The organism is Streptococcus sp. ELY_125 (assembly GCF_058314535.1).
Genome location: NZ_JBZFUM010000001.1, coordinates 1 through 115,343 on the forward strand (window position 1 = coordinate 1; position 115,343 = coordinate 115,343).

The following is a 115,343-nucleotide window of genomic DNA, read 5'->3' on the forward strand; positions in this document are numbered from 1 at the left end:
TTGATAATTGTGTTTGTCGACGGCCACAGCGCTTTTTATTCGTTTTGTACTGGTCATAGTAATCATAGGCTGAGTGACCTTCTTTTAGAAAGTGGATGACCTTGTAAATGGTTTGCTTAGATCTCTCTAGAGATTTTGCAATATCGCCAACTTTCTTGTTTTCTTGGTAGTAAGCCTCTATCATTACAAGTTCGTTTGTGGTAAGATGGGTGTAGGTCATTTATGGTAGTTCCTCTCAGACAAATGTGGTGTTTATCTGAGCCTATCATAAATGGCTTTTTTCTGTCTAGCTTAATTTTACAAATTGGGTTTATTAAAAATTGCCATCTGCTGTACTGTACTTTCACAATCAACCATTTTTGAATAAACAGTTTAAAAATTTCTAGATTTCTCTTATTAGCAGGGCTTACAATGCAGTACTGTAATATTTAGAAGGAGACTAGTCTTCTTCTAAATATTTCCCCTTCCAAAAATATTCCCTAATTACTTATTAAATAATTTTGCCCAGTTTTGCTTTGAATTCATGATACGAGAAATATAAACATTGTGCTCCTCAATGTAGTAAAAAGCTAAATAATTCTCAATTGGCATGTAGCGGTAACTTTTGCCATCATCAGTTAATTCACCATAACCACGGCTCGCCACACGCGGACAGGCTTCAGGGAAGGTTTCTAAGATTTCTAAAGCTGATAAAATTAAATCAATTTTACCATCAGCAGATTGTTGGCTATAAAAGTTGAGAACAATGTACTCATGAATAGCTTTTAAATCCTGTTTAGCCGCATCAGATAAGGAAACACTGTAACGTTTATGACTAGTCAAGACCAAATTCCTTCCTTACGTCTGCAAGTGCTGTGACCTTACCTTGAGCAATATCTTGATGGCCTAACAGAATCTCTTTCTTTAAATCTTCAAAAGCAATTTGATACTGTGACTCTGGCAAGTCACTCGAAACAAATTCTTTGGCATCAACAGCACCAGTCGCAATCTTTCTTAATGCAGCATTAAAAACATCTGTAAGACTGATTTGCTCGTCTGCTAAAATGTCCTTAGTTTGTTGATAAAAAACAGAATCTGCACGAAAATTAACAGGTTGTGTAGTAGTCATATTAAAACCTCTTGTATATACATTTTGTATTTACATTATAGCATATCGTTAATGCCTATTTCAACTAAAAACTCAGTATACATCGTTCAGCATAGACACTTCCTTCGCTCCCTTGGTGACGAATACAAAAAATAAATGATGAATAAAATTATCTAATGACCCGTGGTGCTAGTTTATTTTTTAGTTCACAAAAAAGTTCATTTGGACTCTGTGTCAGTAACCAAACGAACAGAAGTCATCTCAATGAACCATTTAAATGATACCGCTAAATGCCATTACTTACCATACAATACATACAATATGGAACCATGTGTTCCTCCTATTATCGCCGCTATACGCCAAAGAACTGATACAGCGTCGAAATGTTAACTATTGTAAATTAAGGACAATTCCATTCTTGTCCTTCTAGTGCTTCAAGCTAAACTCGGCATCAATCTCAGCGTCGATTTTATCAACTCTATCAGATACTGCTTGTGAAATTCAAGCAAGAAATCATAATCGAAATCGAAACATATCATAAGGCTCCATCCTACTAATGAAGGCAATGTACGACAAACGCATGAAGAAAATTTTGTTTTCAGATAACAATTTTATAAAAATAAGTTAACCTTCGCTATAATAAAAGTGGAGGATTTTGTTATAGATGAGCTACTAAATTTCTTGGTTACAGTTAGAGATACTCGTGAACCATGGAAAATCAAACACCTATTGTCAAATATCGTTCTCCTCATTTTCTTTGCCCACTGGTAAGACCGAATCTCTCACGATCGGTTTTTGGGGATTGCAAATTGTCCACATTCATTTATTGTCACCAAGTCCCAGATATTGCTTCTTTGTGGCGCAGGTGGAATGTTCTCTTTTCTATCTATCGTTTCTGCTTTTATCAGCCTATCAATCATGACACCTTGGATATCCGCAAGATGCTTATATTTTTCGATGTCCGAGACAGTTCGCCACTCTCCCTTTTTGCATAAGTCCTACGGGGATATCTATTTTCTCCGCTATTTCTTCCTGCGAAAAGCCATGTATATTACGAAGCATAATAAGATTTGTTTTTAACATAATGTCCTCATTTTGATAGCAGCGAGTTTACCTTTTCAATATAGAAAGCACTATGAACAGTATGAATCACATGGTTACTGTCTTCAGTCTCGACCAACTGACAATTTTCACCAATATAAGCCACCGCTCTCTCGGCTTGTTCGCGGGATGCTGCACACAGATATGTTCCATTCTCGTGAACCATCTCCTTTGCATGAATATAGACACAGGGAACTTCTATTGCTGATAATATTTCTTTGTGTGTCAAACCGTGATTCCAGCTCAGGTCATAGAATCGTTCACCGTATGCAAAATCATATTTCTTGGCATATCCAAAAACATACCAAATCGAACTTGGTAGAAAGCCTATCTGAACAGCCTTATTAGGGTTCTTCTGATGTTGCTTTTGTGCATAGTTAGCAAGTTTCGGCATGGCATCCGGCATATATAGCTGTCCCCAGTAGCAGTGACGGAGGTAATAAGTTTCCCAACACTCTGCCTTATCCGACTCATTGTAATCATGCAAAGGCTTATACGCATCTTTGTAAGCAAAGCTGTCTTCCCAGCCTTCTCCATCAGTAGAAAATACTGGTGGATCTTCCAGCACTGCTCCAGCTATGTTTTGACCGCCGTATGCTGCTACATACGCTGCCGTGATTGCTCCGTTGGAGTGTCCAGCAACAACGGTAGGCTTGCCGATAACATTATTGATAAACCAGATCAGATCGTCACCATTCACATCAAGGTAATACAGACTTTCATCATGTGATGATTCCCCGTGTCCATAAATATCAACAGCGTAAATATGCCAATTTTTACTGAATTCAGGCATGACAAGTGCATAGTCCTGCCATATACTCATCTGTCCATGGATTAATAGAAGGGCAGGTTTATCATTGTTCACTTCACCATAATTGATGACATTACCACTCGGAAGAGTAACTTGTTTTTCCACTGCACCTGCTGTATTCAGCGCTTTCATATACCTGTCATACCAATGGATGTTGCGATACCAATAAAGTCCGAAGGCTATCGCAACTATGGCGGCAATAATCAGAATAATAATCAAAATGATTTCTATCGCTTTCATTTTACACCCTCTTTCGATAATTTCTATACTAATTTTACTCGAGGGCATGCGTAGTTTCTACCAACCAAACACGGCATATTTATATGACTTCTGTAAGCTTTAATTGCATTTCATGCTATAAACAAGCGACCTCCATCATTCTGATTGACTCACCAACACATTCTTATTTCAAGCCTTCCCAACCTTTACATCTAATCCGCTCACTCAGCGATAAAAAACATCCAATCCATAGCTTAAACTATGTGAAAATGGTCAAAATCGACTCCGAATCAGTACGGTTGATAAGTTCACATGAAGCGTCAATCACAGCCACTGACGAAAAGTTCAAATCCCAAAAAAGCCCTGAATTCAAGGCTTTTTATCTCTTTCGCCCAAAGGTTTCTGGGCTTTCACGAGCAAAACTACACACTCCGCGGTTCGCTGTTTCCAATCGTTTCGCCATCTTATTCTTTACTCTTGGATAGCTATCGCATGAGAAAATCATCTACTTTACTCAATTATCAGATTGTACAAGCAGTAATATTGGCTCAACTTTTTCAGCTCATTTATAGTATTTAAACATACCAATAAACCATTTAACAGAACCAACTGTTAATCTAAAAGTCAATCTTATCAATCTCATTAATCTTATCACTCCACTCTTTTCTGAATTATTATATCATGAAAATAGCAAGAAATCCCCACTCCTTTAACCTGCTGTTATCCTAGAGTTTTTCTAGCAAACTTACTGCCTCAACGTGATGCGTCATTGGAAATAAGTCTACTGGTTGCACTTTTTTGAGTTTGTACCCCAGTTCTTCATAAAGCTTGATGTCACGCGCCATAGTGGCTGGATTGCAGGAAATATAGGTAATCTTGCGGGGCTGCATGGCAGCGCTGGCTTTGATGAAGCTTTCTGTTAGGCCTTTGCGCGGTGGGTCTACCAGAATGACATCTGGCTGGATGCCTTCTTTGCTCCACTGGGCCATGGCATTTTCAGCTGAATCCGCCACATAATGGGCATTGGTAATGCCGTTTAGCGCAGCATTTTTCTCAGCATCCTTGACCGCTCTTTCAATCACTTCAACCCCATAAACGGCCTTGACTTGCTTAGCAAAGGAGAGCCCAATCGTCCCGATACCTGAGTAGGCATCAATCACCACATCATTGGGAGTCAATGCTGAGAAATCAATAGCTGTCTGATAGAGCTTTTCAGCCATGACAGTGTTGACCTGATAGAAGGATTGGGCGGAAATGGCATAACGGTTACCAAGCATGGTGTCCTCAATGATGTCTGATCCATATAGGGTGCGGAAGTCAGGTCCAAGGATGGCGTTGGTATTTTTGTCATTGATATTTTGGATGATGGACTTGACGGCTGGGAAGGCGGCAACGATCTTCTCAACCATCTGCTCAATGCGGAAAACTTTTGAACGTGTGGTCACGAGAACCAGCATCATCTGACCTGTGTAATGTCCACGACGAACAACGAGATTGCGGATAAGACCGGTCTGCTCCTTCTCATCATAGGCCTTGAGGTCATAACGACGCAGCAAATCACGTGTGAAATTAATAAGTCTATCAATTTCCTTATCCTGAATATAGAAATCCTCGATAGGCATGAGGTCATGTGAATTCTTGCGGAAAAAGCCTGTTTCCAATTGACCGTTGACGCGCCGGACAGGTACCTGAGCCTTGTTGCGGTAGGCCAATGGATTGTCCATACCAAGCGCATCAGCCACTTCCACATCTGAAATCCCTGCTGTTTTGTAGAGGTTATCAGCAACCTGCTTGGTTTTAAACTTAAGTTGCTCACTGTAGGCCAAATGACCAAAATCCGCAATACCTGTGCGCAAATAAGCTGCATCTAAGTCCTGATTGCGGTAAGGTGATGTGGTCAGGTATTCTTCTACCTTCCCATAGCCAATATTCTTCTTGACCTTGAGCACACGCATGCGGATTCTCTCATTAGGCAGGGCGTTTTCAACGAAAAAGACAAAGCCATCAACCTTAGCAACACCTTGTCCTCCGTGGGTTAAATCAACAATTTCAACCTCTACACTATCATTCTTTCTTAACATGGATTTCTCTTTTCTTGTTTTTGCTCTGCTATTATCAAAAGAAAAGGGGCAGAACTTATCCTCGAAGAGTCTTAAATTCTCACCTCTAATCCTTTATACATCTGCTTTTAAGACGCAGCTGTCTGATTAAGTTTTCTAGCATCTTCCAGCCCAAAAGCAAGGCCTTTAATGAACTATAGGGAAAAGACGGCAAAATAGATTTCTTCCTTGCCCCGTTATCTCATAAACACATCAGCGCATTCCCATGTCCTTCAGCTCGCCTCTATAGTAATCAAAATCAATAGACAAACCTGCACCGCCGTACATATCAATATCATCAATCCAGTCACCATTTTCTGGCATAGTACGCTGATCAATCCCCTTAGCCGCATCGGTCATAATAGGGACGCCGTTCTTAAGCAAGAAACTGTAGGGCATATTGGTTGAGGTTAGTGCAAAAATTTTACCAATGGCTTCTGAACCTGAGAAGAGCTTGGAGACATTCTTGGTCTGACTGATAACCTCTGACATCACCTGCTGCTGGCGCTTAGTACGACCAAAATCTCCCTCGTCATCCTTGCGGAAACGGGCGTAGTTAAGGAGTGTCCGTCCATCCATCCTTTGCTTACCGACAGCAATCGTCTGTTCGGGTGTAACACCATCCTTAGCATTGAGGTCATCGGGTACCTCTACCTCTGAAACTTCCTGACCATCAACCGTCGCAAACTTGGCATCAATATTTACCCCCTTAGGAAAGAGGGTATCAATAGCTTCTGCAAAGGTTTCAAAGTCCAGCATCACATAATACTTGATTTTTAAACCAAAGTTATCCTTAAGTGTCTGCCGCATGTATTCAGCCCCTTGGTTGCCATCTTGTTCTCCAAGATTGAAGGCAACATTGAGCTTTTGGTCATAAGAATAATCGTCTGCACTGACCCCATCAATATGAACTAGGGTATCACGCATGAAACTAACCATTTTGACCTTGTTATCGCTATTGCCAACATTAACAACCATAATTGTGTCTGTTCTGGCATCAGACTCTCCTTGGGTTATTCGCTTATCGCTACCTAAAATGAGGATATTAGTGCCATCTGGCGCATCCTCACCGTTGAATTTTTCCTTAACAGCGGCACTGTATTTACCATTGTTTCCATTGACAGCGGCTATCCCTCGGTAGAAACGGTAGCCCATGCCAGCAATCACGACTAGACAGACAAGCCCCAGCGTTACCAGAAGCCGCTTGACCCAGATGCGCTTATTCCTAGGTCTGCGACCATGGGGTACTCTGGTTTGCTTCCTATCTGATGGACCAGTCACAGCACTTTCTCTTTGCCTCGCCTGTCTGCTTTGATAAGCCGAGTGGCGGTCATCATAGACTGGCAGCCCTTGTTCGGTATAGGCTTGTTCTTCATAACCGTAAGCTCCAGAATCATAGTCATCATAACTATCACCGTAAGACTGCTGGTACCAGTCACTGGCGCTGGCAGGCTCCTCGTCGTAATCATAGGAACCAGAATCTGAATAGCCCTGTCGCAGACTGCGGTAGTATTGATTATAAGTTTCAACCTTGTTTCTTAGATAATCATACTCAGCCTGCTCCTTAGGTGACAGATAATTAATATTGCGCATCAGATAGTGATAACGCAGCTCCTCATGATGTGTCAGATTGTGGTTTGCCATATCTTCTTTCTTTGTTCCTTATTTATTCCTTCTTCAAATAACATAAACCGCATAGTCTCCCAAGACCTTATAGCTAATGCCCAAACTAGTCAATTCTTCCAAGGCAAAAGCGACTAGATCCTCAGCTCCCTTGTCCAAATCGACAATGAAGAAGTATTCCCCCAGAACCGTCTTCAAAGGGCGGCTTTCAATCTTAGTCAAATCGATTCCCCGCCAAGCAAAAACAGACAGAGCTTTGTACAAAGCCCCCGGTAGATTATCAGGCAGGGTCAACGCCAAAGATACCTTACTGGTCTGCGTCTCAAGCCTTAATTGAGGTTGCTGATGTCCCAATACCCAAAAACGAGTGAAGTTCTCATCAATTTCCTGAATATCCTGAGCAATGATAGTAAGGCCATACTCCTGTGCAGCCACACTTGGAGCGATAGCGGCATAAGGACGATCGGGATGTTCAGCAATAAAACGAGCGGCATAAGCGGTACTCGCTGTCATTTCAATAAAGGCCTGAGGATAATGCTGACGGATATATTGCTTGCCTTGGGCAATGGCTTGCGGGTGCGAAAAAATCTTCTCAATTTTTCTATCACTAGCAGCTGCCATTAACTGCTGCTTGATCGGTTGAACTAATTCCGCCACAGCCCTAATTTCTGCCTGATGGAAGAGATAGTCCAGCGTTTCATGTACAGATCCCTCTATCGAGTTTTCCACTGGAATAATAGCAAAATCAACTTGCTTGTTCTCATAAGCCTTGATTACATCCGTAATATTAGCAAAAGATACTAAATCAGCTTGAGGAAAAGCCTTGAGCGCCGCACTATGGGTAAAAGAACCGCTGGGGCCTAAAAATCCTACAGACATCTAATTATCTCCGCTACTTCTTCTGGTGTTTTATCACTAACGTTAATCGTCACAGTTGCCGCTTCTTCATACCAATTCTGGCGTCCATCAAAGATAGCCTTGAAATCTGCCTTACTATTATTAACGAAGAGCGGACGAATATTTTCGCTATCCTTGGCAATTCGATTGTAAAGGATCTCAAAATCGGCTTTAAGGTAGATAGTCTCTGGATTAGCCGCTAAAACCTGCCGGTTGGCTTGACTGACAACAACACCGCCACCCGTTGAAACGACCTGATCTGTTTTGGCCAATTCGGCCAAGGTTTGGGACTCAATTTGTCGAAAAGCTTCCTCTCCCTTTAGAGCAAAAAACTCAGCAATGGACATCCCAATTTTTTGAGTGATCAAACTATCCATATCCAAAAACTGCGCGTCCAATAAGCGTGCAACACTCGACTTACCAGATCCCATAAATCCAATCAAAATTTTAGCCATTGATAAGTCCTCTCAAATCAGCAAAAAAGCTAGGATAACTGGTATTGATTGCCTCTGGCCGCTCCAGCTCAACACTGCCATCCCTGACTAACAAAGCTGCAATAGCTGCCATCATACCGATGCGATGATCTCCATAAGTATTGACCTTAGCACCATGCAAGTCACTTCCCCCTTGGATAATCATACCATCATCAGTCGGTCTAACATCTGCCCCCATACTATTAAGAACATCCGCTACAACCTGAATACGGTCAGTCTCCTTTACCTTGAGCTCTTCTGCGTCACGAATAATGGTTTGTCCCTGTGCCTGTGTTGCTAAGAGGGCAATAATAGGTAATTCATCAATCAAACGAGGAATAATATCACCTGCGATTTCTGTACCGGATAAGTCTGAACTTTCAACTGTAATTGTCGCCGATTTAGCGATGTGATCAACACAACTGAGAGCAATTTTTCCTCCCATTGCCTTAATAACATCAAGAATCCCAGTTCGGGTTTCATTAATACCGATATTTTCCAATACAATTTTTGAATGGGGTGTAATCAGACCTGCCACCAGCCAAAAGGCAGCACTGGAGATATCGCCTGGCACAACAACCGTCTGAGCCGTTAACTCTTGACCGCCAGAAACATGAATTTCCTTGCCATTAATCTCAAGCTGACCGCCAAACTGAGCAATCATGTCCTCAGTATGGTTACGAGTCTTCTCCTTTTCGATAATAACAGACTCGCCATCTGCCTGCAAGGCCGCAAAGATCAAGGCCGATTTGACTTGAGCCGAAGCGACAGGTAATTGATAGCGGATCGGTTTTAATGAGTGACTCCCATGGATCCTTAGGGGCGGTAGGTCCCGCTCAGTTTGTCCAGAAATTGTGACCCCCATTTCTCGTAAGGGGATAGAAACACGATCCATAGGACGTTTGGACAGACTGTCGTCACCGTACAATTCTGCCGTAAAATCTTGACCGGCCAAAACACCGGAAATCAAACGAATGGAAGTGCCTGAATTCCCCATATCAAGCCGCTTTGTTGGCTCCTTGAGACCGTAGAAGCCAACACCATGGATTGTAACAAGGTTACCATCGTCCTCAATCTCAACTCCCATCTCTCGAAAGGCTTGCATGGTTGATTGAACATCTTCACCGCGCAAAATATCACGAACAGTCGTTATCCCTTTGGCTAAACTACCAAACATAATAGAACGATGACTGATTGATTTATCTCCGGGAACACGGATTGTTCCTCGTAAATGTCGCACATTGGTTTCAAGTTTCATAAGCGGCTCCAGTACAGCAAATTTATATCCTTATTTTACCATAAAAAAGAGGTAAATTTCAGATGATCACCATAATTTTCCTCAGCTCTGAATCTTCAACAATACAATCTGCTCCAATATGCAAAAAAGATGGCTATTATCCTTCTTTTACTGTCTTCCCTATCATAAAGCAGCACTGACAGACACAATGACTCCGGCTAGATTGTTCTAACTCTCAAGAGGACTTGACTAACCTGTCATCAAAAAGAAAGGGGGAATGGGGATCTTAGGATTAGAGTCAACCGCCCGATCTAGACCCTAAAAATAGCTGTGGAGTTTTATGAAGAGCAATTATCAGTGGTTGCTTTTATTGATATTGATGAAGAAAAAATTAATATCCAAAGAAAAGCACGATCAAACTAAACAAGACCAGGAAATAATCGTGATTTCACACATCCGCCTCAGAATCAGCTGCAGCCGGAAGTTGCGTAAAAGTTCACCAAATCCGATTGTTTTTACATCAACTCTTGATACAGCGATTGGATGATGGCTGAGGCCAGTGACAGCTGATATGATAACCTTACGGCTCTTAGATCTGAGAAACCTTTTAAGGTAGAAAGCAGGCAAGGGGGAGCTGGATATTATAAGTCAACGGCCTATCATAAGATTTTCAAAGGGCATAAAAAAACTGAGACTGTGGCATATTCTCCAAGAGTTAGACTAATAATCTAACGATTGGGAGCCCGTTAGCCAACATATCTCAGCCTTTATCAGGCATAACCATACAATTCACTGACAGTCACAAACTTATATCCTTGTGATCTTAGGTATTCCAAAACTGCCGGCAGAGCATTAACTGTCGTTGGGTGAATATCGTGCATCAGAATAACGCTGCCGTCCTTCACCTGTGACTTTACCTGACTTAAAATAGCCCGCGTGTTGCGATTCTTCCAATCCAACGTATCAACATCCCAAAGTACCTGATAGAGATTTGTTAAACTCCGCACCTTATCGTTGGTAGCACCGTAGGGCGGACGCAAAAGCTTAGGTGCCTGACCTGTTGCTTTTTCAATCGCCTGGCTTGTTTGGGTAATCTGCGCAGAAGCTTGATTAGTCGGCAGTTTGTTCAATTGAGGATGATTCCAAGAGTGGTTACCAATGTTATGACCAGCCTTTAATTCTTCTTTAAGGATACTTTCATTACCAGCAATACTTTGCCCAACGACAAAGAAGGTGGCCTTTGCCTTGTACTTCTTCAAAATTTTAAGAACCTTTGGCGTCGTAACAGGATTAGGACCATCATCGAAGGTCAAAGCAACCACATGTCCTGACATCTTCTCCTGTAAACCAGCCCCATGCTTATAGGATTGGTAGGCCTGCAAGTCACTATCCTTCAAATAGTTAGGATTGAGAATATCATAGAGACTAGTAACAGCAATCATAACTTTTTGGCTGCCGATAGATAAGACCAATTGCGACTGACTATAGCTAAAAGCGATCTGTGATAACTTCTCCTTTTTAAAGACCGTCAAGACCTTATCTTTCTGCTTCTTACTGATCCCTTGGACCTTAAGCGCTGCTTCAATTTTAGGCAATAAGGCTGCCCTTAAATCGGTCGTTCGTGACAGCAGATCTGTCAGTTTCAAAACGGTATGATCCGATTTGAGTAAAAAGGTCTTAAGCGTCTTGCTTTTTCCTTTGCGCAACGACGCTCCCCGCTTATAGTAAGGGTGTTCATAGAGTTTGGCCCGCTGAACACCTCTCAAAGCAGAATCCGAACAAGCCATACCGATAAATTGATAATCGCCATCCTTAGCCGTTTTAGCTGCCTTGTTCATAGTTTCTTTTAATCCAGCATAGGCTTTTCCTTTATCATTACAAGGATAGTAAAGCCAAGTATCCTGCTGCTTAGCGGCAACAACAGATCCTTGTTTTTTACTAAAAATTTTCTCAGACCTAGCTGCTCGGCCTAAATCCTTCTTAATAGCACCATGCTGGTACAGCATGATTCCTAACAGGCTCACTAGAAATAGCAGGGCTGCCCAGTAGCGATACGATTGCTTATTCACCTTGTCCTCCATTCCAATATTACCATTATAGGTTAATTAAGCAAGAGCTTCAAGAGACAATCAGAAATCCATGGTAAAAACAGCCTGATTCTTAAAGCTAAAACGCAAAAAAAAACAGGAAGGCATTTTCCACAATCGACACTAAATAAAAAAACTCTTAGATTAAAAACTAATCCAAGAGCCACTCAAATAAAATTATTTACCAAGTTTTGCTTTAGCTGCATCAGCCAGTGCTGTGAAAGCTGCAGCATCGTTAACAGCTAAATCTGCCAACATTTTGCGGTTAACTTCAATTTCTGCCAATTTCAAACCGTGCATTAATTGTGAATATGACAAACCATTCATACGAGCTGCCGCATTGATACGAGTAATCCATAATTTACGGAAATCACGCTTTCTTTGACGGCGGTCACGGTATGCATAGTAGTAAGAGTTCATTACTTGTTCTTTTGCAGTGCGGAACAAGATGTGCTTAGCACCATAGTAACCTTTAGCTAATTTAAGTATACGTTTACGGCGTTTACGTGAAACAACGCCACCTTTAACACGAGCCATTTATGTATTTCCTCCAGATAATTCTAATAAATTTTTAACAACCATGCAGCTTATTTCATACGAGTAAGCATTGATTTGATACGTTTGAAATCTCCTGAATGCACCATAGCTGCCTTGCGAAGATGACGACGTTGTTTCTTAGTCTTACCGTGGAAACGGTGAGAAGTGTAAGCACGGAAGCGTTTCAAGCCACCTGAACCTGTACGTTTAAAACGTTTAGCTGATGCACGGTGTGTTTTTTGTTTTGGCATTTTAATGTCTCCTCTTTAAGTTTAATTAATTGTAAACCCCTACTTCTTCTTATCAGGGATTGGCGCCAATTGCATGAACATTTGGCGACCGTCCATCTTAGCGCGTTGCTCAATAATAGCGATATCTTGCGTCGCTTCAGCAAAATCTGCCAAGACTTGGGCTCCAATATCCTTGTGAGTAATCATCCGCCCACGAAAACGGATAGAAACCTTAACCTTGTTGCCCTTTTCCAAGAACTTACGGCCATTGCGAAGCTTAGTGTCAAAGTCACCCTTATCAATAACAGGACTGAGACGAATCTCCTTAACCGTCACAGTACTTTGTTTCTTGCGCTGCTCCTTTTGTTTCTTTTGATACTCAAACTTGAACTTTCCATAGTCCATAATCTTAGCAACTGGTGGAGTTGCCTGCGGCTGAATCAAAACGAGATCAACATTAGCATCATCCGCCGCTGCCTGTGCTTCAGACAAGGGTTTAATGCCCAGCTGATCTCCGTCAAGCCCTACAAGGCGAACTTCACGAACGCGAATTTCATCATTTATGAATAGATCTTTCTTTGCGATGACTTTCACCTCTTCATTCTTTGAGAAAAACGAAAGCGGACTTGACAAACCAAGCCCGCACTACATAGTATTTCATCTTCTGAAACTTGACATGTAGAGCCAGACAACGTTAGTCGCAAGGCGAGAAGCTCTCACTTCTGCTTTTCTCATTACCAGTAGTATAACATTCCTACTAGGGCATGTCAATAATTTTCTTTGCTTTTTCTGAAATAAAATCAACCACACCATCAATCGATACCCCAGTCGTATCAAAAGTAATGGCATCATCTGCTGGTTTTAAAGGAGAGACTTCACGGTGACTATCCTTATAGTCACGCTCAGCAATCTCTTGCTTGAGCTGTTCAAAATTAGCCGCAATCCCCTTAGCCTGATTCTCTTTGAAGCGACGCTCAGCTCGTTCCTCAACAGATGCAACCAAGAAGATCTTTAATTCAGCATCTGGAAGGACAACTGTTCCGATATCTCGCCCATCCATAATAATGGCTCCGTCTGCGGCAATTCGACGCTGCTCATCAACTAATTTTTCACGAACCTGTGCCAGTGCCGAGACAGCTGAGACATGGTTGGTCACATCATTCTGACGGATAGCCAAGGTAACGTCCTCGCCACCTAGGCTGACAGTCTGACTGCCATCAGCCGCTTTGCCAAAAGCAATAGGATATTGGTCAATCAATTTTAATAAGTCATCGACCTGCGACAGACTAATATGATATTTAAGTGCCAAATAAGTGGCACAACGGTACATCGCTCCTGTATCTAAATAAGTATAGCCAAGATGATTAGCAACAATCTTGGCTACAGTACTTTTTCCGCTGGAAGCAGGGCCATCAATAGCAATTCTAATTTGTTTCATCTTAGTTTACATAAACCTCATCGCCGGGATTCGCATACCAGTAGCCTTGAGTCATATGCTCAGGATTCAATTCTCTAAGTTGTTCAACTGAGATACCAGCACGCGCTGCGATAGCTGCCTCTCCCTCTCCCTGTTCAACAGTAATTGTTTCACCATTACCAGATGAAGAAGACTCTTCTGTTGATGAGGACTCGCTACTACTTTCCTCCGATGGTGCTTGGCTGCTTGAGGATTGCTCCTTCTCAGATTTTTGCTTAGACTCTGATTTAGAAGCGCCATAGAAACTTGAAGTAGCCTTTGTTTCATTACTACCTCCATTTGACGTGTAAAAGACAAAGAAGAGAATCGTTACAACAATAACAAAGAAAGCACTAAGTAGAGCTGTCAGGACAGGAGTACTGACAAAGGAAGCGCTGCGGTTACTTCCGCGGCTGCCACCTGAGCGGTGTTTCCCAATAACGATATCATCATCTTCCTCTTCTTCAAGTTCAACATCCCTTACTTCTGCGTCTTCAATTTCCTCAGTCTCTGCAATTTCTTCAGTTTCTTCTACGTCTTCGACTTCCTCAGTTTCCTTAATTGGCGTTTCCCATGGTTTCCTTGACATCTCGTCCTCCCTTGTAAAAAAAATAAATCCGTACTAAAATAATACTATGAAAGTTTCAATTATTCCAGAAAAATGTATTGCCTGTGGTCTCTGCCAAACTTACTCCGAGGCCTTCGACTATCATGATGACGGTATCGTCAAATTCACTGACAGCGATCAGCTTGAACAAGTTCTGCCGGACAATCAGGCTAACCTTTTAGCAGTGAAATCCTGCCCTACTAAGGCCCTCAGGATTGATTCCTAAGCGAGGGCTTTTCTTTTTTGTCATTTTGGTAAAGTTTAAAATAATCCAGACTGTCTGAATGATCAAGCAGCTCTACTTCTCCCTTGAAAGCTGGATTAAGCGCCAGATCATCTAGGAAATATTTTTTAGGCCACTTGCGCATATAAAATAGTCGAGACTTGCCATTAGTAAAAATGAGACACAGGGTTGTTCGTGTCACCTCAACCCGCTTGATACTAGCAATATCAACCTTGAGTGGTTTCAAAAAGTTAAGAGAAATAATCCAAAGCTTATTATCTTCACTAATCACAAAATAGCGGTGAAACCCTAATCCGACAAAAATCATGAAGAGAGCAACAAAAGTCAGTCCTGTCCGTGGGACAGAAGCCCTTTCGTAAAATAAAGACATGGCAATAAAAATCGGAATAAAGGTAATAGACCAGTAAATAATAGACCAAGACAATTCCGGCTGCCAATGGTATCTAACTTTTCCAAATATCTTTATCATAGTGGCCCCTCCATACCAATTTATTTTACCATAAAAACAAAAGATTGCCTATCGCAATTTAGAAATTCGGCAAATCATTCTCCCACCGCCTTCAAAAACTGCTATGTTCCACCTTGAACAAGACTCCCCTACTCTGACAAGTTTTCTCAACCAATATAAAAAATGAGTTAACTTTTGCAGAGTAAAAGACCACAAGTCACAGAGCAAAAAAAGCTGTTACTACCCATTGGATTCATAAAACGCCTTAAACTAAATATATAAGCTGGCCTTAGACACAGATAAAAACCTATAATACTGCGCACAAGCACTATCTTTGTCCCCTAGCAAAAAAGAAGGCAGTTGCCTTCTTTAAACTTATAGTCAAAAATGTCTGTGACTTAACTCTTAGCTGAAACGGCGGATATAATCGATATTTTCATCAAGATTTCCTGCCAGCTTGCGCGAAACACTGGTATACTGCCATGCTGCTGCATCAGAGTAGAGACTGTATTCTTGGGCTGTGTTTTGAGGCAGGTAGGTATAGCCATTGACATAGTGGGCAATCCACATATTTTGCATCCCCAGCTGCGAGGTATTGAGACTGCCGCCGCGCGTATCCAGCCAGCTAGCCATGGTGTAGTAAACTAAGTTATTGTAGCCCATTCCCTGCATAGCTGCCGTCCAAGCAGCCGTATTAGCATTGATATTATTAAGCATTTCACTGCTTTCCATATCGTTAACCATGACCGTATTTGATGATAATCCATAAGATTTGGCCACATTAACAAAATAAGCTGCCTCTGCCCTGGCTTCATCAGCATTAGTGTAGCGGGCAAAGTGGTAAACAGATACTTTCATTCCAGCTGCGCGGGCATTAGCAATTTGGCGAGCAGCATAAGGGTTAATGTAGCTGGTACCTTCTGTCAATTTAACAACTACACCCGTAATGCCTTGGTTTTTCAGAGATTGATAATCAGCTACAGAAATATCACCGTTGTGGCTGCTGACATCAACAAAGTAACCAACTGACTGCTCCTTTTGGAGGCTGTATTTTCCTAAATCATGACCGCTTTGACTGCCATCACGATAAGTCACATAAGCATGGACCGTATAATTGCCCTTGATATACCCATGAAGCTTCTCATCAACATAAACAGTCGCTGAACCGTTAGCCACCCCTGCTTCATACCAATGAAGGTTGGCTTGGTTATCCTGAGACCAAACTGCAACGGCAAGCTTGCTAGCCTGCTTAGAAGTTGCTGTATCATTTAACACTACCTGTAAAGTACCACCTGCTTCATCATGGTTTTTAACAGCTAGGTCTGCGTTAGTCGGTACAATTGTTTTATCCACATTAAAGGTTGTTGAGCCAAGTCCTGTCATACTGCTATCTGCCAGAGCACTAACACCATAGATATGAGCAGTGTAGCTTCCTGTTTCATAATTGTGATTTTTCAACTGAACAGTAGCCGTATAGCTACCATCGGCATTTTTAGCGGCATCATACCAGATAAGATCATCTTGATCGTTTTTATTAGTCCAGACAGGGACTTTCACAGCAGTGATATACCGAGGAACATCCGTGATTTGAATAGCATAGCTTGTGTCGTTTACCTTATTAGCTTTAGCATTAGCACTAGGCTGAGCAATAGTGATAGTTTGAGCATTAAGGCCGACCATTTGGCCATTTTGAAGGGCATAAGTGTGGATATTATAAGTTCCGTAACCACTGTGATTACTGTAAGGGGCAGCTACCTTCCCATCACGATCGGCACTGTACCATTTTAAATCATCCTGACCGCCTTGTTCGGACCAAACAGCATAGCGAACACTGCCCAGATCAGTCAATGTATTAGAAGAAATTCCCAGTTCAATACCTGCTGAGCCCAGACTAGCTTTTATGTTATGGCGCGCTTCGGCCTTAGGTGCCTCAGCAGTCACCTTATAATCCACGCCTGAAGTCGCAGATAGACCAACCAAACTGCCTGTAATGGCACTTTGGCCATAAACATGAATGTTATAGTGACCCAAATCATTATGATGATCTGCTGTTCTAAAAGACACCGTGTAGGTAGTAGGATCTTTCTGGGTAGCTTGATACCAAATAATATCATCCTGATCATTTTTCTGAGACCAGACCGGTACTCGGATAGCTGTAATATCACTGCTGACATTACCAATCGTTACTGTGTAATTCCCCTTTGATGTCTCTTCAATCTTGGTCGTTACCTTAGAAGGAGAAACATCAGCAGTTCTTCCATCACGTCCGATGTCGCGTCCCTTAATATTAGAGTAGGTATGAATGTGGTAAGTACCATAAGACTTGTGCTTAGTTAAATCAATATAGGCCGCTCCCTGAGCATCCGCGCGGTACCAAACCAGATCATCCTGATCACGCTCATCTGACCAAACCGCAAAGTTAACAGATTCATCAGCCACCTTGGTTTTGTTATAACGAATGGTCATTGTCCGGCCTGAAACCGAAACGCTAGTCGTTTCGGTAGGGGCTTGAGGCTGAGCAGTATTAGAAGTTCTGGCTACTGTTGCCGCAACACTAGCCCGATGAAGAGCGGTATTCGAATCAGGGATCGGAGCGCTTCTTACAGCAGATAGTGCTTGTTCCTGATTACTTTGAAGCTCAGATTCAACCTCAGTCGACTGGTAATTCTCCGAATCAAGGGCTGTATCCGACGTAGACTCACTGCTTGTCACTGCTTTTGAAGAAATCTGTGAATAAACACCAGCACTTACTGGCTCTGTTTCCTGTACAGTTTCCTCATTTTGATGAGTGTCATTAGGTGCCTGCTCTGACTCCTGCCCTTGCGAGCTAGTGTCAGCTGGCAAGGCTGCCTGCTCAACAGCTACCTCTGCTGGCTCACCAGCAGTCGCTGCCTGACTTTCCTCTGCAGCGACTACTGTGCTTGTTCCTAATACTGTTAAGGCCGCAGCACTGGCAATCACCCAATGCTTTTTGGCTTTATACATTCGTTTTCGCATTCTTCCTAATTCCTTTTTAATTTGATTAATGAAGTTAGTTTACCATAATCGACCAATATCCACAATAGATAGAACTTTCAAGGCTTTTGGAAGTTAGTCCAAGACCTCCTAAAGATTACTGAAAAAGGAGACCCACTCTTCAAGGAAACAGCTGCTTTCCTCTCCTATAACACTCATAGTCCAGATTTCATTAGCTAAAGGAGTCCCTGCCTGGCTGAATTTCCTCTATTGATACTCTTTAAAAATCTCATGATCCCCAACCTAATCTGATGAGATGGTTTTCAAGTTATAGATAGAAACAATCAACTAACTTCACAATTATTTATTCGAAAAATAAAAAGCAAGAGGGGAAACTTTCTTGTAAAGTTAACACCATCTTACTTTCTTTTTATAGCAGATAAACACAATAAGAACTGATGCAAGATTTCTGCATCTATTTTTTCTCTTCTTCATCCATACTGAGGACGCTGAGGAAGGCTTCTTGCGGCACTTCTACTGACCCAATGGCTTTCATACGTTTCTTACCAGCCTTTTGTTTTTCTAAGAGTTTACGTTTCCGAGAAACATCACCACCGTAACACTTGGCCAGAACGTTTTTACGAAGCGCCTTGATATCCGAGCGGGCTACAATTTTTTGACCAATAGCAGCCTGAATAGGCACCTCAAACTGCTGACGCGGAATAATCTTTTTGAGCTTCTCAACAATCAGCTTACCACGCTCATAGGCAAAGTCACTGTGGACAATAAAACTGAGGGCATCAACCTTCTCACTATTAAGGAGAATGTCCATTTTAACCAACTTGGACTGGCGATACTCAGATATTTCATAGTCAAAGCTGGCATAACCGCGGGTTGATGATTTAAGTTTATCAAAGAAATCAAAAACAATCTCAGCTAACGGAATTTGATAGATAACATTGACACGGTTATCATCAATATATTCCATGGTCACAAAATCCCCACGCTTGCGCTGACACAGCTCCATTACTGCGCCAACATAATCTTGAGGAACCATGATTTGAGCCTTGACAAAGGGTTCTTCGATGGTGTCGACCCGGGTAGGTTCTGGAAACTCTGAGGGATTTGATACCTCAATCAGCTCACCATCCGTCGTATTCACATGATAGACAACAGACGGGGCCGTCATGATGAGATCGATATTAAACTCACGCTCCAAGCGTTCTTGAATCACATCCATATGCAAGAGGCCTAAAAAACCACAGCGAAAACCAAAACCGAGGGCTTGAGAGGTCTCTGGTTCAAACTGGAGACTAGCATCGTTGAGCTGGAGCTTCTCAAGAGCCTCGCGGAGGTCATTATATTTATTTGACTCGATCGGATAAAGTCCAGCAAAGACCATGGGGTTCATCTGCTTATAACCATGGAGGGGTTCAGCAGCTGGATTATCCGCAAGGGTAATCGTATCTCCCACGCGCGTATCTGCTACGGTCTTAATCGAGGCAGCAATATAGCCAACATCACCTGTCGCTAAGTAATCGCGCCCGACAGCCTTAGGCGTAAAAATTCCCACTTCAGTGACATCAAAGGTCTTGCCATTACTCATGAGCTGGATCTTATCACCTGGTTTAACCATACCATTGACAATCCGGATTTGAAGAATAACCCCACGGTAGGCATCGTAAACAGAGTCAAAGATAAGCGCCTGTAATGGAGCTTCAAGATCACCTGTCGGAGCTGGAACCTTTTCTACAATCTGCTCAAGAATTTCCTCGATACCAATGCCTGCTTTGGCGGAAGCCAGAACCGCTTCGCTGGCATCCAGGCCAATGACATCTTCGATCTCTTGGCGCACACGCTCAGGATCGGCAGCAGGTAAGTCAATCTTATTAATAACAGGCAGAATCTCTAGGTCATTATCTAAGGCAAGATAGACATTAGCAAGGGTCTGGGCTTCGATCCCTTGAGCTGCATCAACAACCAGAACTGCACCTTCGCAGGCAGCTAACGAACGCGACACCTCATAGGTGAAGTCCACGTGTCCCGGTGTATCGATCAGATGGAAGATGTAAGTCTCGCCATCCTTGGCAGTATAGTTGAGCTGGACAGCATTGAGTTTAATAGTAATACCGCGCTCACGCTCCAAATCCATACTATCTAAGAGCTGGGCTTGCATTTCACGGTCTGAGACCGTCTCGGTCTGCTCTAGGATTCGGTCAGCCAGAGTAGATTTTCCATGGTCAATATGGGCAATAATAGAGAAATTCCTAATTTTCTCTTGACGTTTTTTCAATTCTTGAATGTCCATGTCAATTCCTTGTTATCAGTTTTCTAGTAGTACTATTATAGCAGAAAATCAGCTGAGAACCAAAGTAGATTTGTTGGGGACTCATACTTAAAAAACTCATCAGAACTAAGCAAATTCTTGGAAGGATCCGTTAATGCTGAATTTTCTACACTAAATCCTATAGGAACTTGGCTAAAGGCCTTGTTAGTTCATCTGTCAAAGTATAGTTGACTTCTTCGGCTAACACTGGCAAGGTAACAACCTAATAAGGTTAACAGACCTAGCAGCACAAATACAGATGTATATCGTGAGATTTCAAAGAGTATCCGTAACTTTTTGCCAATAGACTAAGCAGCACTTAAATAAAAAAACCTAAAGCTGATTGCTCCAGATTTCCTATGAAAATAACTTATTCCCCAAACCAAATACTAATCTCACGTCGAGCGGACTCCAGAGAATCCGATCCATGAGCGATATTTTTTATCGATTGCCCCGGCTCTGCCCCTAAAGCAAAGTCACCACGGATGGTACCTGCCTGTGCCTTGGCTGGATCTGTCGCCCCCAGCATATCGCGCCAAGCCTGCACAGCTCCAACACCTGCAAGTGTTCCAATAATAACAGGGCCACTCATCATAAAATCAGCAATCGAAGGAAAGAAAGGCTTATCTACCAAGTCTGAATAATGTTTTTCTAAAGTGGTACGCTCAATCTGACACTGCTCCAAGCGTGTCAACTGAAAGCCACGGCGTTCAATACGATGCAAAACCTCACCTACCAAGCCTCGCTTGACCGCATCCGGTTTTAAAATAAAAAAAGTTTCTTCCATACCAATCTCCTGTTTCAAATTCTATTTATATTATAACAAGCAATTTCAGAAAATTCCACGATATTTACATCATCGCTCATACTTTTCCCAGACATTCTGAGTAACATCTATCGGAGCATTGCCATATGGGAATTTTGCCAGCTCGTCTTGAGCCAGTAATTAAGTAAGGTTTGGAATAATTCTTCATTCAGTACCAATGCCACACTTCAATATCCTATTTCTACTTAAAAATAAACTGTCATAAAAGCAGCAGCCAATATAACCTTATCCCACATGGCTTTATTTAATTAAACCGCTTTACTTGGACACTTTTTCCTTTGAAATATAGTGTTGATAACTTGTCCTCGCTAATAACCAAAGGCTTATCATCAGAGCTTCATAAATCACAAAAAAGATGATAAAGCAATGCAGAAAGTACTCCTCTGGCAGCACCCAAATAACGGGATCCGTATAAGGGTTGAAGAGCCAGTTGTTAGCCCCCGGAAAAAGCAGCTGGTGAAAAAGGGTGAAAAAAGCTTCAAAGCCTATCAAATAGCCCAAAATCCCGATAATAGGAAGCAGGGCAATCAGAGCCAACCAAAGACGGCCAAACAGCCAGAAAGATTGAGACTGCCAGTGTCGTCGCAAAAAATGCAAGGCAGGCCAGAACCCTAGAATAAAGACTGCTTGAGCAAGATGAAAGAGGTGTTTAACGTCGCGAAAATGAGCTAAACCATCCTCAGAAGAAGGAAAGTCTGCCATTTTGAGCTGACCGATCCAAGGCAGGGTCAGATAAGCCATAAGCTGATTGAAATTTTTTAACAGGGCTTGGGTGGACAAATCAACTGTTGGCGCCAGCCTTAACCAGTGATTTTCCAAGGGGTAAACAGCCCATGCCAGGTAGATAGTCGCAAGTACAGCAGCACTTATGAGCCAGATAGCAGATAAACCTGCGTATAACTTATCTTTCATCAAAATCCCACTCATCTAAACTGGCTAAAATATGACTGGGCTGGATCGGCAGTGTGGGAACTTCCTCAGGCTTTGTAAAACCTGTCGTTACTAAAAGGGTCGCAACATCATTCTTAATTCCAGCCATAATATCCGTCATATAGTTATCCCCCACCATGACCGCTTGGTTTCGAGCGACACCCAGACGCTCCAAGGCCTTGTTGATAATGATAGCTTCTGGCTTGCCAATAATAACTGGTTTGATGCGTGTTGCCGCCTCCAACAGCGCCTGAATAGAGCCCGCTCCCGGCAATTGGCCGCGCTCTGTTGGAATATTGAGATCGGGGTTGGTCCCGATGAAGAGCGCCCCTTTTTGAATCGCTAAAGTTGCTGTCACCAGCATTTCATAGGTTAGATCACGATCCAAGCCAACCACGACATAGGCTGGATTAACCTTGTCCTCGGTATAACCAGCCTCTGCAAGGGCTGACTTGAGTCCGACCTCACCGATAACGTAGGCTGTCTTGCCTCGCGCCATATCATTCATGTAATCAACAGTTGCCAGCGTCGCTGTATAAATGGTCTCCAGCGGGGTCTCCACATGAAACTGGTCAGCCAGCATGTCCTGCACCATCTCAGGAGTGCGCATAGTGTTGTTAGTCACCAGCATATAGGGGATATTTTTTTCCTGCAAACGGTGGATAAAGCGCTCCCCTGCCGGAATACGATCCTTACCGCGATAAACTGTCCCATCTAAATCAATCAAATAGCCTTTGTAGGTCATCTCTTTCCCTTCCATTCTAGTCTTTTTCCCGCCACTCAATCACAGCTTGGGCATGCAGACCGTCGTTGGTACGGATTTCGTGTCTAGTGGTCAGACCGTCCTGCTGAACAGCCGACAAAATATCACTACCGTAGTGAATTTCCTTGACATATTTAAGATCAACTGTTTTAGGAACATGTTTCTTAAGAAAGTCTACATCAAGCGCTTCGTACATCCACTCCAGATACTTGCTGTTATTGACATGACCATTCATGTCGAGGTCCAAATAGCGCACATGAAAAAGGGTTTCTGTGGCATCTTTCAGGCTCTGATATTTAGGACCGCGTATCATCTTTTTGATTTTTTCTGACTCATAAGGAGCAACAATCTCTTCTTTGACGGATACGACCTTACGGCTGTCATAGTCCATGAGAACAAAGGTTGATGCGATCTCTATAATTTTATGTCCATCCTCACCATAGATGTAAAAATTACGATAGCAAAAGAGCTTATTATAAGCGACGGCCTCTGTCTCCACAGTAATGGTCTCAGCGTAGCGGGGCAAACGCTCAATATCTAACTGGTAGTCCGTAATGACCCAAACTAGATTAAACCGCTCCAGCAGCCAGTCATCTGTATTGCCCAAGCTTTCGGATTGCAAGCCAGACACCTGCAGGGCATAAGACAGCAAATGGGGCAGCTTAACCTGATGGTTAATATCACTTTCATAAAACGGAATTTGATAATTTACCTTGAATTTTTTTCCCATAAGATTCACTCATTCATTATCTAGTATAAAGGCTTCTGCAACGGTATCTCCTAAAAAGAGGCCTCGTTTGGTCATGCGCAAGCGATCTCCCGTCACCTGCAAGAGACCGTCTCTAATCAAGCCATCTACGGTCTGGCCGTAGCGCTCCTGAAAATTTTCTTGGAACTTCTCTTCAAAATGAGAGATAGATAGACCAGATTTCTTACGCAATCCCAGAAAGAACTCTTCTTCCATCATCTCAGCCTTGCTTAGAGTTTCCTCATGCAAGCGTGAATGACCTTCTGCTGCAATAGCTTTGAGATAGTGCTGGATAGGACCGCGATTGCGGTAGCGAACACCATTTAAATAGCCCGATGCACCCGCGCCAACACCATAGTATTCCACATTATCCCAGTAGACGAGATTGTGACGACTCTCATAGCCAGGTTTGGAAAAGTTAGAAATCTCATAATGTTCAAAGCCATTCTTCTCCAATTCATTGATAATGTAGTGGAACATATCCGTCTCTAAATCTTCGGTCGGCAGATTGAGACGGCCTCGACGCATCTGGTTCATAAAGACCGTATGGTTTTCCAAAATCAGACTATAAAGACTCATATGGGGAATATCCAATGACAAGGCCTTCTTCACGTTTGTCTTGACCTGCTCCATGGTCTGACCTGGCAGGGCATAGATCAGATCGATCGAGATATTGTCAAAACCCGCTGCCTTAAGGTCACGAATAGTCGTATAAATCTGGGCTTCATTGTGACTGCGGCCGATACGCTTGAGCTCCTTATCATCAAAGGTCTGTACACCGAGGGAAACCCGATTGACCGCTGATTCTTTAAGGACGTCTATCTTGTCTGGTGTTAAATCCCCTGGATTGGCCTCGATAGTAAACTCCTCCAACCTATCCAAATCGAGCTCTTGCTGAAGATTGGTCAAGAGATAAGCCAGCTGGTCAGCCGTGATCGCTGTTGGCGTCCCGCCGCCGATATAGAGGGTCCGCAATTCATGAATATCATAATGACGGAATTCCTGAATCAGCTTTTCCAGATAATCATCCACTGGCTGGTTCTTAATAAAGACCTTAGAAAAGTCGCAGTAATAGCAAATTTGTGTGCAAAAAGGAATGTGCACATAAGCAGACGTTGGTTTGTTAGACATGGGATTATTATAGCATTTTCACAGACGGAGTTTAAGAAAAAGGGAACAAAATATGAATAGGTGCGAGGTAAACTAAAGGTCTTATAATAAAAAAGCAACTCTAAGGGTACACATCCTATAAGAGTTGCCTCTAAGTATTCTACGAAATTCTATACTTATTGTTCTATATATAAACATAAATAAACAGTTAAAAATTATAAAGTTTTTTAGCTTGTTTTAGCAATTCTATCAAAAGTCGACAGTCATCTAATGTTTGGAATACAGTTACTCCAATCCGTAATCTTGAAGCTCCTCTAGGTACAGCTGGGGATACAAATACTCCTGTATGAATTCCTCCTTTTAACAAATAATCCGCTACTTGCATAGTTGTATCGTTATCTCCAATAATAATTGGAACAACATGAGAAGATACTTGAATATTTACCCCTATCTTATTTAGTTCCTCTACCAAGAATAATACATTTTTTTTAAGTTTTTCTCTTAGTTGATCTCCATATTCCTTGATATAATCAATACCCGCAATAGAGGCAGCAATCGTAGCAGGAGGATTTGCTCTAGATGATGTATAAGTAGGGGCAAAATGTCGAACTTTTTCTGCATCAGTCTTTCTTAATACAGCAAATCCACCAACACTTCCAACACCCTTACTCATAGTTCCAATGTAACAATCAATATCTTCCATAGCATCATAAATTTCAGATACACCTCGACCATTTTCTCCCATGATCCCAAAGGAATGTGCTTCGTCAACAAGAATGCTTGCTTGATATTTTTTTGCAATTTTTACGATTTCATCCATTGGTGCTTCATCACCGTCTGCACTGTATAAACCATCTACCATAATATATTTCTTACCTTGGCAGTCCTTCTCAGAAATTTTCTTTTCCAAGTGTTTCATATTATTATGCTTAAAAACTACATTTTTAGCACCGCTTAATTGTATACCAAGATAAATTGAAGTATGAGCATATTTATCACTAAATACTATATCCTTCTCATCTAGTAATGTGGAAATACACCCAACATTAGCGTGCAGCCCTGACGGAAAGAGTATACTTTCTCTGTCATTATCAGCATATCCCAAATAAGACAGTATTTTTGTTTCTAATGTTCTATGTAAATCGGTATAACCACAGATAACTTGGGAGCCATATGTATTTGTTCCGTAATCATCTATGGCTTGCTTTGCTGCATTCTTTAATACTTGGTTAGTAGCCAGACCAAAATAATCACAACTTCCAAATGCTATAGATTTCATCCCATTATCAAAGACTACTGTATGATCATATTCTTTTATTTTTGGAAAAAACGGATAATACCCTTTTGATTTCCAATCATGAACTTCATCTAAAATATTTAAGTATCTCTCATTCATAATTTTTCCTTTCATTTTAAATATTTGTTATTTACTCATGAATACTCTTCTCATATAGTGCGTAATATTTATATTCAGTACTCTCTCCACCTATGTTCCTCAATTGCCTAGCCATTTTATAGTTGTCTTCTTGAACCCAACCTAAATGAAGTTTTCGTATGCCAGCTTTTTCACTATCTTGATTAAAGACTTTATCATACATTAGTGCATCTATTCCTTTCATTCTGAAATCGGGATCAACACCAAAGAACATACCACGATAAACATCAATATTAGGGAGTTTTGTAAGATCGTATCTCCCATTAGAATAACAAGCATTAATATCTGGAACAATGACTTGAAATCCAATAAACTTTTCATTTAAGGTAACTACCGATGAGTACCTTAGTAAATCTTTAAAAGGATAAGCTGCATTATAAAAGTCTTCCCAAATCATCTCTCGAAATCCCCAGTTTTGTGTCCATGCACGATTGTATAGCGAAGCAATATTTTTTATATCACTTGCTAAATTATCCAAATTAAGCGGGCGTAGTTTAATCTCTGGATTCTTTTTCTTCACAAATTCTGCTGCTTTGCGTATTTTCGTATATGGAGGCTTTACTTCTATAATAAATTCAAGCATCTTTTTTGCAATTTTAAATCCGGCTTGCTTAAGAAGCTTATTATAATATAAAGGATTATATGGCATGAAAAATACCGGTTTTCCTGTACCCTCCAATAACAATCCTCTAGTTGAAGCGACATTATCACTCATAGGACCCATAATTTTCATAGCTCCTTGTTGTTCAGCCCAAGTACATAAAGATTTGATTAACAACTTAACTGCTTCTTCATCATCCATTGTTTCAAAATGGCTAAACATCGCTATTTTTGTATCTTTTTTAGATAAAGGGTTAATCACAATACAACTTCTACTGATAGGTTCATTATCATCGTTTATAATAATAAAAATATTAATATCCAGTTTATCATATCTTTTAATGAAACTATTTAATTCTTCTCTTGTATCAAAAATACGATTATCGTCATCTAGATAAACTTTTTTCTCAAGTTTCATAAATAGCTCAATATTCGCTTCATTAACTCCAGAAATAACCTTGTATTCCATATAATTCCACCCTTTCACTCAAATTAGATTATAACAAGATATTGTTACACATATTTATTACTTTTACATTAATCCACTGACTTCAACGCTTCCAACATATCAACATCTCTCAATCGGCGATTAACAACCCAGCCTAGGCATAATAAAATGATGCTAATCGTTATAATGGGCAGGAGGTAAACATCATAATCTACAGCTGTGGGATATCTATTATCTTGACTCATGATAGCGATAATACCCTTGTGTAAGAAATAGCCACCGACAAGACCTAGTCCAATCCCGATGATTGATAGAACAATCGTCTCTCTATAAATATAAAGGGTCACTTCCCTATTGTGAAATCCTAGAACCTTAATCGTTGACAGCTCACGTATACGCTCAGCAACATTAATACTGGTCAAATTATAAAGGATAACAATGGCTAACAAAGCAGAGATAACTGCTAGGGCCGTCACTGAAGCTCTCAAACTTTTAACAGCTGTATTAACTTGATCGATCAGCGAGATGTTTTGAGAGACAGCCGACACACCATTTATCGCTAATGCTTTTGTAGCCTGTTTTGAAACATTTTTTGATGAGGAATCTTTTAAGTGGAGCAAAACTGTATTATTAATAGCTTTTTCACCAAATACCTTATGGTAATAGTTATCTGATATAAAGATATAATGATTGACATTCATATCAACAACAGCAGACACTTTAATGTGGTACTTCTTGCCATTATCTTTAAGAACGAATGTCCCTCCTCTACTGACATGATAATATTGTGCCAATTTTTCTGATATGACTGCTCCTTGGTTAGAAAGAGAAACAGACTTGCCTGATTGAACAGACTTTAAATGAATAAAATCACCAAAATCATCACGATCAGATGCCAGAATGGTAATAGATTTTTTCTCACTCTGTCCTGCAATCTTCTCGTCAATATTGCGAGAATAAATTTTTTGGTAGCTAGAAACTGCATCAGACTTTATAAAATGGTGTAAATCCTTATTCTTATCCAGTTCACGGCCGCTTATCACCTGTAAATCATAAGATGTTATCTGTTTGAACTGATGATCTACAATTTTACTTAAGGAGGACTGGATACCAAGACCTGCAAAAAGAAGGGCAACAGATCCCGCAACGCCAAAAATTGTCATCAGCATACGCTGCTTGTACCTAAAAATATTTCTAGCTGTTACTTTTTGGGTAAAACTCAATCGTTTCCAAATAAAACTGAGTCGTTCCAAAAAAATTTTAGAGCCTTTCACCGGCGGTTTAGGAAGCAAAAGCTGTGCTGGCTTTTCTCCAAGTTCTCTCTTAGCTACTAAAAAAGCTGGAAATACAGCACTTAAGAAAGCTAGTGCAATTGTTAATAGCGCATAAGTCCAATAAAATCTCTCGTCAAGCCTGCCGATAATCGTCGTTGTTATTGAGTTGCGTGCAACAATACCAGGAAGCAGATAATGTCCCCCAAGAATCCCTAAGCTACTTCCTAACAAGCTGGCAACCAAACCATAACTAACAAATTTTTTGATAATATCACGATTTGAATAACCTAGCGCTTTCAAGACACCTGAGTTAATTCTTTCTTCATTGACAAATCGAGTCATTGTCGTAAATGTTACTAAGGCGGCTACTAGATATAAGACAAGAGGAAATAGATTTCCGATATTGTTGAGAGTCTTGCTGGATGAACGATAGGTCGTATAACCTTCTCCTCCAGACAGGGTTGAACGCGTATAGCTCTTATAGGTAGGAACTTCTAAGTTGTTCAGCTCTGTCTGGATTTTTGCAAGTTCCGATTCTTTTCTGGTGATTTTTTGCTGAGCCTCTTGAGAAGCGATTTGTGTCTCTATCGGAACAGACGATGTACTACCACCTGTTTGCCTCAATTTAGCCTTAGCATCATTAATTTGTTTACGACCTGTAGTAATGGTAGTCTTTAACTTAGATTTTATTGATTCAAAACGATGCTGGCCATTATCAGCTAAAATTTTATCCAGCTGCTCTTGATTTTTAACTAACTGACGATTGTAGTCATCAGAGAACGGACTTAGATGTCTTAAATTTTGATAACGTAGACGAGCTATGGTAGAAGTACGGTTGCTAAAAGCACTGGGAGCTACTACTCCATAAGTATGGAGATTACCATCTCCTGATGTTGAAGAACCCAAAAATTTTTTAGACCAAATCTCAGAAGAATTTACAAAACCAACAATTTTGTAAGTATTATTTTTAAGGAGCGCGTCTCTGTCTTTCGCAAACCTTATCTTATCACCTATTTTATAATCTTTTTTTGAAATAGATGATAGGGCAATCTCATTTTCTTGTCTGGGAAGTCTGCCCGACACCAATTTATAAGAGGAAATTCGCCTATTATTTGAAAAAATACGAACAGCATATTCGGTATTCTTGATAGTGGCATCACTCATTTGGCCGTACTCAACACTAACACCTTTTATACTTTCTAATTCCTTGCGATCAGCACTACTTAACCCTGCACTTGCAATAACAGATAAATCCATAGTCTTCTGACTACTTAAATAGTGATTAGCTGTTTTCTCCATATCCCGAGGTGTCGCTTTTAAACCAGTAAGGACTAGTGAACCAAGCATCAGCAATAACATAATAGATAAGAAGCGTCCCTTTGACGTGCTAAAGGATTTACCTATATTCTTCCAAAATACATGTTTCTTTACCATCAATAAACTCTCCTTAGTATTCTAGTACATCAATATCTTGAGGAGACTCATTTTGTTCGATTGAACTGACCTTGGCATCATGCATATGAATGACACGATCCGCAATAGCTGCTAAGGCTGAATTATGAGTTACAATAATAACGGTTGCCCCTTTATTACGGGACATATCCTGCAAAATTTTTAAGACCTGCTTCCCTGTCTTATAATCAAGCGCACCAGTTGGCTCGTCACACAGTAAAATTTTTGGGTTTTTGGCAACAGCGCGTGCAATCGATACGCGCTGCTGTTCACCGCCTGATAACTGTGCGGGAAAATTATTAAGCCGATCTCCTAGGCCAACATCTATTAACATTTCTTTGGAATCCCTAGCTCCAGTCACGATTTCTGAAGCCAATTCAACATTTTCTTTAGCCGTCAAATTGGGAACTAAATTATAAAACTGAAAGACAAAGCCAACATCTGTTCTGCGATAATCCGTCAATTCTTTCTGATTGTAGTTGGTAATATCAATTCCATCAATAATCACCTGCCCTTCGTCGTTAGTATCCATCCCTCCTAAAATGTTCAGAACTGTTGATTTTCCTGCCCCTGAAGCGCCTAAGATAACAGCTAGTTCTCCTTGCTCAACTTCAAAACTAACATCATTATTGGCAATAATTTCTGTTTCTCCAGTTTGATAACGCTTAAATGAATGCTTCATTTCAATATAAGACATCGTTTCCTCCATCTAATAGGATAAAAAGTGATTAAGATTTTAGAAAAGCGACCCTTCTAACTGTAGGCAGAACGTTTCTAAATCCTAAAACTTTTAGAGGATAGCTGAGATTTCAAGTGCCTAGTTCATTCTCACAGCTTTATTCCCCTTAACACCGTTTATCTTAGCAGAAATAAGGATGACAAAACAAGACCAAAAAGTTGTCGGTCTGTTAACAAAAATAGGCTGCTTAAATTGCCTAAAAACAATTTAAACTTCCATTTACTCTATTTTTATTTTACAAGCTGACAACTTTTTTTATATAATCACACTACAAGGAGGCAGATATGGTTTTAGGTAGTCATGAAAATATTATTAACGCTGTCTTTAGGATCGTTTCACAACATCCCAATAAAGAAAAACTCACTTTAACAGAGATTGCTGAGGAAGCTGGTATGACAAGGCAAGCGATTTACAAAAAACATTATCACAATGTTGATGAGATTTTTGAAGATATCCATACTTCTATTACTCAAGAAGCTTTTGCACAGCTAGAGAAAGTCATGGGAAGTCAAAAATATTTATCTTTCTATGATATTGTCTCTGAAGTCATAATTCCTACAATTTACAAAAATCGGATGTGGGGACGATTTCTTTATAGCAGTATGATGAAAGCAAGATGGGAGCAATTTCTGGACAAAGAGTATGCTCCTATACTAGATCATATGGCTACTACAGTCATCAACCACGGCCCCTTCCCCCAAAAAAGTATGATAAAGATTATGAGGGCGTATGTTTTTGCCATTATTGCCGAGTGGATCTCTGAGGATTTTCCAGAACCACCCGAAATATTTGCTAAAAAATTTAAAATGATGATGGAATCTACTCCAAAATTTCTGATTGACGGACGTTAAGTTCTTTAACCTATTAGATCTAATCCAATGAACTTGTGCCAAAAAGATTAGGCAGGAGCTCAAAAAATCCGCTAATGTTGGTTTTGTACGCCAAATCTTATGGTTTCCTGCTGAAGATATTCCACATCTTATGATGACATCTTAATAAATGGAATAGAGTCGCCTCTTTTCAGATCGTTTTAGATTATCAGGGTGTGATGCCAGCATATATCTGCTGCTCTAGTGCATGGAGAAATCATGAAATTTTCAAAGAGTATAAATCATAAAACACTGTCATTACTGATGGCATATTAAAAGACCTAGCATCTCTAGGTCTTTTGTCATGATCCATTTTCTATCCCAACTCACGCTTGTAATCTTCTGGTATAGCTAGGTTAGCAGCTTTATACTGTGCTTGCAGATCCAGCGTCGTAGCAGCCTGATTGCCGAGAACATTGCGGAGTCTGTCGCGCAATCCCGCATAATCGTCAAGGCTAAAGAAAAGTTCCGGTGCTGAATAGCGCGGATTATGCATCCGCTCCTTGAAACCTAAAATGAGCTGACGGCTCTCAAAAGCTGTCCGAATAGCCGATAGAATTTCATTCCCCTGATTGATATCCAGATAAATATCACAGCGGCCAAAAAGCTGACGAACTGTCAGATTGGTGACATTAGGATAGAGGTGAACATTGCTGTGACGTCCCAAACTTAGGAGTTTACTGGACATCTCCGTAATAGCCGCAATATGCAGAGTCATATCAGGGAAGTCTTCAACGAATGTTTCGATATAATCCAACTGGTCAGAATTGGTGAGAATCAAGGCTTCCTTACGAGCCTGATTATCACGCTGGAAGGGATAGAGCAAACCGACATAAGTGAAAAAATGCCTTTGATCAGGAGTTACCAAGCGCAAAATCTGCTCATAGGTCTCACGATTCTGAACCACAATCTTGGTCTTACGCACAGCGGTCTCATCCAGCAGAAGCTCCATATTATGAGGAAGCGTATCACCAACTGGCTCCTGCCAAAAGAGTACGTCTTCACCGGCTTGGTTCAATTGATACTTAACTAAGAAAGGCATGCCCAAAGAATTAAAGAGGATCCGCTCCAAATTATAGCCCGATGCTTGGATATAATAGGTTACAAAATCAGCCTTGGATTTGAAGATATAAATCTTGCTTTCATGTTCCAGAATCAAATCACCAGTAACATAATTTTCAACTAGAACCTCTTTTCCTTCTTTATTGTAATAGGATTTTTGAACAGCTTGACTGTCACGGTTGTAAATCGTTTGTGCGAAGCGGTAACCATATTTATTGTAGTGGTCAGTGCTACGTACATGCCCTGCCTCGTCCAGCCAGTCAACCGACTGCACAAAACGATTATGGCTGGGCTTGGAAAAGTTGATATTAGCCCGCTTCTTGTTAAGATCAAAAATCTCACCGCTGTTGTTCGTCCCTTTGATCTCCCAAAATGTGGGTACAGGAATTTCATTGAAATGCAAGGGTTTACCTTGGGCATTAACAAAACCAGTGAAAAAAAGGAAAGGGGACGTGACATCATCCGGCAGGAAGCCGTTATCATTAATAGCGATGGTTGTATTTTGATATCCGGACAGAATCAGCGAATAGTGTAAGTCCCAACTATCTTGATTATAATTTTCAAATAAGTTAATCATTGGTCATCTCCTTAATCAGTTGATTCCACTTGTCTTCAACCTTATCTGTCAGATAGTCCTGAGCCATATCATAGGAAACCCGATGCATGTCATCGAGATTGGCTAGGGTGAAAATTTGAACAATCTTAGCACTTAAATGCTCGACGATTTCCTGATCGCTGTCCAGCTCAGAAATAGGCAGCAGATAGCCATTATCACCATCTTTAATAAAGTTTTGATTGCCGTAGCGAACATCAAAACCAATCAGGGGCAGCCCAGAACCAATCGCTTCCAGTAGGGTCAAACCAAATCCTTCACTCTTAGAAGCTGAAAGATAAACCTCATGCTGCATATAAGTATCTGTCAGATCCTGATGTCCTCGCAGTTGGATATAATTCTTGGCCCCCTTCTCCTCAATCAGCTGGCGGAGTTTAGCCTCTTCACTGCCAGAGCCGTAAATATCAAAGTTAATATCTGGAACAAGTTCATGAGCATCCACTACGGCTTCTATCAGCCAATCCACATGCTTTTCTGTAGCCAGACGGGACGCCGTCATGACAGAAAAAGGAATCCGCGGACTCTTGGGATGTCTAATCTTATCCAAACTGCCGACCGGAATTGTGACAATCTTGGGCTGCAGATTTTTATATTTCAAAAATTGATCTGCCAATAGCGTCTTTTGCCTATCTGTAGCCACAATAAACGCATCAACACTGTCAGCATTAGTAAATTGGAAATCATAATAATTATTCCAGAGAATACTGTTAGCATTGGTACCATTTTCACTAAAATGTTCAGCATGCACAACCACCGCCAATTTGGCGGGTTTAACGTGGCGGAATACGGCCTGACCAATACCAGTCGAACGATCCAGAATCACCAGATCATCTGCTGTTAATTCCAACTCTTGCATAAAGTGCTCAACCAGCTCTTCCTTAGAGTAAGAAAAATGGTTAGGAAAACGATAAAAGGGCTGGTCCCCATCGGTTATTTCGTCGTAAGCAATACTGCCATCGAGATTGTAAAAACTGCGCTTATAGAGCTTAGCTGCATTATCCTTAGGCGCATAGTACTCAGTAAAGGAAATATTTTTGCCATTATTATAGAAATCCTTGCGCACCAAATTTCCATTGGAGACAAATTCAATACGATGGATATACTCCTTGCTATGGCGGCAATAATAGGCCGTCGCAAAGTCGCGATCACCGAAGTAAAACCGCACCAGCTTGTCTTCACGGTCCGTTTTAGTAATATCACGGGTAAACTGCGCCTTTAAATCCGCCTCCGTAAAGGTCGTTGGAGCAGGCGTCTGATCAGTAAAGTAAGTATACATCCAGATAATTTGATCATCACTAAAACCGACATTGCGAGCCATGTCGATGATATTATCCTGACTGAAGAAATCTGTGAAGATGAACTTGGCATCAATATCAAGATTCTTAAAGACTTTTGAACGGTAAGCTTGGGCGTACTCAACCCCGCTGGAAGCCCAACCGATCCCAAGATTGATATTATAAACTGTCATAACTCTGTCTTTCTAAATAGATCTTCTTGTTTTTGTCCAGAAAGAAATCAGCTCTAAAAGACAAATTGCCAACTGGTAAAATTGACCATCAGTCTTGGCTAATTTCCTGCACCTTCCATAATAACACAATTCTGGTCTTTGTGCTCATCAAGAATAGCGGATCTGACTTATTTTCTTAGGTCCAGCTCTCTTAAAAAGAAGGGAAAATGGAAGCAATTTCCAGCCCTTCATCATTTCTGACTTTTAATGCAGCTTGATTAAAATACTCAATAGCCAAAGAAAATCGAAGTCCGACACGGTAAGGTCTTAAGAAAAACCGCTGAAGCTTGGAATTTTCTACACAAAACCTTACAAGGGCTTGGTTAAACCCATGAGGCTAAAATCCTTACTAGCTTGTTCTTGCAGCATAAGCGGCTGTTTGAACGCGCGCTACAACTGACTGTAGACAGCTTAAACTATCCAGTGGATACTTCAAGGATAGAGATAAGACAGGCAGTGGCTTGTACCACTGAAATACGACTAGTTCAAAAGGTCTGGGGACCGTTTGAGCTGCGCGAGGGTGAGAATATACCCCTAAATTTTCAATTTTGGTTTTTTTCACCGCTTCCGTTATCTTGGCTTCAAAGGGTACAAATACGAAATAAAGAACTAAGCTCTTAACCTAGCTCCTATTGCTTATGATTGGTGAATTTACGGCGTTTTCACGGCTAAGCTTCCGGTTCATAGAGCCTGCACAACAACCTCATCGCCGCCTAATAAAATCAGATACTTATCTATTCTCTCTATTTCGAAAGACTGCTCAAGTGCTTGGGCATAGAGGGTCATCTGATCTTGGTAGCGCTGCACTAGTTCGGCAGGATAGCGATAACGATCTGTCTTATAATCAAAGAGTAAAATCCTATCATTATAACGGATGAAGCCATCAACAATCCCTCGAATAACTACCTGTTCTCCCGACTCAGCATCGCGGTGAAGCATAGCAAAAGGCGCCTCGCGGACAAGCTGATTATCAGGATTCATAATCTCCTGTCCTAACCAATGCTGACAGAAAAAAGTCTCTAATTTTTGCAGGTCTATTTGCTGTTTAACGGCTTCATCAGCATCTACCTGAGCTAGGGCAGCCTGCAAATCTGCTAGACGCACGTCTGCCTTTATGGGCAGGCGCTGCATCAGTTCATGGGTAGCAGATCCAATAGCGGCTCCTGTCACGTTTTGATGTCTGCTGAAATCAGGCAGAGCAAAATCCGCAGCTAGAGGCTGTTTTTCTATAACATCCATGCCCTCATCTTCAAGAAGAGGCTGATAAAATTTCTTAATCTGACTGGGGGTACGAAGGGTGGGCAAATGAATCGCTGGCGCATAGGTTTTGTTCAAGGCCTCGACCCCTTCTAAGGCAGCTAGGGCACGTGCAATAGTGTCAGTCTGACGATTTTGACTGACATCGTCAGCATCCACAGGTAGACTGACCTCCAGCGGAGCTAAATCCTCCAAATCCTGATCGCCCAAATAGCGGATATCAAAGGCTAAATCAACCTCTGGAAAGTTCTGTTCGATAGCCAAAAGCCAGTCCTGAAAACTTGACCAGCCCTCGCGAGCACTGACACTCAGGCGCTCCTGATTTCTGCTGTCCCTGTACTTATCTGCCAAACGCTCCTGACTGCCCTTCCCCACCAGATAAAGCCGATTTTCGGCCCGGGTCATGGCAACATAGAGCAGGCGCATCTGCTCAGAGAGCATGGCGCGGTGGAGCTGACGCTTATTGATAAGGTAGGGCAGAGTATCCATAGAAACCTTGAGCTGCGGGCGTTTAGCCTGAGGAAAACGCTCAGCGACATCAGCAATATACTGGATACCTGCGCCATTGTACTGACTAAGAATCAATTTGCTATGCTGATCAACCTTATTGAAGGTTTTATCCAAATTTAACAAAAAGACATAAGGAAATTCCAGCCCCTTACTCTTATGAGCTGTCATCAACTGAACAGCATTTTTAGGTAAGGCAACCTCAACGTCTGCCAAATCATTATCAGTTGCGATAATCTGATCAATCATATTGATAAAACGTGACAGCCCCTTAAACCCTGTCTTTTCAAATTGATTGGCTCGTAGACCCAAGGCATAGAGATTAGCTTGACGCTGCTCTCCACCTGGCAAGGCACCAACATAATCATAATAAAATTTATCCTGATAAATCTTCCAGACAAGATCATACAGACTTCTGGTTTTGGCAAAAACACGCCAATTATCCAGCACCTGTTTAAAGGTTTTCAATTTATCAAAAAGTTGGTAATGCATTAATTCTGGATGTTGGCCTTTTCGATCCAAAGCTAGCAAGATTTTATCGTAAAAATTACCATGCTCAGCCTGTAAAGCCAGACGGGTCAACTCATCTTCATCGAAATGAAACATAGGAGATTTTAGGAGGGCAACAAGGGACTCATCGCGCAACGGATTATTAATCGTGCGCAAAGTCTCAAGCATCACGAGAACTTCAACAGACTGGAGATAATGACCATTCCCAGATTCGGCTACCAGAGGAACCCCGTACTGGTTAAAAGTCGCAAGGATCCTGTCATTTCTAGTGCGAGTCGGCACTAGAAGCGTAATGTCGTCGAAAGGTACGCCTTCTTCCCGGTGCAGACGCAGAATTTCCTTAACAACAATCTTAACTTCACCTACTGATACTTGGGGCAAATCTGCAGTTGGATGATCGGCTGTCTCTGTTTCATCTTCGTTTGCTTGTTCATCATAGATAAGTACCTGCGCCCGGTTAGCTGGAATGGGCTGGCGCTTATCCGCATTGCCTGCTACCAATCTGTGGGTCTCATCGTAAGTAATTTCTCCAATCGACTGGTCCATAAGACGGGAAAAGACGTCATTTGCAGCTTCTAAAACCTCAAGATGGCTGCGAAAATTTTCTTTGAGGACAATCAAAAGACCTGCGCTGCGCCCAGCCTCAAAAGTATCACGCCTGTCATAAGACTCAAATTTAGTTTGAAAAATTTTCGGATCGGCCTGCCGAAAACGATAGATAGACTGCTTGATGTCACCAACCATGAAGCGATTATAGCCATTGGACAGAAGATCCAAAAGCCGTTCTTGCATGTGATTATTGTCCTGATACTCATCAACCATGACTTCGTGATACTTCTGCTGGTAGAGAGCGCGAATCTGCGGCTCTGCCTCTAAAATAGCAATAGCTAAGTGGGCAATGTCGCTAAATTCAAAAGCATTCTCCTGTTTTTTACGCTCCAGATACTGGGTAGAAAAATCCTCCACAAAAGCCCGCAAAATCTGCAGCAAGGGTAAGGTCTGCGGCTGATAATCACTTAGAACCTGAACCGTCGATAGTGCCTGTTCCAATTCCAAAAAAGGCCTTAAATACTGGGGACGCAACTTGTTATAATCAGCAGCAAAAGCCTTGAGATGCTCATCCTTGTTGTTGCCGATGCGCATCGTTAAGTTTTTACTCAAAACCTTGATAGGCTGCAGTTGCCCATGTAGTGTAGTGAGGTCTGCGGCTGGATCAAGTACTGCCAAAGCCTCCAAAAGTGCGTCAAGACTATCTAGGTACTTATAAGTCTTTTTAAATTCCTGACGAACTGTCTGAGTGTGATCTGCAAAAAATTGCTGGGCTTGTTCGATCAACCTCCCAAGGTCCTGCTCCTGCAAATAAGGCGCCAAATAAGTAGCCGTCTGCTCTTGGAAGTCTTCTTCATAGGCTTTGAGAAAAGTCTCTTTTAACCAAGCAGTTGGATTAGCCGTAGACTGACTAAAGGTATAGACAGCATAGACAATCTCTCTGAAACCAGAAGAATCCTTGCGGTTGCCAGTGAAATTGCGCACTGTCTGTTTGAAAAGCTGGGCATTGGGACCAGTCATATAATCAGCCAGCAAATCCTCATAGACTTCATTTTTCAGGATATCCTGCTCGCTTTTATCCTGCATAATACGAAAAGTCGGTGACACCCCTAGACTGTAGCCGTAGGTATTCACCAGTTTTTGCGCAAAAGCATCCATAGTACCAATGTCAGCATTGGGCAAATCAGCCAGTTGAGCAGACAAATGTTGCTTGAGTGCACGATAAGAGGTCTGAGCAATTTCCTGCATCAGCTTGGCTTCAATTCTCTCCTTAAGTTCTTCAGCAGCTTTGACTGTAAAGGTTGAGATAAAAAGCTGACTGATAGTGACACCGCGCTTAAGCATATCAATAATGCGTTCAACCATAACAAAGGTCTTACCTGAGCCAGCCGATGCCGAAACTAAAATATTTGTTCCATTGCTGTAAATCGCATCAATTTGCTCTGGTGTCCTCGGCAGCCGCTGCTCTCGCTGGCTGGCTGCGACTTCCTTAGATTTCAGTTCTACTATTTGTTTATCCGTTAAAAATGCTTGTAACTCCACTGAACGTCTCCTTTTAAACAAGATACTAAGCTCTAAAAAAGAGGCTAGCAATTTAAGAAAGTGGTAATATCACCTGCCTACAGACAAGAACATCTGCTTTAATTTTCAAGTTTTAGAGCAGATCTAAATCATATGGTACTAAACTTTAGCCCATTCAAAAAGCATAGTAATATGACAACGGTGCTGACCACTAAGAAATACTTATAAGCCAGAGTAATCAGAGCGGCATGGGCTACTGGGCTACTAGCAGGTATATTTTTTTCTTTCCTACAAACATCGACAGGCTCAGCTCCTTTGAGACATCCGACCGAGATAATCTTCCCGCTTACCCTTAAAGAGGCGGCGAGCATACTTCATGTGAAGATCAGCTTCAAAACCAGTAATACCTTTCAGTTGGTTTCCCTGAACTGAACGGCCATCCCTTGTATAAGGATTGATCGCAAAACGGCCCGACAAAATAGTCTCAGCTGCCTGCTGGTAAAGTCGCTTGGTATAGTCCAGAAGTACATCTAATTCCTCCTGACTGAACTGATTAGCCTTATTAGTATTATAATACTTGCCTAAGTGACTGGCCTCATCGGCAGCATAGAGTCCCTGATATTTAAAACTTTTATCAAAGACCTGAGGAGCATCTGCCAGATTCGTTAATTGATCCAGCTTAATCTGAGGATCTTGCATGTGTAAATACATAGCACCAAAAACAGGGCTGTGGAAATCCGCAGGCATCTGCTCTTGCATGGCTAAAATATAAGTGAGCAGCTGCGGCGTTAAACCATTGTAAAAATCACCCAAACGGAACCTTTTATCTCCTGACTTATAATCTACAATGCCTAGACTGTCAGAGAAGCGCAGCTTGTCCACACGGTCGATCTGCCCACGAATAGCCAGCTTATATTGATGGTTAAGGGGGAGAAGATAATCAAAATTCAACTCCAGCGCCTTGAGGTGAGCTGGTGTTTCCTGCCAGTGTTCATCTCCCAAATAGTGCCTCGCGCCTGCACGATCCAGTACCTCAACGGTCTCATTATCTCGCAGAATAGTTGCTGTACTGCGGGCAATATCCCAGAGAATATCTCGACTCAAACGCCCCTCAGCATCGCTATCATAAAGTTCCCGGTAGACCTCCTCCTGACTAACCTGAGTAATCGCCTGACTTAGGCGGCTGTCAAAATCAGCTGAATCAACTGGTTTTGCCATGATCTTTTCAAAAATTTTATGCAGGTATACCCCGTGATGACGAAAATCTGGGTGAATAGAATCCTCTTCCTCAAGACCTAGTACATGTTGCAAAAAGTAGGCATACTGATTATCGTAAAAAGTTGTCAAACTAGAAGCTGACAGGCGTAAAGGTTGGTCGCTTGGGTAGAGAACCTTCAGCACTTCATTCGAAATAGGAACCACCGTTAGCTCATCTGTAATGCTAGGAATATGCATATCCTTTTCGACTAATTTTTGCCGCAGGCGACGAATCATAACTGACCAGAAAGTCTGCTCATCCTTACTTAAATCAGTCGTTGAGCTAAGCTGATTGGCTTCAATAATACGCGACAGCAAGGCTTTATAGGTCCCCAAATCATCAGGCCCACCTGCAAAACTCGAAACCTCTTGGCGAATAGGCTCCACCCCCAGATCCATTAATTCCTGCAGATAAGGCGAGAGCCTGTCTTCATTTTCATTAAAAAGCTGTGGAACAGATAAAACTAACTGCTCAGTTGCCGCATTTAAAAGAGAAATCATAGCGGCATGATTTTTTTGAACGTTCTCCCGACTGGGCAGATCAAAATATCCCTGCCTATCCACTAAGCCTTCATTGAGATGACTGCGCTCGTCATCGGTAATTAGGCTGGTATTTTTGTGGACACGCGGAAAATTGCTGGCTGTTAAACCGATAGCAAAAACATAGGGGCTGGTATGAGGTTCAATCAGCTCATAGTCCTTGATTGTTACAACATCCAGCGTTGCTGGTACGGTTCGATAACTACTAGCCTGCATCCCTGCCTGCAATAGCGCCAAAAAATCATCCAGTGCAAGGCTTTGGCTACCAAAGATCAGGTGTGCTTCCTGCAGGATGTCACTAAAGGACTTCCAAACCTCGACTTCCTTTTCCTGCTCCAATTCAGATTTTCCTTGAGACAAGGTGACCATATTTTCCGATAAGTTTATCTCTTTCAAAAAGGGGATAAACTTATTAGATAAGAGATTCTTTCCTTGCTGCTTGCGGGCCTTGAAAAGTTCAAACAGAGGCTCCACAACCTGTTTACGAGTCCGATTTAGAGAGGCTAGATCATACTTGTAGAGGGTTTCACCCGAACCATTATTTCCCAAGGAAAGGTTGGCGCTAAAATCACGACTAAATTTAGTCTGACCCTTGATATCAGCAAATTTAACATACTGCTCAAATTTATCAATCTCATAGTCCGATAAATTTTTAAAAAGTCCCGACTTAATAAGGTTAAGTATATCCTCAGCCCTAAAATTATAGCGCTTAATGCGTTCCAAACTCTCAATAAAATGAATCAGCGGATGATGACTCATGGGCTCTGCTTTACCAAGATAATAGGGAATAGCGTACTTGTCAAAAATTTTGCCAATCTGAAGCTGATAGGATTCAACATCCCCCAACAAGACCAAAATATCTTTATAACGGACCCCCTGTTGCAAAAGCCGACGAATCTCCCTTGCCACCTGCTCGACTTCTTCTTTCTGACTAACAACATCCCAGACAGTCACAACTTCCTTATCTTTTGGTAATAGCTGGGGCAGTTCACTAGAAAAATCATGCCTTGCTTCAAGCAGATGTGATAAACGAGCTAAACTATCATCTTTGGAGTGTCCAATGTATTGGGCAGGCACTCCAAACTTTTGTCCCAAATCTAAGAGGAATTGAACATTAGCTTGATAGAGATTGCCATCTAGGAAAGTTGCTTTATAGGCTTTCTGGCTGGCATAGGTACCAATTATAATCTCCGCTCCTTTGTCATGCAGAGCTGTCACCAGGGCTTCCTCTTCGGCTGAAAAACGGCTGAAACCATCGACAATAACGACAAGGTGTTTCAGCTCATGGTCCAATTCTCCTCCAGTCACATGTTCCAAAAACTGTGCAATCTTGGTCTGGGACTCAAAATTTTCTTCCTCTAAAATTTGATAGAGATTGGAAAAAATGATGGCTAAATCCTGATATTTGAGGTCTGACTCCAAATCTTTCAAGTCAAAAATACTTAGATTAGACCGCTGCAGTTCATGATAGAGGTCGACCAGCTGCTGAATAAAATTGCTATCCTTGCGCAGACCGCTATAAAGTTTGAGGCTATCGTCCTCCATTTGAGAAAGAACACGGAAGAAAAGCATACTGAGCCCTGTATCAGTCAGAGCTTCTGTGTCTGCAATATCGTTGAGAACGAAATAACGCGCCATTTGGGCAAAGCGCGTAACAGTAATTTGAAAAGAGGCTGAAACGGGCAAATATTCCAAAACCCGACGTTCTTTTTCAAAAGATAGGGAATTGGGGGCAATATAAAAGACCCGACGGCCTGCCTGAGCTTGCTCATAGGCTAGCTGAGCCAGCTGATCCGTCAAATGACTACGAATATCCGTATAAAGTAATTTCATGACAGCCCTCCAAACACTATTTATACTCAATGAAAGTCAAAATCAATGACGTATGACTCTGATTTTTAAAGAGTATTGACTTAAACTTTATTATAACAAAATAAGCTCACAAAAAGAGGCCTGAGCATGGCCCCTGCCTCCATTTTTAACAAGGCTACTATTTAAGTAGAGTGTTGGTTAAGATAATCTCTTCTAAAAACCAAAAATTGTTTTATCCATTCAAAAAAGCCACCTCGCATTCCGAGCTGGCTTGGTATTTATTCAAAAAAGGCATAGTAATCGCTGAGCACCATTTGACTTTTGGCTTCTTGAGCTAAGTCCCGAATAATTTTACCATCCTTCATGACTATCAAACGGTTCCCATACTTGAGAGCATCTTCCATGTGGTGAGTAATCATAAGCCCAGTTAACTGATCTCGCGCTATCACTTCATCTGTCAACTCCATCAGAGACTGGCTGGTTTTAGGATCCAAGGCTGCTGTATGTTCGTCCAAGAGTAAAAGATTGGGACGTTTGACGGTCGCCATTAGGAGACTGAGTGCCTGACGTTGCCCACCTGACAAGAAACCAGTCGGCGTTTCCAAATGCTTATCCAGACCATTGCCGATTTGTACCACTAATTCTTGAAACTCCTTGCGAAAGGCATGAATCTTACGCGGTACTAAACTGCGACTTTCTCCGCGATACTTGGCAATTAAGAGGTTTTCGGCGACTGTCATCCGCGGAGCTGTCCCCATTTTAGGATCTTGGAAGACTCGTGCCACATATTTCGCACGTTTCTGTGCTGGCAGGTGGGTTACATCTTCTCCCATAATTTTAACGGAGCCTTCTGTCAGCATCAAGGTTCCAGCAATGACATTAAAAAGAGTGGATTTACCAGCACCATTACCGCCAAGAATTGTCAAAAAATCATGCTCGTAAATATCTAAATCAACGTGATCCAAAATTAACTTGACGTCATCGTAACCGTTATTGACCGCAACCGTAGCATTTTTTAATTCTACAACTTTTATCATCGCGATAACCTAACCCCCTTGAAAAATTTTTCCCTTAATCTTGGAACAATTAAGAAAATAGCTAAGATTAGTGCACTAAAGAGCTTTAAATAATTAGTGTTAAAGCCGAGTGCTACCACTCCCCAGATCAAAATTTGGTAGAGAACAGAACCAATCATGATAGCGATAAACCGCTCTAGCATAGTTAGATTGGAAAACATAACTTCACCAATGATAATGCTAGCTAAACCAATGACAATAACACCGATTCCTTTTGAGACATCCGCATAGCCATCTTGCTGACTGACCAAAGCCCCTGCTAAAGCAATCAGACCATTTGATACAACTAACCCCATCAGCTCCATATTATCTGTATTGATTCCGAAACTGCGGGCCATTTCACGATTATCCCCTGTAGCGATATAGGCCTGTCCCAGACGCGTATTGAGAAAGAAAATAATGCCTACAATAACCAAAATCACAACAATCATCCCTAGAAGGAGAAGATTGAGGCTATCACTAAAAGGCAGAAAATCTTGTAAAAGCTTTTGATTGAGCAAGCCAAGGTTTGAACGGCCCATAACCATCAACATAATCGAATTGCAGGAAGTCATTACTAAAATTCCTGCCAAAATTGTTGGTATTTTCCCTCTCGTATAGAGAAGGCCAGTCACAAAACCAGCCAAACAGCCTGAGCCAACAGCGGCTACAGTAGCCAACAGCGGATTAACCCCCTGTGTAATCAAGGTAACAGCGACAGCCCCGCCCAGTGGAAAACTCCCTTCTGTCGTCATATCTGGGAAGTCTAAAATTCTGAAGGTTAGGTAAATCCCTATCCCTAGAACGGCCCACAAGAGCCCTTGTGAAATTGTTGAAATCATCTCTATCTCCTTATAATATACAAAGGGTGACCACGGATAGAGTCAAAATAAGAATTCGATGCAGAGTCATTAAAGACTCTAGGAGGAATCGTTTTTTGACACAATCCGCAACCCGTACTCAATTAACAAGATACAAAGGGCGTAAAAAGCGACTAGGATTTTAGGAAGGTGACGCTGTGTGCTGGCACACAAGAAAGCTTGTCTAAATCCCGAGCTTTTAGCCCGTGTTCAGTTAATTTAAGATACAAAGAAGCGGTTTCTCTGACCGAAAAATAGGCGACAGACTCTGTGTCCTTGGACACAAAGAAGTCGGTCTTTTTCCCAAAGAGATTAGCTTCGTGTTCAGTTACTAAGATACAAAACCGTAAGCGTTCCAAAGGAATTTAGGAAACGAAGTCTGAGAATCTAGCGACATTTGTCTAACTTCACAGGAACGCAGGCAGTTTTGAGCAAGCTAAGATACTATGTTCGTAAATAGACCAACTATCCTTATTTACCAACGACCAGGCCTGATTTTTTAGCCTCCTTCAAGGTCTTATCAGGTATGTTGATTCCCAATTTATCGGCCGCTGTTAGATTGACAGATGGACTACCAGTATCAATCACCTTAACCGGAATATCAGCTACCTTCTTTCCCTTGAGAATCTGGCTAGCAATCTTTCCTGTTTCAACGCCAATCTGGTACTGGCTTTGGTAGACAGAGGCCAGACCCCCATCCTTTAGCATAGTATCAACACTTGGGTAAACAGGCAGTTGATTACTATTAGCAATTGATACTACTGTTGTAAAAGCGCTAGCAATCGTATTATCCTGCGGGATCCAGAGCGCGTCCACCTCTTTAGCGATGACATTCATTGTTGTTGTAATTTCATTAGTTGATGGAACTGCATAGGTCTTTACCTTAAGACCTGCTGCTTGGGCAGCCTTACTGAAACTTTCAACCTGAGACAGTGAATTGTCTTCACTGCTGGCATAGAGAATTCCGACGGTCTTAGTATCTGGTGTCACAGTCTGAATCAGGTTTACTGCATCCTTAATTGGTACCTGATTGGATGTTCCTGTGACATTGCCTGTCGGATGTGTCATGTCGGATACTAATTTAGCACCAACAGGATCGCTAATCGCCCCCATTACAACAGGCGTATCCTTTGTCGCATTGGCTAAGCCTTGCGCTGCTGGTGTTGCAATCCCAATCAAAACATCATTATCACCATCTGCCAGCTGCTTGCTCATAGTTGAAATTTTAGATTGATCCCCTTCAGCATTAAGAAACTGGATCTTAACCTTATTGCCTGTATAGCCTTCTTTGGCCAACTGGTCTTTAATCCCATCATAAATTTCATCTAATGCTTCATGAGTCACATATTGGAGAACCCCAACCTTAACGACACGGCTACTAGACCTAGATTGGCCCATTTTTAATTCATCGTGGACGACTAGGCCAAAAGTAAATAGTATTAAAAGTGCCAGAACTGCCCATAAATGCTTATTTTTCATCGAAAACCTCCCAATGAATTCCGTATATTAACAAAAATATGAACCTGTTGAGCTCAAACAAAAACGCCCCACATCCCAAAAGGAATGTGAGGGCGTAAGTCCACGCGGTGCCACCTCACTTAGAAAGACTGCTACAGGCGTCTTTTCCATCTTTATATCGTCCAACAACGATAAGCATGATACGGTGTGCTAAACCCGAGGACTATGGTTTATCCTCAACTCCCTCACTAATCAACCAAGGTCAATTAGTCATCAACAGCCCAATGTTCAAATGCAGCACTACTTGTTCCCAGTTACCACAAGCTCCCTGAAAGTAACTGCATCTTACTTTTCTGTTAGCTTTATTATACACTATATCCCTTTGCTGTCAATAGAAGATTAGAGCCTGCGTGTATTAGAATTTTTTAGGCGAAAGAATAAGCCATAAAAAGACTGAAACATGGAAGGAGTTAGGGCAAGCAGCCATGATGGCTCTTTACTAAGCTGTTATAATTAGTTGATACAACGAGATTGAGAACTTTTATCCAGTCTCTCTTGTATGGATAATGGCAAAGTTACCTTGGTAAAGCCTGCTTTTAAATGATACTCAGATCTGCTCATCTCACAATTCGTCTACCTTAATAATTTTTCAGCCAACAGCTGATAGATTAGCTGTGCTCAGTCTAATCTAGTACAACTCCTATAGCCGTGTTTGGATATGACTGCTGCCATCAAGAGATTTAGTTATGAGAAGCTGCTGCTGAATAGTATCTTTCATCTCCTTAACATGACTGATAACACCGACCATACGATTCTGTCCAATTTGCTCCAAGACAGAAATAGCCTTATCCAAGGTTTCCTCATCTAGAGACCCAAATCCCTCATCAATAAAGAGAGCTTCGATCAAAGCACCGTTACTAGTATTTTGTACCACTTCAGACATAGAAAGAGCAATAGCCAGAGAGGCAATAAAAGTCTCACCGCCAGATAGAGAACTCGCAGGTAATTCCTTGTTGTTAATACGATTATAAATATTGATATCAAGACCTGATTGACCACCGCCAAATTGACGATTGGAGAGAATAAATTCAAACTCTTGATTGCTGAGCAAACCAATATAGTGATTATTGGCATAATCTAGGATTTCCTCTAGGTATCCCTGAATCACATAGGTCTCCAATTTAAGCCGTTGCTGCCCTTTTTCACCGCCGCTAATAATATTCTTAAGAGCTGTGAGCTGATTAAACTGCTCCATCTGATGATCAGCCTCAGCCATAAGATCCTGAATTTGTTCGACCAAATCTCGCACCTGTTCATAGCTGCGCTGACTGATTGCTAAAGCCTGTCCTGCATGATTAAAAGCTTCTTGAGCCTGCTCATTTTGTCTGGCTAAAAAGTTCAGGTCCGGACGTTTTTCACCTTTTAATGTTTGATCGAGATGGGACAAATCTGTCTCTAGAAGTTGACGAGTTTGTTCATACTTAGTCACCCAAGTCTGAAGTTGACTGAGCTGACCATCACGAACAGCTTCAAGCCAATTTTCCAATTCCTGACGTTCGTGAGTCAAAGCTGATTCATCATCAAGAGCTGTATTTAATGCTTCTGTCACCTCTTTCAGCTCTCCACGATCCCTTTTCAAGTGCTCCTTTTGGGTTGTGAAGCGCCCTGCCAAACCAGATAAATGCTCCTTATGTTCGGCTACTAATCTTTGCGTCTGTTCTAGTTTAGAGCGGAAGGATTGATAATCTTGCTGGATCTCAGCAATTTGCTTTCTATAATCTGCTTCTGCCTGTAAGTTAGGAAAGGCTCGCTGCAACTCTGCCAAACTTTGTTTAAGTGTCTGTATTTGACCTTCCAAGCTGGATTGCTGGCGTTCTCCTTCTTGTTCTTTCTGTTTGATCTCCTCAAGTTCTTGGGCTAAGTCACCTAAGGAAACCAATTCTTCCCTGCGCCTTTCTTGTAGCTTGTGATAGCTAGCTCGGAGCTGTGCCAATACTAACTGTCCCAGACTCGTACTATAGGTATCTTCCCAGACTTTTTCAGAAAGTGATGAATCTAGAAGAACCTGCAAAGATCGATAGTCTCTTGCTAAGCGCTGACACAGTTCTTCCTGTTGGAGTAATCTATCCTGTTTTTCCCCAGTTAGCTGTTCCTGTCTAAGCCGACTGGCTTGGAGGGATTGTGTCAATTGGCGATGCTTCTTATCCAGCTCTTCAACAGCTTGCATAAGAATAATCAGGTTGTCTGCCTCGACTTCTTGACTAGTCACCGCAGGATGCTCCAGAGAGCCGCATATAGGACAGGGTAGCCCCTCTTGTAAATCAGCCTGCAGTTGGGCAATCATAAGTTGGCGTTGATCCTTCCTTTTTTCTACTAACTTGGCCTGTAACTGACTCTGTTCCTGCTCCTGACTTGCTTGCTCTTGAATATTTTCTTCGAGTTGATAGTCAAGCTGCCGGATCTGATTTCGTAACTCTTCCAAAGAAGAAAGGGCAGGATCTAACTTATTTTCAATTAAATGCTGCGCTTGAACAATCTCCTCACGTGCCTCTTCCAAATTTTCAGTAGAGATTAAATTCTGCTCTATTTCAGCCTGCTTTCGATTAAGATTAAGTCTTGTTTGCCTTAAAATTTCCAGCTGTTTGAGAAGGTCAGTTAATTGTCTTTCACAGACTTGTCTAGAGGCCTCTTGCTTGGCAAAACTTTTAGCGTTATTAAGCGCCAGCGTTAAGGTCTGGATAGAAGCGTAACGATCTTCTTGTTCAGTCTCTTGTGCTTCTAATTGATGCAACTGCACTTCGAGCGGCTCCAGCTGAACTTGCTCTTCCTGCAGAGCCTGATTCAACTGAGCAGCCGAGACTTCCAGCTGACTTATAGAAGTTTGCTTGGTATTTTCCTCCTTAATCAGTCCAGCTAAATCCGAAGCAAAATTCAACTCTTCCAGTCGTTTTTGGGATGACCGCCACTGCTCTTCTTTAGCAACAATATCTGCCTGATACTGTTGCTGCTTGGCATCGCGCTCACGAAATTTAGTCATCAGTTCCTTAGCATTTTGATAGATCGTTTCTGCCCGCTTGGCTGTTACTTGAGCTTCAACCTGACGCTTTTTCGCTTCTAGCATAGCAGCTTGATAAGCCCGTAAAAATTCTTGGGCTAAACGCAAGCGCTCCCTATCTGACTCGGCAGCAAAAGCTGAGCGTTCTTTTTCTGTCCATAGCTGACTCTTATAGTGGGAAGCCAAACTATCCAACAGTCTCGTCTGTTCCTGATGGACCTGCGACCATTTTGCTGCTAGGGCTTGCTCAAAATCTGCAAAAATCTGAGTACCAAAGATCTGTCGCAAGATGGGAATCTTTTCGGAGGTCGGTGCTTTGAGAAACTCACTGAATTGGTACTGAGGTAGAAGAATAATCTGCTTGAACTGACTAGCTTTTAGCTGCAAAAGCTTCTCCACCGCCCTAGTTGTATCGTTCGGTTTGCTAGCGAGCTTTTCCAACTCGACTCCTCCAATACCATCAACAACCACTAGGCTGGCCTCTTTTGTGGCGATCCCCTTGCCTCGGTCAATCTTCAATTTGGGTTTCAAATCCAATAGGCGCTCAACACGATAGATCTGATTATGCTGTTCAAAATAGAAAACCACCCTAGTCTTTGGCTCCCTAATGCCTGCAAAAGTAGAGCGCAACTCACTGATAGTACGGTCACTGGAAGTCTCATTGAATAAGGCATAGGTCATCGCATCAAAAATACTAGACTTACCTGCTCCTGTCCGCCCACTGATTAAAAAGAGGGAACTTTCATCGAAAGAAGCAAAATCAACTGTCTCTTGACGAAAAGGGCCAAAATTTGTCATCTCAATACGAATAGGCCTCATCTTAGTCCTCCTTGATACCTGTCAATAATTCTGAAACAAGGCTCCTTTGATAGTCGGTCAAAGACTGACCGCCTGTTATATCTTGGAAAAATCGCTCGATAACGATATCCTCAGCTAGAGTTTCCTTGCCCTGCAAAGTTTTTGAGCGGGGCTGCCGCACGCGCGGACTCGTCTCCCTAATGCGCACATCAACGATTTCTGATCCATAAATCTCCTCAAGCTGAGCGCGTAGATTAATCCCCTCCAGCTCATTACGCTCTTCCACCAAAATCTCAAAGGCAAACCGAGCTTCATATCTTGGATACTGGTTGTAAAAATCCTTGGAGACTAGCTTTTTATAAGGGGCTTCCAAAACTAAAAGTTCTTTGTAAGGAGGCAAGGGAATAAAAGTTTTTTCAAAGTGCCCAAAATCAATCTCAACCAAGTAGACGCCTTTTGTGTCTTTACGCTTAGCTTCATCTTTATTAAAGATCAAGGGACTGCCACTGTAGACTACTCTTTCTGTCGGACTGGCAAAGCGGGTATGAATATGGCCTAGAGCCACATAATCGAAATCCGCAAATAAATCGCTAGGCAAGGTAGATAACCCCCCTACTGTTCGAGCTGTTTCGGACAGCATTTGTTCACGCAGCTGCTGGTCATTTCCCTGTTTAGCCACAGCAAAATGACTAACTAAAATATGCGCCTTACCTTCTACAAAATGAGACCTCATATCCACAAAAACCTGCTCAAGAGCCTGATTGATCTCACGAATTTCTGGATCTTGATAGTAAATGCGGGCATCAATAGGATCAATAAAGGGAAGAAGAAAAATCTGACTGTCCTCCGTCTCAATCGGCTCAAAAGCATCTTCCAAACGTGAAACCAAATGAAAATGCTGACGCTTAAAAAAAGCTTGACCGAACTCTAAACGCTTGGCACTATCATGATTCCCCGTAATCGCATAAACTGGAATCTGCTCTTCAAATAGCAGCCTTGTCAAGATTTCATCAAAAAGTCTAACAGCTTCTACCGGTGGCAAACTTCTATCGTACAGATCTCCCGCAATAATAATTCCATCAACTGCTTCACGCTTAGCAATCCCTATAATCTCCTCCAAGATAAATCGCTGGTCATCTAAGAGACTCATACCATTTTGATTTAGCTGACGACCAATGTGCCAATCTGCCGTGTGTAATAATTTCATATCCACTTGTCCTTATCCTATTTCCCTTATTATAACACTCGTTTGTTATTTTGTAAACTAACACCGTTCTGTGAATTCTCAGCATCCTTATGTCTTCACCTGCCAATTCTATGCTATAATAGAGAAAGTTACTATCAAGACAAGATTTAGGGACTGAGTGCTGCTCGGACAATTATTTTAACTCCAGTAGGTGAGCAGTTTCTATGCACAGAAAGGAGAAAACCATGTCTTTTGATGGCTTTTTCTTACACCATCTGACTCAAGAACTTACAGAGCACCTTCTTTACGGTCGGATCCAGAAAGTTAACCAGCCCTTTGAGCGTGAGCTCGTTTTGACTATTCGCAACAATAGGCAAAATTACAGGCTTCTTCTATCTTCACACCCCCTCTTTGGTCGAGTACAGATAACAAAGGCTGAATTTCAGAACCCGCAAAGTCCTAATACCTATACTATGATGATGCGCAAATATTTACAAGGAGCGGTGATCGAAGACATTCAGCAAGTTGAAAATGACCGTATTTTAGAACTGACCATCTCCAATAAAAATGAGATCGGTGATCATGTCAAAGTTGCCCTAATTATTGAAATCATGGGGAAACACAGCAATATTATCCTAATTGATAAAGGCGAAAATAAAATCATCGAATCTATCAAGCACGTTGGCTTTTCCCAAAACAGCTATCGAACGATTTTACCGGGTTCAACCTATGTAGCACCACCTAAGACAAATGCCGACAATCCTTTTACGCTAACCGATGAAAAGCTGTTTGAAATCCTGCAGACTCAAGATCTGTCCCCTAAGAATCTGCAGCACCTTTTCCAAGGACTAGGACGGGATACAGCACAAGAATTGGCTGACAGATTGGATCAAAACAAGCTTAAACAATTCCGAGCTTTTTTCAGCCAACCGCTAGAACCTAGCCTGACCTCCAAAAGTTTTTCTGCTATTCATTTTAGCGACAGTCGGGAAGGTTTTGACAGTCTGTCTGAACTGATGGATTTTTACTATCAAGATAAGGCTGAACGCGACCGCGTAGCCCAACAGGCCAGCGATTTGATTCACCGCGTTCAAAATGAACTGGAAAAAAATAAAAAAAAGCTCATTAAACAAGAAAAAGAATTGCAGGCAACTCAAAAGGCCGAGGACTTCCGCCAAAAAGGCGAGCTGCTGACAACCTATCTTAATCAGATTCCTAATAACAAGGATCACGTAGAACTGGATAACTACTATACGGGAAAAAAGGTGGTCATTGCCTTAGATGTCAGCCTCAGCCCCAGTCAGAATGCCCAAAAGTATTTTAAAAAATATCAAAAGCTTAAGGAAGCTGTCAAACATCTCAAGGGGTTGATTGAAGAGACCAAACAGACGATTAGTTATTTTGAAAGTGTAGAGCTGGCACTTTCGCAAGCCTCTCTGGATGAGATTGCCGAAATCCGCGAAGAACTAGTTCAAACGGGCTTTATGAAACGCCGAGCAGCTGACAAGCGGCAAAAGCGTAAGAAACCTGAGCAATACTTAGCCAGCGATGGCCAAACCATTATAATGGTCGGTCGCAATAATCTGCAAAATGACGAACTCACCTTTAAAATGGCCAAAAAAGGAGAACTTTGGTTTCATGCCAAAGACATTCCCGGTAGCCATGTCATTATTAAGGATAATCTCGAGCCGTCAGATGAGGTCAAAACCGATGCTGCCGAACTGGCAGCTTACTTCTCCAAAGCTCGTCTCTCTAATCTTGTTCAAGTTGATATGATTGACAATAAAAAACTCCATAAACCAACAAGGGGAAAACCTGGTTTTGTAACCTACACTGGTCAAAAAACTCTGCGAGTAACCCCTAATGCAGATAAAATTCTCAAGATGAAATTGAAGTAACATATGATCACTTACGACACTATTATCTTTGATCTCGATGGTACTCCCGAACAAAGCATTGTCAACAGTCTGATTTATGCCCTCAGTTAGTTTGGTAGAGCCGTGACAGATAGGCAAGAACTCCTTAAATTTATTGGGCCACCTTTAAGCTACTCTTTTAAACATTTCTGCGGCTTCTCAGATAGTGAAACCCAGCAAGCCATCGCCTTCTATCGACAATACTTTTCAAACAAAGGTTGGTCAGAAAACCAGCTATTGCCTGGAGCCAAGCAGCTACTTGATAGTCTAAAAAAAGTAAAAAACAACTGCTTGTCGCTTCATCAAAACCAGAACCTTTCGTTATTAAGATTCTTCAGCATTTTGAAATAGCCCACTACTTTGAATATATCTCCAGAGCCACACTAGATGACAGTCGAAGTCAAAAGGCCGATATCATCGCCTACCTTCTCAATGAAGCCCAAATTAGTAATCCTAATCAATGTGTCATGGTTGGTGATCGCAAGCACGATATTTACGGCGCCCAACACAACCACATGGATGCTATTGGTTTGCTCCTAGGCTTTGGCAGCAAACAAGAACTAGAGGCAGCCGGTGCTACTGCTATCGCTAGAAATTTCAAAGAACTAGAAAAACGCTTACTTTCGTAATCCTAAAAGATGCTGAGGAAAACTCGTCCAGTCTTCCTATTCCTGTTTGGGAATAAGCTCTTGGCGCAGTGGTTGGGAGTAAGACTTGTTGGCGCCCCCAAGAAGTCTGCCCTCTGCACCTTTCATTAAGTACTTCAGCACCAGTGAATTACTACTGTGACTGGTTTACTTTCCCACAAACCCAAGCAGAAAACCTAAGCGTACGTTCATCCCAAATTTGCTAGGTTGAGAACAAGCATTCCTAAAAACGATTGACACACACCGACATAGTAGGCGGTTTTATTTGTTTCGCACCGAAGAACCCAAAATAGACCCCGAAAGTCACAATAGCTAAAAATCCGACAACTCCCTAAGGAGATGCCGGATTTTCTGCGAAGCAGATCAAGCATTCTTTCATAGTACGATCTATTGCTTCACATTGTTTATATTAATCTTTTTTTACAGGTACAAACTTCCAAGCTTGTGATTTACTGCCATTACGGAAGTAGAGCTGAACATTAGTTCCCGCATTGGAAGACCCACCTGAGACATCTAGAACTTTATTTTTATGCTTAGAAACAATTTCAAAGAAACCACTGATGTTACTAGATTTGATAATCCACTTTTGAGCCTCACTATCATTAGCTTCAAAAATATTAATATTAGTGCCATTAAATGTTCCATTACCATCTACATCTAAACTTTTACCTGTTTTTCTAGCGATAATAGAATAGTAACCGTTATTTAAATATTTTACTGTAAAGACTTGATTTTTATCCCCTGTATTTGGGTAAATTTGAACATTAGCATGGTTATCAGATGATGCACCTACCACATCTAATCCCATACCTTCATTTAAAGCCGAAACAATATGATAATCACCATCTGCAATTGTTCGCTTAGCATCCTTATCAGTTGCTATAAATAAAAATTTTTGCGACTTAGTTTGATTTGGTTCGAACACTTGCACATTATTTTGGTCAGCAAAGATACCGTTAGATACGTCTAAAGCCAGTCCTCCATTACGCGAAACAATTTCATATGTATTATTACCATCACTTTGTTTCAAAATCCATTGTTGTGCGCTAGATCCATTGTAATCCCACATTTGAACATTGGTTCCATTCTTAGTAGATCCACCAGCTACGTCCAAAGCTTTCCCTGTAGTCTTATGGATTAGTTTATAATAACCACCACCCAAATAAGAAACCGTAAACACCTGATTATCAAAAGTAGTATTCCTATAAAGTTGGACATTAGTTCCATTTGAAGATCCAGCTCCCGAAACATCTATTCCAAATTCTGGATTAGAAGCCAGAACAATGTGGTAATCTCCATCTGAGATAGTTTTGTCTGTAGATGCTGCTAAGCTACCAACATCATAACGTTTAACATCGGAATTAGTCCCTGATAAATCTTTAAAATGAATGTACCCAGAAAAAGCGGTCTTTGGAACAGTCCTCTTATTGTAGTTATAATTATAACCATAATTATATTCTTCTACTTCTACGCTATTCCCAATAACATTTGATACCCATGCAACATGTCCAAACGAGCCATCGTCTAACCAAGCTACTGATCCTAAGGCTGGGTTCATATCAACAACATAGCCTTCTCTTCGTGCACGCGATCCCCATTGACCACCATTGCCATAGGCTCCAGGCAAAGTGAAACCATTAACAGAACTAAGACGATAAGCTGTAAAGGAAGTGCACTCTCTATTATATAATCTCCATGGATCAATAATACTATCTGGTACTGCATTTTTTAAATAACTCGGATAATCGTCCCCTCTAGCAACAGAAGTACCAATAGTTATACGCTCGACTACCTTACCAACTGTTGCCCGTTTAACAGCATCAGAATTCTTTGTATCAGCCACTGCCTCGTTCACGACATAGTCTGTTGAACTGGCTGTTGCTGAATTCTGAGAAGTACTACCGCTTTGTGTTTGTAATGAAGAATCAACACCATCAGAAGTAGTGCTATTCACGGCTTCTTGCGAGTTAATATCTGATTGACTAACGACAGGCTGGGTATTTTCAATAGAGGTTTCTGAAGTAACCACCTCTGATTGCCCACTATCTCCTGTGGGATCAGAAGTTGGTGCTGCTTCTACAGCTTCAACTGTTTCCCCTGCATCAGTAGTATTAACCTCCCTTGTTGCCGCTACCTGTGAAATAGTTTCTTTAGTTTCATCAGCTTGAGCCTGTGCACCAGTTGACATAGCTACAGCCCCAACTGCTACAGTTGTTAAACCTGCTAGGGCTAAGCGATTGAAATAAGCAGTTTTCTTTAATTGATGCTTACGCTGTTTCTTCTGATAACTTGTCATAATATCTCCTTTTACATACTAAAATAAAATTTCTAAACTAATTTCTCTACTGTCCTATGGTTAATAATTCATACACCATCTCCTCATAAAATTAAGTTTTCAGCCAATAAAATAGCTTACAACCTAATCAAGCTAATTGTTGCCACGGAGAGTATTATGCTTTTTTGACACATAAAACCAATCTAATTTCCTTAGAAACCCATTTTGACTATGTATGGACTTAAAAAAACCTTTGACCCATGACCCAGAGAAGAAAAGCTCCTCTACATCAGTTATTCGTAAACCAATGATAAAAAGGTAAACCAGCAAAGTTAATTAATCATGATATAGCTTAGAAATACTGTATTAGCACTGCGCAGTACGGGTATAGTATACTCCCCCCCCCCACTTAAAAAAGACTTAAAAAATCTCAAAATGTCAGAAAATTATCCTGAACTGTAAAAAAACTAAAAAATTCCTACAAATAATTATCATATCCCTACCACTGCTGACAAGGAACCAAAAAAAGAGTTTCAACTAAAGAAACTCTAATTACATATTTTAATAAACCCAAACACTAATTACTTAGAGCTACTATTTTCTTCACTAGAGCCATCGCCTACTCTGTCTGAGATAATATACTTAGGCCTTTCCTTTACTTCTAAGTATATTTTCCCAATATACTCACCAATAACACCTAAACTAACTAACTGTATACCAGAAACCATCATTACTAGGGCCAAATTACTTGCCCAACCACTGACAGTATGCCCCAAAAAGTACTGGATCAAGATCCAAACAATTGCTAAAAAGCTAAAGCCTGCTACAATTAGACCCAGAGCAGCAATCAAACGAATAGGTTTCACACTCAAACTAGTAATGCCATCAATCGCTAGGTTTATCATTTTACTCAAAGGATATTTAGACTCTCCTGCAAGACGTTCGTGTCGTTTATAGAAAACGCTTGTACTTTTAAAACCAACAAGGGGAAACATCCCTCTTAAGAAAAGATTTACCTCTTTAAAGTTTCCAAATTCTTTTAAAACTCTACTAGAAACCAAGCGGTAATCAGCATGATTATATACCGACTCGACTCCCATCAAATTTAAGATTTTATAAAAGCCTTGAGCAGTTGCTTTTTTAAAAAAAGTATCGGTATCACGATTGTCTCGCACGCCGTAGACTATTTCAGAACCCTCTAAATATTCATCCACCATCTTATCCATAGCATTAATATCATCTTGCCCATCACAATCAATAGAAATAGTGACGTCAAATTGATTCTTCGACTCCATAAGTCCTGCGTAAACAGCATTTTGATGCCCACGATTTCTACTCTGAGAAATCCCAATAACATACTCAGACTCATTAGCATAATTCTCAATTAATGCCCAAGTCCTATCTTTACTGCCATCATTTACAAATAAAACTCTACTATCTTCTGAGATTTTCCCTTTGCCAATTAACTCAAGTAACTTTTTAATAAAAATCGGCTCTGTAATAGGGAGGACTTTTTCCTCATTGTAACAAGGAATAACAATACATAACCTAGGTTTCATAGTCATTTTCAAATTCTCTTTCTAGCATTCACCGCAAAGCAATAAAATAATCGTTAAGAATGCTGATCACGCTCTTTAATAATGTAAACAGGCCGACGCTTAGTTTCAACAAATATCTTGGCAATATATTTACCTAAAATACCAATTGTCATCAACTGAATACCACCAATCAAGAGAATAATAGATACCGTGCTTGCCCAACCTGAAACTGGATCACCCCAAACCAGCTTTCTAATAACAATAAAAATAATCGCTAATACAGAAACAATGAAGGACAGAATACCTGTCCAAGTTGCAAAATTAAGTGGTGCCTCAGAAAAGTTAATGAAGCCATCCATAGAATATTTTAAGAGACTCCAAAAATTCCAGGATGTTTCACCTGCTACACGTTCCCGATTTTCATAACTAATATAAGCAACATTATAGCCAACCCATGAAAAGAGACCTTTAGAGAAGCGATTGACTTCTTGGAGTTCTAAAATACTATCGACAACCTGACGCGTCATTAAACGAAAATCACGGGCACCGTCAACCATTTCCGTATCCGAAATTCTATTGATAATACGATAAAAGGTTTTAGCAAAGAAGGACCGGATGACAGGCTCTCCCTTACGATCTGCCCGTCTCGTGCCAACAACATCATACCCTTCTTTTATCTTATCATACATCTCAACAAGTAACTCAGGTGGGTCTTGTAAATCAGCATCCATGACAGTAATAAGATCACCACTCGCTTCTTCAAGACCAGCTAAAAGACCAGCCTCTTTTCCAAAATTACGGGAAAATGAGACATAATGAACATTAGCATAACTAGCCGCCACTTCTCTTAGAACCTGCAGCGTATCATCTTTAGAACCATCATTAACAAAGATATATTCAAATTCTAGCTCCGCCGCTAGAACTTCCTCAATCTTTTGGCTTTCTGCCAAGAAGGGTAAAATCGTTTCTTCTTCGTTGTAACAAGGTACAACAACAGATAATTTTTGTACCATCTTATTTCCTTACGTACCAATTATATTAACTCTTGTTTAGTATAACATACCAATAATCTTATTAGCAAAGATAGCCTTACCTTTTTGAAAAAAAACACCTTTTGAAAACAATCTCTACCTTGCTATACAATAAATAGAGACCATACGCTGATAGAGGAAGCAACAAATAAACATAAGGATAGACGTATTGACTCTTAGTTTCCCATAACAAGTGAAAAACAAAACCACCTGACAGGTAAATGAGAGGAAGCAGTAAAAATAAACCATTATCTCCCCTCTTCATTATTTGCCACTGATTGTATAAAGATGGTAAAACTGATAAATAGATTACAGCTAGTAGTAAACCAGAAAAATAATAAATTAAACGAAAAGCAAGATCACCTTTGTAAATACTAGCCATCAAGCGCCCTGAAATTTTTTGGTTCTCTACTGGCATCCTAGTAACTGGCCCAGACCAAATAGATTCAAATAGACCATCTGTCCAGGTTGATACGAACTTATTCTTGAAAAATATAAAGCCATAGTGAGGATCATTTTTCATAATTTTTAAACGCTTTGCTATCAACCTTTGACTATCCTTCTTAATTTCATCAGGATCCCCTTTGTATTTTACATAAACATCTTCAAGATAAGCATTATACCATCCTGGGATACGATGATAGATATCAGACTTATCATCCAGCCCCATCGCTATCCAAGCAATTTTAGGTTCTCCTTCAATTTTTGATGTGTCATAATGCCACCCAATAAGCTTATTAGCCATTATCACTGATAAAATTAAAGCAAGAGCCAATATCATGCTTTTTCTTAAATGATTGCTTAAGATATCCAAAGTAATAACAATCAAAACTGTTAAAATCAGAATACTGTTGTTACTTCGAATCAGATTTGATAGACTCAAGAATACTGCCGTTAGCCCTAAACTTAACCAAGTTCTCCTTTGGAGATAAAGATGAAAATAATATAATCCTAACATGGCAAAGAAAAGGCCATAGGTCAAACCGTAAACAAATAGGATAAAGAAAAGATGGGGCAAAAAAATGAAGGACAAAATAATAGTGAGCTTTGTTACCTTGGAATTATGGAAAAGATTTTCTGCTATCTGCCATAACAAAAAGTTGTCAGCAATAGCCATGACTAAATTGATAATGAAAAAGATTTTAACATTATTATGTCCAAAAAGTAGGAGAATTAAGCGCTCGAATGATACTAAACCTAATTGGTGAGGAAATCTGTGCAGATACCCTGTTACAGCGGTTAATTGTGAAAAATCCCCTTTGTTCATAGCTTTGGCACTTTCAAGGACCTGTAAAGCATCATGCCTAATCATATCATTTTGATGAAGTATTAAATAAGCACCAAATACAATATATAGAGCGCTTCCTACTAGGAATAAATGGGAAGCCTTTAGATATTGAGATAAATATATGAAGACTAGAAACAATCCCAAAAGCATACTTAATAGTATAAAAAAGATTATATTGGTATGCCAAATTTGAGGCATTTCAGACCCATCCATTGGCATTATTGTCCTAAACAGTAAACTCGACAGACTAAAGAAAGTAAAGACAAGCACAGACCACAAGAGAATGGCTCTCTGTCCGAATGTAGATAGAAATTTCATATAATTCTCTCCTAAATAAAAAGGCGATCGAAAATGACTCTCGAAAACACCCCTTTATATGATGTTTTACTTCTACTACATCAATTTATTAAGGAAGACTACAGCTTTTTAGTTCCCTTTAAACTGATTGTATCAATAAATTCACAGCATATCATCATAATAATAATAAGCCCAGCAAAAATTAATGGTGTATATGTCCGTAGTTCCGAAGCATAAATTGTCGGTGATAACGACACTGTCATCCGAGCAGCGTAGCCAACTGCCAAAACTACTACGGCTGTTCCAGCCTGCCAGAGATCTTCAAATATCAAGAACACTGAAATAGCTACCACCGCTAACAAAATTGTATATAAAGTTAGTGGATAAAGATTTGCTTTAAAGCTAAATTCAGTGACGGGTTGCTGATTTTGGAAATCATTGACCTTTTGTACAGCCGTTAGCAGACTCGTGCTTCCCAGCCTATTCGTTAAAATTGTATAAAGAACTGCGCCTGACATAACTGATGAAACATACCGCCGCTTAAGCAAAGCCAAAACGAGAGCAGCTATAAGCAGTAAATAAATAATCGTTAACTCTGAGGTAACAAATAAAACACGATTAGTCTCCATATAACCCTTAGCTACCTTAACAACTAAAGATAACTTATCAAAACCAGGATACCAAGTTTTAGACTCAATCATTGTACGACGAGCAGAACCTGGTGCTACTAAAGCGGAAATTGTCCCTGCAAAGGCAATTACCATCGCTGATAGATAATAAACACTCACCTGTTTATTAATAAACCAATTTTTAAACAATAAGAAAGCAAAAATAATCAGTGCAAAAATCGTAAACTGCTCTTGCATACAGGCAAATATCATAAAGGGCAGTGATATAAGCAACCATTTTAGCTCCTTTTGCTCAAGGCAATACCATGCCACCACAAAGGCAATCATTGGGAAAAGGTAGTTAGTCACTGTCGCAATTAAGCCTGCACTGGTAAAAAAGATACTTGGAAATACCAATAAAAACAGTGCTGGAATAATAAAACGAAGTCCCCAATATTTATCATCACTTAAGAAAATACCATTAAAGCAATGGAAGAATACCGCCACAGCGACCAGCATCGTAATATCAAAAATCAGATAATGTGATGACATAAACATGGTGACAGACTCAATTAAGAGACGGCTAGACCACACTTGGTAGCGATGAAAAGCAAACTCAAAGAAACCATAACGCTCAGACAAACGGGCAAAACTTAGCTGATCTCCCGCATTATTAATATAAACAATGGACTGCAGAGTGAAGAGTAAACTCGTAAGACTATAGTATACTGGCAAATAAAATTTTTTCACGCTACTTCTCTCCCTTTACTTTAAAGAACTTATCATTTGAAGCTATATAGCCCTTACCAGAAATCAAGTCGTATTCGATCAATTTCAGATCATGTGCTATTTTCTTCTGCTTCTTGGTTGTATGTTTTTTATCAATACTAGCATTATCCATCACTTCTGTTAACAAGGCCTGATAAGGAGACACCTTAGTTGATGTAGTTAATAATAACTCTGCTGGAAAGTCACTAGAGTTGACATAAGGATGGTTCTGCTTATGAGTTGGATAATTACTCCAGATAAAGTAATCCGTCTGATATTGAGTCTCTGGTTTGTCCTTAAAAGTGCTATCTGGGTAGAAACCTGGCAAATGATCCCCATAAAAAACAACGGTTACTTTTTTATCTAATTTGGACAAGTCACTTAAAAACTTTTTCGTTGCATCATCAGTTTGTTTTAACTCTTTTGCATAATTATTGGTATAACTATTCTCAGCCGGATCAAATCCTTTACCAGAACCACCGTATGGTGTTTTATCTGTATAATTCCAAGGTGCATGGTTTTGATAAGTAATGACCGAAAAGAATTGATTTTGCGAAGGATTGATATTATCTGTAACAGTCTGATAGGTATTAGCATCACTTGGATAAACTCCTAGAGTTCCCAAATGTTTAGCTTTTTTTGTCCCACCATCAGCTGCGATAAATTCATCAAATCCAAGACGTCGATAAATTGATTTGCGTGAATACATGTTAGCATCACCCAAATGGATGGCAATCTTATTTTTTGACTCAAAGGAATCACTAATTGAAGGCATTCGCTTCATTTCAGGAGCAACTTCAGTATAAAGCGTCGAAATAGATGATGATAAATTATACATCGGCAATCCGGTCAATGATTGAAACTCCATATTGGCTGTACCACCACCGTAAGAATCTGCCTTCATTAGACCACTTGTATAATTCTTTTTAACTGACTTAATATACGGGATAGGATCACGATTAAGGCTAACATCTGATAAACGACTAGGATCCGCAAAACTCTCGCTCAAAACAAAGATGACTGTCTGATCCGAAATACTACCTTTTCGGCCTTTGTTGATAACATCAGCTTTTTGAGTATATTCTTGAGCAAGTTTCTCCATAGTATCTTTGCTGTAACCTGAGGGTCTTTCCATCTTAGAGGAAGTCAGCTGCTTAGTCCAAACAAACATTAAGGAGCGCTCCCTTGCTACCACAGACTGTCCCATCCACTCAATATTTTCTGTATTGTTAAGGCGAGATAGAACGGGAATATCGTCTGCAATCTTCCCATTATCCTGTTGGCCAAAAATCGTAACCACTGTGGTAAAGAGTACTAAGATAGGGATTGAAACTGCCACCCTTAGACGCCAGTCCGAATGGATAATATCTTTAAATGACAGGAGTTTCCATAAAAAATAGGTCAGGCCCGCTAAGGCCACAATAGCTAGAACAGCAATTAAAATTGCTGTCGCATTGACATAGGAGAGCAAGAGTCCAACATCTTTGAGCCAGCTTAAATCACTGAATAAAACTGGTTCATTACGCATACTGAATTTAATACTATTAGCAACAGATAGCAAGGAACCCACAGCAATCAAGGTTGTTGTCGCAATCAGGTAGCGGTTAACCACCATATAAAAGACAACATTGACCAGAGCTAAAACCAAAATTTGGTAGACACTAGCTCCTGGGAAAATATACCGGCCTAGTATCGGTCCATCTGCCTTGATAGTCGCCTGAAAAATATAGTTAAAGATAATCGCTAGCAAAAAACTTGTTGCTACTGCTAATGAGATAGACGCCCTTTTTTTCATAGCATCGGCGATCCCCCTAGCAACTACAAAGCACAAGGTCGAATACAATACTAAGCAGATAGCCAAACTTGCTCCCATAGCCCAAGCATAGTCAGAAAGATCTGCTTTCTTAATGAGATTTAAAAGAGACGGTTTCATAGCAGCGATAGCTAAATGATCATTGACAATAGCCATCCCCAGAAAAGCAAATACAGGCAGCTGATAACTCTTATAATGTTTCAAGGGTTTGTCTAGACTAAGCAGACTATCTTCTAATTTTGAATGCTTAGATTGATTCTTCTTATGGTTCTCACGCAATTTATTCGATAAGAACCGAATGGCTCCTGCTAAAACTAAGATACCTAAAACAGTCAACAGAGTTTTAGACTGAAAGAAATCATTGTGACCGAATCGTTCCCACTTAAATTTACCATTATTCAGATTTCTCGTTACCAACAAAAAATAAGAGATAAAGAGATAACCTAAGTAGCCAAAGCCATACTGCAACCAAAACCGCCATTTCAACCCTCGACTGACATAGACAGCTAAGCCAAGTATAGAGATCCCGTACAGAGCATCATTGAGAGTACTGGATGCCCTAAAAGCCTTCAGCAGCCTATCAGCACGATGCCCCTGCAACAGCTGCTGATTGACTAAGAAGAAACTGATACAAAAGACAAAAAGGCAAATAAGCACGATGTGCAAAATTTTGTACCAATCTATATCTTTAATAATTTTTCTCATAGTTTACTTTTTTAAAAGCCGCTTCACAATATACTTCACCGCTCGAGCCGGTCCGATGATAATATACTTCAAAGCTCCCTTAATTCCTCCCATATAGGTAAAATCAACATAAGTATTTGGACTACTGTTGGCACGTGTATTGAGCATCTTGTTCTCAATAAAAGGCGTCATAGTAATCGGATTTTGTGAGATACGGTAATCATAGTGGCCATCCCAAGCAATGTAAATCAATAAACGCTCAATAGCATGAAGGATCGAATTTTGTGGCAGGGGTTCTGCCGGGATATCTTCATCCGTTAACCCCAAATCAAAGAGAGGCTTAAGCGCATCGTATCTAAACCAGGCATATGTACCATAGCTCATGACAAAAGTATCCATCATTTTGAAATCAATAGCCTTATGCAGCCCCATCTTTGTCCAAAGCTCCTCCATCTCAGGAGCGATTAAGTGTTCATTCCAGGCCACGACAATTTTATTGAACCTAAAGAAGGTTGGCATGTCCGCAATCACCAAGCCTAAACGCTCATTACTAGCCATTTGAGTCAGAATTTTATCTGCTGGCTTAACCAACATCTCAATTAATTCTTGCCGCCACGATTGACCAGCCCAGTAGTCTGCTTCTTTGGATTTCTTGGTGTGAAAATGACCAATATAGTCATATTCCTTGAGTTGTTCTTTCAATTTTAACATTGGTAGAACATCACGGCCAATATTGCCTGTCACAAAGATTTGAGCTGGAACTCGATTCTGCTCCAATATTGTCCGAATTTCAGCCTGCTTCTCTTCCTTATCCGTCGTGATAAAGAGATCGTAGGTAAAGTGGAAGGCCTGAAAGGTATCCAAAAATTCTTGTAAAAGATCCACATAAAACACATGCAGATGAACAGCCACCTTGCCTTGAGAAAACAGCTGAGTATTCATATCGGTCTGCTCAAGATACTTATAGGCTAATAAATAAGGCAGATCGGGCTGACTGATGTTGGTCATGTGACTGACAATCAGATCGATAGGATAATTAGAAAGCTCCCTAATCTGGTTGAGGAGATAAGGGCCGATATGCTGGTTAGCATCAATCGTTTTAACCTTAATAAATGGAACCCTAGCATTAAGAATAGCCGTCGGATTATAGTAGCTGAAATCAGGATGCAGCATGCCTTCTGTAGGGGTCTCAATCGTATTGAAAACAGCAGAATACTTGAATCCTACATCGGTTAGCGCAGTTGTCACCCGTGTTTCATAGTGGCCGATAACTTCTTGGACATCTGTAAAATCTTGAATTCCTTGCCAGAAATCCAGAAAAGCTGATGAAGTAACTACCTTTTGACTGAAACTAATAAAGTAGCTCTGGATATGCTCAGGAAAGCTTTTAGTCTTTCGATGATTGGTTAGTCCCCAGAAATCTACCTGTTCATCAGTTTCAAACCGATCATAAATGGGCTGTAAATCCCACAAAGGACCAAAACAGGTATCGTTCATCGTTGTAACTGAGTCGTAATCAGCCAGCTTATCCCAACCAACAGCTGCCATACCATCACGCCAAGCAGCAAAATCAAAGCCACTATTTTGCCTCTGAATAAAATCATCAATTAAACCTTCCTGACGCAATCTAGCTTCGTCTGCCTCATTAAAAGAGCTGTTAGAGATAAAAATAACCTTACTGTAGAGAGAACGCAACTGTCGCAACTGATAATGCACATGCGAACTCAAACGATTATATTTATTAAAATGCACATATAAAAGCAAACGCTTCATGTTTTATTTTCTCCTAAAGAAATTGATGATTTTAGTTGGAATAGTCCAACGGCGAGAATGGACGACTGCACTGTATTCACGCTCTAAGTCCTGATATTTAGCTTCAATATCTATCAAGCGAGAAAGCTCTAATTTATCATCTATGTATTCTTGAACATTCTCAGCTAACTCGCTGAACTCCCCTTTTGCATACGAAAAGGTGAGCTTGTGATGATGCAACACTGATGTATCATAAACCAGTTGAGGATCTCTCTCTAAAAACAAAAACTTATCCCTTAGTCTGAAAGCATTAGAATGGACAGGTTCCAATACTTTACCAGTCACCTGATCAATCATTGTGGCTTCATTATAAAGACCAGCTTCCTCTGTCAAATCAATTCTAATAAAGTCAGCTAGGCCAACTTCAATGACAAATTCATCCTTGGTCTTAATTTCATAAGTTTCCTTTTTATAATAAGGCTGTTCATTACTGTGATATACAGTTACCTTTTGATTAGAAATACTCTCTAATAGGGGGAAAGCCAAATCCCAACCAAGAAAATAATTTAAAGCTTTGAAGGCTTCTCTCGATTCGGGGTGAGCACTCTCCATTTTATCAAGGTTATCAAGAAAAATTTGAGATGTTTTTTCCAGAGTATAAAGTTCTCTAGCTCTGTGACTTAATTCCAAAGCAAGCTGTTTTTCACTATCAAAATTTTCAAGCAACCAGTTAATTTTTTCAACCAGAGTCTCAACATCCCCTAAAGGATATTCATTTCTCGTACCAAAATACTCACTAACCGTTTTATGCCCTAAATTATTTGAGACAACTGCTGGAACAGCCGATAGAATAGATTCAACATATACCAACCCAAATGTTTCTATTTTAGAAGGTAATACCAATATATCTTTGTCTGTCAAGAGCCTAAAAGGTGACTTTTGATATCCAAGAAAAGTGATATTTGTAAGACCTTTTTCAAAAATATAATTATCTAGCTCTTCCTTATATCCCGGTTCCCAACTACCAATAAAAACAAGTTCTATCTCGGAAATGGCTAATTTTTCATAGGCTTGAACTAATTCTAATTGATTTTTCCATTGGCTAATACCACCGATTGAAACTATTCTGCTTTTTTCAACATTTTTTAGAGGAAATTCATCAAGCTGTGAATAGGGGATAAACGGAAAAAGTTTTTCTTTCGGAAAATATTTACCAAGTTCTTGATAAAGATCCCCTGTAACAACAAATATTTTATCCGATAAGCGATTAATCAGGTCAATTTTTTTCCTATAATAGTTAAACTGACCAATTGGGAATTCGTGAATAATCTGATAATGAGCTACAGATTCCAATGCCGCAGCCATGGCACCCTGAAAAACATTAACAGTGTTTGAAATAACTAGGTCAATTTGCTTGTTATTTATTAGCTGGCGAATTTGAAAAATATTTTTATGTTGGTAAGCAAAAACACTAGCAAGATCGGTCTGTTCAAGCTGATAAGCTTCTGGCCACCACCACTTATTCGTTTTAAGTTGCAAAAGCTCAATGTGATTGTTTTCCATAAATTTTAGATAATCATCATCAGCATGTTCCCCATTATCAGGAATGACATTATAAACTTGATGACCCTGCATTTGCAAATAACGCATCAAGTTTCCAGCTGCCACCTCTGCTCCGCTAAAGAAAGCTCCGACAGGTGAAATAAATAGTACTCGCATATCCTAACCCCACTGTTATTATTTGACCCAATCACCTTGTCTCTCCAATAAGCCAGTTGAAGAATCTTTCAAAGAAAAATTAGTTTCATCAATCTCTCTTCGTACTGTAAATACTGGGGGTCTCGTCATTGATAAGACAGTTATATCACGGTTATTTTCATCACGGACATTCGCTTGAACTCGTAATTTTACAGTATTAAAATAGGGTAGCTTACACTTATAAACGATCTTATGATGACCCACACCTGTTAATTTATAATTCCATGAATTGTCATTATAGAGGCCAATGCCATCAGAAATATCCACAAATGACAGTGCAATGTAGGTATCAAAATTTTCTTTTAGAATATCATAAGAAAACTCAATTTCGATATCTTCATCAGGTGATACGACTTCCTTGGTTAGAAGCTTAGCACTAAAATTATCAATAACTTTGGCTTCCTTAACTTCCTCAGCAGTAACCTCATCCGTTTCTGGAATTTCTACACTAAAATTATCCAAGCTATATTGATTGGCAACAGCGAAAGGTTCACCGTACGCCTTAATCAAGCCATCATCAATCAAGACAGCCTTATTACAATACTTATTAACAGCCGCCATATCATGGGTAACAAGAATTGTAGTCTTCCCGCTCTCCTTGCGCTCCATAAAATAATCATTACACTTGCGCTGGAAGGCTTCATCACCAACAGCCAAGACTTCATCAAGAATAAGGATATCCCCTTGCGCTTTAATAGCAACTGAGAAAGCCAGACGAACCTGCATCCCGCTTGAATAATTCTTGAGTTTTTGATTCATGAACTCTTTGAGTTCGGCAAAATCCACAATATCATCATACATGGCATCAACTTCTTCCGTCGAAAAGCCTAGCATTGCCCCGTTCATATAGACATTCTCCCGGCCTGTCAATTCGGGATTAAAGCCAACACCTAATTCGATAAAAGAAACTAACTTTCCATCAATAGTTACAGAGCCTTTTTCCGGTACATAAATCTGCGAAATAATTTTTAGAAGCGTAGACTTGCCCGAGCCATTTCGACCGACAATTCCAAAGAAATCACCTTTCTCCACTTCAAAATTGATGTCACGCAGCACATGCTGCTCCTTGTAACCCTTAACTCCTTTAAAACGATTGACCATCGTCGTCCGCAGACTGTTAGAAGCTTCAACAGGTAATTTAAAATATTTGCTGACATGGTCAACCTTTACTGCAATATTATTTTCTGCTGTCATTATAGAATCTCCGCAAATCTCTTAGAACTACGATTAAAAACTGTCAAACCAATAGCAAAAATGATAAATGGCAAGACATAAGGAATAGCATAATACCACCAGTGATTGATTAAATTCCAAATAGTCAAATTGGCTTTATCAATCAGGAGATAACGCAGGTCCTGAATCATCTGCGCTAAAGGATTGAGCATGATAACCTTACCCGCAAAAACTCCTTTAACTCCTTGGTTGGTAATAAAGGTCAGAGGATAAATAATCGGCGTCGCATACAAGCCTGCTTGGAGAACAACCTCCCAAATTTGGCCAATATCACGGAACTTAACGTAGAGCGTCGCCAAAAGCAGAGCTACCCCCCAAGCCATAATAAAGAGCTCAAGGAAGAGCGGGATGGAAAAGACAGCATCCCAACCAATATGAACACCATTGACCAAGGCAAAAATCAGCACAACAATCAGGTTAATGCCAAAATTAATCAATGCTCCGCAGACTGCTGATAAGACAATAATTGATTTTGAAAAATTCAGCTTACGCAACAGATCACCACGCGTCACGATAGAAACCATCCCCATGCTAGTTGCTTCCGTAAAGAAAGACCAGACCACATTAGCCAGCAAAAGTGCTACAGGGAAATGAGGCACGTCCCCCCCTAAACGCAGGAAGCGGATGAAGACCAGATACATGATCATAAAGAGCAACAAAGGCTTTAAAATTGACCAGAGGTAGCCGATGACACTGCCTTGATAACGCAGCTTAAAGTCTGTTTTTATGAGTTCTTTTAGTAGGATACGATTCTTCTTACTAAGTAAATCCATGATATTCTCCTATGCTTGATAGCCATATTTCTGATAATGGCGATAACCAATTTTCGTTGTTACTAAGGTTTTAAAGACCAATGTATGAAAAGGCCTATTTTTAGCAAAACCATACTGTTTAAGGGTACGTCGTCTTTGACGCCAAGGCTGATCGAGCAAATAAACATAGGCTTCAATCAGTTGATGTTCAGTCAAGGCCAAGTCTAAATTCAACAAAAGTTCGGCCTGCCGCTGGCTGGCATCAATCAGCCACCAATATTTAGCAATTAGATTATGGGGCCGCAGCCAATTCTTTAAGCGCTTTGACCATGTCCGCGCCCCTAGGACATTACTATCATGTTGGCGATAAAGTTCGGTTGCCTGATCCAAATAGACCAATTCTCCTTTAGCTGCTGCTATTAGGGCTAAATACCAATCATGCATGAGTATAGATTCAACAGCATCTTCATGCCAAAGTTGGGCTGCTGCATGGTTAATCATGGCAGTTCCTCCTGTTACAGTATTTTCTGTTAATTCCTGTAAAAGCGCTGTATTGGCATGACCTGACTGTGTACGAATCATGCTTTCATGCAAAACCTGCAGATTTTGATTAACCACCTTAAGATCTGTGTATACCAAGAGAGGTTGATGCTGATCATGCCGCTGACCTTCCTCGAGACAGTACTCTAGTTTTTCTGGCAACCAGATATCATCTTGATCACAGAAAAAGTAATAATCAGCTTCCTCATAGTTAAGCAGCGTATAAAAGTTTTTGATGACGCCAAGATTCTCTCGCTGTTTAGCATTGATAAAGCAGATACGACTGTCCCTCTGAGCATAATTTGCAATAATCTCTGGTGTCCGATCACTGGAACCATCATCGCGAATCAACAGCGTCCAGTCAGAAAAGGTCTGCTCTAAAATACTGTCAATCTGCTGAGCCAAAAAACGCTCACCATTGTAGGTGGACATGAGTATGTTAACTTTCATGTAAAAACAGCTCCTCGTATTCTCCTACAATTTTGGGCCAAGTATAGGCCTCCTCCATGTGCTGACGAGCTTTTCGCCCCAACTCACTGAAATCCTCTTGCTCATCATTTTGATTGATTAACTGAGCCAGACTGCCAGCTTTTTTATCCCAATAGAGGGCTGTGTCTTGAGCAACACCTTTATTAAAGTCAACACCCAGCACTAAATTTAAATCTGTATGGGCCAATGCTTCTAATAATCCAGGATTCGTACCGCCTACTTCATGCCCATGAATATAGGCAAAAGCTGCTTGGCGAATATAAGTCAGTAAAGCACGATTATAAACTGTCCCAACAAACTTAATCCGCTCATCTTTCTCAAAACCTGTTTTCTGACGCAGTTCCTCAAAGTAGCTGCTGCCTTCATGATTACAGATAATAATCAGGTCTCGTTTGGTCTGCGAGGCCATAAATTCACGAATAGCCACTTCATAGTTGTTCTCTGGGACAAAGCGCCCAACAATCAGATAATAGCCTTTTTCAGTACTTTGCCAAGTTTCAAAAAAATCTCGAACTTGAGCAGACTGGGCTGTCAACCCTGACGAACTTAAATCTGTTCCATAGGCAATGAAAGCCGTTTTAGACCAAGGGTAAGTCTCCTTAATATAACTCTCAATCCCCGTGTTATCCGAAATGACCAAGTCAGCTCTCTTAGTCATCACCTTCTCAGAATATTTGAGGTAAGCTTGAACAGGCTTAGCCCATTTAGAACGCTTCCACTCCAAGCCATCGGGATTAACAAAGAGCTGACCGCCAATTTTATGAATCCGTCGTGCAAAAGGACTAATAAAAGCTCCGATAGTATTGCCCAAGATATAAAAGATAGGATGCCGGATTTCCTCTTGCTTGATCAGCTTTAAAGCGTAGCTGATAGCCTGCATATCATAGGCAATAACCCGTGCTGGACCAAGTTTGGGAGGTTTGACTGTAAAGCAATCTACTCCCATGTATGTAGAATGGGAACCCGTCAGCTCATCGCTGAGACAGGCAACATGGTAGCTGATTTTATCTGATAAGCGATTTTTCACCAATTCTTCCACAAAGGTTTCAAAGCCACCATATTTGGCAGGCAGACCCCTGCTTCCGATGATAAAAACATGCTGCATACACAAAAACTCCATTCTAGCAATACAATCACTCTATTATATCATAAAATCACTGACCTTTTCACCCATAACTGTAAAAATATAGCGTCCTTCATTGCTTACACAAGGCCAAGTTTCGCCTATACTCCAAAGAGGGGAATCTAAAAAGCAGACAAGCTTTCCTCAACTTGTCTGCTTCATTTTATTTTTTCCCCTGCTTGTAAAATTCTTTTAACGCTTCCTGCCAAGTCGGAATGACAAAACCAGTTGCTTTGGCCTTAGCCAAACTCATCGTTGAGTTCATCGGACGTTTAGCTTTTGCTGGAAATTGGCTGGAGTCAACTGGTACTACTTCTACACCAGTATCCTTAAGTATTTCCTTAGCAAAATCGTACCAAGTCGTATCTTCTGCTGCATCATTTGACAGATGATAATAGCCAAACTCCTTTTGATTTTCGGTCAGATAGGTCATAAACTCTGCCAAAGTTCTAGTCCAAGTCGGACGTCCATGCTGGTCATTCACAACTGTCAAACGCGAACGAGTTTTAGCCAAGTTTTGCATAGTAAAGACAAAGTTTTTCCCGTAATTTCCAAACACCCAAGCAGTACGGATAATATAATATTTATCATGCAGTTTCTCAACAGCCTCTTCACCCATGCGCTTAGTGCGACCGTACTCTGTCTGCGGATCTGTCTCATCTGTTTCCAGCCATTCTTGACCGACAGGCTTTTCACCATTGAAAACATAGTCTGTCGAGATGTAAACCAGCGTAGCACCGTGCTTCGATGCTGCTTTAGCAATATTCTCGGTCCCCGTCACATTGATAGCATAATCTAATTCCTTACCATCATCTTCTGCCGCATCGACAGCCGTATAAGCGGCACAATGATAAACTAAAGTAGGCTTAACTTGAGCAAAGACTTCATCAACTTTATGAGCATCTGTAATATCCATTTCAGCGACATCCACAGCGACATAATCTTCGTTTCTCTCATCAAGCAAATGGCGCAGCTCTGTACCAAGCTGGCCCTTGCTGCCAGTAATTAAAATCATTTACAATTTCCTTTCCGTTGGTACTGAAATAACCTCAGGCGAAGCCTTCCAGCATCGGTTTGTCATCCTTTTCATTCTAACAAAAAAAAGGATGAATTTCACCCTTTTTCTTTTATGATATAAACTGGACGCTTTTTAGTTTCTAAAAAGATTTTCGCCAGATATTTTCCAATAATCCCCAGTGCCAAAAGCTGCAATCCACCTAAAAACAAGATAACAGATATAGTAGAGGCCCAACCACTCACTGGGTCACCAAAGAGCAAACGGCGAACAACAACAAACAGAATGGCAAAAATTGACAGCATAAAGCTGCCCAACCCTGCCCAAGTTGCTAAATTTAAAGGAGCTTCCGAAAAATTGATAAAACCATCAATCGAATATCTAAGTAAGGACCAAAAATTCCAAGAAGTATCACCAGCTACACGCTCGCGATTCTCATAAGGAAGATAAATGACATCATAACCTACCCAAGCAAAGAGGCCTTTGGAGAAGCGATTGACCTCCCCCAGCTCCAAAATGCTGTCAACAACTTGGCGAGTCATTAAGCGAAAATCACGCGCACCATCAACCATTTCCGTATCTGAAATTTTATTGACTAGCCAATAAAAAGTCTTAGCAAAAAAAGAACGGATTATCGGTTCTCCTTTGCGATCTGCCCGTCTCGTACCAACAACATCATAACCATCTTTAATCTTTTGGTACATATCTGCTAGCATTTCCGGGGGATCTTGCAAATCGACATCCATGACAGTGATAAGATCACCATCTACCTCTTCCAAGCCAGCTAACAGAGCTGCTTCCTTTCCAAAATTACGAGAAAACGACAGATAATGGACGTTATCAAACTGCTTAGAAACCCGCCGCAAAACGGATAAAGTCTGGTCTTTGGAACCATCATTAACAAAAAGATAGTCAAACACTAATTCCCTAGCTATAGAAGCCTCAACTTGCTTAGTTGCCGCTAAAAAGGACTCAATGGTCGCTTCTTCATTGTAACATGGCACTACAATACTTAACTTTTTCATTTCCAATCCTTATCGAAATACAAAGCCTTTGAGAATTCAATCAAAAAAATCATTTTCGCTATAGCCTACCTTGAAACACCCAGATCTGTAAATAATAAACTCTAGCAACTGCTGCTTGCCTTTTCGTGAGCTCCATGAATTACTCACTCTCTTTGATTTATCGAATTCCCAGCGCAATACGGGCATAGCGACTCATTCGCTCAATTGTCCAAGCTGGAGTCCACACCAATTTAACTTCTACCTTGGTAACTTCCTTAACTTCACGGATAACATCGTAAATCTGATCAGTCAGCAGATCAGCTAAGGGGCAGCCCATTGTTGTCAAAGTCATATCAATCTCAGTGTAGCCATCTTCTTCAAAACGAATTTCATAAACTAAGCCGAGATTGACAATATCGATACCCAACTCAGGATCAATAACCATTTCTAATACTTCAAGGATATGATCCTTAATTTTTTCGACTTCTTCAGGTGTGTATGTTTTTTCTGACATTTAATTCATCCTCCTCAAGCATTATCCTAGCAAAACGCCCCTGCTTACGCTAATTTACGAATAGTGTGCAGCTACTATTTTTATTTTCAAACGGCAGTAGCCAATCTCCAGCAGAACTTCCACTAGATATCATTGCTTTTGCCATTTATTTCTAAGCGAACGTCAAATGATCAGCAGTTCACTTCCCAAAAATTAGAAGGAGACAGTCAATACCTTGTCTCAGACTTAGGTAGACTCTTTCTGATCTTAAAACTCAAGTAAAAACAGTCCACTGGTACTTCTTCGCTCCTCTCTAATTTTACAGGAGCGGTTAAAACAGTCCACTGGTACTTCTTCGCTCCTCTCCAATTTTCCAGGAGCGGTTAAAACAGTCCACTGGTACTTCTTCGCTCCTCTCTAATTTTCCAGGAGCGGTTAAAACAGTCCACTGGACTGTTTTAATCCTCCATAAAGTCTTTAAGCTGTTTACTGCGGCTTGGATGACGTAATTTACGTAGCGCTTTAGCTTCGATTTGGCGAATGCGTTCACGCGTAACATTAAAGACCTTACCCACATCTTCAAGCGTACGCATCTTGCCGTCATCTAATCCAAAGCGCAGACGAAGGACATTTTCCTCGCGGTCAGTCAAAGTATCGAGAACTTCGTTTAATTGTTCCCGAAGGACAATACGCGTTGTATAATCAACGGGGTTTTCAATCACTTCATCTTCGATAAAATCTCCCAAATGGCTGTCATCTTCTTCACCAATTGGTGTTTCTAGAGAGACAGGCTCTTGAGCAATTTTTAAAATTTCCCTAACCTTATCTGGAGACATATCCATGCGCTCTGCAATCTGCTCCGGAGTCGGATCTTGGCCTAATTCCTGCAAGAGATTGCGCTGCTCACGAACCAGCTTGTTAATGGTTTCAACCATGTGCACTGGAATTCGAATAGTTCGTGCTTGATCAGCAATGGCCCTAGTAATAGCCTGACGTATCCACCAAGTAGCGTAAGTTGAAAATTTGAACCCCTTAGAATAATCAAATTTATCAACCGCCTTCATAAGACCCATATTTCCTTCTTGAATCAGGTCAAGAAATTGCATACCGCGACCGACATAACGCTTAGCAATAGAGACGACCAAACGCAAATTGGCTTCAGCTAGACGCTGCTTAGCTTGCAGATCTCCTTCCGCTGCCGCGACAGCTAGATCTTTTTCCTCATCATTGCTTAAAAGCGGGACAACTCCGATTTCTTTCAAATACATCCGAACAGGATCGTTAACCTTGGCTGAATTGCTACCAATAAGCTCCTCATCCGTCAACTCATCAGGTGTCGGTGCCTCAACTACATATTTACTAGATGGATTGCCATCCTTATCAGTGATAGAGATGCCGCCATCTGTCAGACGTTCCAACAGATCATCAATCTGATCGGCGTCAAGCACGAAGGGGATGACTAACTTCTCTGTCACCTCATCATCAATTGCTGTCCCTTCCTTCTTGTGGTTGCGGATAAAGTCTGCTACTTGTACATTAAAGGTTGTATTTGATTGTTTACTTGCCATAGTTTCCTCTATTCCATACTTCTTTTTTGGGCAATAAAAGCCTCTAATTCCATTGTGGCACGTTCTGTGTCACCATGATTACTAGTCTCACGAATCAATTTACTGCGTTTACGCAAGTCTCGTTCTTGCCGATACTGATCTATTCGCTTTTCTAAAAGATTTATCTCATCCTCAGCAATCTCCTCGGGCAACGACTCTTCTAAAATTTGGTAATAAGCCTGCCGCAATTCTTCCGACATATCTGCTAAATCAAGATCTGAAATTTCTCCTTGTCTGCACAGCAATTGATAGAGCTTCTGTAACTGAAGACTATCAAAGGAAAAATCATCACGGTGTCTAAACTCATTTAGTAGGTATTCATGATGCAGGAGGCGATGAAACAGCTGATTCTCCGCTCGCTGCATAGCTGTCAAACTTTTAGTTGCTGGCAGCTCTGTTATCAAAGGCCCCTGCACTTGAACAGATCTTTCCTGAACCGCGCCTCCTCTAGAAGTACGCAATTTCAAACGCTCATTATTAACGGACTGCTCAATTTGAAAATAATCAAAGTCTGGCAAAAGTTCAGCTACCATATTGATATATGTATTTTGCGCTGTGATAGATGTTACACCTGCAATAATCTCAGCGATCTGTTCCACATAAGTAATTTCAGCCTGCAAATTATCGACATTATCAGGTTTGAGGTAATGAATCCAAAACTCTGTACTAGAAATTCGCGACTGTGTCAGGAGTTTAGCTAACTCCTCTTTTGAATTTGCTGCTATAAATCCATCGGGGTCCATCTGATTAGGAATGCGGATAATCTCCACCGTCAAATCATCCAAAATCTTCAATGATTTAGCGATAGCATTCTGGCCGGCCTTATCACCATCATAAGTTAAAATTACCTTTTTCGTAAATTTTTTTAAATGATTGACATGCTCCGAAGTCAAAGCCGTGCCCATAGAAGCCACCGCATTCTCAATCCCTGCCCGATAAGCAGCGATAACATCCATAAAGCCTTCCATCAAATAAACTTCATGGTTCTTAGCCATTACTGGTTTGGCCTTGTCTAGATGATAAAGTTCATAGGATTTGTTAAAAATAGATGTCGAACGCGTATTTTTATACTTAGCTTCTCTTTTATGATCGGAAGTTTCTGTCCAGATTCGCCCCGAAAAGCCGATAACATAGCCATTTTCATCCGTCAGAGGGAACATAATCCGATTGCGGAAACTGTCAAAGATCCCTCCTCGTTCTGAGAGATTAAACAATCCCGAGTTAAGAATAGTCTCTTCATCATAACGAGATGATAAACTCTGATAGAGATAATTAACCTCATCAGGTGCCAAACCGATATTGAAATAGTCAATCATCTGATCCGTCAACCCCCGCTGGTAGAGATACTGTTTAGCAGCCTCCCCCACTTTAGTGGTCATCAAAACAGCGTGGTAAAACTTACTGGCATCCTGATTGATGTCAAACAGCTTTTGCTGGGGATGGCGGTGTTGCTGGCTCTGAACTGGAGTATCAATAACCAGGTCCATTCCAATTCGCTCAGCTAAAATCTTGACGCTCTCCAAAAAAGTTATATGACGATACTCCTCCAGAAACTTAAAAACATCACCGGACTTGCCACAGCCAAAACAATGAAAGAACTGTCTATCCTCAATAACATTAAAAGACGGTGTTTTTTCTTGGTGGAAGGGACAAAGTCCAAGATAATTACGGCCAGCCTTGGTAAGACTGACAACTTCACCGATAACATCAACAATATTGACATTTGCCTTTATGTCAGCAATCATCTCTTTATCAACGGCCAAGCTACCACCTCCCGACTAAGACAATAATTTTAGTTTTACCCCTTATTATAGCATTTCTGTACTACCTTGTAAATTATCTAAATCAGCATAACAAACTCTTTTCAAAACTCACAAAAATATTAACTAAAATTAACATTTACAGTTTTTAGACAACTACCTTGACTTTGTCTAGTTATTTAGTTATACTCTTCAAGTAAAAATTTGAAAGGATTCTATTTATCACAATGATTAAAGAATTAAAAGACTTTTTGTTTAAGGGCAATGTCCTTGATCTTGCCGTGGCCGTTGTTATGGGGGCTGCTTTCAATGCCATCATCACATCGCTAGTAAGCGACATCATCACTCCTGTGATTTTAAACCCAGTCGTTAAGGCTGCTGGCGTTGAAAATCTCTCCAAACTGACTTGGAACGGAATTACTTACGGAAGCTTCTTAAGTGCCGTGATCAACTTCCTTATCGTCGGAACGACTCTCTTCTTTGTAGTTAAAGCTGGCAATAAAGCTATCGCTCTTAACAAAAAACAAGAAGATGAGGCTGCAGAAGCTGCTGGACCTTCGCAGGAAGAATTGCTCACAGAAATTCGTGATCTTTTAGCTAAGAAATAAGACCTAAGCAGCAGCTGAGGTACCTAACCTAAGATAGGAAAAGAGTACTGATACATAGATATCGGTACTCTTTTTTTACTCTAAAATTTACTATCTAACACAATTGTTTATGAATAAAACTAGCAAGGCTAGTCATCAGGGAAAACACACATGAGGGTGATGCCGGCATGTGTTTTAACAAAAAATTACGATGTAAAAAAGCTTGAGTCCAACTCAAGCTCCAGTTTAGCCACGCTTAGAATTTTTTACGCTTGCGAGCAGCTTCTGATTTACGTTTACGTTTTACAGAAGGTTTTTCATAGTGTTCACGTTTACGAGCTTCTTGAAGAGTTCCCGCTTTTGTGACTGAACGCTTGAAACGACGAAGAGCATCGTCAAGTGATTCATTTTTACGTACCACTGTTTTTGCCATGGATTTCACCTCCCCAAGACTAATGTAACGATTTTTCGTTCCCTAGTAGCATACCTAAATTTCCTAGTAAAGTCAACTGTTACCCATTAAAAAATAAAAAGAGAAGGAAATTTTTCCTACCCTTTCGCCTATAATATCAATTTATGATTGCAACCAATTGAAACCTGTTCTCTCATTTTAGGAATACCGAGATATTACTAAATAATTCCTATCCAGCCTCTGACTCAGCATTGGCTTTTTGAACATATTGATCAATCTTGCCTTCTTTTTTTAGCCTTGTGATAATTTGATTAAGCTTATCACGAAGGGCAATGGAACCTTTAGGTAGGGCAATAGCATAAGAACTGCCATCAACCTTCTTCAAAGTGATATTGGAAACAGCCAAATCATCGTTATTAGAAATATAGCCCTGTGCAATAGCACTTTCCATGACAATTCCATCAATTTGACCATGCTTTAACTCGTTAATTCCTTCACTGTTTTGAGTTAAGGACACGGCCGATGCCTTGGGAATTTGATCTGCTAGGACGCCTTCTTGAATCGTTCCCTTCTGAGCTGAGACAGAGTGACCAGAGAAATCATCCACTGATGTATACTGGGCTAATTCAGACTTACGGACAACAATAACATTTTTGGATTCAAAGTAGGGTTCTGTAAACTCAAAAGAATCCTTACGATCCTCAGTAACAGAAATACCAGAAATACCGTAGTCAGCCTTACCAATAGACACACTGCCCAAAACATTAGTGAAAGACACCGTCAAAAAGTGCACGTCAACACCCAATTCTTTAGCAATTTCTTTGGACAATTCGACATCGATACCAACAACAGTATCTTTACCATTTTCCAGACGTTTAAATTCAAAAGGAGCAAAATCCGGACTAGTAGCCACAACCAAAGTCCCACTCTTTTGAACATCACTCAGCGATGTATCCTTAGATTTGGATGATTTGGAAGCACCGCAGGCTACCAAGACAAAAGTTGTCATAAAAATCGTGGTTAGCGCCAATAGCTTTTTCACTGACATATTTTCACCATTCAACTGACTGGTATACAGTCAAAATTTATTTTTATACTATTTTAGATTATAAAAATACATCTGTCAAGCCGAGATCGGATAGATGCTTCAATAAAAATTTTTACGACGATTGCCGTCTTCTTGATCCTCATAGACATACTCCGATAATCTATCTTCATCAAAAACACGTAAAAGGTTAAGCATATCGTAGGCTAAATCCATGTGCGGCAGGTCTTTACGATTAACCCATTTAACTTCTCCTTCCTCTGATGAACGCAGTTCTCCTGAGTAGAAAGAAGCCTTGTAGAGAAAAACCAGATAACGGATGCCTTCATTTGTATACCAGTGCTTCATCCCCACTAATTGAGGATGCTGGATGGTCAGACCAGTCTCTTCAAAAATCTCACGGACAACAGCATCGTGAAGGGACTCTCTTACTTCGACGTGTCCGCCCGGCAGAGCTGCCCCAGACCAAGAATATCGCTCAGGATCGCGAAACTGCATGACAATATTTCCCTTACCGTCCTCAATCAAACACATATTAGTCAAAATAACTTCCTGACTGCGTGCCATGACTTTGCCTCCTTACAGTAATGGTAAAATCCAACTGACCCAGCCCCAACTAATAGGCATAATCAGCAGCATAGCTGGAATCATATCAGCCGTTGGGAACATCTTGACTTGAATAATTCGGAAACCTGTTGCCACCATGAGAAAACCACCACAAGCTGTAAAGTCACCAATAACCTCCTGTGTTGTCAAGGGAACAATAATACCCGCTAAATAATAAAGAACCGTAAAAATAAGAAATTGCGGCAAAGCAATAGCGGCAACGACATACCCTAGGTTACAGGCAAAGATAGCTGCCGTGAAAAAATCCAGAATCGATTTAGAAATCAAAATACTGGCGTCACCAGTCATCCCATTGACCAAACTACCGTAAATACCAGTTCCACTGGCACAAAAAAGAACAATAACTGTTACCAGATCAGCTAAAAAACGTTCTTTAGGCAAATCAGACTTGGAAGGAAAAATTTTAGACATTCCCTTCTCTAAAAAGAGGCCTCCTCGGTTAATCCATTTGTCAAAATCAAGCACAAGCCCCACAATGGTCCCTAGTACAACCGCAAAGACAACAGCAGGCATATAGGACATTTTGGTAATGGAAGCAATTCCCATTCCCATAGAACACACACCAAAAATCATGTTCATCTTAACCTTAAAATCATCATCCAAATGATGACCGAACGAGCCACCCAAAAGGCCGCCCAAGATGATGGAGAGACTATTTACGATAACGCCTAAAGGCATATCAACACTTCCTTTTTAGCTTTAATTAAATCTTATTTTAGCACGACCAAGGACAAAAATAAAGATAACTAAGCCGTCACATTTCTATCAAAGCTACATTTACCAATTCACACTAACCGTTTTTTCGATTCGTCAAAGCCTTTTTCGACCAATAAATTAGCTCTGAAGACATAACCTATTTTCAATCTGCCTTATCTACTCATATTGCTACCGATTTTTACTCTCCAATATTCCTAAGAATGGTACAAAATCCTTGCCAAGCACCGGACCACTATCTAATGAACATTGACTTTAACAGAAAAATCGCTATAATAAAGCCATCATGTCTACTCTTATCAATTATTTAATTACGCAATCGAAAAAACCTTCTGGCTTTGTTGGCCGTATTCTCACTAAAATCTGGTCCTCTTATTTTCAAAAATTGAGTCTGTGGACCCTCGATTTAACAGATATTCCACAAAGAACTGCCATTCTGGATATTGGTTTTGGCGGTGGGAGTAACATCAAAACGATAGCCAGCCTAGCTAAAAAATCAACTATCTACGGCATCGATGCTTCTAAAGAAGCTTATAAGCAAGCCAGCAAAGTCAACCAGCACCTTATCCAAAAAGGCCAGGTTCAGCTTCGTCTTGCTGACGTTGCGTCGCTTCCTTTTCAAGACCAAAGCTTTGACCTCATCATCGCGACACAAACCCATATATATTGGAGTGAATTAGATAACGGACTTTCAGAATGTGCTCGTGTTTTAAAAGAGGATGGTCAGTTGCTCATCAGCACTGAAAAAAATAAAATTGACTACCATCTACCAGCTTATAGAGAGTCATCTGACTTTATAGCTTTATTAAAACAAGTAGGTTTTCGAAAAGTCACCGTCAAAATTGATCAAACCTATATCGGATTTATTTGTCAAAAATAAGCAGAGCTACTGCACTAGCTCTGCTTATTTTTGTCTTTCGAAAGAGTCTGGTAGAAAAGTCTAGACTCGTTAGCATTGTTCTAGATTCACCATGACGCAGTGGTTGGAAATAAGACTTGTTGATTATGCTAAGAAGTTTTACCTCTGCACAGTTCATTAGGTGCTTTAGCACCCAATGAACCACTTGCTGATTGGCCATCCTTATCTTGGGGCTCGGTCCCATTTTCAGGCGCCACCCAAAAATAGGAAGGTGGCGGAGATTTGAGCCTTAAAATAGGAGAACGAAGAAAATCAAAATCGTGATTTTATCACGATTTACCGATTGAATTCTACTCTCTCCGTTATAAGAAAGTTTCCTGACTCTCAGTACTTAATCCTAATCCATGGCCTTCAGCTCCAGTACCATATCACGGATCTGAGCGGCCAGTTCGAAGTCAAGCAGCTCGGCGGCTTCCTGCATTTCCTTTTGGAGCTTCTTGATAGCTTCTTGGCGCTCCTTCTTGGACATGGTCGAAACATCCATCTCTTCTGCCACTTGAGTTTCCTCGTTGGTTTTGGTAATAGCAATAAGGTCACGGATTTCCTTTTTAATGGTCTGCGGAACGATACCGTGCTCATCATTATAAGCCATCTGAATTTCCCGACGACGGGCAGTTTCATCCATAGCCTTTTGCATAGACTCTGTCACCGTATCTGCATACATGATAACGTGCCCCTCGCTATTTCGGGCAGCACGACCTATGGTCTGGATGAGACCTCGTTCGTTGCGTAAGAATCCTTCCTTATCAGCGTCCAGGATGGCAATCAAACTGACCTCAGGTACATCGATTCCTTCTCGCAGGAGATTGATCCCAATGAGAACATCAAAGATCCCAAGCCGCAAATCACGAATAATCTCCGTCCGCTCCAGCGTCTTGATATCGCTGTGCATATACTTAACCTTGACTCCCATCTCTTTGAGATAGTCGGTCAGGTCCTCTGCCATCTTTTTAGTGAGAGTCGTGATAAAGGTACGTTCCCCTTTTTCGGCACGAATGGTAATTTCACCTAGCAGGTCATCCATCTGCCCCATAGTAGGACGGACTTCAACCTCGGGGTCTAGGAGTCCTGTCGGACGAATAATCTGCTCTATCACTGTGTCAGTCTGTTCCATCTCATAGTCACCCGGGGTGGCAGATACGTAGACAATCTGGTGAACATGACTTTCAAATTCCTCACGGCGTAAAGGGCGATTGTCCAGAGCACTGGGGAGACGGAAACCATAATTAACCAACATCTCCTTGCGGGAACGGTCACCATTGTACATACCCTTGATCTGTCCCATTGTCATGTGGCTTTCATCAATCATGATGAGGAAATCCTCTGGGAAGAAATCCAGCAAGGTATAAGGCGGCTCTCCTTCACTGCGCCCATCCATGTGACGGGAATAGTTTTCGACACCATTAGTATAGCCCATCTCACGCAGCATCTCAATATCATAGTCCGTCCGCTGTTTGAGGCGCTGAGCTTCCAGAAGCTTACCTTCGGATTCAAAGAGCTGCAGCTGCTGCTCCAATTCTGCCTGAATTTTGCGGATAGCCACCTCCATATGCTCATCATTGGTCATAAAGTGGGTGGCTGGAAAAATAGCTAGGTGATCAACTTCACCAAGATTGTGGCCAGTTAAAGCATCAATCTCCCGAATACGATCGATTTCATCCCCGAAAAATTCGATACGAAAAGCATGCTGGTCACGGCTGGCTGGGAAGACCTCAACCACATCGCCCCGAACTCGGAAGCGCCCCCGTTGGAAATCAATGTCATTGCGTTCAAATTGAATATCAACCAAATCATTGAGCAGCTGATCGCGTGAGATTTCTTGACCTGGCCGTAGACTGACCACACTATCTGAATATTCTTTTGGAGAACCTAAACCGTAGATACAGCTGACGGAGGCTACAACGATAACATCGTTGCGCTCCAAAAGTGCTGATGTAGCCGAGTGGCGAAGCTTATCAATTTCATCATTGACCGAGCTATCCTTTTCAATATAGGTATCGGACGAAGGGACGTAAGCCTCTGGCTGGTAATAATCATAGTAAGAGACGAAGTACTCCACAGCATTGTCAGGGAAAAACTCCTTAAATTCCCCATAGAGCTGACCCGCTAAGGTCTTGTTATGGGCGATAACTAGGGTTGGCTTGTTGACCTTGCTGATGACTTGGCTCATGGTATAGGTCTTTCCTGTCCCTGTTGCACCTAGTAATATTTGAGCCTTCTCACCACCCTCAATATTATCGACCAGCTGCTCAATAGCTTGCGGTTGGTCGCCAGATGGTTGGTATTTTGATACTAGTTTAAACTGATGATTTTCGGTTCTATCAATCATAACATTCTTCTTTTCTAATATATTTTCAACTTCTATTTTAGCACAGTTCAACAGCTCAAATCCAATTATTAGATAGCAAACTTATGTTAGGTTTTCTAACATAAGCTCGACAAAAATTTGCCTAGCCCCCTATTTTCTGGTAGAATGAAGGTGTATCTTACTATCATATAAGGAGACAATCATGAAGAATAAACTGCTGACACTCCTTCTGAGTGTTCTGTCAGCCTTCTTTATTTTCAGTGGAACGGTTAAGGCTGACGATAAGATTTCAATTGTGTCGGATACAGCTTATGCCCCCTTTGAATTTAAAGATTCTGACCAAACTTACAAAGGAATTGATGTTGATATCATCAAGGAAGTTGCCAAACGCTCAGGCTGGGACTACAAACAGACCTATCCTGGTTTTGATGCAGCCGTCAATGCCGTTCAATCTGGTCAGGCTGATGCCCTTATGGCAGGAACAACTGTGACAGATGCGCGTAAAAAGGTCTTTAAATTCTCAGATACTTACTATGACACATCGATTGTTGTCTATACTAAATCGGGAACAACTAGTATTTCTTCTTATGACCAGTTAAAAGGAAAAACAGTTGGTGTTAAAAACGGAACAGCTGCCCAAACCTGGTTGGATGAGCACGCCAATCAATACGGTTACACCGTTAAAACCTTTGATACTAGCGATCTGATGAATAACAGCCTGGATCAAGGTGCTGTTGATGCTGCTATGGATGATAAACCCGTTGTCCAATTTGCTATTAAGCAAGGCAAGCAATACGACATGAATATGGAAGGTGAGTCGGTCGGCAGTTTTGCTTTTGCCGTTAAAAAAGGCAGTAAAAAGGCCTACTTAATTGATGATTTCAACAAAGCACTCGCAGCCATGAAAAAAGATGGCACCTATGACAAAATCATGAAAAAATGGTTGGGAGACACCGTTAATGAAAATTCAACGACGCCTTCTTCAAAGCTTCACTTAACTGGTGATGCCAGCCAAAAAGCGACACCGGTAAAAAATACTTACACCATCGTTCTCGATTCCTCTTTTGCTCCATTTGAATATCAAAACGGCGCTGGTAAGTACACTGGTATCGATGTCGAATTAATTAAAGCCATCGCTAAGCAGCAAGGTTTCAAGGTAAAACTTCAGTATCCAGGTTTTGACGCTGCCCTCAATGCTGTTCAATCCAGCCAAGCTGACGCTGTGATAGCAGGGATGACCATTACTGATGAACGTAAAAATACCTTTGATTTCTCGGATGCCTATTACTCCGCTAACATTACCGTTGCGGTGCCTTCAAAATCTAAGGTTAGCCAATACACCGACCTGAAAGGGCAAACGGTTGGTGCCAAAAAGGGAACAGCCTCTTATGACTGGCTGACTCAACATGCTGATCAATACGGCTTCAAGGTCCGCGCCTATGACGATGGCTCTACCTTATATGACAGCCTGCAAAACGGTTCTGTTAACGCTATTATGGACGACGAAGCCGTCCTTAAGTATGCTATCAAACAAGGTCGTAAATTCAAAACTCCAATCAAAGGTGAGGCATCAGGAGATATTGGATTTGCAGTTAAGAAAGGCTCTAACCCTGAATTAGTCCAAATGTTCAACAACGGCCTGGCAGCCTTGGTTAAGTCGGGCAAATACGATAAGATTGTCAACAAATACTTAGCAACGGATAAAAGTAAGAAAAAATCAGCGGATGAAACAACTATCGTCGGTTTGATTCAAAACAACTACAAGCAGTTGCTAACTGGTTTATGGATTACCGTTGGTTTGACCCTCCTATCGTTTGCTATTGCTATGCTCATTGGTGTCATCTTTGGTATGATGGCTGTTGCTCCAAGTAAAACTCTTCGAACTATCGCCCAAGTCTTTGTCGATGTTGTCCGCGGTATTCCTCTTATGATTGTAGCAGCCTTCATCTACTGGGGTATTCCAAATCTAATCGAATCTATTACAGGACAGCAGTCTCCTATTAATGATTTCGTTGCCGCTACAATCGCTCTGTCTCTCAACGGCGGTGCTTACATTGCTGAAATTGTCCGCGGCGGTATCGAAGCCGTACCTAAAGGTCAGATGGAAGCCAGTCGCAGTCTGGGTATTCCTTACCGCACCACTATGCGCAAGGTTATTTTGCCTCAGGCTGTGCGCGTCATGCTACCTAACTTTATCAATCAATTCGTCATCTCACTCAAAGATACCACTATCGTATCGGCTATCGGTCTGGTAGAACTTTTCCAAACAGGTAAGATTATCATTGCCCGCAATTATCAATCCTTCCGGATGTACGCAATTTTAGCTCTTATCTACCTGGTTATCATTACCCTATTGACCCGCTTGGCAAAACGATTAGAAAGGAAGCTTAAATAATGGCAGACTTGAAAATTGATGTGCAGGATCTCCATAAATCTTATGGTGAAAACGAAGTATTAAAGGGAATTTCTGCCCAATTCAAGGAGGGTGATGTTGTTTGTATCATCGGTCCTTCTGGTTCTGGAAAATCAACTTTCCTGAGAACACTGAATCTTTTAGAATCCATTACAAGCGGTCGGGTCTTTGTAGATGGCTATGAACTATCTGACCCTAAAACTAATGTCGATAAGGTACGCGAAAATATCGGCATGGTCTTCCAACACTTTAACCTTTTTCCACATATGACTGTTCTGGACAATATTACTTTTGCTCCTATAGAACTAGGAAAAATGTCCAAGGAAGAGGCCGAAAAAGTCGGTATAGATTTACTAGAAAAGGTTGGCTTATCAGATAAGCGCGACGTCAGTCCTGAAAGCCTTTCAGGAGGGCAAAAGCAGCGTGTTGCTATCGCTCGCAGTCTAGCTATGAATCCTGACATTATGCTTTTTGATGAACCAACATCAGCCCTCGACCCTGAAATGGTCGGCGATGTTCTCAATGTTATGCGAGACTTAGCTGAGCAAGGAATGACCATGTTGATTGTCACCCATGAAATGGGCTTTGCCCGCAAGGTTGCTAACCGCGTTATATTCACTGATGGCGGTCAATTCCTTGAAGACGGTTCACCAGAGCAAATCTTTGATAATCCTCAGCATCCCCGTCTCAAAGAATTTTTAGACAAGGTATTGAATGCTTAACTCTCAAAAAGAACCTGCGGCGCTGTCTCAGGTTCTTTTTTCAGGGAAAATTACAAAATATCAATCAGCTACTAGTATGACTATTCCTTGATTTCACGTCCATTTAAATCTTGAATTGGCCTGTTGTTATCAAAACCAATAGTTTTAGAAAATTTATTCACTTGCTTTTTACTGATAGTTTCTGGTGTTTTAAAAACAATCCAGTTAACACCTTCGGTGCAGGGAGGAGTTGTTAAAGAACCTTCAAAATTATAATAATCTAAGCTTTTAGGAAAGAGTTTGTTCACAGTAATTGCCTTGGATAATTTACTTGGCTTATTGACAGCTTTAGGTAGCTTTTTCCAAATTTTCTTTAATTTTCCATTTTCCTTACCATACTGATAAAGGACTGAAATAACGGTAATTTCACCATCTTTAGTTTTATAAACAAAATGCCCCTCTAAAGGATAAGAACGCCCATTTATTTCATTCTCACCTGGTGCATGGAAATGAAATTGTTCAAGTGTGTAAGTTTTACCTTCAAAAGTTAGGGTGTTTTGGGGTTCTTTGAAACTAACTTCAATAGTATGGCCGTTGTTTTCAATAGTAGCTTTAGATGCCTTACTATGCAAATCAAGAGCAGGTAAATCAACATCGGTAGCACCTGTAATATTAATTGGAGATTGCATTTGACCGTTTCCTTGGTAATCTTCCGTTACCTCCCCCCAATGCTCTGGGGAAGTGCTTCCCGTATATCCCCACTGCTGATGGCCATGAGCATGGACTTGTCCATCTAGAGCTAAAACCGTTAAAACTAGGGAACATAAAACTGTAAGCAACACTAAGTAGTTTCTTTTCATCCTTCTTGACTCCTCACTATGATTATAAATAACCGCTTCAATTCCATTAAATTCCATTTTTGCTACTGCCTATTCGTAGAGCCTCATCTCCCTACAACTATATCTATAGTAGTTTTTCATATTAATGCCCTACGATAGAATATCATACTCCAAAAATCATAAAAATCTGTTAAATTTCTGATAATTTTCCTAAAAATAGAACTACCGTCCCATCATTGGGGTGCAGTACCATGTTAAGGCGTTTTTCGTATTTCCAAGATTAATAATCTTCTTCTACTCCTTGTCCTACCAAAACTTTATGGTATAATAAAAACAAATAAGACGGAGGTAAAGGTGCATTGAACAATTAATTTTCTTCTCATTTGATTTCAATTCTTTACGGTTATTGCTTGATGCCGGTTCGTTTAGAATTGAAATCACCAAAGTGATAGTATCCTTAAACCAGAAGAAAATTTTTGTGTGCATTGATTCCAATACTTGACTAGTTTCTGGTCTTTTTGTGCAACCAACAAGTTCTACTGGATAAGGTAGGACTTGTTTTTTAATCCTTGTACGGAGGCCTTTATGCTACAAATACAAAATTTAACCATTATCCAAGAGAAAGATTGGCATACTCTGATTGAAAAATTAACGATGACCGTCAATGCCGGTGACAAGGTGGCAATTATCGGAGAAGAAGGCACTGGCAAATCAACTCTGCTCCAATACATCTATTCGCCTGAGCTCATTGCAAATTATGCCAACGTATCAGGACAGATCGTCAATCACTTCTGTGCCATGGGCTACTTGCCTCAAACCTTACCTCAGGAAGACAATCCATTATCTATTAGGGACTACCTCTACAAAGACATAAACTATGACTTATTCGACTTCCACCTGCTTTATCAATTCGCGGCACCCCTGCACTTTGACCGTCAGCGTTTTGAGGACGACAAACAGACTGTCGGACAACTTTCAGGTGGTGAAAAAATCAAACTCCAGCTCTTAAAAATTCTAGCCCATCAACCCGACCTGCTTTTGCTCGATGAACCGTCTAGCGATTTAGATATAGAAACCTTGACTTGGTTGGAACATTTTATCGCCCAAAGCCCCTTGACGATTCTTTTTATCTCCCATGATGAACAATTGCTCAGCAAGGTTGCGACCCATATCATTCACTTGGAGCAAATCAAAAAGGGAAGTCAAGCTCAATCGACCAGCTCTGCTCTTGATTACAAGACTTACAAAAACAACCGTCAGAAAGCACGGATAAGGCAGGAAAAAACAGCACGGAAAGAGCGCGAGAAGCAACAAGAACGCTTAGAAAAACTCAATCGTGCCAAATCTGCAGTACGACACGACCTAACAGTCACAAAGAATGACGTTCAAGGACGCCTGCTTTCTAAAAAAATGAAAAACTTGCTATCGCGGGAAAAACGTTTTAACCGAGAAGCAGAAAACTTCACTGAATTACCTGACAACCCCGATACAATTGGTCTCTTCTTTGCAGATATTGAGCCTCTGCCAGCTCAGAAAGTACTTCTATCCTATCACGCAGAAAAGCTAATCACTGGCCAAGTCATTGATCTAACCATCAAAGGCCAAGAAAAAATCGCTCTCATCGGTCGCAATGGAATTGGCAAGACCATGCTCATCCGAAAAATCTATCAGGATTTGACAGCTAAGACTGGCATTTCTGTTGGCTATCTGCCCCAAGAATACACAGAAACAATTGACCAAAACCAGACAGCACTAAACTTCCTCAATCAAACCGGCCGTGAAGAAGAAGCACGCACACTACTAGCCAGTCTAAAATTCAATCGCAAGGAAATTCTCCATCCTATCAGTGAGCTATCAGGCGGACAAAAAGCCAAGCTTTTCTTGGCAAAGATGGTCTTTGAACGCAATAACGTCCTGCTCCTTGATGAACCAACCCGACACTTCTCTCCTACTTCCCAACCAAAAATCAGACGACTTCTTACAGACTATCCCGGTGCTATCGTCAGCATCTCGCATGACCGCACTTTTATTGAGCAAGTAACCCAGACGACTTATCAACTAACCAAAGATAAACTTATCCGGCAAAAATAATGGAGAGCATGGGCCACAAGCTCAGCCGTAATTAAAAAACGAACAATGTTAGAATTTTAATCATGTGACATTCATCATTGTTCGCTTTATAGCTTATGACTGGTGGAATGAGAGTTGGTCATAAGGAATTGCTAAAATGAAAACCTTTGCTTCCCGACTCTTTCAAAAAGGAGTGGAATCAACCCCAAAATCGAAAATTTTGGATCTCACCACGTCCTGGTTTTAAGGTGGTGACCTGAAACAGTCTCTCCTAAGACCGTTTTTGACACTTGCTTTGCAAGCTTTATTTCCCGATTAAAAAAGGTCTCCCAGACCTTTTTAACCCACCTCCGAACCTTTTGAAGCTGGAAATAAGAGGAACGATGGTCATCATTTTAGGTTTCCCGCTTTGGCCTTGGCCCTTGCAGCAAAAAGAAAACCAGCCAGCAGTGATTTATTAAGGCTGAAAAAAATATTCCAGCCTTCTATTTCTTGCAGTAATGACAGTTTGATGCTGTGGTTGGGAGTAAGACTTGTCGGCCATGCCAAGAAATCTTACCCCTGCACAATTCATTAGGGGCTTTAGCACCAATGAACCACTGCTGTTGGCTTTCTGTAACTGGAGCTTCTTAGTTTTTAAGCAGCCAACTTAAATAGCCACTGGACTGTTTAACTACCATGCAAATGATAGCGGTCAACCATTGTGCTCCAAGAATTTATTTCAAAAGAGAAATACTGGACGCGTTTTTTGCCCTACTCTCTATCTTCTTTATTTTTAGCAGCCCGATCCGCTTCCTTCTTTTCTCGCTCTAAGCGCAGCTTACGGTTGGGGTTAAGCTTGTTAAATAATTCTTCTAACTTTTCAGCATTCCAGACATCAGCTGCGGAAACAAAATTGCCATCCTTGTCTTTAAATGATATTGGTTTATCTCCCATAAAATTACCTCACGTGTTTGAATTAGTAAATAACCAGACTGAAGCGGCCTACTTAGTACACAGTCTTCACCGCACCTCTATCCAAAAGGTTACGGCGTAAGAAAAACGATTCGCTTTTCGAGCTAGCAAGGTCCCTAGAGAAATTAATCCACAAATTCAAATTCAAAATTGCCAATACGAACCAGATCACCATCTTTAGCACCGCGCTCACGCAAAGCCTGGTCAACGCCCATACCGCGCAATTGGCGAGCGAATTTCATCAGAGATTCGTCACGCTCTAAATTGGTCATGACAAAGAGTTTTTCCAGTTTAGCCCCAGACAAGACCCAAGTCGCATCATCGGCACGCGAGATTTCAAATGGCTGTTCGTCAGATTCAAAGCCATAGTAGACTTCTCCTTGTTCCATATCTTCTTCGCTATAGAGCAAGAACTCATCCGTTTGATCCAGCAGTTCTGCCGTCGCTTCCAATAGATTTTCCAAGCCTTGATGAGCCAAACTTGAAATTGGAAAAATCATTGGTAACTCGTCAAATTCATCGTAATTAGCAGCAAGTTTTTCCTTAAATTTCTTGAGATTTTCCTGTGCTTCAGGCATATCCATCTTGTTAGCTACAATAATCTGCGGACGCTCCATAAGGCGAAGATTATAGGTTTCCAACTCATTATTAATAGAAAGGTAATCTTCATAAGGATCACGTCCTTCAGAAGCAGACATATCAATCACATGCAGGATAACGCGGGTACGCTCAATGTGACGGAGGAACTGAGTTCCAAGTCCAACACCTTGACTGGCCCCTTCAATAAGACCAGGTAGATCTGCCATAGCAAAGCTCTCACCCGATTTAGTACGTACCATCCCAAGATTAGGCACAATAGTTGTAAAGTGGTAGGCTCCTATTTTAGGCTTAGCTGCAGTGACCACACTGAGCAAGGTCGATTTCCCAACTGATGGGAAGCCAACCAAACCAACATCAGCAAGAATTTTCAGCTCTAACTGAAGCTCACGTTCTTCTCCTGGTTCCCCATTTTCAGAGATTTCCGGTGCCGGATTGCGCGGTGTTGCAAAACGGATATTTCCACGTCCACCGCGGCCACCTCTAGCAACCACGAATTCTTGACCATTCTCAACTAAATCAGTCAGAATCTTGCCAGTTTCAGCATCGCGTACCGTTGTACCGGGTGGAATAGCAACAATGAGGTCCTCAGCACCACGTCCGTGCATCCCCTTAGTCATCCCCTTATCACCATTTTTAGCCTTGAACTTACGATTATAACGAAAATCCATCAGAGTGCGCAAACCTTCATCGACCTTAAAGATAACCGAGCCACCCTTGCCGCCATCGCCGCCCCACGGTCCACCATTAGGGACATATTTCTCACGGCGAAAGGCCACCATACCATCACCGCCACGACCAGCTTTGACGCTGATCTTAGCTGTATCCAAAAACATACTCATTCAAATTAGTTCCTATCTTGTAAATTCTAAAAAAGGAGTGAGACAGACAGCTGACTCTGCTCCCAATAATCTCTGAACATTGCCCAATTGATTGTTCGAGGTACGCTCAGCGCAAAGGTCTAAATAGACCTTTCCTCTTTTTATTTTCAACCTCAACAAATCCATCGGATTAACTTTAGTTGCTCACTAGACAAACGCTATTTCAACTTTTCAGCAAACCGTAGAGAATCTCATCACTGTCTTTGGAACACTGATCACTACCGCTATTAGTATTAGCGCCGGCAAAATTTAAGGCCAGAACACCTTTGTCCCAGCCCCTTAACGTTTAACGCCTTAGAAAATAGCAGCTAATGCTCCTAAAACAATAGCAGCGACCGTTACAATGATCATGATCAGCATAACAAAGCGCGTTAAATGTTCAAATCCTGTCTTCTTTCGTGAGCCATTATCTCCAAAAGCCATACTTTTTCTACCTCTTTATTACATTATTCTTACTTATCTTATCATGATTACTGAGATTAAGCAACTCAAGACCTCTTTTACAAAAGCTCCATATACCTCTACTGCAATCATCTTTGTTGGAGTTGCTATATACAAAATCTACTGCTCACACCAACGAGAAGCATTGTCTGCTAACTGGGAGATCACCACAAAAACTGTCTAGCTGTCACAATGATCTTGCTAGGAGATCTGAGGAGCTAACCTGACTATCCATGACTGCAAAGACCATCTGGCATATTCGGCATTTCATCAAAAAAGCAAGGATTATGAAAAAAGTGAGACAAAAATCAGTAAATCGTGATGGAGTCACAATTTTGATTTTCTTCGTTCTCCCATTTTCAGACGCCAATCTGGTAGACCTAGAAATCATAACCACTCGTCAAACGGGTGGTTTGAACCAGGGCTATAAGCCCAAAATACCAGCCAGCGCCTAAAGACGCTGGCTTTCACTTTGTTCAAGCCTCATTGCTCTTGACTCGTCACCAGCCTCTTAAAGAGGCATTCGTATTACTTGCTACTATCCCTAAAGGGATCTTCGCATTCTTTCACACTCAAGAATCAAGGGCTATGTCATGGTTTTTTTGTTCCTAAATATACTTCTTTATGGTGGCTTCATTAAGTCCAACTGTACTGACATCCTAGCCCTCTGCCCAAAAATGGCGATTCCCAAATTTATATTTGAGATTGGCGTGTTTGTCAAACATCATCAGAGCACTCTTACCTTTTAAACACCCCATGAAACTTGAAACGCTAATTCTAGGCGGAATACTGACTAACATATGAACATGATCAAGCATCAAATGCCCTTCAATAATCTCAACACCCTTATAGCGACATAATCGGTGAAATATCTCACCTAAACTGTTGCGATATTGATGATTACTTTTCGTCTATACTTGGGAGTGAACACAATGTGGTATTACACATCCACTTTGTGTGTGATAAACTATGTGCTATATTTTTCTCTTTTCGCTTTACAATAGGCTTGAACACCTTTATTGTACCGCGTTGGGAGATTTTTTAGTATAACTTTCGATGCGCACCCGCATAGCGGGTGGTTTTTTATTTCGCACCTTCGGAGCGAAACGGACTAAAGTCACTAATATGCTAAAGAGTCTGGACTTTTGTCTCAGACTCTTTAAATCACTAAACTTCATCTATGCCAATTTCCTGACGGACAACATTGGCAATACTATCAACATAATAATCAACCGCTTCTTTCGTCGGTGCTTCTGCCATCACACGAAGGAGAGGTTCCGTGCCGCTTGGACGCACTAAGATACGACCATTACCTGCCATCTCAGCTTCCATCTTTTCAATAACCTCAGCAATGACCGGTACTTCCATAGCCTTCTCTTTCATGTTGTTATCTACACGAATATTAACTAACTTTTGCGGATAGATCCTAACCTCAGCAGCCAATTCTGACAGGGTTTTCCCTGACTCCTTCAAAATTTTAACCAGCTGAATGGCTGTCAGTTGACCATCTCCTGTCGTATTATAATCCATAATGATGACGTGACCAGATTGTTCACCACCTAGATTATAACCTTTGTTACGCATCTCTTCGACCACGTAGCGGTCGCCAACAGCCGTTACCGCCTTGTGCATCCCTGCTTCTTCCAAAGCCTTATGGAGACCAAGATTAGACATAACTGTCGTTACAATCGTATTCTGCGCTAATTTTCCTTGCTCTGATAGGTACTTACCTATGATGAACATGATGCGGTCTCCATCAACAATATCACCGTTTTCATCAACCGCAATCAAACGGTCACTATCTCCATCAAAAGCTAGGCCGATAGCTGCGCCTGTTTCTTTGACAGTTTCCTGTAACCGCTCTGGGTGAGTGGAGCCTACGCCGTCATTGATATTAAGGCCATCTGGACTCTCACCGATAACAGTAATCTCTGCATTTAGATCTAAAAAGACATCACGCGCTGAAACTGAAGCAGCCCCATTAGCTGTATCAAGAGCAACCCTCATACCTTCTAAATCACTGCCGGTTTCTATCAGGAACTTCTCATACTTGCGCAACCCTTCAGGATAATCGACCAAGGTTCCTAAGCCTTGTGCTGACGGTCGAGGTAAGGTATCTTCTGTTGCATCCAGCAGCGCTTCAATCTCAGCTTCTCGGTCATCGTCCAGTTTAAAACCATCACCGCCAAAAAACTTAATTCCATTATCAAAAGCAGGATTATGGCTAGCTGAAATCATAACACCAGCACTGGCCTTCTCAGTTCGAACCAAATAAGATACACCTGGAGTCGCCAAAACACCCAATTTATAAACTTCGATGCCAACTGACAGTAAACCTGCAATCAGGGCGGATTCCAACATTTCACCTGAAATGCGAGTATCACGCGCTACAAAGACACGCGGACGCTCTGATTCATGCTGACTGAGCACATAGCCGCCAAAACGACCCAGTTTAAAAGCTAATTCTGGAGTTAATTCGACATTTGCTTCCCCACGGACACCGTCCGTTCCAAAATAGTTTCCCATAGTATTTCACCAGTGCTAGGCACCTTCCTCCATTCTTAACATTCTTTATTCGACTTATTTCTTAGTCGTGTTGATTTTAACGCTAATCTCGCTTGGATCAACTGTTACACCGTCAGCTGATAACTTTACCTTCTTCGTGGTATTTCCCTTAATATCAGAAATATCGATAAAAGCAGTTAACTCGCTGATGTTATCAAGCGTCGCTTGATCGCCCTGAATCGTAACTGTTGAAGTATCAGTCGTATAGTTAATATTTGAAAGCGAACTATCCATATTACCAGTGAACTTAATCTTAACAGGTACCTTCTTAGAAATAGGACTAACATCCACTGACATTTCAGCTGTCTCCGGAGCAATAGTTGCTGCCAGGACATTACCATTACTATCGACAGCCTGCAGATTTACCTTACCATTAAAATCAGAAGTCAAGGCAGGTTCATTATCTGGCAAGGTAGCTCTGATATGATCAATCTGGCTAATTGTTGTCTCATTGCTGGTAACCTTAACTTTATTGATATCCAGATCTGTAGATTTAACCCTATAACCTCGAGCTATCTGATCGTCAGAAAGATCAGCTTTCACTTCAAAACTCTTGCTGCTCTTTTTACCAATTGTCACCGTTACCGTATTGGGGGCGATTTTAGCCGTCATTCCAGCAGGAAGATTTTTAACATCCAGTTGAACCTTAGAAGTTCCTTCCCTCAGATTAGTCAAATCAGCTGTAACCTGAAAATTACGGGTTGCCTTATCAGTCTCAGCCGCCAAATTAACCCGATTGGAAGAACTCAGGGTTACATTGACGCCAGAAGCATAGCCTGAAATGTAGTACTCACTGCTATCATACTTAAAATTGATAGGAACATTTTCCAGAGTATTGCTAAAAGTTGATGAAGAATTACCGTTAGCGGTCCCTTTATTTGTCCCATCACCACTAATAACAGTCATAAAAATCAAAGTGGCCAACAACAGAGAAAAAATTCCTGTTCCAATGCGACGAATTGTACTGCGCTTAATATACCACCGAAATGTCTTATTTTTCATATTTGCGCCCCCCTCTCAAACGATTGAGCAGGCTAGTTTTTTCAGGATTAACTTGAACTAGTTTATCCCGCAGAAAGGCTTCCAGCTCTTCCTTGCTTAAATCATGTCGGAATTCTCCTCGATACGTAACAGAAAGACCGCCGGTTTCCTCAGAGACAACCAGAGTTAAGGAGTCCGAGTTTTCCGACAGACCAATAGCAGCCCTGTGCCGAGTCCCAAATTCCTTAGAAATATTACCAGATTCTGATAGGGGCAAATAAGAACAAGCCGTAGCAATTTTATTTCCGCGGATAATAACGGCCCCATCATGCAAAGGTGTGTTAGGAATAAAGATATTAATCAATAACTGACTAGTGACATTCGCATTGAGAGCAATCCCTGTTGCAATATATTCCTGCAGCGTTTGTGTCCCTTCAATCGCGATTAAGGCTCCAATCTTACGCGGACTCATATAGGCAACAGCCTTCATCAAGGCGTCAACGAGCTGTTCATCCTCTGGCATATTATTAGTCTGAATAAAAGCTTGCGGAGTGCGCCCAAATTTTTCCAGGCCTGTCCGAATTTCAGGGGCAAAGATAACAACAGCTGCGATAACACCATAAGTAATAACTTGGTTCATAATGTAGCTGACGGTCGTCAGTCCAACAATTTGCGCTAGAAAACGCAGGAGCACAAAAAGAACCACCCCTTGTACTAAAGACATGACCTTAGTTCCTGCCAAGGCATTGATAAATTTATAAATCAAGTAAGCAACAATTAAAATATCCAAGATATTGACTACAATGGCCCAAGGACTGTTAAAAATAGATCGCCAAAATTCTGGATCTAAATTAATGACATCGTTCATACATTCCTCTCTCTCATACTTATCTATTGTAAAAAATCAGCACTAACTATTATAGCACTTTTTGAATGGTTTTTCTCTATCATTCCAGCCATTTTTTATGATAAAATATTGTTATGAAATTACAAACATTACTAGGAATTACAGCAGGTAAATCTGCTCATTTTGTTTTAAATAAGATGGGACGAGGGTCAACTCTCCCTGGTAAAATTGCCCTAAATTTTGACAAACATATCTTAGATGATTTAGCTAAAGATTACGAAATCGTCGTTGTCACAGGAACCAATGGGAAAACCCTGACAACAGCCCTAACGGTTGGCATCCTCAAAGAAGCTTTTGGTCAGGTCGTGACTAATCCCAGCGGTGCCAACATGATTACGGGAATTACGTCAACTTTTTTAACAGCAAAAAAGGCGAAATCTGGCAAAAAGATTGCAGTCCTAGAAATTGACGAGGCCAGTCTGCCAAAAATCACAGACTACATCACCCCCAGTCTCTTTGTCTTTACCAATATCTTTCGCGATCAAATGGATCGCTATGGTGAAATTTACACAACCTACCAGCTGATTCTGGATGGGGCTGCAAAGGCTCCTAAAGCCACTATCTTAGCTAACGGGGATAGCCCCCTCTTCAACTCCAAAGACGTCATCAATCCCTTGAAATTCTATGGTTTTGACACCGGAAAAAGTTCACCAAAGCAAGCTCATTATAATACAGAAGGTATCTTATGCCCAAGATGTCAGCATATCCTAGAATACCGCCTCAATACTTATGCTAACCTAGGTGATTACACCTGTCCAAATTGTGATTTTAAGCGGCCCAAGCTGGATTATACCCTAACAGAATTGACTGATATCACCAACACAAAATCCGAGTTTATCATTGATGGCCAGAATTATAAAATAAATGTTGGTGGTTTATATAATATATACAATGCTTTAGCAGCCGTTTCTGTTGCTGAGTTCTTCGATGTTGCTCCCGATAAAATAAAAACCGGCTTCAACAAGAGTCGAGCTGTTTTTGGGCGTCAAGAAACCTTTAAAATCGGTGACAAAACTTGTACATTGGTCCTAATTAAAAATCCGGTTGGGGCCAGTCAAGCCTTAGAAATGATTAAACTGGCTCCTTATCCTTTCAGTCTATCTGTACTTCTCAATGCTAATTATGCCGATGGAATCGATACCAGCTGGATTTGGGATGCTGACTTTGAAGCGATTCACGATATGGATATCCCTGAAATCAATGCAGGGGGTGTTCGCCATTCAGAAATCGCTCGTCGACTGCGGGTCACTGGTTATCCAGAAGAACAGATTACGCAAGCAGAAAGCCTCAAAGATATCTTGTCTCTAATTGAGAATCAAAAAGAGGAGCATGCTTATATTCTTGCAACCTACACGGCAATGTTGGAATTCCGAGAATTATTAGCCAATCGACATGCAGTTGGAAAGGAGTTGCGTTAATGGTCTACACATCTCTTCAGTCTCCTGACAAGCAAGACTATACCTACGAGCTAAACATTGCTCATCTCTATGGTAATCTTATGAATACTTATGGAGATAACGGTAATGTCCTCATGCTCAAATACGTTTCAGAGAAGTTAGGAGCCAAGGTAACAGTTGATATTGTCTCTCTGGGAGATCAGTTCGATGATAGCTACTATGATCTTGTCTTTTTCGGCGGTGGCCAAGACTACGAGCAATCTATCGTAGCTCATGACCTCCCTAATATCAAGGATGCTATCGCTCACTATATCGAAAACGCTGGTGTAATGCTAGCTATCTGTGGTGGCTTTCAGCTTTTGGGAAAATACTATATCCAAGCTAATGGCGAGCGTATCAATGGTATCGGCGTCATGGGCCACTATACACTCAACCAAGAAAATAATCGCTATATCGGCGATATAAAAATTCATAATGAAGAGTTCGATGAAACCTATTATGGTTTTGAAAATCACCAAGGCCGTACCTTTCTGTCAAAGGATGAAAAGCCACTTGGTATGTGTGTCTATGGCAATGGCAATAATCGGGAAGATGGCTCCGAAGGTGTCCACTATAAGAATGTTTTTGGCAGTTATTTTCACGGTCCTATTCTATCGCGCAATGCTAATTTAGCCTACCGTTTAGTGACGACAGCCTTGCACAATAAATACGGAGCTGATATTTCGCTGGCTAGCTATGATGATATCCTCAGCCAAGAAATTCCTGAAGAATATGCAGATATTAAAAGCAAGGCTGAATTCGATAGTTAAAAGGTCCTGATCCTATATTGCCTACCGTGCTGAAAATATGGATTTAGGATTAATCATTCCCAAAACTATCTTTGATTTTTCCATTTTTCCCATCATCATGTTTGCTAAATAAAAATCCTTGTCTTCTACTAAAGACAGGGATTTTTACGTCACTAAATACACTATTCAAAAAAGAAAATTAGTCCTCATTTTTATCTATTTTGCTGCTACCAAGTAAGGTTAATACTGCATAGCAAATGACACCAACTCCAAATGCTACAATACCATACCCCTTTGAATCACCTGTTTTAGGGAGTGGAGTTTGAGGGTCTATGGGACTAGCCGACTCTGGTTCTGCCAATTGTACAGGAATAGGGGAATTAGGAGCCTGAGGCAGTGGTTTTTCAGGGTCTGGATCCTTAGGTTTTGAGACCTCCTCCGAGATAGTCAACGGTGTTTTAGGAACAGTTGGCGGAACTACTTGGAGATCCTCCACCAAGTTCTTGTGCCAAACTAATGTCAACGGTGCTGGCTCCTCTGGCTTATGTGGGTCTTCGGCTGGCTCTGGTGGTAGAGGAGCATCGCCGGGATTTTCCGGAACAGCAACAACTGAATTCGTAGAAAACCAAATTGTTGTCGGAATATAGGGATTATTACCACTGGCCGTAAAGGTAAATTCTTTCCCCTTATAAGTCATTGCACCAGCCCCATAAAAAGCTGTTACAGACCGCGGCGTACCGTCAGCATTAATAGCATCCCAGCCATCTGCCCCTTCAGCATCAAAAGTTGCTCCCTGCGACTTACGCTGGTTTTGCTGTTCTGCATATATATACTCACCATGCAAATCTACTGAGGAGCCTGGGATTTTGATAAATTCGTTAGCACCGACTGAAACTTTCTCAATATGATCCCCTAAATCACTCGTCCAATGATTGAGTGAAGACAGACTCATGATAGCTTTGTTGTCGCTCATATCAATTTCATTGTCATTTTGATCAAAGAAACGAATCTGCATGGTAACACTGACAGGATCCTTTTCACCACCTTCAGGGACCTGAGCACCAATAAAGATCGTTTTGGTCGGATCATGATAGAGTTCGACAATAGCAGTCCCATCAGCACTGGTTGAACTGTTAAGTCTATAGGTGATAGTAACTTTTTTAATCTGTTTTTCGCCATAGCTAGACTTGGTCAAATCTGAATATGTAGCTGTTACCGTGTCGCCAACCTTCATCTTGAACCAAGTATCTTCTGAACCAGAGTAAGGATTTTCTGTCGTTAATTTATCAGGACCATAATTATCGGTATTATAGTGCTGAAGGACATCACTATTAGAGGTTACTTCCCGCATCCCTTCCTTAGTGATATAATCGGTCACACCTTCAAGACTGATGATGGCTCCAGGCTCGCTCTGGTAAACAAGACCTTGAGCAGTCTCAACACGACCAGCTGCAGTACCGTTTTTAACCTGCTCCTGATATTCTTGCCACGCTTTTAGCTTAGCATCATATTCTTTCTTTTCAACTTGATAAGCTGCCAGAGCTTCCTGATACAGCTTGTCTAACTCAGGTTTAGCAGCAAGATCACGCTGATATTTTTCAAACGCTACCCTATAATTATCCAGTTTTTGCCTTTGATCTTGTAAAGCCAGCTGAATCGCTTGGGCCTGCCTTTGATTATCAGCATGGGCAGCGTCTATACTAGGCTGTGTTTGTGTTTGAATCTCTTGTAAGCGAGCTACCTGATCACCAGTCAGGTTATTATCCTGATTAAAAGTCGTAACGGCAGACTTTGCTTCTTCTAAATCGTTTGAAGTCACCTCAGAAGTAACCTGTATCGTACCATTGCTGTTTTCAACACGTGAAACTTCTGTCACAGTTGGGTCAGGCACTGCTACCTCTGAATCGGTTGAAGCCTCATTGCCACCCTCAGACAAAATTGTTTGATTATCAGCAGCTGCTGCTTGATCTGTTGCTTGATTACCCCCTGACTGCTCTTGAACAGCAGAGGGTTGATTAGCTTGGTCACTAGCAGTAATATCATCCGCAAGAGCAGAATTAGCTGCCAATACAGTCGCCAATAACAAGCTGCTAAACAGGGTGTAGCTTGTACGTTTTTTTGATGTCATCTCATTATCCTCCCAATGATAATAGAAATTAATTATTATTTACTCGATGAGTCTCCCATAATATCGTCAATGATTACACATTGAATTTTTCTCATCCTTAAAATAGTAACACATCGTAATATTTTTGTAAACTAATTGAGCTAATTAAAATATTTTATTCCTCAAAATATTTACTTCCTTTTCATTTTTATTAAATTTCAAAAGTATATAGTAATCTTATTTGTAAGCCTTGAGAAACAAAAAAGAGTGACCAGAACTAAAAATTTTGGCTCTGACCACTCTTTAATTTCTGGACACTGACCTGAAACATCCTCTGTCTAAAAATTATGCTTTTTCATACGTTCCTCAAATATTCCATTAATGATATCAGAGAGTTGCTGAGCCACATCTGCTGGCAGCTCCCCTTCAATATCCGCCTTGGAATAAAGGTCTGGATGCTCCCTAGCAATCTTTGTCAATGTAGCCTTGGTAGCATGATTTTGAAATATCTTAGGAATACGTTTCATATACTCTGGCCGAACAAGGGCCAAAATCTTTTCATCTGCCGTCATTCATCCTTCCTCCCATATTGTATTTCTCTCGGCTAGGATTCAGTTTACCACTTTTTACCAAAAATAAAAAGCCCCTCAGACAAATTCCGAGAGACCTCTATCAAATAATTAAATTAGTCTTCTTTACGTTTGCGGCTTCCAAGCAAGGTTAATGCTGAGAAGGCTACAACACCGGCACCAAAGGCTGCAACACCATAGCTATTAGCATCACCTGTTGAAGGAAGTGCTTGTGCTTGCTGTGGCGCTGGAGCAGCTTGTTCGCTCTTAGCAACCGTAATAGTCTTTTCTGGTGCTTTAGGAGCTGGAGACTTAGGAGGTTCTGGACTCGTTGGAGTCGTTGGTACCTCTGGTGTCGTTGGGGGCGGAGTTGGTTCACCCGGCTCATCTGGTTTTGGATTATCAGCAATCGTTTTAACAATAGCCTTGTTATATTTAACACTAACAGCTGATAACTTAGGCATTTCTGGTTCTTTTGGTGCCTCACCTGGCTCTTGAACAGCAAAGGAGTTAATCGCAAACCAGATAGCTGTTGGAACTTCAGCATTGTTACCCGAAGCTGAGATCGTAAATGGCTCACCAGCATAAGTCATAGCTGCAGCACCATAGCTTGAAGAAGTTGTACGCTTTTCGCCATCTTTATTGATTTTATCCCAACCTTCTTCACCGTCACCATTGATGGTAGCACCATTAGCAACATATTGGTTTTCAGTTGGTGAGTAGATAGCACCATCTTCATTAAGGCGAATAGATGAATCCTTAAATTGAACAAACTTACTATCGCCGATATTCAGAACTTTCTCAACGTGATCACCATATTGGGTAGTCCAGTGGTTAAGAGAAGCTAAGCTGATAACAGAGTTATTGTTCGACAGATTGATAAGATTGCCATTTTCATCGTAGAACTTCACTTGGATATCCATCTTAACAGCTTTAGATGGATCATCTGATGTTTGTGCACCAACAAAGATTGTCTTAGTTGGATCATGGTAAAGTTTAGCGATTGCTGTGTTATCATCGCTTGTTGATTCAGTCAATGTGTAGGTCGCCACAGCTTTAGCAATCTTGGTACCAAGATAATTAGAATTTTCAAGATTAGTGTAAGTAGCTGTTACTGTATCACCAACATGCATCTTAAACCATGCATCTTCATTGGAAGCATATGGATTTTCAGATGTGAAATCAGTATCTGGATATTTGTCAGTGTTGAATTGTTGAAGGATTTCATCTTGAACGTGGTTAGCTTGCGCTTCCTTAGTCACGTATTGGTCAATGCCTTCAACAGAAACAACAGCATTAGGTTCATTATTGTAAACAAGACCTTTAGCTACTTCTGCGTTTTCAGGACTAGTCAAGTTTTTAACCTTTTCATGGTAATCATTGTAAGCCTTAACTTTTTCGTCATAAGCAGCTTTAGCAGCAACATATTCTTCATTTGCCTTGTTATAGTTTGCTAATTTCTCACGATAATCAGTGACGTTCTTTTGGTACTGTGCCAAAGTATTCTGAATAGCTTCTGCTTGGGCTTTATTGGCAGCATCAGCTTCTTCGACAGTATCATAAGTCTTGGTTTCGCCTTCAGAAATAGTTACAGGCGGAACCGGCACCGACTGTGTAGAGTTAGCATCTTGAGTACCACCGTTAGCATCACCTTTATTGCCATCAGTTGATGGTTGGTTAGCCTTGTTAAAGTTATTAACATCACCAACTGCTTGCGTCAACTCTGGTGAAGTCACTTCTGAAGTAGTCGTTGTTTTGTTGTCCTCAGTTGTTTGATTAATAACTTTGACCTGAGGTCCAGATGTTGATACTTCTGAAGCCTGATTGTCTGCGGCAGTGTTATTAGCATTTACATCAGTTGCTTCATCAGCAAGAACTGACTGACCAGCAGCAAGAGTCGTCAATACTAATCCACTAAGCAATGAGTATTGAGTCAATTTCTTCTTTCCCATTTTAATAACCCTTCTTGATTATAGAAATTTAGCAATGTTACAAACTCATTTAATTTGTAAAATCCTTGCTATGTCAAACAGTGTAACAAAATAGTTATAGAAAATCAAACTCAGACGGCCTTTAAGGATATTTTATAAAAAAACTCAACACTCCCGTATTTTCAAAGTAATATTTGTTATTTAAATGTAATTTTTCTGTTAAGCTACAATTGCCTTAGCTACTTCTTCAGCGCTCATACCTGAGAAATAGCGGCTGATATCTATTGTTTTCAAATGTTCCAAAACGTCTCGATATTCGTAACGGCACCCCAATAAGAGATTCTCTATAGCCTCAACATCTAAGACACCAAAAAAGTCACCATAAATCTTAATGCCTTTGATTATTGAATTTTCAACATTGGCAAAGGTATTGATCTTGCCGGCAGAATAGCGGACATTGCGTTCAATTGTATATTCTGGTGCCTGACCGTAAGTCCAATCCCAAGTATTGAACTGCTCTTCGTAAGATTTCTGAATTTTAGCTAGTTCATCATCATTGAGGACATACTCCGTCATGTCAGGATACATTTCCTTCATCTTGTCCAAAATTTTATCTGAAAATTCTTGGACTGTAATTTTCTCTGGTAGTTCACTTAAAATATTAGTAACCCGGGAGCGCACGGATTTGACTCCCTTGGATTCAATTTTATCCCTACTTACCTTTAGGGCATCGCCTAGGACAGTCATATCAACATCGAACAGGAGACAGCCATGATGCATCATCCGTCCCTTGTAGTAAGCTTGAGCATTTCCACATATTTTCTTACCATCAATCTCAAGATCATTACGGCCGGAAAATTTTGCCTGAACACCCAAATCAGCTAGAGTTGCAATTACAGGTTCTGAGAAGATTTTAAAATCAAAGGCTCCTTCATCAGACTTATTAGAAATGATAGTGTAATTGAGATTGTTTCGATCGTGATAAACTGCACCACCACCCGACAGCCGACGAACAACACGAATCCCATGTGCATCTGTATATTCTTTATTGATTTCCTGAATTGCATTTTGGTGTCTACCAATAATAATAGCGGGATCGTTGATCCAGAGAATAAAAAGTTCATCCTCATCAACTAGCTCTCGAAAAGCATAAGCTTCCAAGGCAACATTGTAGGCGGGATTGTTAGATTTATTAACGATATATTTCATTTAATAAGAACCTCACATCTGAATAAAATTTCATTAGTATGATGATTTTGACATATTTTCAAAACAAAAGAGAGTGGGACAAAAATCGGTCAATCGTCATGAAGTGGCGATTTTGATTTTCCTCGCTCTCTTATTTTAAGGCGCAAACCTCTGCTACTTTCCTGTTTTTAGGTGGCAGGACTTTTGTCCTTTTTCTTCTATCTTGCTTATAAATGAATGAGCAGAAAAAGAGTAGCGGATTATTTGCGTTTTGGCGGATTATGAATGGCTTCTCCAAGCACATCAGCAAAGGCTTCATAGAGCACTTCAGAGAAAGTCGGATGACCGTGGATAGATTGGAGCAATTCGTCGACAGTCAGTTCATTTTCCATAATAGTTGAAGCTTCATTAATCATTTCAGCAGCAGATGGACCGATAATATGAACACCAAGAATTTCATGATACTTGGTATCGGCAATGACTTTTACAAAACCTTGTGCTTCATTCGAAGCAATAGCACGACCGTTACCAGTAAAACTAGCCTTACCGACCAAAATGTTGCCATACTGCTGACGGGCATCCTCTTCCGTTATACCGCACATGGCCACTTCTGGATGCGTATAAACAGCAGCCGGTGTAAAATCAAGATGGGCTTTGCGGACATTCCCCCAGATAGCATTTTCAGCAGCGATCTCACCCATACGATAGGCCGCATGGGCCAGCATCTTAGTACCATTGACATCCCCCGGTGCATAGATGCCTGAGATAGAGGTTTCTTGATAGGCATTGACTTTGATACGGCCGCGCTCCATTTCTAAATCAAGTTTTTCTAAACCTTTCAGCTGTGGCACTCGACCGATAGACAGAAGCGCTTTTTCAGCAACCACTTCTTCACCGTTATTAAGTTTAAGCGTCAGTTGATTGTTAGCTTCAACAATTTCAGAGACACCAACCTGCGTCTTAATTGTCATACCTTTCTTAGTCAGGATTTTTTCTAGTTCCTTGGATACTTCTTTATCCATAGCAGGAATGATACGGTCAGCCATTTCAATGACGGTGACTTCTACACCGTAAGAAGCCCAAACCAATCCTAGCTCAATTCCAACAACACCACCACCCATCACAGCTAGCGACTTAGGCATTTCACGCAGATCTAAAATATCATCAGAAGTCAATACTAACGAAGAATCAATGCCTGGAATATTGATACGAGAAACTGTTGAACCTGTCGCTAAGATGATGTTTCGACCCTTGATTGTCTCAGAGCCGATTGTTACCGTCTTATCAGGATTTACGGTAGCAAAACCGTTGAACATGGTGACCTTATTTGCTTTGAGAAGACCGCGAACGCCGCTAGTCAACGTTTTAACAACGGAATTTTTGAAGTCGACAGTCTTGTCCATATCAATGCTGTAGTTAGTTGAGGCTAGATTGATACCGCGACCCGCCGCGATCTTTAAGCCATCCAAAATCTCGGCATTCTTCAGATAGGTCTTAGTGGGGATACAGCCTTTGTTGAGGCAGACACCGCCATACTCGGCTTTTTCAATGATAGCGATCTTTCCGCCTAGCTGAGCACCGCGAATAGCAGCATAGTAACCAGCAGGACCGCCGCCGACCACAACAATATCATACTCATCATCAGCTAGGGCTGCAGGGGTTGGTACAGCATCAGGAACCGGAGCCTTAGGAACTTGCAGACCTGCGGCTTCTAAATTAGCAGCCGCTTCTTCGACAGCTGGCTCTGGGGAAACAGGGGCTGACGCAGCACCAGTATCCACAACTTCACCTTCTGCACCAATATAGCCGATCGCTTCTGTAACAGGCACTGTGTCACCTGCTGGATGAATGATTTTCAGAAGAACACCTGAGTCTTCCGCTTCGATTTCCATATTGGTTTTATCGGACATAATTTCAAGGAGGATATCACCTTCTTGAACTGTATCACCTTCTTGTTTTTTCCACTCGATGATTTCGCCTTCGGCCATGTCAACACCGAGCTTAGGCATAATAATTTCAACTGCCATATTTAAGATACCAAGAGCGAAAAGAAAGCGACTGAATCTAGGAAAGCGTGGAAAATCCTGATTTCCCAAATGATTTATCTTTTTTCCGAGCTTTCGGCTCGGGCTCAGTTCCTTCTTCCTCTTGCTCTACATCCTTTCTTTGTTTTGTTTAAAGGTTCTTCTACTGATAACCTATCTCGTTATTTCTAATCAAATCAAGAGTTCCATTGGGTTTTCGAGCATATGCTTGAGGTCCACCATGAATTTGGCGCCATTCATACCATCGACGATCCGGTGGTCAATGGTCAAGCAGAGTTGCATAATAGGGCGAATGGTAATTTCGCCATCAATAACAGTCGGCGTTTGAACTGTCGCTGCCACACCCAAGATAGCTGAGTTTGGCTGATTGATGATTGGATCAAAAGACTTGGTTCCAAACATTCCCAAATTAGTGATAGAAAAGGTCGAGCCAGACATTTCAGCCGCCTTAAGCTTACCAGCTTGAGCCTTTTTGATAACATCTTTTGAAGCGACGACAAATTCTGATAGGGTCATCTTATCAGCATTGTGAACCACAGGAACAATCAAGCCTTCGTCCAAACCAACAGCAATACCAAGATTGACAAAACGATGTAACTCGATATCACTGGCATCATTGATAAGAGAAGCGTTGAGATATTCATGCTCTGGTTTCATCAAGGTATGGACGACAGCTAAGCCAATGAGATCCGTGAAGGTGACCTTTTGTCCTGTTTTTGCCATAATTGGCTCAAGGATCTGCTTACGTAGAGCCATAAGATTGGTCATGTCAATATCGTAATTAAGCGTAAAAGTTGGTGCTGTCAGGTAGGAATTGGTCATACCTTTAGCGATAGCCTTACGCATAGCCGACATTGGCTTGATTTCAACACCTTCTGGTAAAGTTTGAACGGGTTCCTCTGAAGTAGTAGAATCAGCAGTTGGCTGTTGGGGTTGACTAAGTGCCAAAATATCCTCCTTGGTAATCTTACCAAAAACACCACTGCCCTTCACTGTTGCTAAATCGACACCTAAGTCAAGGGCCATCTTACGAGCCAGTGGGGTTGCTTTAGGTTGGGCACCCTTGAAGTTCTCAACATCTTCCTTATGAACACGCCCATGAGGGCCCGAACCAGACACTTGTCCAAGGTCAACCCCCTGCTCCTCAGCTAGCCTTCGAGCAGCTGGTGTGGCACGAACCTTGCTAGTAGTAGCCACTCTAGGACTATCTGAATCCGCTGAAGAAGCTGGCATTGCTCGCGGTGCTTCCTGAGGAACTACGGCTGGTTGCTGGTCAGCATCTGAGGCTGATTGGCTAGCTGAACCAGCCTCAACCACTTCCCCAGCCTCGCCGATATACCCGATAACTTGGGTAACGGGGACCGTATCGCCAGCAGGGTGGACAATCTTGATCAGAACACCTGAGTCTTCAGCTTCGATTTCCATATTTGTCTTATCAGACATAATTTCAAGTAAGATGTCACCTTCTTGAATGCTGTCGCCCTCTTGCTTTTTCCACTCGATGATTTCACCTTCGGCCATATCAACACCGAGTTTAGGCATAATAATTTCAACTGCCATAGTTTGTCTTGAATAAGCAGACAAAAGCCTTTAAACAAGGCTTCTTTACTTATCCTCATCCTTTCTAATCATTTAGGCTGACGTTAGGTATCGAGCTTAGTTACCCTTGTTTGCCATTTTAATAATTTCTGACTTAATTTTTCCAACATCTGGTAGAATAGCTTGCTCTAAGACACGCGCATAAGGAACAGGTACATCTTCACTGGCCAAACGCACAATTGGGTGATCAAGATAATCGAAAGCTTCGCTTTCGGTAATCATTGCCGCAATCTCACCGGTGAAACCGCCTGTCTTGTAGGCATCATTGACTAACATTACCTTACCAGTCTTTTTAACAGAATTGATAATCAATTCCTTATCGAGCGGGATAAGAGTACGCGGGTCCACAACTTCAACACTGATCCCCTGTTCTGCCACTTCCTCAGCCGCTTGGAGTACGCGCTCAAGCAGGCGACCGTAAGTCACAATTGTAAGATCCGTTCCTTCTCGCTTAATATCACCCTTCCCAATTGGGATATAAAAATCTGGATCTAAACTGACCTCTTCCTTTTTGCCGTAGAGAGCCTTTGGCTCCATAAAGACAACGATATTATTATCTTGGATAGCAGACTTGAGGAGACCCTTGGCTTCATTAACGTTACCTGGAGCAACGACCTTAATACCTGGAATGTGGGTCAGCCAAGCTTCCAAAGATTGAGAGTGCTGGGCTGCTGAACCAATACCAGAACCTGATGCCACACGGAAGGTTACAGGGGTCTTGAGACCACCACCAAACATATAGTTATTCTTGGCACCGTTATTAACGATAGCATCTAGAGCAATAGTTAAAAAGTCCATAAAGGTAATATCTACAATTGGACGCAATCCCGTAATGGCTGAGCCGATAGCTGAACCGGCGATGGCCGCTTCAGAAATTGGAGTGTCCTTGATACGTTTGGGCCCAAACTCTTCAAACATACCAACCGAAGTTCCAAAGTCTCCACCATAGATTCCGACATCTTCTCCCATCAAGAAGATATTTTCATCCTTACGCATCTCTTCGGTCATGGCCAAATTAACAGCCTCCCGCAGCGCCATTTTTTTCGTTTCTGTCATTATTTTCTCCATCAATCTATCAAGTCATTATAAATGATTTTTTACTCCAATAGCCTAGTCTTAGTCCCATTGGACAAACGCTCAAATTTTCAAATAAAAGAGTTAATCTACCCACACATCTTCAAAAGCCACAGAAAGATCTGGATCTGGACTGTTCTGAGCAAACTCATAAGCATCATCGATTTCCTTAACGACTTGCTCATGGATAGCTTCCAACTCCGCTGCTGTAATATCTGTATTTTGAACGGCATAATCACGGAATTTGAGAAGAGGGTCTTTGGCTTTCCAGCTATCCACCTCGTCTTTGCTACGGTATTTACCAGCGTCGGCTGTTGAGTGACCAAACCACCGGTAAGATTCAACCTCGATGATAGCAGGTCCATTACCAGCGCGAACATATTCAACTACTTCTTGCATTTTATCATAGACGGCCATGACATCGTTGCCATCTTCGACATAATAACCTGGAATACCATAAGCTTCTGCACGAGTATAAAGGTGAGGGGTATTGGTCGCCTTATTGATATCCATTGAAATGCCATAACGGTTATTGATGATAAAGAAAATTACTGGCAGTTTCCAAGTTGCAGCCATATTGACTGACTCGTGAAAGGAGCCTTCATTAGTAGCACCATCACCTGAAAAAGCTACAACAATGTTACCTGTCTCTTTATATTGTTGAGTAAGGGCTGCCCCAACTGCTAGGGCATAACCACCGCCAACAATACCATTGGTCCCATAGTTCCCCTTTTCAAAGTCAGCCAAGTGCATGGAACCGCCACGTCCTTTAGAAACACCAGTTACTTTACCAGCCAACTCAGCCATCATACCCTTGAGATCCATATCCTTGGCAATAGACTGACCATGACCTCTGTGGTTGGAAAAAATGATGTCGTCGTAACCAAGGTGGGCTACTGCACCAACACTAGCTGCCTCTTCACCTACTGAGAAATGAGTCATCCCTTGGACAAAGCCACGACGAACTAATTTATTAATACGCATATCGAACTCACGGATACGCTCCATTTTCAAATATAATTCTAGCAATTGCTCTTTCGATAGTTCTGCCATATCAACCTCCACATAATCTTTTATAACTCTATTTTATCCGAAAATTTCACAAACTGCAAAAAAGAAGCTCATTGATATTATAAGAAAGAAAGGGATTTCAAAATAAAATTGAGTGTTTTTTCACAAACTAAAAAAGCCCTTGCCCAGATACTAATCTAAGGACAAGGGAGCAGTTCTAGCTCACTCAAATTCTTCTAATTGCTCGTGTAATTCTTCCCATTCTAGCATCAGATCGTCTTGCTGCTGAGTGAGGAGATCAAGATCAGACTGCAAATCCATCAGAGTCTGGGCATCATTTGTCTGCCCCATTTCTTCTGAAATAGCCACACCTCTGCCATCAAGAACTTCTAACTCACTTTCAAGCTGTTCTAAGCGCCGAGTTAATTTACGAACTTCCTTTTGGGTCGCCTTTTGAGTTTGATAATCCGAAGCAAACCGAGAACCCTGAACAGGATCTTGCTGGGGTTCTAGGTTCTCGCCATCAACAGATAAGCGCGCTAATTCTTGCTGCTCTGCTTTCTTTTCAAGATAATAGTCATAATCTCCCAGATAGAGCGTTGAACCCTGAGCTGATATTTCCAATACTTTAGTCGCTACACGATTGATAAAATAACGATCATGACTAACAAAGAGCAGCGTACCATCAAAATCAATCAAGGCAGCTTCTAAAACCTCCTTGCTATCGATATCCAGATGGTTTGTTGGCTCATCTAGAATCAAAAAATTATTATTTTCCATAGACAGTTTAGCGAGAAGCAAACGCGCCCTCTCACCCCCAGACAACATATTGATCGATTTTTTGACATCATCACCAGAGAAAAGAAAAGCTCCTAAACGATTACGAATTTCCACCTCTGGTGTGGTTGAAAAAGCATTCCAAAGCTCATCCAAAACCGTATTGCTTCTGGTCAGATTGCCTTGACTTTGATCATAATAGCCAACCTCAACATTAGCTCCGTAAATTGAAGTCCCCTTAACAAAAGGTGTTTGCCCAACAATGGATTTTACTAAGGTAGATTTACCAATACCATTTGGACCAACGATTGCGATGGCATCAAATTTTTTTACATCCAAATTAATCGGTTCTGACAAAATCTGTTGATTGTAACCAATCGCAGCATCGTTGACCGTTAAAACAACATTCCCTGATGCTTTATCCGAGTGGAAAGTCATGTTAGCTGATTTTTGACCCGCTTGGGGCTTGTCCAACCGCTCCATTTTTTCAAGCTGTTTACGACGCGCCTGAGCCCGCTTGGTGGTTGAAGCGCGAACAATATTCTTCCGAACAAAGTCCTCTAGTTTAGCAATTTCTTTAGCCTGTTTTTCATAGGCTTTGGCTTCCGACTCTAAACGCTCAGCCTTGGCGTCTATAAAAGCCGAGTAATTGCCCACATAGCGGTCCAAAGAATGGGGGGTCAGGTCATAAGTAACCGTTGCCACCTTATCTAAAAAATAGCGGTCATGGCTGACTATAATCAAGGCTCCTTGGTAATTAACCAAATAGTTCTCCAGCCAAGCAATGGTCTCAATATCCAAGTGATTGGTCGGTTCATCCAGCACCAAAAGTTCTGGTTTTTCCAGCAGCATCTTAGCCAGAGCTAAGCGGGTATTTTGGCCTCCCGATAAGGCAGAAACCGGAGTCTGCCACATACTCTCATCAAATTGAAAGCCATTTAAAATAGCCTTGATTTCTGCTTCATAGTTAAAGCCCCCCTGGCTACGAAAGTTCTCAGACAGCTGGTCGTAATCCTGCATTAGTTTATCTAACTTTGCACCTGAGACCTCTCCCATCTGCTGCTCCATCATCCTCAATTGATATTCCTGCCGGCGCAAATCTTCAAAGACTCGTAACATGCTGCCATAAACAGTATCTTCAGATTTAAAACGGCTGTCCTGAGCCAGATAAGAAAGACTCAAATCTCGTTTAGTATTAACCTGACCAGAGGTTGGGGCTTCTTCGCCAACCAAAATTTTCAGCAACGTTGATTTTCCTGCTCCATTGCGACCGACTAGGGCAATGCGATCGCGCTCATTAACCTGAATAGTAATATTATCAAAAAGGATGTCCCCTGCAAAAGAGCGTTCTAATTTATTTCCCTGTAAAATAATCATACTTTTATTATAACAAAAAGAGAATAAGAAATAACTCCAAAATCCTTGTTTGAAATTTCTTATTCTTCCAATCCCTAAGATATAAAACAACTGACCAGCTAATATTTTATACTTAAAGAAAATCAGCTTAGCTTGCCTCACAGTTCAGAAGAACTGGAGAATCTGCTGGGGCGGGAAATGAAACTAACAGAGCTAGATCATAAGCCAGTGGCGTATCATGAGACTGTCAAAGAGCTTCAAAACCTTAGTTCTATCGCTTACACAGCAAAAACAATAGTTTAATGCTGATATTCCCGTATTTCTAACCAGGCAACTGCCCCAAAATAGTCTGATGCCGGTAAACCAGATAGAGTCCAGCACCAACAATAAGGACAAATAAAATCAGTTTGAGAAGCCCCCTCATAAAACGCAAAGCCACTGTTAATAGCATGGAAATAATCAGCCAAGTCCAAGCTGTATGCCCAAAGAAATTCTGCAAACTAGCCAGACTATTATGGGTTAGATTAGTTAGCCAAGTAGGTAGCTGAGTCTTATCCCAGGCCAGCCCCAATTGATTTGCAATTGCTGAGCCGGTGGTATGCAGCCAAGCAAAAATTCCCGTATTAAAAATGACTAAGAAGGCTTGTTCAGGATATCGGTGGACCCAATTTTTAACAAATGAGAACATAAGACCTCCTAATTGATCCTAATCAGCGTAGAGTTCTTGAACGGCAGCTACATCAACCTCTTGGATACCATAGTATGAACCGGCCGATTGCATGACGGATATCTGACTATCATCATGCTCCAAACCGATAGCATGGCCTAATTCGTGTTCAGCCGTATTAGTAATGCGCTCCTGCGTGTAACCATAGGCTGCATCCAAAAGGTAGTGGCTGTTGAGATAAACATCAGCATGTGTAATCCGATTACTCAAACTTTCTGTCGTTGTCTGGGCCTCGCCAGCAGCTTGGCTGTTAGCGTCCGAATGATCACTTAAAATGATGTCAGCTCCAGCTTTATCATGAACTTGCTTAAAGGTAAAAGCTCCCGTTGCATTCCAAGCAGCAAGCGCATCTTGGTAAGCCTTAACAAAACTAGGATTAGTTGACTCAAGGTAGACAGTTGCTGATGGTTCTGCCCAACGAGCACCCTTTTGGTGATTTGCCGTAACATCCGTTGTTAAATCCTGTAAGTTCCGATCAAGATTTTTGTTAGGAGAGATTTGCGCATTAACATTTGCAAAAGCTTCCTGAAGAGACTGTGCTACAGGCGAATGAGAGTGGTTGGCATACCAAAATAAGCACAGTAGCAAGGCCGCTAGGATTAGAACAGTCCTAACCATTCCCCAGAAAAATCGCCAAGCAAAACTAAAAATAGCTTTTGGAACAGCAAGAATAATACCTGACAATCGTCTCATAAATACCCTCCTTTTTGTCAATCATTCTAAGGGAAAATAAGTATAACAAGAGGGACCCTAAAACACAAGCAAGAAGTCAGCCTGTCACAAATTTGTAAAGCAAGGCTTAGGACAAGCGCTCTTCCTTTACATAATCTAAAGGCAGCCACTCTAAAAAAGCTTCCAGCTGTTTCTCCCAATAGTACCATTCATGCCTGCCAGATGCTGTTCTGTAAGTGATGTCCAAGCCCAACTCTTTAAAGTCTGCCACAGCTTTCTCATTTGCTGGGTAAAGATAATCTTGCTCACCACACCAAGCATAAAACTTCGTTTTCATATCGTGCTGAGCCACCATAGTCGTTAAGTAATGCCTTTCAATATCACTTGACGATAAATCACCGAAAATCCCCTGCCAATAGCTGACATCTTCTTCAATACTATCACGCAGATTGCCCATATCAAATTGCAAAGCACCAGAAAAAGAGCCGGCATAGCCAAAATTATTAGTCAACAGAGCTAGCTTATAAGCACCATAGCCACCCATAGAAAGACCAGCAATATAGGTTTTTTCC

Annotated in this window: 86 protein-coding genes, 5 pseudogenes and 1 other annotated feature (1 of these 92 running past the window's edge); of the genes and pseudogenes, 12 read left to right on the forward strand and 79 right to left on the reverse strand. The window is 41.1% G+C overall.

Annotation, left to right across the window (positions count from 1 at the left end; all coding sequences use genetic code 11):
- The 15 genes from AC4HAL_RS00005 to AC4HAL_RS00075 all read right to left on the reverse strand — a co-directional run.
- The coding region (locus AC4HAL_RS00005; protein ID WP_491092376.1) for a helix-turn-helix domain-containing protein at nt 1-220 on the reverse strand (220 nt) is incomplete at its 3' end.
- A 263-nt stretch (nt 221-483) separates the two neighbouring features.
- The gene (locus tag AC4HAL_RS00010; protein ID WP_491092377.1) at nt 484-822 is read right to left on the reverse strand and encodes a type II toxin-antitoxin system RelE/ParE family toxin; all 339 of its coding nucleotides are present in this window, start codon (nt 820-822) and stop codon (nt 484-486) included.
- Nucleotides 815-1,108 (reverse strand): type II toxin-antitoxin system RelB/ParD family antitoxin, encoded by a 294-nt coding sequence (gene relB, locus AC4HAL_RS00015; RefSeq protein ID WP_004227383.1) that lies wholly within the window; start codon nt 1,106-1,108, stop codon nt 815-817. Before relB ends, AC4HAL_RS00010 begins: the two co-directional genes overlap by 8 nt.
- A gap of 1,069 nt (nt 1,109-2,177) precedes the next feature.
- Nucleotides 2,178-3,239 carry an alpha/beta fold hydrolase gene (locus AC4HAL_RS00020; RefSeq protein ID WP_491092378.1) on the reverse strand — a complete coding sequence of 354 codons (1,062 nt, stop codon included), beginning with the start codon at nt 3,237-3,239 and terminating at the stop codon, nt 2,178-2,180.
- A gap of 704 nt (nt 3,240-3,943) precedes the next feature.
- Nucleotides 3,944-5,299 (reverse strand): 23S rRNA (uracil(1939)-C(5))-methyltransferase RlmD, encoded by a 1,356-nt coding sequence (gene rlmD / locus AC4HAL_RS00025; RefSeq protein ID WP_491092379.1) that lies wholly within the window; start codon nt 5,297-5,299, stop codon nt 3,944-3,946.
- A gap of 231 nt (nt 5,300-5,530) precedes the next feature.
- Nucleotides 5,531-6,961, reverse strand: a complete 1,431-nt coding sequence (locus tag AC4HAL_RS00030; protein WP_491092380.1) for an LCP family protein — start codon at nt 6,959-6,961, stop codon at nt 5,531-5,533.
- A gap of 33 nt (nt 6,962-6,994) precedes the next feature.
- Entirely contained in the window at nt 6,995-7,819 is an 825-nt protein-coding gene (pheA, locus tag AC4HAL_RS00035) for a prephenate dehydratase (protein ID WP_491092381.1), read from the reverse strand.
- Nucleotides 7,810-8,292 (reverse strand): shikimate kinase, encoded by a 483-nt coding sequence (locus tag AC4HAL_RS00040; protein ID WP_491092382.1) that lies wholly within the window; start codon nt 8,290-8,292, stop codon nt 7,810-7,812. The genes pheA and AC4HAL_RS00040 overlap by 10 nt, the downstream gene beginning before the upstream one ends.
- On the reverse strand, nt 8,285-9,568 hold the full coding sequence (gene aroA, locus AC4HAL_RS00045) for a 3-phosphoshikimate 1-carboxyvinyltransferase (RefSeq protein WP_491092383.1): 1,284 nt from the start codon (nt 9,566-9,568) through the stop codon (nt 8,285-8,287). The genes AC4HAL_RS00040 and aroA overlap by 8 nt, the downstream gene beginning before the upstream one ends.
- 749 nt (nt 9,569-10,317) lie before the next feature.
- Nucleotides 10,318-11,616, reverse strand: a complete 1,299-nt coding sequence (locus AC4HAL_RS00050) for a polysaccharide deacetylase family protein (RefSeq protein WP_491092384.1) — start codon at nt 11,614-11,616, stop codon at nt 10,318-10,320.
- 195 nt (nt 11,617-11,811) lie between these two features.
- On the reverse strand, nt 11,812-12,171 hold the full coding sequence (gene rplT / locus AC4HAL_RS00055; RefSeq protein ID WP_491092385.1) for a 50S ribosomal protein L20: 360 nt from the start codon (nt 12,169-12,171) through the stop codon (nt 11,812-11,814).
- Between the two features lie 50 nt (nt 12,172-12,221).
- Entirely contained in the window at nt 12,222-12,422 is a 201-nt protein-coding gene (rpmI, locus tag AC4HAL_RS00060) for a 50S ribosomal protein L35 (RefSeq protein WP_447452206.1), read from the reverse strand.
- A gap of 39 nt (nt 12,423-12,461) precedes the next feature.
- The gene (infC, locus tag AC4HAL_RS00065; RefSeq protein WP_491092386.1) at nt 12,462-12,995 is read right to left on the reverse strand and encodes a translation initiation factor IF-3; all 534 of its coding nucleotides are present in this window, start codon (nt 12,993-12,995) and stop codon (nt 12,462-12,464) included.
- A gap of 12 nt (nt 12,996-13,007) precedes the next feature.
- Nucleotides 13,008-13,135: a sequence feature (ribosomal protein L20 leader region), on the reverse strand.
- A gap of 23 nt (nt 13,136-13,158) precedes the next feature.
- Nucleotides 13,159-13,839 (reverse strand): (d)CMP kinase, encoded by a 681-nt coding sequence (gene cmk, locus AC4HAL_RS00070; protein WP_447452208.1) that lies wholly within the window; start codon nt 13,837-13,839, stop codon nt 13,159-13,161.
- Between the two features lies 1 nt (nt 13,840).
- Nucleotides 13,841-14,446: an SAG1386/EF1546 family surface-associated protein gene (locus AC4HAL_RS00075; protein ID WP_447452209.1), complete on the reverse strand. Its 606-nt coding sequence runs from the start codon at nt 14,444-14,446 to the stop codon at nt 13,841-13,843.
- Between the two features lie 46 nt (nt 14,447-14,492).
- Here AC4HAL_RS00075 and AC4HAL_RS00080 point away from each other — a divergent pair, with 46 nt between their 5' ends.
- Complete coding sequence (locus AC4HAL_RS00080) at nt 14,493-14,690, forward strand: ferredoxin (RefSeq protein WP_447452210.1); 198 nt, start codon at nt 14,493-14,495, stop codon at nt 14,688-14,690.
- Here the strand turns inward: AC4HAL_RS00080 and AC4HAL_RS00085 are convergent.
- The 12 genes from AC4HAL_RS00085 to AC4HAL_RS00140 form a co-directional block, all read right to left on the reverse strand.
- Nucleotides 14,674-15,177 (reverse strand): EbsA family protein, encoded by a 504-nt coding sequence (locus tag AC4HAL_RS00085; RefSeq protein ID WP_491092387.1) that lies wholly within the window; start codon nt 15,175-15,177, stop codon nt 14,674-14,676. The two genes, AC4HAL_RS00080 and AC4HAL_RS00085, sit on opposite strands and share 17 nt — an antisense overlap.
- A gap of 384 nt (nt 15,178-15,561) precedes the next feature.
- A complete protein-coding gene (locus AC4HAL_RS00090; RefSeq protein ID WP_491092388.1) occupies nt 15,562-18,153 on the reverse strand; it encodes a GBS Bsp-like repeat-containing protein in 2,592 nt (863 codons plus the stop codon).
- A 433-nt stretch (nt 18,154-18,586) separates the two neighbouring features.
- Entirely contained in the window at nt 18,587-20,419 is a 1,833-nt protein-coding gene (gene lepA, locus AC4HAL_RS00095) for a translation elongation factor 4 (protein ID WP_491092389.1), read from the reverse strand.
- Between the two features lie 388 nt (nt 20,420-20,807).
- Nucleotides 20,808-21,224 carry a nucleoside-diphosphate kinase gene (ndk, locus tag AC4HAL_RS00100; protein WP_491092390.1) on the reverse strand — a complete coding sequence of 139 codons (417 nt, stop codon included), beginning with the start codon at nt 21,222-21,224 and terminating at the stop codon, nt 20,808-20,810.
- Nucleotides 21,225-21,521: 297 nt separating this feature from the next.
- Nucleotides 21,522-22,175, reverse strand: a complete 654-nt coding sequence (locus AC4HAL_RS00105) for a TIGR01906 family membrane protein (protein WP_491092391.1) — start codon at nt 22,173-22,175, stop codon at nt 21,522-21,524.
- Nucleotides 22,165-22,938 carry a TIGR01457 family HAD-type hydrolase gene (locus tag AC4HAL_RS00110; RefSeq protein ID WP_491092392.1) on the reverse strand — a complete coding sequence of 258 codons (774 nt, stop codon included), beginning with the start codon at nt 22,936-22,938 and terminating at the stop codon, nt 22,165-22,167. Before AC4HAL_RS00110 ends, AC4HAL_RS00105 begins: the two co-directional genes overlap by 11 nt.
- A 16-nt stretch (nt 22,939-22,954) precedes the next feature.
- A complete protein-coding gene (locus tag AC4HAL_RS00115; protein ID WP_491092393.1) occupies nt 22,955-23,686 on the reverse strand; it encodes an acyl-ACP thioesterase domain-containing protein in 732 nt (243 codons plus the stop codon).
- A gap of 9 nt (nt 23,687-23,695) precedes the next feature.
- Complete coding sequence (hemW, locus tag AC4HAL_RS00120; RefSeq protein WP_491092394.1) at nt 23,696-24,835, reverse strand: radical SAM family heme chaperone HemW; 1,140 nt, start codon at nt 24,833-24,835, stop codon at nt 23,696-23,698.
- 187 nt (nt 24,836-25,022) lie between these two features.
- Nucleotides 25,023-26,225, reverse strand: a complete 1,203-nt coding sequence (locus AC4HAL_RS00125; RefSeq protein WP_491092395.1) for an aminotransferase class I/II-fold pyridoxal phosphate-dependent enzyme — start codon at nt 26,223-26,225, stop codon at nt 25,023-25,025.
- A 16-nt stretch (nt 26,226-26,241) separates the two neighbouring features.
- The gene (locus AC4HAL_RS00130) at nt 26,242-27,318 is read right to left on the reverse strand and encodes a hypothetical protein (protein ID WP_491092396.1); all 1,077 of its coding nucleotides are present in this window, start codon (nt 27,316-27,318) and stop codon (nt 26,242-26,244) included.
- Nucleotides 27,319-27,386: 68 nt separating this feature from the next.
- On the reverse strand, nt 27,387-30,005 hold the full coding sequence (locus AC4HAL_RS00135) for an ABC transporter permease (protein WP_491092397.1): 2,619 nt from the start codon (nt 30,003-30,005) through the stop codon (nt 27,387-27,389).
- Nucleotides 30,006-30,018: 13 nt separating this feature from the next.
- On the reverse strand, nt 30,019-30,720 hold the full coding sequence (locus AC4HAL_RS00140) for an ABC transporter ATP-binding protein (RefSeq protein WP_491092398.1): 702 nt from the start codon (nt 30,718-30,720) through the stop codon (nt 30,019-30,021).
- Between the two features lie 326 nt (nt 30,721-31,046).
- Between AC4HAL_RS00140 and AC4HAL_RS00145 the strand changes: the two genes are divergently transcribed.
- On the forward strand, nt 31,047-31,613 hold the full coding sequence (locus AC4HAL_RS00145) for a TetR/AcrR family transcriptional regulator (protein ID WP_491092399.1): 567 nt from the start codon (nt 31,047-31,049) through the stop codon (nt 31,611-31,613).
- Nucleotides 31,614-31,950: 337 nt separating this feature from the next.
- Here the strand turns inward: AC4HAL_RS00145 and gtfB are convergent.
- The 9 genes and pseudogenes from gtfB to AC4HAL_RS00190 all read right to left on the reverse strand — a co-directional run.
- Nucleotides 31,951-33,270, reverse strand: a pseudogene (gene gtfB, locus AC4HAL_RS00150) (accessory Sec system glycosylation chaperone GtfB); the annotation flags it as partial.
- A complete protein-coding gene (gtfA, locus tag AC4HAL_RS00155) occupies nt 33,263-34,774 on the reverse strand; it encodes an accessory Sec system glycosyltransferase GtfA (protein ID WP_491092400.1) in 1,512 nt (503 codons plus the stop codon). The gene gtfA and the pseudogene gtfB, both read right to left, overlap by 8 nt.
- 720 nt (nt 34,775-35,494) lie before the next feature.
- On the reverse strand, nt 35,495-39,178 hold the full coding sequence (addA, locus tag AC4HAL_RS00160; RefSeq protein ID WP_491092401.1) for a helicase-exonuclease AddAB subunit AddA: 3,684 nt from the start codon (nt 39,176-39,178) through the stop codon (nt 35,495-35,497).
- Nucleotides 39,179-39,463: 285 nt separating this feature from the next.
- Nucleotides 39,464-42,787, reverse strand: coding sequence for an ATP-dependent nuclease subunit B (rexB, locus tag AC4HAL_RS00165; RefSeq protein WP_491092402.1), 3,324 nt, complete (start codon nt 42,785-42,787; stop codon nt 39,464-39,466).
- A 257-nt stretch (nt 42,788-43,044) separates the two neighbouring features.
- A complete protein-coding gene (locus AC4HAL_RS00170; RefSeq protein WP_491092403.1) occupies nt 43,045-43,803 on the reverse strand; it encodes an ABC transporter ATP-binding protein in 759 nt (252 codons plus the stop codon).
- The gene (locus AC4HAL_RS00175) at nt 43,800-44,663 is read right to left on the reverse strand and encodes an ABC transporter permease (protein ID WP_491092404.1); all 864 of its coding nucleotides are present in this window, start codon (nt 44,661-44,663) and stop codon (nt 43,800-43,802) included. The genes AC4HAL_RS00170 and AC4HAL_RS00175 overlap by 4 nt, the downstream gene beginning before the upstream one ends.
- A 489-nt stretch (nt 44,664-45,152) precedes the next feature.
- Nucleotides 45,153-46,160, reverse strand: coding sequence for a tryptophan ABC transporter substrate-binding protein (gene trpX, locus AC4HAL_RS00180; protein WP_491092405.1), 1,008 nt, complete (start codon nt 46,158-46,160; stop codon nt 45,153-45,155).
- A 679-nt stretch (nt 46,161-46,839) separates the two neighbouring features.
- The gene (locus AC4HAL_RS00185; protein ID WP_491092406.1) at nt 46,840-50,013 is read right to left on the reverse strand and encodes an SbcC/MukB-like Walker B domain-containing protein; all 3,174 of its coding nucleotides are present in this window, start codon (nt 50,011-50,013) and stop codon (nt 46,840-46,842) included.
- A gap of 1 nt (nt 50,014) precedes the next feature.
- Nucleotides 50,015-51,199 (reverse strand): metallophosphoesterase family protein, encoded by a 1,185-nt coding sequence (locus AC4HAL_RS00190; RefSeq protein ID WP_491092407.1) that lies wholly within the window; start codon nt 51,197-51,199, stop codon nt 50,015-50,017.
- A 224-nt stretch (nt 51,200-51,423) separates the two neighbouring features.
- Between AC4HAL_RS00190 and AC4HAL_RS00195 the strand changes: the two genes are divergently transcribed.
- Together AC4HAL_RS00195 and AC4HAL_RS00200 are read left to right on the forward strand one after the other, a co-directional pair.
- The gene (locus AC4HAL_RS00195; RefSeq protein WP_491092408.1) at nt 51,424-53,076 is read left to right on the forward strand and encodes an Rqc2 family fibronectin-binding protein; all 1,653 of its coding nucleotides are present in this window, start codon (nt 51,424-51,426) and stop codon (nt 53,074-53,076) included.
- A gap of 3 nt (nt 53,077-53,079) precedes the next feature.
- Nucleotides 53,080-53,723, forward strand: a pseudogene (locus AC4HAL_RS00200) (HAD-IA family hydrolase).
- 427 nt (nt 53,724-54,150) lie between these two features.
- On the opposite strand, the gene AC4HAL_RS00205 reads toward AC4HAL_RS00200, so the two are convergent.
- The 17 genes from AC4HAL_RS00205 to dnaG form a co-directional block, all read right to left on the reverse strand.
- Nucleotides 54,151-56,037 (reverse strand): RICIN domain-containing protein, encoded by a 1,887-nt coding sequence (locus tag AC4HAL_RS00205; RefSeq protein ID WP_491092409.1) that lies wholly within the window; start codon nt 56,035-56,037, stop codon nt 54,151-54,153.
- 560 nt (nt 56,038-56,597) lie between these two features.
- Nucleotides 56,598-57,581 (reverse strand): glycosyltransferase family 2 protein, encoded by a 984-nt coding sequence (locus AC4HAL_RS00210; RefSeq protein ID WP_491092410.1) that lies wholly within the window; start codon nt 57,579-57,581, stop codon nt 56,598-56,600.
- 47 nt (nt 57,582-57,628) lie between these two features.
- Nucleotides 57,629-58,567: a glycosyltransferase family 2 protein gene (locus AC4HAL_RS00215; RefSeq protein WP_491092411.1), complete on the reverse strand. Its 939-nt coding sequence runs from the start codon at nt 58,565-58,567 to the stop codon at nt 57,629-57,631.
- 76 nt (nt 58,568-58,643) lie between these two features.
- A complete protein-coding gene (locus tag AC4HAL_RS00220; protein ID WP_491092412.1) occupies nt 58,644-60,191 on the reverse strand; it encodes a glycosyltransferase family protein in 1,548 nt (515 codons plus the stop codon).
- A 98-nt stretch (nt 60,192-60,289) separates the two neighbouring features.
- A complete protein-coding gene (locus AC4HAL_RS00225) occupies nt 60,290-61,528 on the reverse strand; it encodes a hypothetical protein (protein ID WP_491092413.1) in 1,239 nt (412 codons plus the stop codon).
- Nucleotide 61,529: 1 nt separating this feature from the next.
- Nucleotides 61,530-64,064, reverse strand: coding sequence for an LTA synthase family protein (locus tag AC4HAL_RS00230; RefSeq protein WP_491092414.1), 2,535 nt, complete (start codon nt 64,062-64,064; stop codon nt 61,530-61,532).
- A 3-nt stretch (nt 64,065-64,067) separates the two neighbouring features.
- A complete protein-coding gene (locus tag AC4HAL_RS00235; protein WP_491092415.1) occupies nt 64,068-65,816 on the reverse strand; it encodes a rhamnan synthesis F family protein in 1,749 nt (582 codons plus the stop codon).
- Between the two features lie 3 nt (nt 65,817-65,819).
- Nucleotides 65,820-67,514, reverse strand: a complete 1,695-nt coding sequence (locus tag AC4HAL_RS00240) for a glycosyltransferase family 4 protein (protein WP_491092416.1) — start codon at nt 67,512-67,514, stop codon at nt 65,820-65,822.
- An 18-nt stretch (nt 67,515-67,532) separates the two neighbouring features.
- Nucleotides 67,533-68,747 (reverse strand): ABC transporter ATP-binding protein, encoded by a 1,215-nt coding sequence (locus tag AC4HAL_RS00245; protein WP_491092417.1) that lies wholly within the window; start codon nt 68,745-68,747, stop codon nt 67,533-67,535.
- Nucleotides 68,747-69,559, reverse strand: coding sequence for an ABC transporter permease (locus AC4HAL_RS00250; protein WP_447452356.1), 813 nt, complete (start codon nt 69,557-69,559; stop codon nt 68,747-68,749). Before AC4HAL_RS00250 ends, AC4HAL_RS00245 begins: the two co-directional genes overlap by 1 nt.
- Nucleotides 69,560-69,568: 9 nt before the next feature.
- Nucleotides 69,569-70,528, reverse strand: a complete 960-nt coding sequence (locus AC4HAL_RS00255) for a glycosyltransferase family 2 protein (RefSeq protein ID WP_491092418.1) — start codon at nt 70,526-70,528, stop codon at nt 69,569-69,571.
- Nucleotides 70,518-71,672 carry a beta 1-4 rhamnosyltransferase Cps2T gene (cps2T, locus tag AC4HAL_RS00260; RefSeq protein ID WP_491092419.1) on the reverse strand — a complete coding sequence of 385 codons (1,155 nt, stop codon included), beginning with the start codon at nt 71,670-71,672 and terminating at the stop codon, nt 70,518-70,520. The genes AC4HAL_RS00255 and cps2T overlap by 11 nt, the downstream gene beginning before the upstream one ends.
- Before the next feature lie 181 nt (nt 71,673-71,853).
- On the reverse strand, nt 71,854-72,705 hold the full coding sequence (rfbD, locus tag AC4HAL_RS00265) for a dTDP-4-dehydrorhamnose reductase (RefSeq protein ID WP_491092420.1): 852 nt from the start codon (nt 72,703-72,705) through the stop codon (nt 71,854-71,856).
- Between the two features lie 98 nt (nt 72,706-72,803).
- The gene (locus AC4HAL_RS00270; RefSeq protein WP_447452360.1) at nt 72,804-73,730 is read right to left on the reverse strand and encodes a glycosyltransferase family 2 protein; all 927 of its coding nucleotides are present in this window, start codon (nt 73,728-73,730) and stop codon (nt 72,804-72,806) included.
- A 157-nt stretch (nt 73,731-73,887) separates the two neighbouring features.
- A complete protein-coding gene (locus AC4HAL_RS00275; RefSeq protein WP_447452361.1) occupies nt 73,888-74,223 on the reverse strand; it encodes a metal-sulfur cluster assembly factor in 336 nt (111 codons plus the stop codon).
- A 437-nt stretch (nt 74,224-74,660) separates the two neighbouring features.
- A complete protein-coding gene (rpoD, locus tag AC4HAL_RS00280) occupies nt 74,661-75,770 on the reverse strand; it encodes an RNA polymerase sigma factor RpoD (RefSeq protein WP_447452362.1) in 1,110 nt (369 codons plus the stop codon).
- An 8-nt stretch (nt 75,771-75,778) separates the two neighbouring features.
- A complete protein-coding gene (gene dnaG / locus AC4HAL_RS00285) occupies nt 75,779-77,554 on the reverse strand; it encodes a DNA primase (RefSeq protein WP_491092528.1) in 1,776 nt (591 codons plus the stop codon).
- 242 nt (nt 77,555-77,796) lie between these two features.
- Between dnaG and mscL the strand changes: the two genes are divergently transcribed.
- On the forward strand, nt 77,797-78,177 hold the full coding sequence (gene mscL, locus AC4HAL_RS00290; RefSeq protein ID WP_447452363.1) for a large conductance mechanosensitive channel protein MscL: 381 nt from the start codon (nt 77,797-77,799) through the stop codon (nt 78,175-78,177).
- A gap of 235 nt (nt 78,178-78,412) precedes the next feature.
- On the opposite strand, the gene rpsU is transcribed toward mscL, so the two are convergent.
- The 4 genes from rpsU to AC4HAL_RS00310 form a co-directional block, all read right to left on the reverse strand.
- Nucleotides 78,413-78,589 (reverse strand): 30S ribosomal protein S21, encoded by a 177-nt coding sequence (gene rpsU, locus AC4HAL_RS00295; protein WP_002963309.1) that lies wholly within the window; start codon nt 78,587-78,589, stop codon nt 78,413-78,415.
- A gap of 208 nt (nt 78,590-78,797) precedes the next feature.
- Entirely contained in the window at nt 78,798-79,616 is an 819-nt protein-coding gene (locus AC4HAL_RS00300; RefSeq protein ID WP_491092421.1) for a transporter substrate-binding domain-containing protein, read from the reverse strand.
- Nucleotides 79,617-79,715: 99 nt separating this feature from the next.
- Nucleotides 79,716-80,180, reverse strand: coding sequence for an 8-oxo-dGTP diphosphatase (locus tag AC4HAL_RS00305; RefSeq protein ID WP_491092422.1), 465 nt, complete (start codon nt 80,178-80,180; stop codon nt 79,716-79,718).
- A 12-nt stretch (nt 80,181-80,192) separates the two neighbouring features.
- Nucleotides 80,193-80,918, reverse strand: a complete 726-nt coding sequence (locus AC4HAL_RS00310) for a DUF554 domain-containing protein (protein WP_491092423.1) — start codon at nt 80,916-80,918, stop codon at nt 80,193-80,195.
- A gap of 322 nt (nt 80,919-81,240) precedes the next feature.
- Here AC4HAL_RS00310 and AC4HAL_RS00315 point away from each other — a divergent pair, with 322 nt between their 5' ends.
- On the forward strand, nt 81,241-81,834 hold the full coding sequence (locus AC4HAL_RS00315; RefSeq protein WP_491092424.1) for a class I SAM-dependent methyltransferase: 594 nt from the start codon (nt 81,241-81,243) through the stop codon (nt 81,832-81,834).
- 376 nt (nt 81,835-82,210) lie between these two features.
- Here AC4HAL_RS00315 and uvrB read toward each other — a convergent pair whose 3' ends face one another.
- Nucleotides 82,211-84,202 carry an excinuclease ABC subunit UvrB gene (gene uvrB, locus AC4HAL_RS00320; RefSeq protein ID WP_491092425.1) on the reverse strand — a complete coding sequence of 664 codons (1,992 nt, stop codon included), beginning with the start codon at nt 84,200-84,202 and terminating at the stop codon, nt 82,211-82,213.
- 181 nt (nt 84,203-84,383) lie between these two features.
- On the opposite strand from uvrB, the gene AC4HAL_RS00325 reads away from it, so the two are divergent.
- Both AC4HAL_RS00325 and AC4HAL_RS00330 read left to right on the forward strand, forming a co-directional pair.
- Nucleotides 84,384-86,576 (forward strand): ABC transporter substrate-binding protein/permease, encoded by a 2,193-nt coding sequence (locus AC4HAL_RS00325; RefSeq protein WP_491092426.1) that lies wholly within the window; start codon nt 84,384-84,386, stop codon nt 86,574-86,576.
- The gene (locus AC4HAL_RS00330) at nt 86,576-87,316 is read left to right on the forward strand and encodes an amino acid ABC transporter ATP-binding protein (RefSeq protein WP_447452370.1); all 741 of its coding nucleotides are present in this window, start codon (nt 86,576-86,578) and stop codon (nt 87,314-87,316) included. The genes AC4HAL_RS00325 and AC4HAL_RS00330 overlap by 1 nt, the downstream gene beginning before the upstream one ends.
- Nucleotides 87,317-87,396: 80 nt before the next feature.
- Here the strand turns inward: AC4HAL_RS00330 and AC4HAL_RS00335 are convergent, their stop codons facing one another.
- Nucleotides 87,397-88,185 (reverse strand): carbonic anhydrase, encoded by a 789-nt coding sequence (locus AC4HAL_RS00335; RefSeq protein WP_447452439.1) that lies wholly within the window; start codon nt 88,183-88,185, stop codon nt 87,397-87,399.
- A gap of 534 nt (nt 88,186-88,719) precedes the next feature.
- Here AC4HAL_RS00335 and AC4HAL_RS00340 point away from each other — a divergent pair.
- Nucleotides 88,720-90,225 carry an ATP-binding cassette domain-containing protein gene (locus AC4HAL_RS00340; protein ID WP_491092427.1) on the forward strand — a complete coding sequence of 502 codons (1,506 nt, stop codon included), beginning with the start codon at nt 88,720-88,722 and terminating at the stop codon, nt 90,223-90,225.
- A gap of 732 nt (nt 90,226-90,957) precedes the next feature.
- Here the strand turns inward: AC4HAL_RS00340 and AC4HAL_RS00345 are convergent.
- From AC4HAL_RS00345 to AC4HAL_RS00355, 3 genes are all read right to left on the reverse strand, one after another.
- Nucleotides 90,958-91,140, reverse strand: a complete 183-nt coding sequence (locus AC4HAL_RS00345; protein WP_004229200.1) for a hypothetical protein — start codon at nt 91,138-91,140, stop codon at nt 90,958-90,960.
- A 143-nt stretch (nt 91,141-91,283) separates the two neighbouring features.
- On the reverse strand, nt 91,284-92,597 hold the full coding sequence (obgE, locus tag AC4HAL_RS00350) for a GTPase ObgE (protein WP_491092428.1): 1,314 nt from the start codon (nt 92,595-92,597) through the stop codon (nt 91,284-91,286).
- Between the two features lie 333 nt (nt 92,598-92,930).
- Nucleotides 92,931-93,059 (reverse strand): DUF4044 domain-containing protein, encoded by a 129-nt coding sequence (locus tag AC4HAL_RS00355; RefSeq protein ID WP_447452374.1) that lies wholly within the window; start codon nt 93,057-93,059, stop codon nt 92,931-92,933.
- 251 nt (nt 93,060-93,310) lie between these two features.
- Here AC4HAL_RS00355 and AC4HAL_RS00360 point away from each other — a divergent pair, with 251 nt between their 5' ends.
- Nucleotides 93,311-93,532 carry a hypothetical protein gene (locus tag AC4HAL_RS00360; protein ID WP_491092429.1) on the forward strand — a complete coding sequence of 74 codons (222 nt, stop codon included), beginning with the start codon at nt 93,311-93,313 and terminating at the stop codon, nt 93,530-93,532.
- 73 nt (nt 93,533-93,605) lie between these two features.
- Here the strand turns inward: AC4HAL_RS00360 and tnpA are convergent.
- From tnpA to cdaA, 4 genes and pseudogenes are all read right to left on the reverse strand, one after another.
- Nucleotides 93,606-94,025: pseudogene (gene tnpA, locus AC4HAL_RS00365) on the reverse strand (IS200/IS605 family transposase).
- Between the two features lie 219 nt (nt 94,026-94,244).
- Nucleotides 94,245-95,603 (reverse strand): phosphoglucosamine mutase, encoded by a 1,359-nt coding sequence (gene glmM, locus AC4HAL_RS00370; protein ID WP_447452375.1) that lies wholly within the window; start codon nt 95,601-95,603, stop codon nt 94,245-94,247.
- Nucleotides 95,604-95,657: 54 nt separating this feature from the next.
- Entirely contained in the window at nt 95,658-96,644 is a 987-nt protein-coding gene (locus AC4HAL_RS00375) for a CdaR family protein (RefSeq protein ID WP_491092430.1), read from the reverse strand.
- Entirely contained in the window at nt 96,634-97,491 is an 858-nt protein-coding gene (gene cdaA / locus AC4HAL_RS00380) for a diadenylate cyclase CdaA (protein ID WP_491092431.1), read from the reverse strand. Before cdaA ends, AC4HAL_RS00375 begins: the two co-directional genes overlap by 11 nt.
- 113 nt (nt 97,492-97,604) lie before the next feature.
- On the opposite strand from cdaA, the gene murT reads away from it, so the two are divergent.
- Both murT and gatD read left to right on the forward strand, forming a co-directional pair.
- On the forward strand, nt 97,605-98,948 hold the full coding sequence (gene murT / locus AC4HAL_RS00385) for a lipid II isoglutaminyl synthase subunit MurT (RefSeq protein ID WP_491092432.1): 1,344 nt from the start codon (nt 97,605-97,607) through the stop codon (nt 98,946-98,948).
- Nucleotides 98,948-99,736: a lipid II isoglutaminyl synthase subunit GatD gene (gene gatD, locus AC4HAL_RS00390; RefSeq protein WP_491092433.1), complete on the forward strand. Its 789-nt coding sequence runs from the start codon at nt 98,948-98,950 to the stop codon at nt 99,734-99,736. The genes murT and gatD overlap by 1 nt, the downstream gene beginning before the upstream one ends.
- A gap of 178 nt (nt 99,737-99,914) precedes the next feature.
- Here gatD and AC4HAL_RS00395 read toward each other — a convergent pair whose 3' ends face one another.
- The 13 genes and pseudogenes from AC4HAL_RS00395 to AC4HAL_RS00455 form a co-directional block, all read right to left on the reverse strand.
- Complete coding sequence (locus tag AC4HAL_RS00395) at nt 99,915-101,843, reverse strand: GbpC/Spa domain-containing protein (protein WP_491092434.1); 1,929 nt, start codon at nt 101,841-101,843, stop codon at nt 99,915-99,917.
- Nucleotides 101,844-102,160: 317 nt separating this feature from the next.
- Nucleotides 102,161-102,394 (reverse strand): hypothetical protein, encoded by a 234-nt coding sequence (locus AC4HAL_RS00400; RefSeq protein ID WP_491092435.1) that lies wholly within the window; start codon nt 102,392-102,394, stop codon nt 102,161-102,163.
- Between the two features lie 113 nt (nt 102,395-102,507).
- Complete coding sequence (locus AC4HAL_RS00405) at nt 102,508-104,343, reverse strand: GbpC/Spa domain-containing protein (RefSeq protein WP_491092436.1); 1,836 nt, start codon at nt 104,341-104,343, stop codon at nt 102,508-102,510.
- Between the two features lie 198 nt (nt 104,344-104,541).
- Entirely contained in the window at nt 104,542-105,531 is a 990-nt protein-coding gene (lplA, locus tag AC4HAL_RS00410) for a lipoate--protein ligase (protein ID WP_491092437.1), read from the reverse strand.
- Between the two features lie 239 nt (nt 105,532-105,770).
- On the reverse strand, nt 105,771-107,537 hold the full coding sequence (gene lpdA, locus AC4HAL_RS00415) for a dihydrolipoyl dehydrogenase (protein ID WP_491092438.1): 1,767 nt from the start codon (nt 107,535-107,537) through the stop codon (nt 105,771-105,773).
- Nucleotides 107,538-107,726: 189 nt separating this feature from the next.
- Nucleotides 107,727-108,740: pseudogene (locus AC4HAL_RS00420) on the reverse strand (dihydrolipoamide acetyltransferase); the annotation flags it as partial.
- Between the two features lie 36 nt (nt 108,741-108,776).
- Nucleotides 108,777-109,115, reverse strand: a pseudogene (locus AC4HAL_RS00425) (biotin/lipoyl-containing protein); the annotation flags it as partial.
- A gap of 96 nt (nt 109,116-109,211) precedes the next feature.
- A complete protein-coding gene (locus tag AC4HAL_RS00430) occupies nt 109,212-110,210 on the reverse strand; it encodes an alpha-ketoacid dehydrogenase subunit beta (protein ID WP_491092439.1) in 999 nt (332 codons plus the stop codon).
- A gap of 102 nt (nt 110,211-110,312) precedes the next feature.
- Nucleotides 110,313-111,281, reverse strand: coding sequence for a thiamine pyrophosphate-dependent dehydrogenase E1 component subunit alpha (locus tag AC4HAL_RS00435; RefSeq protein ID WP_491092440.1), 969 nt, complete (start codon nt 111,279-111,281; stop codon nt 110,313-110,315).
- A gap of 180 nt (nt 111,282-111,461) precedes the next feature.
- Nucleotides 111,462-113,393, reverse strand: a complete 1,932-nt coding sequence (locus tag AC4HAL_RS00440) for an ABC-F family ATP-binding cassette domain-containing protein (protein ID WP_491092441.1) — start codon at nt 113,391-113,393, stop codon at nt 111,462-111,464.
- Between the two features lie 301 nt (nt 113,394-113,694).
- On the reverse strand, nt 113,695-114,060 hold the full coding sequence (locus AC4HAL_RS00445; RefSeq protein WP_491092442.1) for a hypothetical protein: 366 nt from the start codon (nt 114,058-114,060) through the stop codon (nt 113,695-113,697).
- Nucleotides 114,061-114,078: 18 nt separating this feature from the next.
- Complete coding sequence (locus AC4HAL_RS00450; protein WP_491092443.1) at nt 114,079-114,792, reverse strand: matrixin family metalloprotease; 714 nt, start codon at nt 114,790-114,792, stop codon at nt 114,079-114,081.
- A 106-nt stretch (nt 114,793-114,898) separates the two neighbouring features.
- Nucleotides 114,899-115,343 carry the 3' portion of an alpha/beta hydrolase gene (locus AC4HAL_RS00455; RefSeq protein WP_491092444.1) on the reverse strand. 341 nt of this gene lie beyond the right edge of the window, so 445 of the gene's 786 nt are visible here — the last part of the coding sequence; its start codon lies off the right edge, out of view — the gene reads right to left on this strand; the stop codon is at nt 114,899-114,901.

Coding starts and splice junctions, on each gene's coding strand:
- AC4HAL_RS00300 (WP_491092421.1), bottom strand. CDS start 79,616: ATGTCAGTGAAAAAGCTATTGGCGCTAACCACGATTTTTATGACAACT.
- AC4HAL_RS00080 (WP_447452210.1), top strand. CDS start 14,493: ATGAAAGTTTCAATTATTCCAGAAAAATGTATTGCCTGTGGTCTCTGC.
- trpX (WP_491092405.1), bottom strand. CDS start 46,160: ATGAAAAATAAGCATTTATGGGCAGTTCTGGCACTTTTAATACTATTT.
- cdaA (WP_491092431.1), bottom strand. CDS start 97,491: ATGAACGATGTCATTAATTTAGATCCAGAATTTTGGCGATCTATTTTT.
- murT (WP_491092432.1), top strand. CDS start 97,605: ATGAAATTACAAACATTACTAGGAATTACAGCAGGTAAATCTGCTCAT.
- AC4HAL_RS00125 (WP_491092395.1), bottom strand. CDS start 26,225: ATGAAAGGAAAAATTATGAATGAGAGATACTTAAATATTTTAGATGAA.
- glmM (WP_447452375.1), bottom strand. CDS start 95,603: ATGGGAAACTATTTTGGAACGGACGGTGTCCGTGGGGAAGCAAATGTC.
- AC4HAL_RS00305 (WP_491092422.1), bottom strand. CDS start 80,180: ATGGCACGCAGTCAGGAAGTTATTTTGACTAATATGTGTTTGATTGAG.
- AC4HAL_RS00430 (WP_491092439.1), bottom strand. CDS start 110,210: ATGACAGAAACGAAAAAAATGGCGCTGCGGGAGGCTGTTAATTTGGCC.
- AC4HAL_RS00310 (WP_491092423.1), bottom strand. CDS start 80,918: ATGCCTTTAGGCGTTATCGTAAATAGTCTCTCCATCATCTTGGGCGGC.
- AC4HAL_RS00170 (WP_491092403.1), bottom strand. CDS start 43,803: ATGATAAAAGTTGTAGAATTAAAAAATGCTACGGTTGCGGTCAATAAC.
- AC4HAL_RS00275 (WP_447452361.1), bottom strand. CDS start 74,223: ATGTCAGAAAAAACATACACACCTGAAGAAGTCGAAAAAATTAAGGAT.
- uvrB (WP_491092425.1), bottom strand. CDS start 84,202: ATGATTGATAGAACCGAAAATCATCAGTTTAAACTAGTATCAAAATAC.
- AC4HAL_RS00440 (WP_491092441.1), bottom strand. CDS start 113,393: ATGATTATTTTACAGGGAAATAAATTAGAACGCTCTTTTGCAGGGGAC.
- AC4HAL_RS00435 (WP_491092440.1), bottom strand. CDS start 111,281: ATGGCAGAACTATCGAAAGAGCAATTGCTAGAATTATATTTGAAAATG.
- gatD (WP_491092433.1), top strand. CDS start 98,948: ATGGTCTACACATCTCTTCAGTCTCCTGACAAGCAAGACTATACCTAC.
- AC4HAL_RS00445 (WP_491092442.1), bottom strand. CDS start 114,060: ATGTTCTCATTTGTTAAAAATTGGGTCCACCGATATCCTGAACAAGCC.
- AC4HAL_RS00030 (WP_491092380.1), bottom strand. CDS start 6,961: ATGGCAAACCACAATCTGACACATCATGAGGAGCTGCGTTATCACTAT.
- AC4HAL_RS00330 (WP_447452370.1), top strand. CDS start 86,576: ATGGCAGACTTGAAAATTGATGTGCAGGATCTCCATAAATCTTATGGT.
- ndk (WP_491092390.1), bottom strand. CDS start 21,224: ATGGAAGAAACTTTTTTTATTTTAAAACCGGATGCGGTCAAGCGAGGC.
- rpoD (WP_447452362.1), bottom strand. CDS start 75,770: ATGGCAAGTAAACAATCAAATACAACCTTTAATGTACAAGTAGCAGAC.
- AC4HAL_RS00235 (WP_491092415.1), bottom strand. CDS start 65,816: ATGAAGCGTTTGCTTTTATATGTGCATTTTAATAAATATAATCGTTTG.
- AC4HAL_RS00040 (WP_491092382.1), bottom strand. CDS start 8,292: ATGGCTAAAATTTTGATTGGATTTATGGGATCTGGTAAGTCGAGTGTT.
- dnaG (WP_491092528.1), bottom strand. CDS start 77,554: ATGATTGCTGACATAAAGGCAAATGTCAATATTGTTGATGTTATCGGT.
- obgE (WP_491092428.1), bottom strand. CDS start 92,597: ATGAGTATGTTTTTGGATACAGCTAAGATCAGCGTCAAAGCTGGTCGT.
- AC4HAL_RS00245 (WP_491092417.1), bottom strand. CDS start 68,747: ATGACAGCAGAAAATAATATTGCAGTAAAGGTTGACCATGTCAGCAAA.
- AC4HAL_RS00360 (WP_491092429.1), top strand. CDS start 93,311: ATGACTGCAAAGACCATCTGGCATATTCGGCATTTCATCAAAAAAGCA.
- AC4HAL_RS00210 (WP_491092410.1), bottom strand. CDS start 57,581: ATGACTATGAAACCTAGGTTATGTATTGTTATTCCTTGTTACAATGAG.
- aroA (WP_491092383.1), bottom strand. CDS start 9,568: ATGAAACTTGAAACCAATGTGCGACATTTACGAGGAACAATCCGTGTT.
- AC4HAL_RS00185 (WP_491092406.1), bottom strand. CDS start 50,013: ATGAGGCCTATTCGTATTGAGATGACAAATTTTGGCCCTTTTCGTCAA.
- AC4HAL_RS00400 (WP_491092435.1), bottom strand. CDS start 102,394: ATGACGGCAGATGAAAAGATTTTGGCCCTTGTTCGGCCAGAGTATATG.
- AC4HAL_RS00145 (WP_491092399.1), top strand. CDS start 31,047: ATGGTTTTAGGTAGTCATGAAAATATTATTAACGCTGTCTTTAGGATC.
- AC4HAL_RS00020 (WP_491092378.1), bottom strand. CDS start 3,239: ATGAAAGCGATAGAAATCATTTTGATTATTATTCTGATTATTGCCGCC.
- AC4HAL_RS00355 (WP_447452374.1), bottom strand. CDS start 93,059: ATGGCTTTTGGAGATAATGGCTCACGAAAGAAGACAGGATTTGAACAT.
- pheA (WP_491092381.1), bottom strand. CDS start 7,819: ATGTCTGTAGGATTTTTAGGCCCCAGCGGTTCTTTTACCCATAGTGCG.
- relB (WP_004227383.1), bottom strand. CDS start 1,108: ATGACTACTACACAACCTGTTAATTTTCGTGCAGATTCTGTTTTTTAT.
- AC4HAL_RS00250 (WP_447452356.1), bottom strand. CDS start 69,559: ATGGATTTACTTAGTAAGAAGAATCGTATCCTACTAAAAGAACTCATA.
- AC4HAL_RS00240 (WP_491092416.1), bottom strand. CDS start 67,514: ATGCGAGTACTATTTATTTCACCTGTCGGAGCTTTCTTTAGCGGAGCA.
- cmk (WP_447452208.1), bottom strand. CDS start 13,839: ATGAAACAAATTAGAATTGCTATTGATGGCCCTGCTTCCAGCGGAAAA.
- AC4HAL_RS00450 (WP_491092443.1), bottom strand. CDS start 114,792: ATGAGACGATTGTCAGGTATTATTCTTGCTGTTCCAAAAGCTATTTTT.
- rpmI (WP_447452206.1), bottom strand. CDS start 12,422: ATGCCAAAACAAAAAACACACCGTGCATCAGCTAAACGTTTTAAACGT.
- mscL (WP_447452363.1), top strand. CDS start 77,797: ATGATTAAAGAATTAAAAGACTTTTTGTTTAAGGGCAATGTCCTTGAT.
- AC4HAL_RS00315 (WP_491092424.1), top strand. CDS start 81,241: ATGTCTACTCTTATCAATTATTTAATTACGCAATCGAAAAAACCTTCT.
- AC4HAL_RS00140 (WP_491092398.1), bottom strand. CDS start 30,720: ATGTCTTATATTGAAATGAAGCATTCATTTAAGCGTTATCAAACTGGA.
- AC4HAL_RS00175 (WP_491092404.1), bottom strand. CDS start 44,663: ATGATTTCAACAATTTCACAAGGGCTCTTGTGGGCCGTTCTAGGGATA.
- AC4HAL_RS00195 (WP_491092408.1), top strand. CDS start 51,424: ATGTCTTTTGATGGCTTTTTCTTACACCATCTGACTCAAGAACTTACA.
- AC4HAL_RS00110 (WP_491092392.1), bottom strand. CDS start 22,938: ATGACCTACAAAGGCTATTTGATTGATTTAGATGGGACAGTTTATCGC.
- AC4HAL_RS00375 (WP_491092430.1), bottom strand. CDS start 96,644: ATGAAAAATAAGACATTTCGGTGGTATATTAAGCGCAGTACAATTCGT.
- lepA (WP_491092389.1), bottom strand. CDS start 20,419: ATGGACATTCAAGAATTGAAAAAACGTCAAGAGAAAATTAGGAATTTC.
- AC4HAL_RS00340 (WP_491092427.1), top strand. CDS start 88,720: ATGCTACAAATACAAAATTTAACCATTATCCAAGAGAAAGATTGGCAT.
- AC4HAL_RS00075 (WP_447452209.1), bottom strand. CDS start 14,446: ATGTCAAGGAAACCATGGGAAACGCCAATTAAGGAAACTGAGGAAGTC.
- AC4HAL_RS00105 (WP_491092391.1), bottom strand. CDS start 22,175: ATGAAAGATAAGTTATACGCAGGTTTATCTGCTATCTGGCTCATAAGT.
- AC4HAL_RS00220 (WP_491092412.1), bottom strand. CDS start 60,191: ATGAAATTTCTATCTACATTCGGACAGAGAGCCATTCTCTTGTGGTCT.
- rpsU (WP_002963309.1), bottom strand. CDS start 78,589: ATGGCAAAAACAGTGGTACGTAAAAATGAATCACTTGACGATGCTCTT.
- AC4HAL_RS00270 (WP_447452360.1), bottom strand. CDS start 73,730: ATGAAAAAGTTAAGTATTGTAGTGCCATGTTACAATGAAGAAGCGACC.
- rexB (WP_491092402.1), bottom strand. CDS start 42,787: ATGAAATTACTTTATACGGATATTCGTAGTCATTTGACGGATCAGCTG.
- AC4HAL_RS00085 (WP_491092387.1), bottom strand. CDS start 15,177: ATGATAAAGATATTTGGAAAAGTTAGATACCATTGGCAGCCGGAATTG.
- AC4HAL_RS00190 (WP_491092407.1), bottom strand. CDS start 51,199: ATGAAATTATTACACACGGCAGATTGGCACATTGGTCGTCAGCTAAAT.
- cps2T (WP_491092419.1), bottom strand. CDS start 71,672: ATGCAGCATGTTTTTATCATCGGAAGCAGGGGTCTGCCTGCCAAATAT.
- AC4HAL_RS00135 (WP_491092397.1), bottom strand. CDS start 30,005: ATGGTAAAGAAACATGTATTTTGGAAGAATATAGGTAAATCCTTTAGC.
- AC4HAL_RS00255 (WP_491092418.1), bottom strand. CDS start 70,528: ATGAAAGTTAACATACTCATGTCCACCTACAATGGTGAGCGTTTTTTG.
- AC4HAL_RS00205 (WP_491092409.1), bottom strand. CDS start 56,037: ATGACAAGTTATCAGAAGAAACAGCGTAAGCATCAATTAAAGAAAACT.
- rplT (WP_491092385.1), bottom strand. CDS start 12,171: ATGGCTCGTGTTAAAGGTGGCGTTGTTTCACGTAAACGCCGTAAACGT.
- AC4HAL_RS00325 (WP_491092426.1), top strand. CDS start 84,384: ATGAAGAATAAACTGCTGACACTCCTTCTGAGTGTTCTGTCAGCCTTC.
- AC4HAL_RS00345 (WP_004229200.1), bottom strand. CDS start 91,140: ATGGGAGATAAACCAATATCATTTAAAGACAAGGATGGCAATTTTGTT.
- lpdA (WP_491092438.1), bottom strand. CDS start 107,537: ATGGCAGTTGAAATTATTATGCCTAAGCTCGGTGTTGACATGGCCGAA.
- lplA (WP_491092437.1), bottom strand. CDS start 105,531: ATGAAATATATCGTTAATAAATCTAACAATCCCGCCTACAATGTTGCC.
- rfbD (WP_491092420.1), bottom strand. CDS start 72,705: ATGATTTTAATTACTGGCAGCAAGGGCCAGCTTGGTACAGAGCTGCGC.
- gtfA (WP_491092400.1), bottom strand. CDS start 34,774: ATGACAGTTTATAATATCAATCTTGGGATCGGTTGGGCTTCCAGCGGG.
- AC4HAL_RS00395 (WP_491092434.1), bottom strand. CDS start 101,843: ATGACATCAAAAAAACGTACAAGCTACACCCTGTTTAGCAGCTTGTTA.
- AC4HAL_RS00130 (WP_491092396.1), bottom strand. CDS start 27,318: ATGGAATACAAGGTTATTTCTGGAGTTAATGAAGCGAATATTGAGCTA.
- rlmD (WP_491092379.1), bottom strand. CDS start 5,299: ATGTTAAGAAAGAATGATAGTGTAGAGGTTGAAATTGTTGATTTAACC.
- AC4HAL_RS00230 (WP_491092414.1), bottom strand. CDS start 64,064: ATGAGAAAAATTATTAAAGATATAGATTGGTACAAAATTTTGCACATC.
- AC4HAL_RS00090 (WP_491092388.1), bottom strand. CDS start 18,153: ATGCGAAAACGAATGTATAAAGCCAAAAAGCATTGGGTGATTGCCAGT.
- AC4HAL_RS00405 (WP_491092436.1), bottom strand. CDS start 104,343: ATGGGAAAGAAGAAATTGACTCAATACTCATTGCTTAGTGGATTAGTA.
- AC4HAL_RS00215 (WP_491092411.1), bottom strand. CDS start 58,567: ATGGTACAAAAATTATCTGTTGTTGTACCTTGTTACAACGAAGAAGAA.
- hemW (WP_491092394.1), bottom strand. CDS start 24,835: ATGTCTAACAAACCAACGTCTGCTTATGTGCACATTCCTTTTTGCACA.
- AC4HAL_RS00115 (WP_491092393.1), bottom strand. CDS start 23,686: ATGGGAAAAAAATTCAAGGTAAATTATCAAATTCCGTTTTATGAAAGT.